The 110,215-nt window shown below is 70.7% G+C and carries 104 protein-coding genes and 4 pseudogenes; 59 read left to right on the forward strand and 49 right to left on the reverse strand.

Features of this window, described 5'->3' with window-relative positions; all coding sequences use genetic code 11:
* A partial coding sequence (locus ABT186_RS12260; RefSeq protein WP_502973190.1) for a COG1470 family protein occupies positions 1–2,222 on the reverse strand: 2,222 nt, incomplete at its 3' end.
* 237 nt (positions 2,223–2,459) lie between these two features.
* Between ABT186_RS12260 and ABT186_RS12265 the strand changes: the two genes are divergently transcribed.
* Positions 2,460–2,822 (forward strand): endo-1,4-beta-xylanase, encoded by a 363-nt coding sequence (locus tag ABT186_RS12265; RefSeq protein WP_351221379.1) that lies wholly within the window; start codon positions 2,460–2,462, stop codon positions 2,820–2,822.
* On the opposite strand, the gene ABT186_RS12270 is transcribed toward ABT186_RS12265, so the two are convergent.
* Positions 2,806–3,783 carry an AraC-like ligand-binding domain-containing protein gene (locus ABT186_RS12270; protein ID WP_351221380.1) on the reverse strand — a complete coding sequence of 326 codons (978 nt, stop codon included), beginning with the start codon at positions 3,781–3,783 and terminating at the stop codon, positions 2,806–2,808. The genes ABT186_RS12265 and ABT186_RS12270 overlap by 17 nt on opposite strands.
* A gap of 617 nt (positions 3,784–4,400) precedes the next feature.
* On the opposite strand from ABT186_RS12270, the gene ABT186_RS12275 reads away from it, so the two are divergent.
* Positions 4,401–5,060 (forward strand): hypothetical protein, encoded by a 660-nt coding sequence (locus tag ABT186_RS12275; protein WP_351924878.1) that lies wholly within the window; start codon positions 4,401–4,403, stop codon positions 5,058–5,060.
* A 224-nt stretch (positions 5,061–5,284) separates the two neighbouring features.
* Here the strand turns inward: ABT186_RS12275 and ABT186_RS12280 are convergent, their stop codons facing one another.
* Positions 5,285–6,214, reverse strand: coding sequence for a LysR family transcriptional regulator (locus ABT186_RS12280; RefSeq protein WP_351924880.1), 930 nt, complete (start codon positions 6,212–6,214; stop codon positions 5,285–5,287).
* Between the two features lie 410 nt (positions 6,215–6,624).
* Between ABT186_RS12280 and ABT186_RS12285 the strand changes: the two genes are divergently transcribed.
* Positions 6,625–7,368 (forward strand): phosphotransferase, encoded by a 744-nt coding sequence (locus ABT186_RS12285; RefSeq protein WP_351924882.1) that lies wholly within the window; start codon positions 6,625–6,627, stop codon positions 7,366–7,368.
* A 46-nt stretch (positions 7,369–7,414) separates the two neighbouring features.
* Here ABT186_RS12285 and ABT186_RS12290 read toward each other — a convergent pair whose 3' ends face one another.
* Complete coding sequence (locus tag ABT186_RS12290; RefSeq protein WP_351924884.1) at positions 7,415–8,704, reverse strand: YhgE/Pip domain-containing protein; 1,290 nt, start codon at positions 8,702–8,704, stop codon at positions 7,415–7,417.
* Between the two features lie 258 nt (positions 8,705–8,962).
* On the opposite strand from ABT186_RS12290, the gene ABT186_RS12295 reads away from it, so the two are divergent.
* A complete protein-coding gene (locus ABT186_RS12295; protein ID WP_351924886.1) occupies positions 8,963–9,598 on the forward strand; it encodes a TetR/AcrR family transcriptional regulator in 636 nt (211 codons plus the stop codon).
* Entirely contained in the window at positions 9,591–10,391 is an 801-nt protein-coding gene (locus ABT186_RS12300) for an alpha/beta fold hydrolase (protein ID WP_351924888.1), read from the forward strand. Before ABT186_RS12295 ends, ABT186_RS12300 begins: the two co-directional genes overlap by 8 nt.
* A gap of 52 nt (positions 10,392–10,443) precedes the next feature.
* On the opposite strand, the gene ABT186_RS12305 is transcribed toward ABT186_RS12300, so the two are convergent.
* Positions 10,444–11,211 (reverse strand): isocitrate lyase/PEP mutase family protein, encoded by a 768-nt coding sequence (locus ABT186_RS12305; protein ID WP_351221389.1) that lies wholly within the window; start codon positions 11,209–11,211, stop codon positions 10,444–10,446.
* On the reverse strand, positions 11,208–11,666 hold the full coding sequence (locus ABT186_RS12310; protein ID WP_351924890.1) for a hypothetical protein: 459 nt from the start codon (positions 11,664–11,666) through the stop codon (positions 11,208–11,210). Before ABT186_RS12310 ends, ABT186_RS12305 begins: the two co-directional genes overlap by 4 nt.
* 258 nt (positions 11,667–11,924) lie before the next feature.
* Here ABT186_RS12310 and ABT186_RS12315 point away from each other — a divergent pair, with 258 nt between their 5' ends.
* Positions 11,925–13,151: a hypothetical protein gene (locus ABT186_RS12315; RefSeq protein WP_351924892.1), complete on the forward strand. Its 1,227-nt coding sequence runs from the start codon at positions 11,925–11,927 to the stop codon at positions 13,149–13,151.
* A gap of 115 nt (positions 13,152–13,266) precedes the next feature.
* On the opposite strand, the gene ABT186_RS12320 is transcribed toward ABT186_RS12315, so the two are convergent.
* A complete protein-coding gene (locus tag ABT186_RS12320; protein WP_351221392.1) occupies positions 13,267–14,304 on the reverse strand; it encodes a rhamnogalacturonan acetylesterase in 1,038 nt (345 codons plus the stop codon).
* Positions 14,305–14,497: 193 nt separating this feature from the next.
* Here ABT186_RS12320 and ABT186_RS12325 point away from each other — a divergent pair, with 193 nt between their 5' ends.
* The gene (locus tag ABT186_RS12325; protein WP_351924894.1) at positions 14,498–16,189 is read left to right on the forward strand and encodes a rhamnogalacturonan lyase B N-terminal domain-containing protein; all 1,692 of its coding nucleotides are present in this window, start codon (positions 14,498–14,500) and stop codon (positions 16,187–16,189) included.
* 12 nt (positions 16,190–16,201) lie between these two features.
* Here ABT186_RS12325 and ABT186_RS12330 read toward each other — a convergent pair.
* Together ABT186_RS12330 and ABT186_RS12335 are read right to left on the reverse strand one after the other, a co-directional pair.
* Positions 16,202–16,344: pseudogene (locus ABT186_RS12330) on the reverse strand (RICIN domain-containing protein); the annotation flags it as partial.
* 96 nt (positions 16,345–16,440) lie between these two features.
* Positions 16,441–17,523 carry a glycoside hydrolase family 43 protein gene (locus tag ABT186_RS12335; protein ID WP_351924896.1) on the reverse strand — a complete coding sequence of 361 codons (1,083 nt, stop codon included), beginning with the start codon at positions 17,521–17,523 and terminating at the stop codon, positions 16,441–16,443.
* Positions 17,524–17,739: 216 nt separating this feature from the next.
* Here ABT186_RS12335 and ABT186_RS12340 point away from each other — a divergent pair, with 216 nt between their 5' ends.
* Positions 17,740–19,845, forward strand: coding sequence for an autotransporter (locus ABT186_RS12340; RefSeq protein WP_351924898.1), 2,106 nt, complete (start codon positions 17,740–17,742; stop codon positions 19,843–19,845).
* Positions 19,846–19,957: 112 nt separating this feature from the next.
* Here ABT186_RS12340 and ABT186_RS12345 read toward each other — a convergent pair whose 3' ends face one another.
* Positions 19,958–21,334, reverse strand: coding sequence for an amino acid permease (locus tag ABT186_RS12345; protein ID WP_351924900.1), 1,377 nt, complete (start codon positions 21,332–21,334; stop codon positions 19,958–19,960).
* 199 nt (positions 21,335–21,533) lie between these two features.
* Between ABT186_RS12345 and mmuM the strand changes: the two genes are divergently transcribed.
* The 6 genes from mmuM to ABT186_RS12375 all read left to right on the forward strand — a co-directional run bounded on the left by mmuM (position 21,534) and on the right by ABT186_RS12375 (position 25,749).
* Positions 21,534–22,463 (forward strand): homocysteine S-methyltransferase, encoded by a 930-nt coding sequence (mmuM, locus tag ABT186_RS12350; protein WP_351924902.1) that lies wholly within the window; start codon positions 21,534–21,536, stop codon positions 22,461–22,463.
* Positions 22,464–22,606: 143 nt separating this feature from the next.
* A complete protein-coding gene (locus ABT186_RS12355; protein WP_351924904.1) occupies positions 22,607–23,212 on the forward strand; it encodes a hypothetical protein in 606 nt (201 codons plus the stop codon).
* Between the two features lie 618 nt (positions 23,213–23,830).
* Positions 23,831–24,217, forward strand: a complete 387-nt coding sequence (locus tag ABT186_RS12360; protein ID WP_351221399.1) for a GntR family transcriptional regulator — start codon at positions 23,831–23,833, stop codon at positions 24,215–24,217.
* Between the two features lie 17 nt (positions 24,218–24,234).
* Positions 24,235–24,618 (forward strand): ATP-binding cassette domain-containing protein, encoded by a 384-nt coding sequence (locus tag ABT186_RS12365; RefSeq protein ID WP_351221400.1) that lies wholly within the window; start codon positions 24,235–24,237, stop codon positions 24,616–24,618.
* Positions 24,569–25,138, forward strand: a complete 570-nt coding sequence (locus ABT186_RS12370) for an AAA family ATPase (protein WP_351924906.1) — start codon at positions 24,569–24,571, stop codon at positions 25,136–25,138. The genes ABT186_RS12365 and ABT186_RS12370 overlap by 50 nt, the downstream gene beginning before the upstream one ends.
* Complete coding sequence (locus tag ABT186_RS12375) at positions 25,135–25,749, forward strand: ABC-2 transporter permease (protein WP_351221402.1); 615 nt, start codon at positions 25,135–25,137, stop codon at positions 25,747–25,749. Before ABT186_RS12370 ends, ABT186_RS12375 begins: the two co-directional genes overlap by 4 nt.
* A gap of 44 nt (positions 25,750–25,793) precedes the next feature.
* Here ABT186_RS12375 and ABT186_RS12380 read toward each other — a convergent pair whose 3' ends face one another.
* The 3 genes from ABT186_RS12380 to ABT186_RS12390 form a co-directional block, all read right to left on the reverse strand.
* Positions 25,794–26,207 carry a Tn3 family transposase gene (locus ABT186_RS12380; RefSeq protein ID WP_351221403.1) on the reverse strand — a complete coding sequence of 138 codons (414 nt, stop codon included), beginning with the start codon at positions 26,205–26,207 and terminating at the stop codon, positions 25,794–25,796.
* A gap of 248 nt (positions 26,208–26,455) precedes the next feature.
* A complete protein-coding gene (locus tag ABT186_RS12385; protein WP_351221469.1) occupies positions 26,456–26,683 on the reverse strand; it encodes a hypothetical protein in 228 nt (75 codons plus the stop codon).
* A gap of 389 nt (positions 26,684–27,072) precedes the next feature.
* A complete protein-coding gene (locus ABT186_RS12390) occupies positions 27,073–28,656 on the reverse strand; it encodes a carboxylesterase/lipase family protein (protein WP_351924969.1) in 1,584 nt (527 codons plus the stop codon).
* Positions 28,657–29,063: 407 nt separating this feature from the next.
* Between ABT186_RS12390 and ABT186_RS12395 the strand changes: the two genes are divergently transcribed.
* A complete protein-coding gene (locus ABT186_RS12395) occupies positions 29,064–30,107 on the forward strand; it encodes a LacI family DNA-binding transcriptional regulator (RefSeq protein WP_351924908.1) in 1,044 nt (347 codons plus the stop codon).
* 100 nt (positions 30,108–30,207) lie between these two features.
* Here the strand turns inward: ABT186_RS12395 and ABT186_RS12400 are convergent, their stop codons facing one another.
* Positions 30,208–31,137, reverse strand: a complete 930-nt coding sequence (locus tag ABT186_RS12400; protein WP_351924910.1) for a YncE family protein — start codon at positions 31,135–31,137, stop codon at positions 30,208–30,210.
* A gap of 390 nt (positions 31,138–31,527) precedes the next feature.
* Here ABT186_RS12400 and ABT186_RS12405 point away from each other — a divergent pair, with 390 nt between their 5' ends.
* From ABT186_RS12405 to ABT186_RS12415, 3 genes and pseudogenes are all read left to right on the forward strand, one after another.
* Positions 31,528–31,989, forward strand: a complete 462-nt coding sequence (locus ABT186_RS12405) for a Tn3 family transposase (RefSeq protein ID WP_351221406.1) — start codon at positions 31,528–31,530, stop codon at positions 31,987–31,989.
* Between the two features lie 347 nt (positions 31,990–32,336).
* Positions 32,337–33,233, forward strand: coding sequence for an alpha/beta fold hydrolase (locus ABT186_RS12410; RefSeq protein WP_351924912.1), 897 nt, complete (start codon positions 32,337–32,339; stop codon positions 33,231–33,233).
* 154 nt (positions 33,234–33,387) lie between these two features.
* Positions 33,388–33,576 (forward strand): annotated as a pseudogene (locus ABT186_RS12415) (esterase); the annotation flags it as partial.
* Positions 33,577–33,802: 226 nt separating this feature from the next.
* On the opposite strand, the gene ABT186_RS12420 reads toward ABT186_RS12415, so the two are convergent.
* Positions 33,803–34,396: a TetR/AcrR family transcriptional regulator gene (locus tag ABT186_RS12420; protein WP_351924914.1), complete on the reverse strand. Its 594-nt coding sequence runs from the start codon at positions 34,394–34,396 to the stop codon at positions 33,803–33,805.
* Positions 34,397–34,501: 105 nt separating this feature from the next.
* Here ABT186_RS12420 and ABT186_RS12425 point away from each other — a divergent pair, with 105 nt between their 5' ends.
* The 3 genes from ABT186_RS12425 to ABT186_RS12435 all read left to right on the forward strand — a co-directional run bounded on the left by ABT186_RS12425 (position 34,502) and on the right by ABT186_RS12435 (position 37,747).
* On the forward strand, positions 34,502–35,314 hold the full coding sequence (locus tag ABT186_RS12425) for an alpha/beta hydrolase (protein ID WP_351924916.1): 813 nt from the start codon (positions 34,502–34,504) through the stop codon (positions 35,312–35,314).
* 80 nt (positions 35,315–35,394) lie between these two features.
* On the forward strand, positions 35,395–35,844 hold the full coding sequence (locus ABT186_RS12430) for an ATP-binding protein (protein WP_351221410.1): 450 nt from the start codon (positions 35,395–35,397) through the stop codon (positions 35,842–35,844).
* 172 nt (positions 35,845–36,016) lie between these two features.
* On the forward strand, positions 36,017–37,747 hold the full coding sequence (locus tag ABT186_RS12435) for an immunity 49 family protein (protein ID WP_351924917.1): 1,731 nt from the start codon (positions 36,017–36,019) through the stop codon (positions 37,745–37,747).
* Here ABT186_RS12435 and ABT186_RS12440 read toward each other — a convergent pair.
* Positions 37,689–38,159 carry an ATP-binding protein gene (locus ABT186_RS12440; RefSeq protein ID WP_351924919.1) on the reverse strand — a complete coding sequence of 157 codons (471 nt, stop codon included), beginning with the start codon at positions 38,157–38,159 and terminating at the stop codon, positions 37,689–37,691. The two genes, ABT186_RS12435 and ABT186_RS12440, sit on opposite strands and share 59 nt — an antisense overlap.
* Positions 38,160–38,271: 112 nt before the next feature.
* Between ABT186_RS12440 and ABT186_RS12445 the strand changes: the two genes are divergently transcribed.
* The 4 genes from ABT186_RS12445 to ABT186_RS12460 all read left to right on the forward strand — a co-directional run bounded on the left by ABT186_RS12445 (position 38,272) and on the right by ABT186_RS12460 (position 40,813).
* Positions 38,272–39,096 carry a helix-turn-helix domain-containing protein gene (locus tag ABT186_RS12445; protein ID WP_351924971.1) on the forward strand — a complete coding sequence of 275 codons (825 nt, stop codon included), beginning with the start codon at positions 38,272–38,274 and terminating at the stop codon, positions 39,094–39,096.
* Positions 39,093–39,284 carry a DUF397 domain-containing protein gene (locus tag ABT186_RS12450; protein ID WP_351221413.1) on the forward strand — a complete coding sequence of 64 codons (192 nt, stop codon included), beginning with the start codon at positions 39,093–39,095 and terminating at the stop codon, positions 39,282–39,284. Before ABT186_RS12445 ends, ABT186_RS12450 begins: the two co-directional genes overlap by 4 nt.
* 46 nt (positions 39,285–39,330) lie before the next feature.
* The gene (locus tag ABT186_RS12455) at positions 39,331–40,350 is read left to right on the forward strand and encodes a DUF5954 family protein (protein ID WP_351924921.1); all 1,020 of its coding nucleotides are present in this window, start codon (positions 39,331–39,333) and stop codon (positions 40,348–40,350) included.
* 61 nt (positions 40,351–40,411) lie between these two features.
* Positions 40,412–40,813, forward strand: a complete 402-nt coding sequence (locus tag ABT186_RS12460; protein WP_351924923.1) for a VOC family protein — start codon at positions 40,412–40,414, stop codon at positions 40,811–40,813.
* Here ABT186_RS12460 and ABT186_RS12465 read toward each other — a convergent pair.
* Both ABT186_RS12465 and ABT186_RS12470 read right to left on the reverse strand, forming a co-directional pair.
* On the reverse strand, positions 40,796–41,512 hold the full coding sequence (locus ABT186_RS12465) for a helix-turn-helix domain-containing protein (RefSeq protein ID WP_351924925.1): 717 nt from the start codon (positions 41,510–41,512) through the stop codon (positions 40,796–40,798). The genes ABT186_RS12460 and ABT186_RS12465 overlap by 18 nt on opposite strands.
* Positions 41,513–41,883: 371 nt before the next feature.
* Complete coding sequence (locus ABT186_RS12470; RefSeq protein ID WP_351221417.1) at positions 41,884–43,053, reverse strand: YihY/virulence factor BrkB family protein; 1,170 nt, start codon at positions 43,051–43,053, stop codon at positions 41,884–41,886.
* A gap of 122 nt (positions 43,054–43,175) precedes the next feature.
* Here ABT186_RS12470 and ABT186_RS12475 point away from each other — a divergent pair, with 122 nt between their 5' ends.
* The 16 genes from ABT186_RS12475 (at position 43,176) to ABT186_RS12550 (ending at position 58,382) form a co-directional block, all read left to right on the forward strand.
* Positions 43,176–44,810, forward strand: coding sequence for an acyl-CoA dehydrogenase family protein (locus tag ABT186_RS12475; protein WP_351221418.1), 1,635 nt, complete (start codon positions 43,176–43,178; stop codon positions 44,808–44,810).
* Between the two features lie 347 nt (positions 44,811–45,157).
* Positions 45,158–46,510 (forward strand): GAF domain-containing protein, encoded by a 1,353-nt coding sequence (locus ABT186_RS12480; RefSeq protein ID WP_351924927.1) that lies wholly within the window; start codon positions 45,158–45,160, stop codon positions 46,508–46,510.
* A 149-nt stretch (positions 46,511–46,659) separates the two neighbouring features.
* Positions 46,660–48,045 carry a hypothetical protein gene (locus tag ABT186_RS12485; protein WP_351221420.1) on the forward strand — a complete coding sequence of 462 codons (1,386 nt, stop codon included), beginning with the start codon at positions 46,660–46,662 and terminating at the stop codon, positions 48,043–48,045.
* A 92-nt stretch (positions 48,046–48,137) separates the two neighbouring features.
* Positions 48,138–48,710 carry a GNAT family N-acetyltransferase gene (locus ABT186_RS12490; RefSeq protein ID WP_351221421.1) on the forward strand — a complete coding sequence of 191 codons (573 nt, stop codon included), beginning with the start codon at positions 48,138–48,140 and terminating at the stop codon, positions 48,708–48,710.
* A 127-nt stretch (positions 48,711–48,837) separates the two neighbouring features.
* Complete coding sequence (locus ABT186_RS12495; RefSeq protein WP_309486338.1) at positions 48,838–48,921, forward strand: putative leader peptide; 84 nt, start codon at positions 48,838–48,840, stop codon at positions 48,919–48,921.
* Between the two features lie 170 nt (positions 48,922–49,091).
* Positions 49,092–50,783 carry a nitrite/sulfite reductase gene (locus tag ABT186_RS12500; RefSeq protein WP_351221422.1) on the forward strand — a complete coding sequence of 564 codons (1,692 nt, stop codon included), beginning with the start codon at positions 49,092–49,094 and terminating at the stop codon, positions 50,781–50,783.
* Positions 50,780–50,959 carry a hypothetical protein gene (locus tag ABT186_RS12505; protein ID WP_351221423.1) on the forward strand — a complete coding sequence of 60 codons (180 nt, stop codon included), beginning with the start codon at positions 50,780–50,782 and terminating at the stop codon, positions 50,957–50,959. The genes ABT186_RS12500 and ABT186_RS12505 overlap by 4 nt, the downstream gene beginning before the upstream one ends.
* Entirely contained in the window at positions 50,956–51,666 is a 711-nt protein-coding gene (locus ABT186_RS12510; RefSeq protein ID WP_351221424.1) for a phosphoadenylyl-sulfate reductase, read from the forward strand. Before ABT186_RS12505 ends, ABT186_RS12510 begins: the two co-directional genes overlap by 4 nt.
* Before the next feature lie 2 nt (positions 51,667–51,668).
* Complete coding sequence (gene cysC / locus ABT186_RS12515; protein ID WP_351221425.1) at positions 51,669–52,229, forward strand: adenylyl-sulfate kinase; 561 nt, start codon at positions 51,669–51,671, stop codon at positions 52,227–52,229.
* Positions 52,226–53,170, forward strand: a complete 945-nt coding sequence (cysD, locus tag ABT186_RS12520) for a sulfate adenylyltransferase subunit CysD (RefSeq protein ID WP_351221426.1) — start codon at positions 52,226–52,228, stop codon at positions 53,168–53,170. Before cysC ends, cysD begins: the two co-directional genes overlap by 4 nt.
* 2 nt (positions 53,171–53,172) lie before the next feature.
* A complete protein-coding gene (locus ABT186_RS12525; protein WP_351221427.1) occupies positions 53,173–54,501 on the forward strand; it encodes a sulfate adenylyltransferase subunit 1 in 1,329 nt (442 codons plus the stop codon).
* Between the two features lie 2 nt (positions 54,502–54,503).
* Positions 54,504–54,635 carry a hypothetical protein gene (locus tag ABT186_RS12530; protein ID WP_351221428.1) on the forward strand — a complete coding sequence of 44 codons (132 nt, stop codon included), beginning with the start codon at positions 54,504–54,506 and terminating at the stop codon, positions 54,633–54,635.
* Positions 54,636–54,745: 110 nt separating this feature from the next.
* Positions 54,746–55,894 (forward strand): aliphatic sulfonate ABC transporter substrate-binding protein, encoded by a 1,149-nt coding sequence (locus ABT186_RS12535; protein ID WP_502973191.1) that lies wholly within the window; start codon positions 54,746–54,748, stop codon positions 55,892–55,894.
* Positions 55,895–55,930: 36 nt separating this feature from the next.
* A complete protein-coding gene (locus tag ABT186_RS12540; RefSeq protein WP_351924929.1) occupies positions 55,931–56,716 on the forward strand; it encodes an ABC transporter ATP-binding protein in 786 nt (261 codons plus the stop codon).
* Positions 56,703–57,614: an ABC transporter permease gene (locus ABT186_RS12545; protein ID WP_351221430.1), complete on the forward strand. Its 912-nt coding sequence runs from the start codon at positions 56,703–56,705 to the stop codon at positions 57,612–57,614. The genes ABT186_RS12540 and ABT186_RS12545 overlap by 14 nt, the downstream gene beginning before the upstream one ends.
* A gap of 6 nt (positions 57,615–57,620) precedes the next feature.
* Positions 57,621–58,382 carry a sirohydrochlorin chelatase gene (locus tag ABT186_RS12550; RefSeq protein ID WP_351221431.1) on the forward strand — a complete coding sequence of 254 codons (762 nt, stop codon included), beginning with the start codon at positions 57,621–57,623 and terminating at the stop codon, positions 58,380–58,382.
* Positions 58,383–58,393: 11 nt separating this feature from the next.
* Here ABT186_RS12550 and ABT186_RS12555 read toward each other — a convergent pair whose 3' ends face one another.
* From ABT186_RS12555 to ABT186_RS12565, 3 genes are all read right to left on the reverse strand, one after another.
* Complete coding sequence (locus tag ABT186_RS12555; RefSeq protein ID WP_351924931.1) at positions 58,394–59,011, reverse strand: mycothiol-dependent nitroreductase Rv2466c family protein; 618 nt, start codon at positions 59,009–59,011, stop codon at positions 58,394–58,396.
* A 55-nt stretch (positions 59,012–59,066) separates the two neighbouring features.
* Entirely contained in the window at positions 59,067–59,669 is a 603-nt protein-coding gene (locus tag ABT186_RS12560) for a TIGR03086 family metal-binding protein (protein WP_351221433.1), read from the reverse strand.
* A 74-nt stretch (positions 59,670–59,743) separates the two neighbouring features.
* On the reverse strand, positions 59,744–60,802 hold the full coding sequence (locus tag ABT186_RS12565; protein WP_351221434.1) for a ketopantoate reductase family protein: 1,059 nt from the start codon (positions 60,800–60,802) through the stop codon (positions 59,744–59,746).
* A 110-nt stretch (positions 60,803–60,912) separates the two neighbouring features.
* On the opposite strand from ABT186_RS12565, the gene ABT186_RS12570 reads away from it, so the two are divergent.
* Positions 60,913–61,764, forward strand: a complete 852-nt coding sequence (locus ABT186_RS12570; protein ID WP_351924933.1) for a transglutaminase family protein — start codon at positions 60,913–60,915, stop codon at positions 61,762–61,764.
* Here the strand turns inward: ABT186_RS12570 and ABT186_RS12575 are convergent.
* Positions 61,745–62,119 carry a nuclear transport factor 2 family protein gene (locus tag ABT186_RS12575; RefSeq protein ID WP_351221436.1) on the reverse strand — a complete coding sequence of 125 codons (375 nt, stop codon included), beginning with the start codon at positions 62,117–62,119 and terminating at the stop codon, positions 61,745–61,747. The two genes, ABT186_RS12570 and ABT186_RS12575, sit on opposite strands and share 20 nt — an antisense overlap.
* On the reverse strand, positions 62,112–62,660 hold the full coding sequence (locus tag ABT186_RS12580) for a DUF1697 domain-containing protein (RefSeq protein ID WP_351924935.1): 549 nt from the start codon (positions 62,658–62,660) through the stop codon (positions 62,112–62,114). The genes ABT186_RS12575 and ABT186_RS12580 overlap by 8 nt, the downstream gene beginning before the upstream one ends.
* Before the next feature lie 279 nt (positions 62,661–62,939).
* Between ABT186_RS12580 and ABT186_RS12585 the strand changes: the two genes are divergently transcribed.
* Positions 62,940–65,207, forward strand: coding sequence for an MMPL family transporter (locus ABT186_RS12585; protein WP_351924937.1), 2,268 nt, complete (start codon positions 62,940–62,942; stop codon positions 65,205–65,207).
* 192 nt (positions 65,208–65,399) lie between these two features.
* Positions 65,400–66,263, forward strand: coding sequence for a phosphotransferase enzyme family protein (locus ABT186_RS12590; protein ID WP_351924939.1), 864 nt, complete (start codon positions 65,400–65,402; stop codon positions 66,261–66,263).
* Between the two features lie 13 nt (positions 66,264–66,276).
* On the opposite strand, the gene ABT186_RS12595 is transcribed toward ABT186_RS12590, so the two are convergent.
* The 4 genes from ABT186_RS12595 to ABT186_RS12610 all read right to left on the reverse strand — a co-directional run bounded on the left by ABT186_RS12595 (position 66,277) and on the right by ABT186_RS12610 (position 70,682).
* Positions 66,277–66,999 (reverse strand): 3'-5' exonuclease, encoded by a 723-nt coding sequence (locus tag ABT186_RS12595; protein WP_351221440.1) that lies wholly within the window; start codon positions 66,997–66,999, stop codon positions 66,277–66,279.
* Between the two features lie 100 nt (positions 67,000–67,099).
* On the reverse strand, positions 67,100–68,338 hold the full coding sequence (locus ABT186_RS12600; protein ID WP_351221441.1) for a DUF5919 domain-containing protein: 1,239 nt from the start codon (positions 68,336–68,338) through the stop codon (positions 67,100–67,102).
* Between the two features lie 114 nt (positions 68,339–68,452).
* Positions 68,453–69,769 (reverse strand): copper amine oxidase, encoded by a 1,317-nt coding sequence (locus ABT186_RS12605; protein ID WP_351924941.1) that lies wholly within the window; start codon positions 69,767–69,769, stop codon positions 68,453–68,455.
* Positions 69,770–69,875: 106 nt separating this feature from the next.
* Positions 69,876–70,682 carry a Tat pathway signal sequence domain protein gene (locus ABT186_RS12610; RefSeq protein ID WP_351221443.1) on the reverse strand — a complete coding sequence of 269 codons (807 nt, stop codon included), beginning with the start codon at positions 70,680–70,682 and terminating at the stop codon, positions 69,876–69,878.
* Positions 70,683–70,887: 205 nt separating this feature from the next.
* On the opposite strand from ABT186_RS12610, the gene glgX reads away from it, so the two are divergent.
* The gene (gene glgX / locus ABT186_RS12615; protein WP_351221444.1) at positions 70,888–72,999 is read left to right on the forward strand and encodes a glycogen debranching protein GlgX; all 2,112 of its coding nucleotides are present in this window, start codon (positions 70,888–70,890) and stop codon (positions 72,997–72,999) included.
* Between the two features lie 104 nt (positions 73,000–73,103).
* On the forward strand, positions 73,104–75,455 hold the full coding sequence (treY, locus tag ABT186_RS12620) for a malto-oligosyltrehalose synthase (protein WP_351924943.1): 2,352 nt from the start codon (positions 73,104–73,106) through the stop codon (positions 75,453–75,455).
* Positions 75,456–75,463: 8 nt separating this feature from the next.
* Here treY and ABT186_RS12625 read toward each other — a convergent pair.
* Together ABT186_RS12625 and ABT186_RS47945 are read right to left on the reverse strand one after the other, a co-directional pair.
* Positions 75,464–75,717: pseudogene (locus ABT186_RS12625) on the reverse strand (LysR family transcriptional regulator); the annotation flags it as partial.
* A gap of 71 nt (positions 75,718–75,788) precedes the next feature.
* Positions 75,789–76,022: a hypothetical protein gene (locus ABT186_RS47945; RefSeq protein ID WP_502973192.1), complete on the reverse strand. Its 234-nt coding sequence runs from the start codon at positions 76,020–76,022 to the stop codon at positions 75,789–75,791.
* A gap of 113 nt (positions 76,023–76,135) precedes the next feature.
* On the opposite strand from ABT186_RS47945, the gene ABT186_RS12635 reads away from it, so the two are divergent.
* Positions 76,136–76,300 (forward strand): hypothetical protein, encoded by a 165-nt coding sequence (locus ABT186_RS12635; protein WP_351221470.1) that lies wholly within the window; start codon positions 76,136–76,138, stop codon positions 76,298–76,300.
* Positions 76,301–76,402: 102 nt separating this feature from the next.
* Here the strand turns inward: ABT186_RS12635 and ABT186_RS12640 are convergent, their stop codons facing one another.
* The 3 genes from ABT186_RS12640 to ABT186_RS12650 form a co-directional block, all read right to left on the reverse strand.
* On the reverse strand, positions 76,403–76,846 hold the full coding sequence (locus ABT186_RS12640; RefSeq protein ID WP_351221446.1) for an SSI family serine proteinase inhibitor: 444 nt from the start codon (positions 76,844–76,846) through the stop codon (positions 76,403–76,405).
* Positions 76,843–78,168 (reverse strand): M14 family zinc carboxypeptidase, encoded by a 1,326-nt coding sequence (locus tag ABT186_RS12645; RefSeq protein WP_351221447.1) that lies wholly within the window; start codon positions 78,166–78,168, stop codon positions 76,843–76,845. The genes ABT186_RS12640 and ABT186_RS12645 overlap by 4 nt, the downstream gene beginning before the upstream one ends.
* Positions 78,169–78,436: 268 nt before the next feature.
* Complete coding sequence (locus tag ABT186_RS12650) at positions 78,437–78,988, reverse strand: FHA domain-containing protein (RefSeq protein ID WP_351221448.1); 552 nt, start codon at positions 78,986–78,988, stop codon at positions 78,437–78,439.
* Positions 78,989–79,159: 171 nt separating this feature from the next.
* Here ABT186_RS12650 and treZ point away from each other — a divergent pair, with 171 nt between their 5' ends.
* The gene (gene treZ / locus ABT186_RS12655; RefSeq protein WP_351924945.1) at positions 79,160–80,905 is read left to right on the forward strand and encodes a malto-oligosyltrehalose trehalohydrolase; all 1,746 of its coding nucleotides are present in this window, start codon (positions 79,160–79,162) and stop codon (positions 80,903–80,905) included.
* A gap of 6 nt (positions 80,906–80,911) precedes the next feature.
* On the opposite strand, the gene ABT186_RS12660 is transcribed toward treZ, so the two are convergent.
* From ABT186_RS12660 to ABT186_RS12670, 3 genes are all read right to left on the reverse strand, one after another.
* On the reverse strand, positions 80,912–81,835 hold the full coding sequence (locus tag ABT186_RS12660; protein WP_351221450.1) for an aminoglycoside phosphotransferase family protein: 924 nt from the start codon (positions 81,833–81,835) through the stop codon (positions 80,912–80,914).
* Between the two features lie 133 nt (positions 81,836–81,968).
* Positions 81,969–83,111, reverse strand: a complete 1,143-nt coding sequence (locus ABT186_RS12665) for a M24 family metallopeptidase (RefSeq protein WP_351924947.1) — start codon at positions 83,109–83,111, stop codon at positions 81,969–81,971.
* Between the two features lie 467 nt (positions 83,112–83,578).
* Entirely contained in the window at positions 83,579–84,445 is an 867-nt protein-coding gene (locus ABT186_RS12670) for a LysR family transcriptional regulator (protein ID WP_351221452.1), read from the reverse strand.
* Between the two features lie 95 nt (positions 84,446–84,540).
* Between ABT186_RS12670 and ABT186_RS12675 the strand changes: the two genes are divergently transcribed.
* Entirely contained in the window at positions 84,541–85,272 is a 732-nt protein-coding gene (locus ABT186_RS12675) for a CTP synthase C-terminal region-related (seleno)protein (RefSeq protein WP_351221453.1), read from the forward strand.
* A gap of 73 nt (positions 85,273–85,345) precedes the next feature.
* Here the strand turns inward: ABT186_RS12675 and cyc2 are convergent, their stop codons facing one another.
* The 6 genes from cyc2 to ABT186_RS12705 form a co-directional block, all read right to left on the reverse strand.
* Positions 85,346–87,514 carry a germacradienol/geosmin synthase Cyc2 gene (gene cyc2, locus ABT186_RS12680; RefSeq protein ID WP_351221454.1) on the reverse strand — a complete coding sequence of 723 codons (2,169 nt, stop codon included), beginning with the start codon at positions 87,512–87,514 and terminating at the stop codon, positions 85,346–85,348.
* Positions 87,515–87,604: 90 nt separating this feature from the next.
* Positions 87,605–88,438, reverse strand: a complete 834-nt coding sequence (locus ABT186_RS12685) for an ABC transporter ATP-binding protein (protein ID WP_351924949.1) — start codon at positions 88,436–88,438, stop codon at positions 87,605–87,607.
* Between the two features lie 10 nt (positions 88,439–88,448).
* Positions 88,449–90,071 carry a benzoylformate decarboxylase gene (mdlC, locus tag ABT186_RS12690; RefSeq protein ID WP_351924951.1) on the reverse strand — a complete coding sequence of 541 codons (1,623 nt, stop codon included), beginning with the start codon at positions 90,069–90,071 and terminating at the stop codon, positions 88,449–88,451.
* Positions 90,068–90,931, reverse strand: coding sequence for an ABC transporter permease (locus ABT186_RS12695; protein ID WP_351924953.1), 864 nt, complete (start codon positions 90,929–90,931; stop codon positions 90,068–90,070). Before ABT186_RS12695 ends, mdlC begins: the two co-directional genes overlap by 4 nt.
* Complete coding sequence (locus tag ABT186_RS12700; protein WP_351924955.1) at positions 90,928–91,716, reverse strand: ABC transporter permease; 789 nt, start codon at positions 91,714–91,716, stop codon at positions 90,928–90,930. Before ABT186_RS12700 ends, ABT186_RS12695 begins: the two co-directional genes overlap by 4 nt.
* A gap of 13 nt (positions 91,717–91,729) precedes the next feature.
* Positions 91,730–92,701 (reverse strand): ABC transporter substrate-binding protein, encoded by a 972-nt coding sequence (locus ABT186_RS12705; protein ID WP_351221459.1) that lies wholly within the window; start codon positions 92,699–92,701, stop codon positions 91,730–91,732.
* 141 nt (positions 92,702–92,842) lie between these two features.
* Here ABT186_RS12705 and ABT186_RS12710 point away from each other — a divergent pair, with 141 nt between their 5' ends.
* Positions 92,843–93,673, forward strand: a complete 831-nt coding sequence (locus ABT186_RS12710; RefSeq protein ID WP_351221460.1) for an alpha/beta fold hydrolase — start codon at positions 92,843–92,845, stop codon at positions 93,671–93,673.
* A complete protein-coding gene (locus tag ABT186_RS12715) occupies positions 93,670–94,935 on the forward strand; it encodes a cytochrome P450 (RefSeq protein WP_351924957.1) in 1,266 nt (421 codons plus the stop codon). Before ABT186_RS12710 ends, ABT186_RS12715 begins: the two co-directional genes overlap by 4 nt.
* Before the next feature lie 31 nt (positions 94,936–94,966).
* Here ABT186_RS12715 and ABT186_RS12720 read toward each other — a convergent pair whose 3' ends face one another.
* Genes ABT186_RS12720 through ABT186_RS12730 form a run of 3 tightly spaced genes read right to left on the reverse strand, consistent with a single transcriptional unit; the run spans position 94,967 to position 98,502 of the window.
* The gene (locus tag ABT186_RS12720; protein WP_351924959.1) at positions 94,967–96,115 is read right to left on the reverse strand and encodes a damage-control phosphatase ARMT1 family protein; all 1,149 of its coding nucleotides are present in this window, start codon (positions 96,113–96,115) and stop codon (positions 94,967–94,969) included.
* A complete protein-coding gene (locus ABT186_RS12725; protein WP_351221463.1) occupies positions 96,108–96,683 on the reverse strand; it encodes a hypothetical protein in 576 nt (191 codons plus the stop codon). The genes ABT186_RS12720 and ABT186_RS12725 overlap by 8 nt, the downstream gene beginning before the upstream one ends.
* A 4-nt stretch (positions 96,684–96,687) precedes the next feature.
* Complete coding sequence (locus ABT186_RS12730) at positions 96,688–98,502, reverse strand: S8 family peptidase (RefSeq protein ID WP_351924975.1); 1,815 nt, start codon at positions 98,500–98,502, stop codon at positions 96,688–96,690.
* Between the two features lie 452 nt (positions 98,503–98,954).
* Between ABT186_RS12730 and ABT186_RS12735 the strand changes: the two genes are divergently transcribed.
* Positions 98,955–99,845 carry a lytic polysaccharide monooxygenase auxiliary activity family 9 protein gene (locus ABT186_RS12735; protein ID WP_351924961.1) on the forward strand — a complete coding sequence of 297 codons (891 nt, stop codon included), beginning with the start codon at positions 98,955–98,957 and terminating at the stop codon, positions 99,843–99,845.
* Positions 99,846–99,896: 51 nt separating this feature from the next.
* Here the strand turns inward: ABT186_RS12735 and ABT186_RS12740 are convergent, their stop codons facing one another.
* Positions 99,897–100,562 carry a Tat pathway signal sequence domain protein gene (locus ABT186_RS12740; RefSeq protein WP_351223763.1) on the reverse strand — a complete coding sequence of 222 codons (666 nt, stop codon included), beginning with the start codon at positions 100,560–100,562 and terminating at the stop codon, positions 99,897–99,899.
* A gap of 628 nt (positions 100,563–101,190) precedes the next feature.
* On the opposite strand from ABT186_RS12740, the gene ABT186_RS12745 reads away from it, so the two are divergent.
* Positions 101,191–101,868, forward strand: a complete 678-nt coding sequence (locus tag ABT186_RS12745) for a DUF6230 family protein (RefSeq protein ID WP_351223761.1) — start codon at positions 101,191–101,193, stop codon at positions 101,866–101,868.
* Positions 101,868–102,287 (forward strand): DUF6114 domain-containing protein, encoded by a 420-nt coding sequence (locus ABT186_RS12750; RefSeq protein WP_351223759.1) that lies wholly within the window; start codon positions 101,868–101,870, stop codon positions 102,285–102,287. The genes ABT186_RS12745 and ABT186_RS12750 overlap by 1 nt, the downstream gene beginning before the upstream one ends.
* 146 nt (positions 102,288–102,433) lie before the next feature.
* Here the strand turns inward: ABT186_RS12750 and ABT186_RS12755 are convergent, their stop codons facing one another.
* The 3 genes from ABT186_RS12755 to ABT186_RS12765 form a co-directional block, all read right to left on the reverse strand.
* Positions 102,434–103,234, reverse strand: a complete 801-nt coding sequence (locus tag ABT186_RS12755; RefSeq protein ID WP_351223757.1) for a VOC family protein — start codon at positions 103,232–103,234, stop codon at positions 102,434–102,436.
* A gap of 160 nt (positions 103,235–103,394) precedes the next feature.
* Positions 103,395–103,898 carry a hypothetical protein gene (locus ABT186_RS12760; protein ID WP_351924963.1) on the reverse strand — a complete coding sequence of 168 codons (504 nt, stop codon included), beginning with the start codon at positions 103,896–103,898 and terminating at the stop codon, positions 103,395–103,397.
* A complete protein-coding gene (locus ABT186_RS12765; protein WP_351223753.1) occupies positions 103,876–104,424 on the reverse strand; it encodes an ATP-binding protein in 549 nt (182 codons plus the stop codon). The genes ABT186_RS12760 and ABT186_RS12765 overlap by 23 nt, the downstream gene beginning before the upstream one ends.
* Positions 104,425–104,726: 302 nt before the next feature.
* Between ABT186_RS12765 and ABT186_RS12770 the strand changes: the two genes are divergently transcribed.
* From ABT186_RS12770 to ABT186_RS12790, 5 genes are all read left to right on the forward strand, one after another.
* A complete protein-coding gene (locus ABT186_RS12770) occupies positions 104,727–105,602 on the forward strand; it encodes a Sco1979 family transcriptional regulator (protein WP_351924965.1) in 876 nt (291 codons plus the stop codon).
* A gap of 26 nt (positions 105,603–105,628) precedes the next feature.
* Positions 105,629–105,841 (forward strand): DUF397 domain-containing protein, encoded by a 213-nt coding sequence (locus ABT186_RS12775; protein ID WP_351223749.1) that lies wholly within the window; start codon positions 105,629–105,631, stop codon positions 105,839–105,841.
* A gap of 110 nt (positions 105,842–105,951) precedes the next feature.
* Positions 105,952–106,767: an SAM-dependent methyltransferase gene (locus ABT186_RS12780; protein ID WP_351223747.1), complete on the forward strand. Its 816-nt coding sequence runs from the start codon at positions 105,952–105,954 to the stop codon at positions 106,765–106,767.
* Positions 106,768–106,831: 64 nt separating this feature from the next.
* The gene (locus tag ABT186_RS12785; RefSeq protein ID WP_351223745.1) at positions 106,832–108,064 is read left to right on the forward strand and encodes an ATP-binding protein; all 1,233 of its coding nucleotides are present in this window, start codon (positions 106,832–106,834) and stop codon (positions 108,062–108,064) included.
* Positions 108,061–109,188, forward strand: a complete 1,128-nt coding sequence (locus ABT186_RS12790) for a tetratricopeptide repeat protein (RefSeq protein WP_351924967.1) — start codon at positions 108,061–108,063, stop codon at positions 109,186–109,188. Before ABT186_RS12785 ends, ABT186_RS12790 begins: the two co-directional genes overlap by 4 nt.
* Positions 109,189–109,303: 115 nt before the next feature.
* On the opposite strand, the pseudogene ABT186_RS12795 reads toward ABT186_RS12790, so the two are convergent.
* A pseudogene (locus ABT186_RS12795) lies at positions 109,304–110,140 on the reverse strand (aromatic amino acid lyase); the annotation flags it as partial.
* Positions 110,141–110,215 lie beyond the last annotated feature (75 nt).

The raw sequence follows: 110,215 nt of genomic DNA on the forward strand, positions 1-110,215 counted from the left end.
CTCGTGCCCGTCCCTGTCACCGTGATCGTGTAGATACCGGACGGTGTACTCGCCGACGTGGACACCGTCATCGCCGACGACGAACCCGCAGTCACCGTACTCGGATTGAAACTCGCCGTCGCACCGGCAGGCAGACCCGAAGCCGACAAAGCCACCTGCTGCGCACTACCCGACGTCACCGCCGTCGACACCGTACTGTTCGCCGAATCCCCCGCCGTCACCGTCGCCGACGTCGGATTCAACGACAACGAGAAATCCGACGGCGCATTGACGGTCAGCGTGAAGGTGGCGGAATGCGTGGCACTCGTGCCCGTCCCCGTCACCGTGATCGTGTAGATACCAGGCGGCGTACTCGCCGACGTCGACACCGTCATCGCCGACGACGAACCCGCAGTCACCGAACTCGGATTGAAACTCGCCGTCGCACCGGCAGGCAGACCAGAAGCCGACAAAGCCACCTGCTGCGCACCACCCGACGTCACCGCCGTCGACACCGTACTGTTCGCCGAATCCCCCGCCGTCACCGTTGCCGACGACGGATTCAACGACAACGAGAAGTCGGAGGGCTGGACGCAGTTGGGCAGGACGAAAGAGGCGAGCCGGGTATGCCAGTTTCCGGCACCGTTGGTCGGCTGGTACTGGTTCGTGTACCACAGGGTGCAGTCGTCCGTCGGGTCGACGGCCATGGAGGTGTAGTCGCCCCAGCGCTCGGAAACGGTCTGGGAGCCCCCGCCGGTGATCACGGTGGTCTCGCCCAGCGGCAGGGTCCCCGGGGTGTCTGTGGCAAGGCGACCGGTGAATTGGATCGCCGGGTTGGTGGAGGCCGACGACTGTGAGTATCCGAGCGCGATGTTGCCGACCTTGTCCTCGGCGATGGAGCCCATCCACCGGAACGTACTGTCGGGGGCGTAGGTCCCCTGCTGGAAGACGGTCGGGTTGCCGCCCGGCAGCCGGAACTCGTACCAGCGCACGCCCACCGATGTGCCGGCCTCGACCGCGTGGTTGACCACGAGGGACTCGTAGCTGCCGAAGTTGCGGTACGCGAGCCGGTACATCATGCGGTCCGAGAGGGAATCCAGCAGCTGGGAGGTGCCGCCCTGCGGGATGCAGTGCAGCGTGATATCCGAGGCGCAGGCGACGGTGTAGGGATCCACGGTCAGCGCGGTCGGGCCGGTGAACGTGGACAGGCCCGGGTTGGTGAAGTCGACGTGGAACTTCCAGTAGGCCAGTGTGGTGTTGGTCTGGCCCAGCGCCACCAGGAGGTTCGGCTCACCCGAGGGCGGCGGAGTGGGGCCGTCCAGGTCGGAGGCCAGCAGCCCGCCGTAGGAGGAGGAGGTGTCGAAGCACTGCTGGGTGGCGAGCCCGCCGGACAGCATCTGCGCCCGGTCCAGGGCGCACACCTTGGCGCCCAGGAAGGCGGTCTTGTCCGGGTTGAACATGTTGTAGGTGACGTAATAGGCGTCGGGCCAGACCGCGAGCTTCGGATAGTCGTTGAAGTCCGCGTACTGGAAGGAATACCGGTAGTAGGTACCGGTCGCATCGTCGGTCGTGGAGACGGCGACGCACTCGTAGAACGGTCCGACGTTCGAAAAGGCGTTGGCGAGCTGGGTGATGATCCAGCGGTTGGCCAGGGTGTCCCAGCGGACGGTGGCATCCCCGTCGTCGGTCGTCTCGCAGGGGCCGCCGAAGCCTTGCCACACCGTATTGGTGCTCGTCGGGGGGATGATGGTGCTGCCGGTCTTGGAGTACACCGCGAAGTTGAGATTCGCGGTCTCCACGATCTGCGTGCTTCCGACCGCGGCGTTCGGGTCCGGCGGGACCAACGGCGAAGGGTTGTTGTTCCCCGCGATGCCGTCGAACTGGGTGAGGACGGGAACAGCCGCGGCGCGGGCCGGGCGGCCGCGCTGCACGACCGTGTCCTTCACCCCTGAGGCCGTCGGATGGGGAATCCGCCTGAGGGGGACCGCGCCGTGCTCGGCCGGCACCGGCCCGGGGTGCAGGCTACCCAGGGGCGGCGAGGTGTCGTGGTTGGTCGCGGGACCATTGTCGTCCGTGGGCAGCGCGACGGCGGCCCCGGCATGAGGTGGTCCCGCGGGCGCTGATTGCGCCGCCGGAGCGCCGGCCAGAACGGTGGCGAACAGCGCGGCGGCCAGCAGCGAGGGGAGTCGGCCGAATCTTCGCAAGGTGCTCCTTAACAGGTGATCGAGCCACCCACGCACCACTCCCCGATGACAGCACTGGCTGACGGGCCGGCAGGTCCTTCATCGCGGGGGAGGAACGAGAGCGCCCACCGGTCGGACGCCGTCAGTTATCCCATAAGGTCCGCTTTGTCCGTTCGACCCGTGGCGGTAGGTCACCTCAACGGCATAACGCATGACGCCCAATGCCCCTGTACGCCAGGGTGCTGAACGTATGAATCACCCGGTCGGTCGTCCCCCACAGGGCGGCGACCTTTTCCGTTGAACGGCATCGGGTTCCAGTCCCACTTCGTGGTGGGCCAGGTGCCGTCCACCATGAAGGCCAACCTCAAGCGCTTCTCCGACCTGGGCCTTGAGGTCTCCGTCACCGAGCTGGACGTCCGCATCCCGCTGCCCGCCTCCTCCGCCGAACTGGCCCAGCAATCGACCGATTACAAGACCGCGAGCGAGAACTGCCTCGGCGTGCCGCGCTGCGCCGGCATCACCGTGTGGGGCATCACCGACAAGTACTCCTGGGTACCGGGCACGTTCAGCGGATACGGCGCCGCTCTCCCGTACGACGAGAAGTACGCGCCGAAGCCCGCCTATACGAGCCTGTCCAACGGGCTCAACCCGAAGGCGTAGGACCGTCGTCCCGTCCCGGTCCCTCTCCCTGTCCCCGCCCGCGCCGCAGGTCGCGTGCCGTCAGTCCGTACTGCGCCTTGAGGGCGCGCGCGAGGTGACGGGGGTCGTGGATCCCCCAGCGCGCGGCCACCGCGGCGGTCGTACGGCCGTCGTGGGCCGGGTCGAGCAGGTCACGGCGGATGCGTTCGAGGCGCCGGCGGCGCAGCCAGGCAGCGAAGGGCTCACCGTCGCGCTGGAACAGGCGGTGCAGCTGGCGGGCCGAGATGCCGTGCGCCGCCGCGACCGACTCCACGCACAAGGAGGGGTCGGCGATGTTCGCCAGCGCGTAGACGCGGATACGGTCGGCCAGTTCGCTGGCCGTGTCCATGCGGGCGGGCGCGCGCTCCGTGAACGCCGCGAGCAGCAGCGACACCAGCGCATCTCCCACGTGCGCCTGGGCCGGCCCGGTGAGCTCGTCGAGGTGGCGCCCCAGACCCAGAAGGAACGCGGCGAGCACGGCCGGCGCCCCGGTGTCGCCCGGCAGCCGTCGCGCCGCCTGCCGGGCCACGGTGTCGGCGTGACGGCCCAGTTCGGTACGGGGTATGCCGACGGCCATGACGTCACAGCCGTCGGCGACGGCGAGCCGGTACGGGCGGGTCATGTCGAAGACCACGAAGTCGCCGCGGTACGCCCCGGACTGGAGCCCGCCCTGGTCCACCGCGGCGGGCAGCGGCGTCCGGTGCAGTGTCAGCTTCAGCAGCTCGGGATCGGTGGACGTGATGGCCTTCGCCGTCCGCGCCACCTCGTGCCCGCCGCCGCGGACCCGCGCCACGGCCGCCCGGCCCACCAGCGCGGCGTCGATGTCGGCGCGGAAGGAGTCCTCGGCCGCGGCGGTCACGGCGAGCGGCGCGAGGATCGAGGAGGCCGCGGTCTGTAACTCCCCTGCGGTCGCGTGATGTAGGTGTAACGCACCGCCGTCCATGGCACCACCCCCGACGCCCACAACCTCCCCTGCTGGACGTGCGCGCCGGTTGCCGGGTTCCGTGGCGCGAAGTGGAGACACCACGGACACGAACCGGAGACACGGCCGCCCGCCACTCTTCTACTGTGGAGCAAGGGGAGCGATGTCGGCTGGAACCTTCACAACAGTTCCAGCCGACTGCCCGCCGTGCTCCACAACTCTCACGTCGGCCCGTACGACGTCTTCAGCAGGCTCCGGCCGGGGGCGGCGAGCTCCACGATCCGGGATTCCGGGATGGAACAGGGCCGGAACCCGCGCGTGGGGCAGGTTGTTGTGGGGCTCCGTGCGCGAGTTCCGCGGGGCAGCGACCCCGCTCAGTCGATGATCGCGTGTGCGAAGGCCACCGAGGCTCCGAATGCGGTGCTTCCCGCAAGCACAGACGCTGCCAGGGAATCGCCAGACAGGTATGTGAGGGTTCCAACGCCCACTGCGGCCATGATCCCGATGAGGAAGACGACCGCCGCGCGGAGCCGTGCGTTCGGGGCGGGCTGCGGTGATGCAACCGGCTCCGGCCGCCCCGCAGCACAGCCACGTCCCAGGGCCCATAATGTCGGGGACTTCAGATCACGGAGGACTTGATGAGCGTCATGGACGCCTACCTCGGCGCCGCGGGACAGGCAGTAGCACTCTTGGATACTCCGGAAGTTGCCACGGCGTGGGAGCAGCCCAGCGCGCTGGCCGAGATGACGGTCGGCGGCCTGGCCGGCCACCTCGCCCATCAGATCTTGAGCGTCAGCTCCGCCCTGCAGGTCTGTGCCAACTCCGCCCTGCAGGAGTCCCCGCCCCAAGAGGCGCCGATCCCCCTGCTGGAACATTACGCCCGAGCTGCCTGGATCGATGCACCACTCGACGGGGAGGTCAACGCCGGCATTCGGGCGAAGAGCGAGGGCATCGCGTCCCAGGGGGCGTCATGGTTGGCAGGACTTACCCGCACCGCGCTCGCTGAGCAGCGGACCAAACTTGCGGAATGCTCGGGCGACCAGGCTGTGTTCATGCCGCAGACGGGGTGGGCATTGTGTCTCGACGACTTTCTGGTCACCCGGATGTTGGAGCTCGCCGTGCACATGGACGATCTCGCCGTCAGCGTGGGACTGGCCGTCCAAGAACTCCCGGAGGCCGCCTTCGACCCGGTACTCGTGCTGTTGGCCCGGCTCGCTGCCCGACGGCACGGCCACACCGCGTTGCTGAGAGCGTTGACCCGAGTGGAGCGAGCGCCCGCGGCGATCAACGCGATCTGACTCGTCGCAGGTGGTCAGCCTCAGCACACAACGCTGATCACTTCGTGGTTCGGAGGAGCCTGCATCCGCTGTTCTGTTCTCCAAGTCAATACTGGGTCGTGGAACGCGCGTTCGCCCATCTGCACTGGTTCCGCCGGCTGCGGAACCGCTGGGAGATCCGCGACGACACGAAGCCTTCCTCACCCTCGGATGCGTACTCCTCTGCCGGCGGCGGCTCGTCTCCGTCAGCGGTCCTTGGCCGTGGTGGACGGGGCCAAGGCGGACGCGTCACCGGATGCCATCTGTGCGGCCAGTGACGTGAAGGCGCGGATCTTGACGTTCTCGGTGTCCGTGCGCCAGACAAGGGCGCCATTGGCCGGAGGCAGTCCGCTGAGCGGCAGGTGTACGACGCCGGGGTGCCGGTACGCGTGGAACAGTCCCGCATGGGTCGTCCACACCGTCTCGCCGGTGGCGACCCGGTGGAGCGCCTCCTGGTAGGTCCGCCCTCCCGCCCCGCGGCGCAAGGGCCTGCCGAGCGGGGTGAACGGCGGACAGAAGCCGTGCCGGAGGGCCTCCGGCAGTTCGGTGGGGCCGTCGAGCAGGGCCCAGTCCGCCAGGTCCTCGATGTCGACCGATTCCCGCTCCACCAGCGGATGGTCCAGGCTGACGGCCAGCACTCGGTCGTGGGACACCACTACGGTCCCCACCTTCAGATCCGGCTCGTCGATGGGCAGCACCGTGAGCAGGACGTCTATCTCGCCGGTTCGCAGCGGCCCGTACGGGTCGGGCCAGGGCACCTCGGACACCGTGACGTCGCAGGCCGGGTGTCTACGGCCGAAGTCGACGACCATGTCGGTCAGCGGCGGGCCGTTGAGGCAGCCGAGGAAGCCGACGCGCAGGGTACCGACCATGCCCTGTGCGATGGCGCACGCCTCGTCGTAGCTCTTCCTGAGGCCTGCGTACGCGACGCCGAAGGTGCGCCGGGTGTGCTCGCCCAGCGGGGTCAGCGCGACCCGGCGGCTGTTGCGGGTGAACAGGGGTGCGCCGATGCGTCGTTCCAGTGACCGGATCAGCTGACTGACGCGGGACTGGGACAGTCTCATGCGTTCCGCGGTGCGTCCGAAGTGCAGCTCCTCCGACAGCGCCAGGAAGGTTTCGATCTCCGTCAGGTCCACTCCCGTGCTCCCCGCATCGATGAGCCTGGCTCATGGATTGTGCACCACATCGGCCTTGATCGACCAACGCCCGCCTGCGATCGTCTGGTTGGCGGCCGGCCGGCTCGTCGGCAATTCGGGGGAGTCGACAGGTCGGTCGGTGCCGTACGAGGCACAGAGGGACACCCCTGGTCACGCGTCCGGGCGGGGCAACAGCACCGCCGAGGCCACCTCGCCGTACAAGGCCATGACGTCGGCCACGAAACGCAGGCGATCGACACCGAGCCAGGCTCGCCGAAGCCGGCTGCCATCGTGCCGATCGTCTCTTGATGGTCCCTGCTCCCGAGGTCCATTGCCCATGCTCGGCCAGGAGGGCGCGGCCCGAGAAAAAACAACTCGCTTGCGACGTGGTGCAAGCGGAGCATGATCCCATGCCTTACTCCGGACCGCCGCGCTCCACCGTGCAGGTACCCGCACCGATCACGATCTTGGCCCAGGAGCGCCCCCTACTACCCGTATGGCAGAACGAATTGGGTGGCCTCACCTTCCAGATCGGCGACGGCGAGGAGCGGTCCTTCGCCAAGTGGGCTCCGGCAGGTTCCGGGTTGGACCTGGCGGCCGAGGCGGAGCGCCTGCGCTGGGCGGGGAGCTTCACCTCCGTGCCTCGCGTCCGGGACTACGGCGAGCGCGAGGACGGAGCCTGGCTTGTCACCGAGGGGCTGTCGGGCGAGAGCGCGGTCAGCCCTCGGTGGACGGCTGACCCGGCCACGGCCGTCCGTGCCCTGGGCACCGGGCTGCGGGCCCTGCACGAACGGCTCCCCGTGGCCGCCTGCCCCTACAGCTGGTCCGTCGGCCACCGCCTGGAACGTGCCCGTCTTGCGGGCATGGAGGCTCCGGAGGATCTGCCCGATCCCCCGCCGATCGACCATCTCGTCGTCTGCCACGGCGACTCGTGCGCGCCCAACACCCTGCTGCACGAAGACGGCTCCTGGTCGGGTCATGTCGACATGGGTGCCCTCGGCGTCGCCGACCGTTGGGCGGACCTGGCCGTTGCCACCTGGAGCACGGAGTGGAATTACGGTCCGGGTTGGGAGGACGCCCTCCTCGACGCCTACGGAATCAGCCCCGACCCGATGCGGACCGACTTCTACCGACGTCTTTGGGGCGCGACTTGAGCGTTGAGGCTTCCCTGCGTCTCGGGTGCTCGGGTCTCCCGGTGCGTCACGCCGTACTCGGCTGCGGCGTAAGGCGTTTGAGCCCTTTGCGGTCGTAGTACCGCGTCATCGCGAAGCCGAAGAGCAGGGCGAGGGCGGCACCGACCGCGATCATGGTCCAGGCGCGGGTGAGGCCGGCGTCGGCGCGGGCGTCGAAGTAGAGGATCGCACGGACTCCGTCGCTGAGCTGGCGCATGGGCTCGAAGTGCGAGAGGAAGCGGTAGAAGCCCGGGACCGCCTGGAGTGGCACAGTGGCGCCGGAGGACGGCAGGCCCAGAACGATGAACACGAACATGGATACGAGCTGCCCGATCCCGCCGAACGCCGCGTTGATGGCCTGGACGCCGAGGCCGACCGCGAGCGCGGCGCAGTACGAGTAGATCCACAGCAGCGGCAGGTGCGAGGCGTCCATGCCGAGGATCGCGACCGTGGCCAGCATGACCAGGGACGTGGTGAGGACCGTGATGCCCACGGTCATCCCCATCTTCAGCAGCAGCGTCTGGGTGCGGTTGATGGGCACGGTGGGGCGGCGGGTGTGCCAGGGGCCGATCTCGTTGTCGGCGTAACCGAGCGCCGTGTCGACGCCGTTGCTGATGATGTTGGCGCCGAGGAACCCGGCCAGCACGAGCAGCAGGGTGTAATAGAACGCGCTCAGGCCCAGTCCGCTGTGGCTGCCGACGGGGTGGCCGACCTGGGTGGTGACGGCGATCGGGTCGGCGAGCAGCAGCTTGGTCGTGGAATTGGCGGTGGTGGCGGCCGCGGTCAGCTGTTGGCCGATGGTGCGGGAGACCCGCTGTGCGGTCCGGGTGGTGATCTGGCTCGCCAGGGACGAAGCGAGGCTGCCCGCGGCCGGGTTGGTGAGCACGGTGAGCGTCGGGCGGGTGGTGGCGCCGGCGGTGGTGAGCGCGCCGACGGACGTGGTGAAGTCGGCGGGGACGACCAGGGCGCCGTAGACCTTCCCGGAGGCGAGTTGGTCCCTGGCCTCGGTGAGGGTGAGGCGTCGCCAGCTGACCTGACTGCCGGTCGTGCCGCTGCCGGTGACGCTCGCGGCGATCTGGGTACCCAGGTTCTGCTGCTGTCCGGGCAGCGGCTTGCCCTGGTCCCCGTTGACGATCGCGATGGGCAGGTGGCGCAGATGGGTCTTCGGGCTGACGATGCCGCCCATGTAGAGCAGGGAGAGCAGGAGGGCGAGCAGTCCGCTCAGGACGGTGGGCACCAGCCACAGCTTGGGGCGGCGCAACAGCCCTGAGGCGCGCGCCTGCGGGTCGGCTCGGTCGGGGGAACTCGTGTCGGCCATGGCACTCAAAATCCTCCCGGCGCGGCACGCACGCAACCTGGCACGGCACGCACGCCCCCTGGCACAGCACGCGCACAACCCGGCGCAGCACGCACGTACCCCGACTTCGCCCCGTCCCGTCCCACACCGTTCGTCGAGCACGGCCACGGCGGCCGGTGTGCCGTCGCCGCATCACGGACGCAGGGCTAGGAATATTAGGTTTGCACCTAGGCATCCTAGGTTTACGCTGGCCACCGATCTTCGAAGGACGCACCTCCCTTGGCCCGTGCCGGACTCACTGCCGCCCGACTCGTCGAGGCCGCCGCCGGCCTCGCGGACCAGACCGGATTCGAGAACCTCACCCTCTCCGCCCTGGCGCGGCACTTCGGGGTGAAGGACGCAAGTCTGTACTCGCATGTCAAGAGCCTCCAGGACCTGCGGACCCGCCTCGCACTGATGGCGGGCGAGGAGATGATCGACCGCATCGCCGCGGCGGTCGCCGGACGCGCCGGCAAGGACGCGCTGGCCGCCTTCGCGGGCGCGTACCGGGAGTACGCACACCGGCACCCGGGGCGGTACGCGGCCACGCAGATCCGCATCGACCAGTCCCTCATCGCCGGCTCCCCCACCTTGCGCCGCACCGCCGAGATCACCTACGGCATGCTGCGCGCCTACGGCCTGGAGGAACCCGACCTCACCGACGCCGTCCGCCTGCTCCGAAGCACCTTCCACGGCTACTGCGCCCTCGAAGCCACCGGCGGCTTCGGCGCGCCCCGGGAGGTGCAGGCGTCCTGGGACAAGGCCATCGACGCCCTGCATGTGGCACTGCGTCACTGGCCCCGCGAGGAGAACAGCGAGAGGAACAGCGAGAGGAACAACGAGACGAACAGCGAGGAGAAGAAGGACGATGACTGACCTCCACTACGACGTATGCGGAAGCGGTCCGGTGCTGCTGATCATCCCCGGTGGCGCCGGGCACCCGATGGGGCTCGACGGGTTGACCGAGCGCCTCGCCGACCGCTTCACCGTCGTCACCTACGACCCCCTCGGCCTCGCCCACGGACGGCTCGGCCTGCCCGTCGAGGAGCAGCGCGTGGAGGCATGGAGCGAGGGAGCCCGACGTGTGCTCGACGAGGTGCTCCCGGACGGCGAGTCCGCATACGTCTTCGGATCCAGCTCGGCCGGGATCGCCGCGCTCGACCTGCTCGCCCGCCATCCGGAGCGGCTGCGGCACGTGGTCGCGCACGAACCGCCCGTCGTGGAGGTGCTTCCGGACGCCGCCCGGCAGCGGGCGATGTTCGTGGAGGTGTACGACGCCTATCGCACGGCAGGAATGCAGGCGGCCGGGGCCCGGATGGCCGCAGGACTGGAGGGAAGGTCCCCGAAGACCCCCGTCGAGGGCCAACCGCCCGCTCCCGGCGAGGAGTTGACGAGCCCCATGGGCGTCTTCCTCGCCCGCGTTATGCGCTCGTTCACCGCGTACGTGCCGGACCTGACCGCCCTGAGGTCATCTCCTCTCACCCTCGCCGCCGGCCGCGACTCCCGGGGCCAACTCCTCCACCGCACGGCCGCCTTGATGGCCGAACTGACCGGCGGCGGGTTCGTCGAGTTCCCCGGCGGGCACATCGGAGCCGTGCAGCATCCGGAGGAGTTCGCGACGCGGCTGTTGGAGACCCTGCTGCGGACTCCCGGCCGTACGGCGCGCTGACCCGTCACCGCACGGACCGGGCGCACCAACAGGGCCTGGACGTTGACGCTCTCTACGAGCGGCTCCTCCCGCCGCTCAGGGCCTGTACGTCGTCGTACGTCGGCGCCCGGCCCGACGGGCAGCGGCCGGAACGAATGGCCGTGGCCGCTTCCAGAGCGGCACCCAAGGCCTGCCGGTAGAGGAGGGAACCGAGGCTGACGCGGCGGACGCCGAGGCCGGCCAGATGGTCGAGGGGCGGTCCGGTGGGCGAGTAGAGGATGTTGAGCGGGACGTCCAGGCGCCGTACGAGGTCCGCGATGCGCACCGGATCGGTGAGACCGGGCACGAACACCCCGTCAGCGCCCGCCCGTTGGTAGGCGTAGAGGCGGCGGAGGGTGTCCGCGGGGTCCCCGTCGCCGAGCCAGTGCGTGTCGGTGCGGGCGTTCACGAAGAGGTCCGGCACGGCGGACTTGACGGCGGCGATCTTCGCGCAGTGCAGCTCGACCGGGCCGAGCCCGTCCTCCAGGTTCACGCCGACGGCTCCGGCGCCGCGCAACTCACCGGCCAGTTCCGCCACTTGTCCGGGGTCGTCGCTGAAACCGCCCTCGGCGTCGACGGAGAGGAAGAAGGGTTCGGTGCCCAGGCGACGGGTGAGGCACAGGGTCGCGTCCCTGGTCGCCGCGGCCCCGTCAGGCAGTCCTGCGACAGCGGCGACGCCGAGGCTCGTGGTGCCGATCGCCGCGAATCCCTCGGCGGCCAGGGCGGCCGCGGAGGCGTGGTCCCAGGCGTTGGGCAGCAGCAGGGGCTCGTCGGCGTGGTGCAGATCCGTGAATGCCGTCATGAGAGGTCGCCCACGGCGTCGGCGTAGTACACGGATCCCCTGAGGTGCAGAGCCAGTTCACGGAAGCTCCAGCCTTCGCCGGGCGAGCGGGCGAGCTGCTCGTCGGTGAGGGTGCCCAGGCGGTTCGACCAGATCCGTGCGAGCCGGGTGAGCCGGCTGCGGGCCTCGTCGAGGTCCTCCTGGGTGAAGCGCGCGAGGTCGGCCTCGGTCGTGATGGCGGACGCGTGCCAGTGGTCGGGCTGCGGCTGCTCCCCGGCCAGCCGGGCCTCCAGTTCCGCAAGGTGGTCTATGAGGTGATCGGCGACCCGGCGAATCGCCTTGTGCGGGGTGTACACGCGGTCGTCGACGTGGCGGGGTTTCCCGTCCCAGGCGGTCCAGGTGGCCGCGAGCGCGAGGACGTGGTCGACCATGGCGGTGACGGCTTCGGCGGGCTTCTCCGGTACGGAATCGGTCATGCCCGAAACGTAAGGGCCCGTCGTTTCGGTGCCCGCCGAAGTGTGATCCGCGTCTCCTCGCGGCAACCTCCTACGGACCGGGGGCGACGTCCGGGCATGACAACCGCACGACGCACCCCGACGCCCCACCGCCGCCGTCACCTCGCCCGCAAGCCCGTCGTCGGCGGCCTCGCGGCGCTCGGTGTACTGGCCGGAGCCTGGTAAGCGACGGCCATCGCGACCCCGGCCCCCGCCGCCCTCACCGTCACCAGCACAACGGTGAACCTGTCGGCCAAGTTCCCCTATATCTCCGCCGGTTACAACAACACCCGCGAGTGGACGCGGACGGCGACGGCGGTGGCGCCGAACGGGACGCTGCGGGTGGCGTGGCCCGCGGCGGACGGCATCCATGTCACCCCGCTCACCTCCGCCGGCCGGCGGTCGGGCGCCGACACGGTCGTCAAGGGCGCCAAGGAGGTCGGCGGACTGGTCGCGCACAACGACGGTTTCGCGCTGCTCACCCGCGTCCCCGACACGAACAAGTGGAAGGAGACCGCGGCCGCGCTGATCCGCTTCAAGAACGGCAAGCAGGCCTTCCGTACGAAGCTCACGGGCACGGCCTCGCACGACACTGCGCCCCTCCTCGACGGTCAGCTCACCTGGAACGGCACGAAGTACGGCGCGTACTTCGTCGTGCACGGCGCGGGCGGCTTCGCGGACGGTCACTACGGCGACAAGCTCACTTACGTCGGCGCGGGTGGCGGCAAGCTCAACGGGGGCTGGAGCTGGGGCTGCAGTCACAACGAGGGCATAGCCCTGCATGCGGAGACCACCGGTGCCTTCACCTCGCTCTGTTTCGACGACTGGCGTTCGGGCCTGTTCGTCTCGACGGGGATCGGGGCGCCCGACGACGCCCCGGTCGTACAGCGTGAGCAGTGCTGGGCCGGGTACTGCGGCGGCACGTTCCCGGGGCGCACCGGTGACCTGGTGAAGTCACCGACCGGCCGCTACGCCACCGCCTTCGCCTCCCGTGGTGCCGCCTCCGCCAGGAAGAACCCGGCCGATGCCAGCGGCCGGGGCTGGACGGTGACTCCGAGGACGAGCACGCACCAGGTGGCGGTCGCGTTCCTGAAGAACCGCAACACCCCTGCGGGCAAGCCGGTCTACCTGACCGGCGCGAAGGGCACGGCGAACGTCAACGTCCATGACGCGCCGTACGGCAAGGACCGGCTCCTCGTGTCCTGGGAGTCCCTGAACAACGCCAAGTGCGCGAACGGGACCCGCGCGGGCACGTTCACCGGTACCCATCTGCGGCTGATCGACTGGACCGGCAGGTTCCAGAGCGCGGACAAGGTCGTCCAGGCCCGGATCACCGGTGACATCGCCGTGCTCAAGGACGGGACCCTCACATGGGCGCACGCCCCGGTCACCCCCTCGTACACGACGGCCCTCACCGGCTCGTCCCCGACCGCGACAACGCTGAGGATCGCCCGTCTCACCCCGTGAGGCCCCGGTCGTGAACGGACAGGCCTGGGGCGCCCCGGTTCCGGTCGGGACGCCCCAGGGGCTTGTGAGCGGGGCCGCACGCCTGACACGCTCGCCCCGCCGGGGGATCTCACGGCTAACGTGAAAGACCCTCCGGTATCAGATCTTGCGCCACCAACGCGTCGCGCACCAGACCCGCGTACACCGTCGCTCCGTGGACGGACGTGTGCGTGTTGTCCCGCTTCTCGTTGTAGAGGTAAATCGACTTGGAGCCCTCGACGCCCAGCGACTCAATGAGCGCCTTGGTCTTGGCCGTCAGATCGACCAGCGGGACGTGCTCGGTGGCGGCCTCCGAGCGGATGACCGCCGGGAGGTCCACGCCGAGACCGTTCACCAGCAACGCGGTGTTGTTGTTGAGCGTACCGTCCGCATTGAACCAGCGACGGACGATCGGTGTCACAAGCACCGGTTCGCCGCCCTTCTCCCGGACACCCGCGACCAGGGTCTCCAGGTTTGTCCGGTACGTCGCCTCGTCGGTCTGCTTGTCGTTGTGGGCGAGCTGGACGAGGACCAGGTCGTGCGGGCGGATCAGCGGCTGAACGGTCGCCCACAGCAGGGGGTTGGCCAGATAGGTGACCGTACTCTCCCCGGAATCGGCGTAGTTGGCGACGGCGAGGCCCCGGCGGAGGTACTGCGGAAGCTGCTGGCCCCAGCCGGAGTACGGATCGCCGGGCTGGTCGCAGACCGTCGAGTCTCCGATCAGGATGATCTGGCGGGGGTGCCGGGCCGGGGTCACCCGGATGTCCGCGAGGGCCGGCGCCGAGCCGCCGATGGCAAGGTCCAGGCCCGGGGTGCCGTCGGGGCCGGTCGGTTCGCCCTCGGGGGTGCGGACGTTGACCGTGAAGCTGCGGCGGACGCGTTGCCCCGCGTCCACGGCCGTCTCCGGGAGCAGGGAGCGACGGGTCTCGCCGGTGATGGCGGTGCTGGACGCATCCGTGCCGCCGAGTTCCACACTCACGTCGTAGTCGCCCGGCGGGACATCGAAGTGGCAGGCGTTCGCCGTGCAGTTCGCCCGGCCGAGGCCGTGCGCGCGGTCGTGCGCCTGGGCCGGTACGGCCTGGAGCGCACAGGCGGCGGTGAGCGCGGCCACCAACGCGAGGGTGAAACGTCTCATTGCAGCTCCTCCAGAGAACGACGAGACCCTGGAGGCTGGACCGTACCCCCATCGACAAGCGCTTTCTAGAGGAAGGCGAGTTTTCATAGGATAGCCAACTTCCTTGCCGTGAAAGCCCTTTCGCGAAATCGATTCAACTGTCACCCTGCGAGACACCCGCACCGCACCTGCACCTCCCGAAGGAGGCACCCCCATGTCCGGAACCGACCCCAGACCGGTCCGTCGCCGCGCCTTCGTACTGGGCACCGCGGCCGCCGCGGCCGCCGCGGGCTCCGCGGCCCTCGCCGGACCGCTCGCGCAGGCCGTAGCCGCGGCGAGCTTCGGCTATTCCGACGACGGCTCGAACTACGTCATCGACACCGGCGCGAACCTGGTCTTCAAGGTCAGCAAGACGAACGGCGACCTGACCTCGCTGGTCTACCGCGGCACCGAGTACCAGGGCTACGACGGCAAGAACTCGCACATCGAGTCCGGGCTCGGCACCTCCACCGTGACCATCAAGCAGTCCGGTTCGACGATCCTCGTCTCGGTCGCATACGGCACGCTCCGGCACTACTACGCGGCCCGCAGCGGAGAGAACAACGTCTACCTGTGGACGAACAAGGCCGATTCGTCGGTCACCGCGACCCGTTACATCGTCCGCCTGAAGAAGAGCCTGTTCCCCAACTCCGACCCCGACTCCTGGGATTCGACCACGGACTCGGTCATCGAGGCGGCCGACGTCTTCAGGAAGCCGGACGGCACCACCCGCGCCAAGCACTACTCCAGACTGCGCGTGATCGACTACAACTACGTGGGCTACAGCACCGGTTCCGTCGGTCTGTACGTCGTCCGCTCCAACCACGAGAAGGCCTCCGGCGGCCCCTTCTACCGCTCGCTCCTGCGCCACCACAACGAGGGCGGCGCCGGTCTCTACGAGATCCTGTACTACGGCGAGAACCAGACCGAGCCCGAGCGCTACGGCCTCCAGGGACCGTACGTCATCGCGTTCACGGACGGCGGCGCGCCCTCGTCGTCACTGTTCCACGACAACCTCACCACCTCCTGGGCGGACTCGCTCGGCATCTCCGGGTACGTCACCGCGGGCGGCCGGGGCCGGGTCGCGGGCGTCGGTATCAACGGGCGGGACACGTCGTACGCGTACACGGTCGGGCTCGCCAACTCGGCTGCACAGTACTGGGGTTCGGCGCGGTCCTCCGACGGCTACTTCTCGATGACGGGGGTGCTGCCGGGCACATACACGCTGACCGTCCACAAGGGCGAACTCGGCGTCTGCACAAGTTCGGTGACGGTCTCGGCGGGCGCCACGACCACCCTCAACACGATCACCGTCCCGTCCTCCAACGACCCCTCCAACGCGAGCGCGATCTGGCGGATCGGGAACTGGGACGGCACACCGAGCGGCTTCAAGAACGCGGACCTGATGACCTACGCGCACCCCTCCGACACCCGGGCCGCGTCCTGGACCGGCAATGTGGTGATCGGCAGCGGCAGCGAGACCTCGTCCTTCCCGGCGTACCTCTGGAAGGACGTCAACAGTGGCCTGCTGGTGTACTTCAGACTGACCGCCGCGCAGGCCGCCGCCGCGCACACCCTGCGGATCGGCGTGACGACGGCGTACGCGAACGGCCGGCCGCAGATCACCGTCAACGACACCTGGACGTCGTCGATCCCCTCACCGCCCACCCAGCCGAGTACACGGTCCCTGACCGTGGGCTCGTACCGGGGCAACAACTACACGTTCAGCTACAGCATTCCGGCCAGTGCCTGGCTCACGGACACCAGTCAGTACAACGTGCTGAAGATCAACGTGGTGAGCGGCTCGGGGACGACGGCCTATCTCAGCGCGGGAACGTCGATCGACGCGATCGACCTGCTGACCTGACCTTCCTCAAGATCACGTCCCGCCCGTCCACTGCTGGTCGGTGCCTCCGTTGCAGGTGTACGTGATGACGCGGCGGAGTGGGCAGTGGACGCGCCGGACACATCCAGGCACTCGCCGCTCGCGCGGGACTTGATGTTCGCATGGGAGCCCGATGTGATGGTCCGGGCCGTGGCCTGGCGGGACCAGCCATGGCGAGGGCGCCGTCCAAGGCCAGGCAGAGGGCGAGGACTATCGCGTAGGCACGTCTCCTGTCACGCGCCCGGCTTCGCGGTGTCGGCGACCGGGATGCCGAAGTCCGGGGTGCCGTCCGCCTTCCAGCCGAGCTTCTGGACACGGGTGTGACGGTTGGGATCGTTCAGGGGGTCGCCGGTGATCTCCTTGTACTGGCGGGCGTGGTAGACGAGGACATCGGTGTGGCCGTCCTCGGCGACGGTGAAGCAGTTGTGGCCCGGACCGTACTGCTTGGTGGTGTCGTTGCTGGTGAAGACGGGCCTCGGGGACTTCGACCAGCTCGCGGGGTCCATGAGGTCGCTGTCCGCGTCGGCGGTCAGCAGGCCGATGCAGTAGTGCCAGTCGGTTGCGCTCGCCGAGTAGGTCAGGAAGAGGCGGCCGTTGCGCTGGAGGACGTACGGACCCTCGTTGACCTTGTGGCCGATGCACTCCCAGTCGTACTCGGGTGTGGACAGTCGTATTTGAGGTCCTGTCAGAGTCCAGGGGTTCGCCATCTCCGAGAGCCAGACGGCGGTGTTGTTGTCCATGCCGGGCTCGTGCTGGGCCCAGGCCAGATAGCGAGTGCCACGGTGGGTGAAGGTGGTGGCGTCCAGGGAGAAGGTCTCCCAGGCCGTCTTGATCTGTCCCTTCTCGACCCATGTGCCCTTGAACGGGTTGGGGTGGGAGTTCTCCAGGACCCAGATGCGGATCTTCCACACGTCCTCGGTGGGCGCGGAGGCGAAGTAGATGTACCACTTGCCGCCGATGCGGTGGAGCTCGGGCGCCCAGATGTGCGCGCCCATGTCACCGGTCGGGTGCGCCCGCCAGATGACCGACTCGGTGGCCGTCGCAAGGCCGTTGAGGGTGCGGGATCGGCGCAGGATGATCCGGTCGTACTCCGGGACGGTGGCCGTGAAGTAGTAGAAGCCGTCGGTGTGGCGGTGGATGTGCGGATCGGCGCGCTGCGGGACGAGCGGGTTCACGTAGGGGACCGCCTTGGGGGTGGAGCTGGGCACCGCCGCCTCGGCCACGCCGGGAACCGCGGCGAGTGCGCCCGCGGCCAGGGCGCCCTTCAACATCAGTCTGCGGCTGGGGACTTCGGGCAGGTCGTCGTCGCTGCTCATGCGGACTGCCTCTCCGGGTGGGGGAACGGGGATGGGATGCGTTCGAAATGTCGTACTGCATCTGTCATTCCGAACGCCGAAAAGGTAAGGGTGCGGTACAGGGAGGTCAACGGGTCGGGAGCGACAAGATGGAAACCGCTTGCCGATAAGGCTCGGGGGAGGACGAAATCCATCCGTTTTCTGTTATCCGCCGCCCCCTCCGCCCGTCCCCATCATGTGCGCACCCATACCCACAGGACAGCAGCGGTCGCCGGAGCCCTGGCGGCGGTCGCCCTCACGCTCACCACTCCCCCTGCGTCCGCAGCCGGAGTCCGGGACGTCTCCGCGGACGTGCTCGCGAACCGGGATGTGACGCTCACCGGTGACACGGTGGTGACCGTGCCGGACGGAACGACCACCTACGGAGGCGTGTTCCGCGGCGAGGGCACGCTCACCGTGCGCGGCAGCGGGACGCTGATCCTCACGAAGGACAGCGACTTCACCCTGCCCGCGGCCCGGCAGGGGCAACGTGTGACCACCGAGGGCGGCAACCACCCGTACACGACCGTGGCCAACCCCGACCCGCCCGCGATCACGGTCGAGCAGAGCGCGACCCTGCAATACGGCACCGGCGGCGGTACGGGCCTGATCGGCCGCTTCCCGTACAGCACGCCCGGCTATCAGCTCAACCAGCTCAACATCCGCGTCGACGGCACGCTCCGCCTGTCCCTGACCCGCACCTTCAACCTCGGCACGATCAGCGGGACGGGCCTGGTCACCCAGCCCCGCGGCATGTGGGGCACGTTCGACCTGGCCGGAACGAACCCGTTCTCCGGGGTCATCGACAACGGCACGGGCACGGCGGCCGGGCGCCCCGAGTACCCGCTCGCGCTGCCGAACGCCCGCGCGATCCTCAACCAGGGCTCCTGGATCATCGACACCCCGCTCAACCAGACGATCACTCTGCGGCAGGACTTCTACCAGCGGGAGTACGGCAGCGACGTCAACGTCCACTCCCGGCCCGGCAGCAGGGTCGTGCTCACCGGCCAGTACAGCTACAGCGACCGCGGCGGCGACACGAACCCCTCGCTCAGCGACCCCTGGCTCAACTGGCGCTCCATTCCTCACCAGTTGAACAAGCGGGGCACCAACATCGAGGGCGCGAACGTGCAGTGGGGCGACGGGACCACACACCGGATCTTCATGCCGGGCACCAAGGACACCGTCTACATCAACCTCCACGAGGCGAGCGGCCGGCGGTCCCTCCTCACCTTCGACTACAACGGCCCGGTGACGCTGGGCGCCCCCATCGGCGGCGGCAGGTATCACGACACGCTGGCCGCGCCCGGTGCCGGGGACGTCGTCATCGCCGGGACCCCCGGGAACGATGTCACGTTCGCGGCCCAGCAGTACTACGACGGGTCGACCACCGTCGAGAGGGGGGCGGTACTGCGGCTGGGGTCGGGGAAGCCGGGCGGGGACGGGTCGCTCATGACCGGGACCGAGCAGCGGCGGATCACCGACGACGGCACGCTCGTCGTGCGCAACACCTCGACCCCGGTGTCGCTGTCCACCATCGGCGGGAGCGGGTCGTTCGTGCAGTCGGGTGCCGCCACGACCACGCTGACCGGGGACGCGGTCACGTACACGGGAACCACGACCGTCACCACGGGCACCCTGGCGCTGCGCGGTGGAGCAACCCTCGTACACAGCAAGGCGATCCGGCTCACGGCGGCGGGGGCCCGCCTCGACGCCGGGACCGCGGGCCTGCGGGTGGCGACCGCCCTCACCGGCCGGGGAACGGTGCGGGGCTCGGTGACCAACGAGGGTGTGGTCGCGGGCGGGCTGACGGTGACCGGCGACTACACACAGAGCGCCAAGGGCCAACTCGTGCTCCATGACGGCCCGTTGAAGGCGGCGGGCCGGGTTCTGCTGGCCGGGGCGCTCGATCTGTCCGACGCCGGGTCGCGGCCCGCCCACGAGATCACCGTCCTCGACCACGGGGGACGCGCGAGGATCGAGGGCACCTTCGAGGGGCTGCCCGAGGGCGCGAGGGTGAAGCTCGCCGACACCACGTACCGGATCAGCTATCGGGGAGGCGACGGCAACGACGTCGTCCTGACCGCGGTCGGCGCAAGCCCGTCCGCGAGGGTGCGCAGCGCCTCTCCGTCCGGCGCGGCGGACGGCCCGCGGACCGCGAACGCGGCGGCCGGCGGCCTGTTCTCGTGGTGGCCGGGGTACGCGCTGGGTGTGGCGATGGTCGCCGGGCTGATGGTTCCGGCGATCCTGCGCGAGCGCAGCCGCGAGTCACGGCGGAGCGGACGGCACGCGTCCCGGGACTGACCACGTGCTCGGCGTGCGGCCCGCACGAACCTGCCCGGCCGGCCGCGGTGCCGAAGATCTCGCGCACCGCGGCATCCCCGTCCGGGACAGCGAGTTCAGCCATACGCCAAGGCTAGGGGGTGACCTCCGCCGTTTCCCGCCGTCCGCGCAGCCACACGTACACCGGGATGCCCGCGAAGAGGAACAGCACACCCTGGTAGACGGCCGCATAACCGGCGCCCGCGATCAGCCAGAAGGAGAAGGCGAAGGAGAGCGCCGCAACGATCAGGTCGCGCACCAGACCGGCCGGACGGACCCGCTCCCGGGTGCCCTGCGCCAGCCAGTACAGCTGTGCCGCCGCCGACAGCAGATACGGGACGCAGCCGGTGAACGTGGTGATCAGGACGAGGACGCGGAAGGTGGTGTCGGGGCCCGCCGTGTAGTTCAGGGCGATCAGCAGCGTGCCGAGGACGGCGCAGGCCCAGACGCCGAAGCCGGGCACCCCGCCCTTGCCGACGCGGGCGAACGGTGCCGGGAAGAGTCCGTCGCGGGCGGCGGCGTACGGCATCTGCGCGGCCAGCAGGATCCAGCCGTTGAGGCAGCCGGTGATCGAGGCGACGGCGACCAGCGCGATGGCGGTGCCGCCCCAGTGGCCGCCGGTGATCGCGTTCACGGCGTCGGCGAACGGCGCACCGGACTTGGTGAGCTTGTCGTGCGGGACCAGGCCGAAGACGGCGACCGTGCCGAGGAGGTAGACGAGGGCGGAGCCGAGGGTGCCGAGGACACTGGCGCGGCCCACCGTGCGCTCGGGGTCGCGGACCTCGCCCGCGCTCATCGCGGCGGACTCGACACCGAGGAAGCTGTAGAGGAGGAGCGCTGCGGAGGCGGCGACCGCGCCGGTCACGCTCTGGCCGGAGGCGTTGAACGGACCGAAGTTGTCCGTGTCCATGAAGAACAGCCCCACGGTGGCCACCACGAGGAGCGGGACGAACTTCAGGACCGTGGAGACCACTTGCACCGCGCCGACCCAACGGGTTCCCGCGAAGTTCGCGACGGCCGGCAGCCAGAGCGCGGCCAGGGCCACGACCGCTTCGAGGACGTGGTTGCCGTGCAGGGGTATCAGCACGTCGACGTAGCCGACGACCGCGACGGCGAGCGCGGCGATGCTGACCCAGCACATCGTCCAGTACGACCAGGCCGACAGGAAGCCCGCGAACTCGCCGAAGGCGTCGCGCGGGTAGACGTACAGGCCTCCGGTGACCGGACTGCGCCGGGCGAGCCTGCCGAAGAGGAGGGCGAGCAGCACCGCGGCCACCGACAGCACGACGAAGGCGAGGAGGCTGACCGTGCCGTACGGGGCGACGGTGGCGGGCAGGGCGAAGATGCCGCCGCCGATGATGTTGCCCATGACCAGGGCGGTGGCGGCGGCGAGGCCGAAGGTGCGGCGGCGGCCGGGCACGGCCGTGTCCGGCTCCGGCTCGGTGGCCTCGGTGGTGCTGGTGGCAGTCATGACGATTCCGGGTTCGGGGGACGCGCCGTGCGGCGGCGTACAGGGGTGCGGGGAGGGGGATCGGATCCTAACCCGGCATTCCACATGCTGGGCGATCTGTTCATGTACTGGACACAAATGCCTCTCACCTGCCCTCGGGTACGTGCCCACGTACTGGACGCCCAGCGGCATTCGCCCGCCCTTCGACTAACGTCATGACATGACCAGCAACACCACTCCCTCCCTCGCCGAGGCCCTCGCCGCCGGAACCCTCGTTCTGGACGGCGGCATGTCGAACCAGCTCGAGTCGGCCGGTCACGACCTGAGCGACGAGCTGTGGTCGGCACGGCTGCTCGCGGAGCGGCCGGAGGCGATCACCGAGGCGCACCTCGCGTACTTCGAGGCGGGCGCGGACGTGGCGATCACGTCCAGCTACCAGGCGACGTTCGAGGGCTTCGCCAAGCGTGGCATGGATCACGAGGAGGCGGCCCGGCTCCTGACCCTGAGTGTCGAACTGGCCCGCGGGGCGGCAGCGCAGGCGCACGCCAAGGGCGTCACACGGCCGCTGTGGGTGGCGGCGTCCGTCGGCCCGTACGGGGCGATGCTCGCGGACGGCTCCGAGTACCGGGGCCGCTACGGCCTGACGGTCGCCGAGCTGGAGGCCTTCCACCGCCCGCGCCTGGAGGTGCTGGCCGCGGCGGGCCCGGACGTACTGGCTCTCGAAACGGTCCCGGATACGGACGAGGCCACGGCCCTGCTGCGGGCGGTACGCGGACTGGGCGTCCCCGCCTGGCTGTCGTACACCGTCTCCGGCGACCGTACGCGGGCCGGACAGCCGCTGGAGGAGGCGTTCGCCCTGGCCGCCGACGCGGACGAGGTGATCGCGGTGGGCGTCAACTGCTGTGCGCCCGAGGACGTGCACGCAGCGGTCGAGACGTCCGCGCGCGTCACCGGCAAGCCGGTGGTGGTCTACCCGAACAGCGGCGAGACCTGGGACGCGGAAGCCCGCTCCTGGGACGGCCGCTCCACGTTCACCGCGGCCCAGGTCACGGGCTGGCGTGAGGCCGGGGCGCGGTTGATCGGAGGGTGCTGCCGGGTGGGGCCGGAGGCGATCGCCTCGATCGCGGGGACACTGGGGGCGGGCGCGTAATTCCCGCCTTGTGCCTGGGTGTTGGCGGCGATGGCCGCGCAGTTGCCGCAGGCATCGCGGCAACGGGCCCAAGGAGCGTCCGCCATACGGCACGGAACCCCGGGCGGTGTGTGTTCCTCTCACCCTGCAAAAGGGGGACACACATGAAGATCATGACTCGGTACGCACCTGTTGCCGCGGCACTTGTCTGCTGCTGTCTACCGCTGGCCGCCTGCGGTACGAAACACGCAGGGGTGCAAGCCGCCGCCACACCTGGACCCGGAACGTCCGCAACGGACGAGACGAGCGACGACCAACAGGTCCCGGACACCACCTCCGACGACCAACAGGAGAACCTCCCGGACACCACCTCCGACGACCAACAGGAGAACCTCCCGGACACCACCTCCGACGACCAGCTGGACCCCGGCCCTCCCATGGGCGACACCACGGACGACGACGGGGGCGTACCGACGGCCGGTCCGCACCGCTGGTTCCCGATGCTCCGCGAGTTCCGCGCGTACCTCACGACGAACGCCCCGAAAGCGGATGCCGCCATTGCCACCCACGTGACGAGTGCCTACCTCCGCACGCTCGCGGACAGCGCGCGCAGCATGGCCGTGGTCCGGGTCGACTACGGGGTGGGGGAACAGGAGGATGCGGACCGCACCGCCAAAGTGTTCGCCCGCTGGCGGCATTCCGTCTACGGCGATCACGGCCACGTGGATGTCCTCGGCCCGGCGAAGACCAACGCCGAACAGGACTGGTAGCGATGTGGGATGTTCTGGTGACCGCCCTCTTGGTCAGTGTCCCGCGAGAGGCTGGGCGATCGTGGGGCCGCCGCGATGGGGCTCTGCGACGTGGCGCGCGGGCGGCTGGGGCAGCGATGCGACGCAGGTATGCGAACAGGCACTGACCAGGAGCGGCAGCACGTCGGTGGCGACACGCAAGGAGATCCAGACCTGGTGCAGTTCGGACAAGGCGGGTGGGCAGCCGCAACAGGCGGAGAAGGCGGGCGCACGTCGAGCGTCGGCGTTCCGGCCGGAGCCTTGCGGTCGGTGAGGAACAGTGGGCCGCGGAGGCGCCGGGCAATGAGTCGGGCCGGCAGCTGAGCGGTGCCGGACTGGGCAGTAAATGCGTTCACCTCGCCCTGGCGACCGGAATGGTCCACCGCAGGTCGCGATGATCACGGCAGAGGGTCCGTCGCAGTAAATCCGGCATTTACTGCGGCAGTCATCCGGGAGTGTGGACATCGCGGATCGCAGTGGCGACGGCCGCCGGCGACCTGCCGGAGGTGGGAGGGAGCTATGCAAAGCAGGGCCTGGCGTCACTACCGTTCCGACTGTATATAGTGTGCATGTACAGTCTGGGAGGAGCGGAGGGCCGTCGTGCGGGTGGTGTTGTCCAACAGCAGCGGTGTACCGCTCTATCGGCAGATCAAAGAGCAGATCGGCGCGGCCATCCTGTCGGGGGACCTCGCCGAGGGCAGCGCCCTGCCCTCCGTCCGGGCTCTCGCTCGCGATCTGCGGATCAGCATCATCACCACCAACCGTGCCTACACCGAGCTGGCCGCCGAGGGGTTCATCGCCACGGTCCCCGGCAAGGGTGCCTACGTCCTGCCGCTGGACTCGGCGCTCGTGCGCGAGCAGTTGCTGCGGCAGGTGGAGGAAGGCCTGCAAACCGCCCTGGACGCCGCCCGGCGGGCCGGCCTCGGCCGCGAAGAACTCATCCAGATCCTGGACGGGCTCATGCAGGTCGAGCACGAGCACACGTGAGATCAGGAGGACCGTCAGTGCACAGTGATCTCGCCTTCGCCCTGCGGGGCGTGGGCTGCGCGGTGGGAGGCGGCTTCGCGTTACGCGATGTGAGCTTCGAGCTGCCGACCGGCTACGTCATGGGCCTCATCGGCGCGAACGGTGCAGGCAAGACGACGACGATTCGCTGCCTGCTGGGCATGCGCGGGTTCGAGACAGGTGAGATCGAGCTGCTCGGCCACCGGGTACCCGGCCCGGTCGCGCTGCGCCAGGACGTCGGGGTGGTGCTCGACCACACTTATCTCGTGGGCGATTGGCGGCTGGCCGAGGTCGAACGGACGCTGCGTCCCTTCGTACGACCGTTGGGACGGCGTGCGTTACCGGCAGTTGCTCGCGGAGTTCGGCCTGGATCTGCGGGCTAAGGTCAAGGACCTGTCCCGCGGCATGGCGATGAAACTCATGATCGCCGTGGCGCTGTCGCACCAGGCGCGGTTGCTCGTCTTCGACGAGCCGACCAGTGGCCTGGATCCGGTCGCCCGGGACGAGCTTGTCGGCATCATCGGGGACTTCCTGCTCGACGAGGGGCACAGTGTCCTGTTCTCCACGCACATCACCTCCGATCTGGACCGCATCGGTGACTACCTGACTCTCATTCATGGCGGTCGCGTCGTCCGGACCGGCCCCAAGGACGAGATCCTGGAGGCCTACCGGGTAGTGCGGGGCGGCCCGGAGGACCTGAACGGCCTCGTCGGCGTCGAGCTGATCGGCGTCAGACGGACGTCGACCGGGGCGGAAGCTCTCATCCGCACCGAGGAAGCCGACCTTCTCGGCGAGGACGTCCTCGTCGAGGCGCCCACCCTGGAGGAGATCGCCATCCACATCGGATCGCGGCCGATGAAGCCCGCAGCAACGCGGAACGGCCGGCGCGGGGCGATCGCATGAACGCCGTCGCCCGTATGGCCGTGCTGCACCTGCGTACCGTTGCGCCGTACCGGACCCAGGGCCTGCTGGTGTTCGGCCTGATGGTCCTGGTACTCGCCCGCAATCCTGATCATGTTGTACCGGCGCTCGCGGTACTGCTCGCCCCGTTGATCGCCGTGCACCCGTTCGTGGTCGCCGACAAGGCGGGCCTGGAGACGCTGTACGCCGTCTTGCCCCTACCTCGCCGCACGGTGCTGCTCGGACACTACGCTTGGGCGCTGGCAAGCTTTGTCGCCACCGTCACCGCAGGTACAGCGCTGGCCGTTCTCCTCGCGCGGGCCGAGGGCGCACAGTTCGGCGGTCGCACCCTGGTGACGATGCTGACGCTGGCCTGGGCGCTGTTCGCCGTCAACATCGCGGTCCAGTTCCCGCTGCTGATCCGGTTCGGGTACGCCCGCATCAGCGTCCTGGGCACCACCATGCCACTGGCACTGGTCATGCTGGCCGTCTACCGGCTGCACCTGACCATCGCGTCGATCCAGGCCTGGCTGCCGCTTGTCTGGATGGCCGGCGCAGCCGCCATAGTGACCTCCGCAGTCCTGGCGGCGCATACGCCAGGGCCGCGTACATAGCCGGACCGCGCGTACGGTGGCGGAGATAGCGGGTCCTTCGGCATTCAGGCGGCCCGGCCGAGGCTGGTGGTAGTCAGGTCCTGCTCGCGCAGCGGGGTGAAGTCGACGTCGAGCTTGGGGTCGTACGCCTCCGGCTCGATGCCGAGCTCGTGCGTGCTGTACTCGCCGAACCGCTTGATGTGATCGGTCAGGTACGGGGAGACCTGGGCCAGGTCCTCGGGGTCGATCTCCCATCCCTCCGCCACCAGGTCACTGACCTGCGGAAACTCCGCTACTAATTCAGTCAACAGGTCGTTCGTGAGCAGGGCGTTGAATTTCATCGCCTTCTCCTGCTCGATCGGGGCGTTGTCCGCGATGACGTCGCGGTTGCCGAAGCCGATCCACACGGGACTCGCGGCGCGCGGACCCAGGCGCCACCCGGTCTCACAGGGACGCGCGCAACTGATCGGCCAGGTCATGCATTATCGTCGGCGCGCCGCAGCCGCCGCCTCCTGATGCATCGTCACGAATCATCGTGATCGCGGCGGCTGTCCCCATCCCAGCACCCGGCACCGCCCCAACACCACCACGACGATCCCGACTTACGGCTGCCGTGTCGGTGGTGTCGTTGGGGGCGGTTCCCCCAGCGGTGAGTGGTCGTTGCTTGGCGGATCACGCTGCGGATCGTGACGGTGGTGTCGTCGCTGACCCGCTTGCCCGGTGCGTGTCACTTCGCAATGAGGCCCGTCGCGGCGGCGATCCGGCCCAGGGTCTTCAGCAGGGCCGCCGCCTCGGCGGGGCTGATCGCGGTCAGCAGTGTCTTGAGCTGATCGGCGGAGCAGGCGAACCGGATGCCCTTCATCCGCCCGTCCACGGTCCAGATCGACACGGTGCGCGCGTCGTACTGCCAAGGACGGTCACGGGTCGCATCCACCCAGCCCCCACCAGATGTCATGGGGAGGGTGCGGGTTCGTGAACGGCCGAGCTTGTGCACTCGGTCACCGCACGCGCGACCGACACTTCCTCAGCGATCACCAGTCCCGGTGACCCGTGGGATGGTTGTTCGCATTCCCCGGCTCCGCCGGGCGGCCGTACGGGCGCTCCGCGCCCGTGGGAGAGCGGATGCGACGGGGAGGCCATTCCTCCCCGGCGTGAACGCCGGGGCATCCTCGCCAGAACCAGGTGAACCAGGTCACTGACGCAACGTCATCACACCGAAGCCCCGCCCATCCACACGGGCAACACAGACGGACCGTGGCACCGAGGCAAGGAACTGCGCAGGCGGAACTTCGAGATCACCGAACCGTTTACATCAGTGCTCAGGGATGACGACTTGACGCCTGGTCACCCCAAGGGGTCCTCGTCCCGCCGCCGCACACCCCCGGCCCGCCGCAGCCTCCGCACGGCCGACAACGGCACCGCACCCCGCAGCAGCGACTCGTTCCCGGTGCCGAATGCCGGTGCGGTGGGCGGCACGGGTGGACTTGACACCGCCTCCCACAGCGCCATCTCCGTGTCGCGGGGCCCGTGTACGACCGGGTTGCCCTCGCCGTCGAAGACGCGCATCGGGTGCGTGGCATCCCATGCGGACCACCCCGGATCCCCGTGCACCGCGAAGCGCACCCACGCCCCGTGCATCTCGTCGGCGAGTTCGCGGGGCGCGCCGGGGCCGGCCAGTTTCGCCGCTTCCGGCACCTCCGCGCTGTCGAAGACGAAGCCCAGCTCCAGTGCGTGACAGGATCCGAGGCCGGGGAGGTTCGAGCGCCAGGCGAACTCGTAGACGTACGTGGGCGCGTGGCCCATGCGGGCGTCGGCCAGGCGGTGCAGCGGGTACCGCAGCAGGTAGTCCGTGACCATCTGGCCCACCAGGTCGGAGGCGGGCACCCCGGGGTGCGCGATGCGGTAGCCGAGTGGCACCTCGGGGCCGCAGTGACAGCGGGCCATCGCGCCGGCCAGTGCCACCGCGCCCAGCCTGTCGATGCGCTCGATCAGTCCGGTCGGCACGAGCCAGAGGCGATGCTCCTCGCCGGTCCAGCCCATCAGCAGGGGTACGTTCCCGGCGGCACCGTCGAGCAGAGCCTCCAGCGGGTCGCGGGGCACCAGATCCCCGTCGACGACGATCCCGAAGGCGGGTCCGCCGAGGATCGGGCTGGCCCGGCGGCCCACTTCCGCCTGGGTCTCGGACAGCAGCGTGCGGTCCACCTCGGCGAACGCGGCTGCCGTCGCCGGCACCTTCAGCCGGGTGGCCATGCGCCGCACCAGGCGCCGTACCTTGTCCCGGTCCGTCGACTCCGGCGGCCCGCTCTGCAGCACCGCCCGGCGGAACAGGCCCTGGGCACGCGGAGCGGCGAGCAGTGCTCCGATGCTGATCGCGCCCGCGGACTCACCGAACACGGTCACCCGGTCGGGGTCGCCGCCGAACTCCGTGATCGACTCGTGCACCCACTCCAGCGCCGCCAGCTGGTCGCGCAGCCCGGGGTTGGGCGGGGCGTCCGGAAAGAGGCCGTAACCCTCCACGCCCAGGCGGTAGTTGAAGGAGACGAGGACCACTCCGTCGCGGGCGAAGGAGCTGCCGTCGTAGACGGGCACGGAGGAGGAGCCGCGTGTCAGGGCGCCGCCGTGGATCCACACCATCACCGGGAGCCGGGCGCCGGGGCCGGGCTCCGGCGTCCACACGTTGAGATTGAGGCAGTCGTCCCCGTCGACCACCGGGTCGGACAGATAGCGGGCGAAGGCCTCCGAGTACGGCGGTTTGGGCGGCGTCGGCCCGAACTCGCCCGCGTCCCGCACCCCGTCCCAGGGCTCGGGCGGGACGGGCGGACGGAAGCGATGCGGGCCGAAGGGCGGGGCGGCGAAGGGGATGCCGCGGAAGACGGCGACCCCTTTCTCGTACCGGCCGCGCACGGCTCCGTAAGGGGTGCGGACCACGGGGTCCGATGGGTTCACCGGGTTCGGCGGGTTCACCGGGTTCACCGGGTTCGCTGGGTTCGGCGGGTTCGCCGGGTTCGGCGGGTTCGCCGGGTTCGGCGGGTTCGCAGGGTTCGCCGGGTTCTTGGCCACCTCGTCCGTACGGTCCATACGGTCCATCCGGCCCTCTCCTCACCGCTGGGGACTGCCCGCCTCCCCGCATCACATCACTACCCGGGCCCGTGACCCGGTCCTACAGGGCGGGTGGGCCGCGTGTCCCGCCGCACGGTCCACCGAGGCGCAACCGCCGATTCCTCCGTCTTCCACGTCAACTCGCCCCGGCCTTAATGTAGAAAGCGCTTGCCACGGGTCAGACGCCCGTTCGAAGACGTTCGAGGCCCTCGGGACGGGGCCGGAGAGGTGGGCCCATGGTGCATACCACAGGCACGGCCGGACCGACCCTCGCGGTCGTCGCGCGCGAGGCCGGCGTCTCCGTGCCGACGGCGTCGAAGGTGGTCAACGGCCGCGAGGACGTGGCGCCCGAGACCCGACGCCGGGTCACCGAGGCCCTCGACCGCCTCGGTTACGTCAGAAGACCCCGCTTCGAGGCGAACAAGCCGCCCGCCCTCATCGACCTGGTCGTGCACTCGCTGGAGAGCTCCTGGTCGGGCGCGATCCTGCACGGCGTGGAGGAGGCCGCGCACGACGCGGGCCTGGAGGTGGTGGTCTCGGCGGGCCTGACCCGCACCCGCGCCGGCCACCCGGAGCGAGGCTGGCTCGACAAGCTGTCCACGCGCGGCTCGGCGGGCGTCCTGTTCAACCTCGCCGAACTGACCCCGTCCCAGTACGCATGGCTCGACCAGCACCGCATCCCCTACGTCCTCATCGACCCGGTCCTGGAGCCGCCGCCGGGCGTGGTGTCGGTGGGCGCGGCCAACTGGCAGGGCGGGGTCGCCGCCACCGAACACCTACTGACACTTGGCCACGAGCGCATCGCGGTCATCGGCGGCCACCGACGCAAGCTGTGCAGCAGCGCACGGCTCGCCGGATACCGCTCGGCGCTGTCGGCCGCCGGGATCCGCCACCGTCCCGAATACGTACGCCACGGCAACTTCGACGAGACCACCGCGCACCGGCGCATGCTGCAACTGCTCGACCTGCCCGATCCGCCGACCGCCGTCTTCGTCTGCTCGGACCGGATGGCACTGGGGGCGTGCGCGGCCCTGGCGGAGCGCGGGCTACGGGTGCCGGACGATGTGAGCGTCGTGGGGTTCGACGACCTGCCGGAGGCACGCTGGGCGACGCCGCCGCTGACGACCGTGCGGCAGCCGCTGTCGGAGATGGCGGCGACGGCATTGCGGCTGCTCGTCCGCATGATGGCGGGCGCACGGCCGGAGGGCACCCGCACCGAGCTGTCGACGCGCCTGGTCGAGCGAGCGAGCACGGCACCGCCGCGACGGCCCGTGCGGTGAGCTGCGTCGCGGTCACCGCCGGAGCACCCCTTCTCAGCGAGGCGGACGGCCCCCGAAGTCGGCAGGACAGGGCATGCGGAAGCTGCCGGGCTGCCGGTGGTTACTTGCCTCCCGGTGTCCGGGCCAGGACACCGGCGCCGTTGATGCTGTTCATCGGATACGTCGGCTTGATCACCGAGTAGGCCCGATAGTTGGGCTTGTCGGTGAAGGACGCGCTCATCGGTGTGGAGTATTCGTCGAACCGGGTGAGGGGGCCGATTCCGGCGATCAGCTCGATGGTCCGGACCATCGAGGCGGTGCTGTAGAAGGTCGAGTCGACCTTTCCGGTCTGGGTGTACGGGCTGATCGCCAGGGCGAGCGTCCGGTGGGCATCGACGTGGTCAGGCCCGTTCTGGGCTTCGTCCTCGGTGACGAGGATGACCGTGTCCCTGAGATCCACCTCACTGACACTGTCGGCGTCGCCATTCGCGACATACAGCCTGCGGCCATCCGGGGAGAGCACTGACTTGTTCGGATGCAGGCCTACCTTGATCTGCCCCCTCACCCGGGGCGCGGAGCCTGCCACGTCAACGACGTCGACGGTGTTGGCACCCTGGTTCGACACATAGGCAGTGCGCCCGTCCTTGCTGAGCGTCACCCACACCGGCCGATGACCTGCGGTAACGGTCTGCACCGGCCCGCCGACGGTGTCGGTGACCGTTACGGCGTCCCCCAGCTGATCGGCGATGACCAGCTTCTTCCTGTCCGGAGTGTCAGCCAGGCCGGCTGGGAAAAGCGTGACGGCCTTGCCGTCCGCGGTCTTGGTGGGCAGCTTGATGGGACCGCGTTCGGTGAGCCGGCCGTTCGCTAACGACAGCACTCGGATCTTGGAGTTCGCCGCGGCACTGGCGTAAGCGGTCCTGCCGTCCGGGCTCCACGCCAGGCCCATGTACAGCGACTCCGGCGACGGATACGGCAGTGTCTGGACAACCTTGTCCGTCCGGGTGTCGACCAGCTGCAGGCTCTGAACGCCCTCACCGTCGTTGGTCACCAGCAGATAGCGGCCGTCGGGGTGAAGAACTGCGTTCAGCAGGGGTTCCCGAGCCGGGTCTGGTCACCCATTGGTGTGACCCGGTGTCCAACGGGTGTGACCGCAGTGCCGTCTTTCCTGGGACCGGCGATCTTGTAGGCGAGCACGGAGGACGCGAGCTGCTGCTTTGCCGCGGCCGAGGAACCGTCACCTCCGGCAGCTGCGGCGCCGGCCGGGGCCCTGGGCGCCCCAGCAGTGGCGACAGTGGCCAGAGCTGCACCGCCGATAGCGAGTGTACGGAATTTCGGCCTGGCCATCGTCTTCTCACCTTGTCTGCAATGCGGTTGGGCGTGGGCAAGGGATTGAGAGAATTGTTCTGACTCAACGGCTGCCGCCGCACAGGGCGTTCAGGTGAATCGGCGAAATATTCAGAAAATAACCCGAACAGATGCCATGGATTGCCATCTGCTGCGCTACCTCTCGGACGCGCCGTTTCGCTCCCGGGTGACTGCGGCGACCAACGAGGCGGAGGCGCTCAACGGCTTCTGCGACTGGGTCCGCTTCGGCCAGCGCGGCATGGTGGCCGCGAACGATCCCGACGAGCAGGAGAAGGACGTGAAGTTCACCTCCCTGCCGGCCAACCTGGTCATCTTCCACAACACCCTCGACATCGCCGACGTCGTCCGTCGGCTGCAGGCCGAGGGCTGGGTCATCGGCCCTCTCGACCTGGCCCGGATCTCCCCGTACCTGACCGAGCACATCAACCGGTTCGGCCAGTACTCCACCCACGAACTCGCCATCACCCCCGACACCTACGACGCCCACCTGGACGTCGACTTCACCGTTCTGGGCGACGAGCCTCATGCCGCCTGAGTTTCCTCCAGCCGGCCTTCCCTACGCAGGCGGGGAAGAGGGAGGACGTGGACGAATGGCCCGTCCGCCTCCGCGTGTGAGCCACGGCACGAAACTCTTGGTTGTCCGGGGCACCGATCTGGCTAATATAGGAGACAGAACGTTCTGTCTCGTAGAGATCGGACGTCGGCCGCACCGGGACACCGCCGTCCTCGTACGAAATACCGGTTCGCCGCCGGGCTGGACGGACCACGCGCCGCGTCTGACGGCGTCGACCGGGCCCCGCCACGCCTGACGGTGCCGTTCCGCGCCCTGTTCCTCACCGACGGCAAGCCTCGTCCGCCCGCCACCTTGTAGGGAGAAAACCGATGTTCAAGCACCGCAGCACCCAGCGCCGCCGCGTCAGCCTCGCCGTCGCCGGAGCGGCGGGCGTCGCCCTCGCCGCCGGTGTCGCCGTGAGCGCCTCCGCCACCTCCGCCGGTGTCGCCGTGAGCGCCGCGGCTGCTCACAGCGACCAGGCCCGGACCGTCAAGCCGACCATCGTGCTGGTACACGGCGCCTGGTCCGACTCGTCCAGCTGGAGCGGCGTCGTCAAGCGCCTCCAGGCAGCCGGATACCAGGTCGATGCCCCGGCCAACCCCCTGCGCAGCCTCAAGAGCGACTCCGCCTACCTGGCCGACTACCTCAAGACGATCCGGGGGCCCATCATCCTGGTCGGCCACTCCTACGGCGGGGAAGTCATCACCAACGCCGCCACCGGCAACCCCAACGTCAAGGCGCTCGTCTACATCGCCGCCCTCACCCCCGCCCAGGGCGAGAGCGCCGCGACCATCAGCGCCGAGTTCCCCGGCAGCCACCTCAGCGACAACCCGAAGGCACCCATCCCCACCGCGCTGAACGCCGTCCCATTCGCGCAGGGCATCGGCAGCACCGGCATCGACCTGTACCTCAAGGCCGACAAGTACCGCGACGTGTTCCTCAGCGGCCGGTTCAACAACGCCACCGCCGCACAGCTCGCGGCCACCCAGCGCCCCCTCACCGCCCAGGCCCTCGTCGAGCCCTCCGGCACCCCGGCCTGGAAGACCATCCCGTCCTGGTACCTCGTCGCGAGCGACGACCGCACCATCCCCCCGGCCGCCGAGAAGTTCATGGCCAGACGCGCCCACGCCCACACCGTCGAGGTCAACGCCCCGCACGCCGTCGCGCTGACCAACCCGGGCGCCGTGACGAGCCTCATCGAAAAGGCCGCCGCCGCCCGGGGCTGACCGGCCACCGTCGGCCTCCGCCTCGCCCGAACGGGCGGGGGCCGACAATTCCGGCGCCGAGAACCGCGCCGCTTCAGGCATCCCTGACAACCACCGCCCTGCGGAGTCCATCAAGCGGCCCTCACTCCCAGCACCCAGACCCGAGGAGATCGTCTTGACCGATTCCACCGCTCCCCGTCCCGTCCTCGAACCCGCCGCGCAGTCCTTCACCGAGGCCACCACGAACCCGCCCTACCTCTTCGACCTCGACCCGGCCGAGGGCCGCAAGGCCGTCGACGAGGTGCAGTCCGGCGACATCGCCAAGCCCGCCGTCGACGAGGAATGGCTCACCGTCCCGGGCGGCCTCCGCGACATCTCCGCCGCCGGCGCCGCCATCAACCAGGCCATCGACGTCCTGCGCACGGCCCTGCACACCGCCTGACGACTCAGATGCGCCCGCAGCCCCGCCGATTGCGCCGTTCCGGCCATTCGATCCCGGGCGCCCGGCGGAGCCCGCCTACAGCCGATTACACAGCTCGGTTTCCGGCACGCCCGGATGTCCACCGACCTGGGAAGTCGGGCAGCGAATTTCAGTGGTGAGCGGACGCTGGTTCACCCAGGACGGCGTGGGCGCCACGAGCCAGGGCGTCGGAGGCGGCCGGACCGTCGAGGTAGCCGCCGACCATGGCACCGTCGCGCAGCAGGACCAGCATGGCAGCGACGGCGGGCGGGTCGGGATGTCCGCAGGCCGCTGCCAAGGAGGTGAGGGCGTCGCGGAACCAGGACCGGTGCTCGTCGATGGCCTGGCGGACGGGGTGCTGCGGGTCGGGGTATTCCGCGGCGGCGTTGATGAACGGGCAGCCCCGGAAGCCGGCGCCGCAGGTCTCGTCGGCGATCCCGGCGACCAGCAGGTCGAGTGCCTGCTCAGGAGAGGCGACCTCGGCGGTGCCGGCGGCGAACTGGGCGCGGATGGCGGCATCGCGGCCGCGCAGGTAGGCCACGACCAGGTCGTCCTTGCTGGGGAAATGGCGGTAGAACGTCGCCTTGGTCACTGCACCCTCGGCGATCAGCCGGTCCACCCCCACGGCCTGGATCCCCTCGGCGTAGAAGAGGTGCGACGCCGTCTCCAGCAGCCGCTCACGCGGCTGCGACCTCGGGGCGGCACGGTCGGTCACGGCATCCATACCCCCAGAGTAACAGACAGGTCTGTCTTGACAGAGGTTCGCGCACATGCTCTGCTTACAGAAAGACAGAACAGTCTGTCTCCTGCTCTCCAAGGAGTGGTGAAGATGTCCGCGAAGTCCATCGTCCTGATCCACGGCCTGTGGCTCAGCCCCCACAGCTGGCAGCCCTGGATCGACCGCTACAGCGCCCAGGGTCACACCGTCCACGCCCCCGCCTGGCCCGGCATCTCCGAGCTGCACGAGCCGCTCGACCATGACCGGGCTCCCGCCGGCCTGGGCGTGCGAGAGATCGCCGACCACTACGAACGCTTCCTGCGCACCCTCGACGAGCCGCCCGTCATCATCGGCCACTCCTTCGGCGGCCTGGTCACCCAGATCCTCCTCGACCGCGGCCTCGGCGCCGCCGGTGTCGCCCTCCACCCCGCACAGGCCAAGGGCGTCCTTCGCTTGCCGCTGTCCACCCTGCTCGCCACCCGGCCGGTCCTCGGCAACCCCGCCAACCTCCGCCGCACCGTCAAGCTGACCGACAGCCAGTTCCACTACGTCTTCGCCAACACGGTCACCAAGGAGCAGGCCGCCACCGAACGCGCCCGCTGGTCCGTGCCGGGCGTGGGCCGCCCCGTGTTCCAGGCCGGCTTCGCCAACTTCACCCCCGTCGGCCGCGCCGCCACCGCGATCCGGTTCGACAACTCCGACCGTGCACCGCTGCTGCTGGTGGGCGGCACGGCCGACCACATCGTGCCGACCGCGGTCGTCCGCGAGACCCACCGCCGCTACCGCCGCTCCAAGGCGCTCACCGAGTACCGGGAGTACTCGGGCCGCGACCATGGCACGGGACTGCACGAGGGCTGGGAGTCCGTCGCGGACGACGTCCTCGACTGGGCCCTGCAGGTGCAACGACCCGCCCACACCTACTGATACTGAACCGCGAGCTTCCGGTGCTTACCGCAACCCCGCAGTCTCGTGGTGGCCGGATCACACGGGCCACGGAGCCTGCGATGCCCGCCTCCGCCGTCGACCGCCGCCCCCATCACCAGAAGGACCTCACGAGGTCCATGTGCCAACCGATCGCGGGCACTGTGGTCTCCTGCCAGTGGACGGCGGCGACGGATCAACCGACCGTCCACATCCGCCACCCCGTCGCCGAGGCCCTGCACGCGCTCGGCTTCGCCCAGGACGGCATCGATGACGTCGTTCTGGCCGCCTCCGAGCTCGCGGCCAACGCCACCGAACACGCGGAAGGCCCCTACTGCCTTCTGCTCCACCACGCTGAGCCCACCTACCTCCTGGAGTGCTACGACCACGGCAGCACGCTCCCGCCCGTCGGCCTCCCTCCGGCGCCGCGGATTGACGACTCGCTCCTCAGCGAACTGGACCCCGACGCGGTGCTGATGCAGCTGGGCGAGCAGCGAGCGAGCACGGCACCGCCGCGACGGCCCGTGCGGTGAGCTGCGTCGCGGTCACCGCCGGAGCACCACGCGCAGGCCGCCGCGTGGACCCCGGCGAACCCGCCGCCCGCCTCGATGTACGCGATGAGCCATATCGACTTCCGGCCGACTCGTCAGATCTATGAGTACACCTCGGAGTACGTTGTCACACGCACCTCTTAGAGTCGCAGGGATGAAACGAGACGACGCCCCTGACAGCACGAACGCCCCCGACCACGACCTGCCGATGCTCACTGCCGCGCAGGCCGCACATCTGCGGGCACTCGCCGCCCTCTACTCCGAGGACGGCCACCACCACCCCCTGCACAATCTTGCGCACAAGTGCCGCCAGGCGCCTCAGGCTCAATGGCCCGACCTGGTCGCCGCACACTTCGCCGCCCTACGGCAGGCAAGCCGGGGCGGCGAGAGCGCCGAGGAACTGCTGCGAGGTGCACATGCCCGGCTGCTGCCCGTCGAGTCACTCACCCCGGACGCCGTCGGCAGCCTGCGCTATGCGCGCGTGGTGGCCGACGGGCTCGTCTTCGCCTACGCCCTGGACGGGCCCACCAGCGTGCGGATCCTCACCGACGAGGACGTGGAGCGCGCCGGACTTGAGGCCCTGGGACAGGCGGGGCGGGCGAACCTGATGCGGGTACCCGTCGAGCACGCGGAAGTGCCCATCGATGGAGGGGTGAGGCTGCACTCCCTTTACGGTGACTCCCCGTTCGTCGCCAGCCAGGCGCTGTTCCTGTCGCAGGCCGTCCATCAGGTCACCGGCCAGTCGCTCCCGGACGCCGGTGCCCTCGTCGCGGTCCCCAGTCGGCACAATCTCGTGTACCACCCGATCGCCGACGGTTCCGTGGTCGATGCGGTCAACTGCCTTGCCGCGTACGCGCTGGGTGCTTACGAGGACGGGCCGGGTGCGCTGTCCCCACGGGTGTACTGGTGGTACCGCGGCGGCCTGACGTCGCTCACGGTCATCGACGACGACACCCGAGCCTTCTCGATACAGCCGCCGCCCCGGCTCCTCGGCCTGATGAAGGGTCTGGTCCGTCTCGATGGTGCCGGTCGCCTGGCCACCCGCGCCGCGGCCGATGGTCCTGGCGTCGCCGAACACACCAACGCCACAGCCGAGTCGACAGCCGGCCTCGCTCAGGACCCGGCGGGACTGGGTAGCGCGTTCGCCTCCGCCCTCGCGCTCGCCCACACCCGCTGCGCCGCCGATCCTGAGGTTTCGCACATCGACACGTGGGACGCGTGGGCCACCGCCGTTCAACTGGGCTCCGCGCTGTTCACCGGGTCGCAGCCCCAGGAGTGCCACCTGGGCGAGGACCTTGCTGTGCAACTGCCTGCCATGCCCGCCGAACCGCCTGCGGATGCCCGTGCCTGGCTCGACGCCCTCTACCTCGCGATCGTGTGTCGCCAGATGGACCGGATCAGCCGGCTGTGCGAGGTGCCACCGACCAGGCTGCGAGAGGACGACTCCGTCGACGAGTACGTCCTGCACTGGATCGACACCCTGCAGACCTATTTCTCTCCCGACCGCTCCTCCATGGACGGCGTCGTGGAGACGCTGGTTGCCACCATGCAGACGTCCGGGCCCGACGGCGTGACCCACGCGCCGCTGGACTTCGTGAACCGCATCGACTACCAGCCGGTCGCCCTCTTCCACCGCCTCATCGCACGCGACCACGACGCCTTCGCCAAGGCGCTTGCCGAGGCCCTCTCGGACCACGGCGGTTACTGGGGCGAGTCGGCGGCGCCACGCGCCCAGGTGGCACTCGGACCGCTCGCGATGGCGAGCCTTGCCTACGACTACGGGTTCCCGATCGACCCGAAGCAGCGGTATCTGCCCACGTATCTGCTCAACCGCGAACGGATCGAGGAAATCCCTCACGCAGGCTCCCCCAGCAGCGGTCCTTGAACTCGCACCACACGACCTTCCCCGGATCCCGCTCCCCCGCCCCCCACTTGTCCGCAAGCTCCGACACCAGCAGCAGCCCGCGCCCGCCCTCATCGGGCTCGGGCGCCTCCGCCTGCGGCGGGGCCGGTACGCCGTCCCCGCTGTCGTGGACCTCGACACGCACCCCACCGTCGTACGGCAGCGGCAGCGGCAGCGGCAGCAGCCGCAGCAGGAAGCCGCGGCCGGGCGGTACGCCGTGCACAAGGGCGTTGGCTGCGAGTTCGCTGACGCACAGCACGATGTCGTACGACCGTTCGCGCACACCCCAGTCGAGGAGCGCCTCGTACGCGAAGGCGCGGGCGGCGGGGACGGACTGGCGTTCGCGCCGGTAGAAGCGTTCGCGCGGGGACGGGTGGGGGATTTCCGTGTTCACGTGGCAAGAGTCACACTCCGTGGCCATGATGAAACAGCGCGTGCAGTCGTACAGGTTGTTTGTACGGGTGCGCGACGGTGAACGTACGTACGCGGGTGGGGAGTTGGACCGCATGGGCACGACTCGACGGTCACGGAGGAACGCCTCGGCGATGAAGATGGTGGGCGCGCTGCTCGCCCTCTTCCGCGAGTCCGCCGGATATACGCAGAAGTCATTGGGCGAACGGTTCGTCGTCGGCGAGCAGCAGATCGCCTCCATCGAGCAGGGTAGACGGCCGCTGAAGCCGGATCTCGCCGAGCAGCTCGATGAACTCCTCGGTACGAAGGGGGCGTTGTCGACTGCGTTGAGCAGGATGCCAGAGGTGGATCTTGTTCCATTGTGGGCGGAGGAGTACCTGGACTGCGAGCGAGAGGCGATCGTGATCTCGTCATACGAGAACCAGGTGTTGCCCGGCTTGCTCCAGACGGACACGTACGCGCGAGCGGTCTTCCGCAGCCGCATCCCTGTGCTGGACGAGGACGAGATCGAACAGCATGTGGCGGCACGCGTCGAGCGGCAAGCGATCTTTCACCGGAAAGAGCCGCCGCTCGCGTGCTTCGTGATCTGGGAGGCGGTGCTACGGGACCGCCTCGGCGGGGACAAGGTCTCTGTCGAGCAGCTGCGGCACCTGCGCAAGTACTCCGAACTCCCGGGCCTCACCTTGCAGGTCCTGCCACTGGGACGTACCGCTCACGCAGCTCTCGACGGCCCGTTTGTCCTTCTGGAGACTCCCGAACATCAGCGGCTCGCCTATACGGAAACCCAACGCGGCAGCCAACTGATCGCAAATCCCGACGAGGTGGCGATCCTCACGCAGAGGTGTGCGATGCTGCGGTCACAGGCCCTCAACCCCGAAGACACGAGGGACCTACTGGACCGTCTGCTAGGAGAGCAATGAGCAGCACCGCCCTTCGGTGGTTCAAATCGAGCTACAGCGGCAGCGACGGCGGCAACTGCATCGAAATAGCCGTCCAGCCCACCGCCATCCACATCCGTGACTCGAAATCCCCCACCACCGCCCACCTCACCGTCACCCCCTCCACCTGGGCCGCCTTCCTGAAGCTCGCCAACAACAGCGGTTGTTGAACCGGATTCGCCCCCACACCCACCGCACGCCCGCAACAATGCGTGCATGGATGACGACTGGCAGCAACAGCTCGACGAGATCCGTGAGGAGTTCATCCGCCGGAACGATCCCGCCGCCTGGGTGAAGGAGGCCGACGCAGCGGACGCCTCCCTGCGGTATCCCAACCTCTCGGTGCGCGGGCCGGTCTTCGGGGTCGCCGTACAGGACCCGGCGGTGGGGCCCGAGTGGCGGCTGCTGAAGTCGGTGACGGACGGTATGCCGCAGATGGCCCGGGACGGGCTGAACTCGCATCTGTTCTTCACCGCGAAGGACGGCACCGACGACCGGGGCATGCGGCGCGAACTGCTGGCCGCCGTGGCCACGCTTGAGCGGGAGCCGGTGAACGAGGTGGAGGTGTGCGGGGTGCGCTACCGGGTCGTGCGCGGGGACGAGTTCACGCGCAGCGACGACGACGGCTGCCTGGAACCGCCCCGGCCCACCGACCCGGAGCCGCTGGAACGGTCGTGGGACCGGCAGGCACGTGACACGCAGTCCAGGGACATCGGCTTCGGGCTCGATCCGGACCACTCGGACGGCCCGATGGAGGGCGCGCTGAAACTGGCGCTTCGGGACTTCGCGTACACCGGCGACCGCTATCCCGCCGACATGCGCGCGGACTCGGAACGCGCGGTGGCCACCCACCCGGAGATCGTGCTGCTGCCCGTCGGCTTCTCCGTGGCCGAGCGCGACGAACACGGCTGGCGCCCGCGGACCGTCCTCGCCGCCACCCCGCACGACGCCCGGCGCACGCTCTACAACGGACTGGACGAGATCTGGGCCCTCCTCTACCAGTACGACGACGACAAGAAGGCCCGCTATGCGAAGGCGGCCCAGGAGTACCGGGCGCTCGACCGCGCCGACGAGTTCCGCGTCGACGACCGTCTGCTTCGGATCTGCCGCGTGGAACGCCTGCTCCGCATGGGTCCCGACGGCCCGGAGCCCCCGCGTCCTTCGGACATCGACGAGTACGGCCCCATGAAGCTTCACCCGACGATGGACGAGGACGGCAACCTCACCTACGACTGAGCGAGCGCAGGTGTCCGATTCCTTCAAGACCGGCGCCCACGGCGCTGCCTACCGTGGCCGCATGACTCCACGATTCGATGCCATCGGGCTGGTCGTCTCCGACATGGCGGCCGCCGTCACGTTCTACCGCCGGCTCGGGTTCGCCTTCGGCGAGGGGGCAGAGGTGCTGCCGCACGCGGAGGCGGAGCTGCCCGGCGGGCTGCGGCTGCTCCTCGACACCGAGGAGACCGTCCGCTCCTTCTACCCCGGCTGGCAGCCGCCCGCTGGTAACAACCGGGCCGCGTTGGCCCTGCGGTGCGCGTCGCCCGCCGAGGTGGACGCCTTCTACGAGGACCTGGTGGGCGCCGGGTACCACGGTGAACTGAAGCCGTGGGACGCTTTCTGGGGGCAACGGTACGCCGTCGTGCACGACCCGGACGGCAACGGCGTCGATCTGTTCGCCGACCTATCCACGGGCCAGTAGATCGCCCAGCGGCATGCCCGCCAACTCCCGTACATCCCGCGCGAGATGGGCCTGGTCGGCGAATCCGGTACGGGCCGCCGTCTCCGCGAAGGGCACCCCCGACCGCGCCAGCGCGAGCGCCCGCTGCAGCCGCAGCACACGGGCCAGGGTCTTCGGGCCGTAGCCGAACGCGGCGAGCGAGCGACGGTGCAACTGACGTGCGCCCAGGCCAAGTTCATCGGCGGTGGCGGCGACGGAGCGGCCCGCGTCGAGCGCCGCGACCAGTGCACGGAGCAGGGGGCCGGGGTCGGCCGTGCGCCCGGCCCTGTCCAGCGCGATCTCCTCGAGGGCGGTCGAAGGATCGGCGGCGGCGTCCACGCGCCCGGTCAGCCGGCGCACCTCCGCGGCGGGCCACAGGTCGGCCAGCGCGACGCGTCGGTCCCGGAGTTCGTGTGCCGGGATGCCGAGGTAGGTGGGTGCGGTACCGGGGTAGAAACGGACTCCTGCCCAGCGCGTTGGCGGGCCGCCGGGGTGGTACGCGCGCGTGTCCGGACCGGCGACCAGCAGCCTGCCCTCGGTCCACAGCAGGTCCATGCAGCCGTCGGGCAGGACCGGCCGCCCGGTGGCAGCGGACGGCGTGTTGGTCCACACGACCGCACCCGAGAGCCGGGACGCCCGCTCCGCGTACCCGGGGACCGCGAGGGCTCCGTCAACAGCCACATGGCCAGGCTACGTCGCCCGAACACCGATCAGACCAGCCGCCCCACCGAAGTCCGCGCCGAGCGCGCTTCGCCTCCTTTTCGGTTGCCTTCTGTTCGGCGCGTCGTTTCCGCTCCGCCTCTCGGGCCGCCGCTTCCACCCGCTTCTCCTCAACGCTGTCGTACAGAACCTCGGCGACTGAGAAGCGACAGCCGTAGCCGCGCCCAGAACCCTTGTTGACCGGCAGGAAACCCTCGCGCCCGGTACAGCCGGGTGCTCACCGATTCATCGGATGCCGGGCCGAGCAGGAGCGGGCGCGCGCTTCCAGGCGGGCCAGTGCCTCCTCACGCGTGCCGGTGAAGAGCGGGAGTGTGGACGGCGTGACCGCCCTCCTACTCCTGCGGGCCCTCCCCCTCGTGCGGTTGATGATGCGCGTTGTGCGGCTGGTGGTGCGCGCTGCGCGCATGCGTCCGCAGGCGTGACGTCACGTCCTCCGGGGGCAGGAAGCGGGACCAGCGCTCCGGGAACTCGGACGGCATGTCCGGGTCGTCGGGGTCGGCCGCGCGGGCAGCGGCGGCGCGGGCCACGTACTCCGCGGCCTGCTCCTCGCGCAGCCGTTCGTTCGCCTCGCGGGCCGCCGCCGTCGCCGCGGCCGGCCACACCCGGTCGATCGCCGCGTTGACGGCTGCGCCCACCAGGACCGCGAAGGCGGACACGCCGATCCACAGCAGCACGGCCACGGGCGCGGCCAGTGAACCGTAGATCGTGGGGCCCTCGATCGTGTGGGTCAGGTAGATGCGCAGCAGGAAGCTGCCGAGCACCCACATCGCCAGGGCCACCAGGGCGCCGGGCACGTCCTCCACCCAGGGCGACCGCACCGGCACTGACACGTGGTACAGGGTCGTCAGGAACACGATCGACAGAACGATGACCACGGGCCAGTAGAGGACCTGCACGACCGTCGTCGACCAGGGCACGATGTTCACCACCGCGTCCGGGCCCGCCACCATCAGCGGCAGCGCGACCGACCCGATCAGCAGCGCCACGATGAAGAGGACGAACGCGAGCAGCCGCGTCCTGACGATGCCCCGGGTGCCGTCGAGCCCGTACATCACCGTGATCGTGTCGATGAAGACGTTCACCGCTCGCGAGCCCGACCACAGGGCGAACAGGAAGCCGATGGAGATGACGTCGGGCCGGCCGCCCTTCATCACGTCGTGCAGGATCGGCTGCGCGATCTCCGAGACGCCCCGGTCGGACAGGACCGTACGGGACGCCTCCAGGATGTTGGTCTCCAGGCTCGCGATGGTGTCGGCACCGGTCCAGGCGTCGACGTAGCCCAGCAGCCCGATGAGGCTGAGCAGAAGCGGCGGCACGGACAGCAGGGTGAAGAACGCCGCCTCGGCCGCGAGCCCCAGGATCCGGTACTCCATGCACGAATTGACCGTGTCCTTCAGCAACAGCCAGGCGGTCCTGCGCTTGGACACGTTCCGGTAGAGGGCACGCGCACGATGGAGCCGACCGGACGGCCGCTCGGGGGTTTCACTTGCTGCTGACTGCACGCCTTAACCGTATCCGCCGCCCGGGCCTGCGCTCATCCCCTGGTCGGGCGGGCCCCGACCGTGTGACGCGCACCTGCGCGATACGGGTGCCCCGGGGGTGTACTGAGGAGTAGGTTCACCCTATGGCAGCCAGCACGCACAAAGTGACCAATCAGGCTCCGCCGCTGGTCGCATATGACGTTTTTCGCGCGGACCGGGCTCTCAGCGAAGCCGTGGAGCGGCATCTGGACCCCGCGCTCCTCGACGAGGCCCGCGACGAACTGTCGGCGCTCGGGCGCAGCGCCGGCTCCGCCCAGGTCCAGGAGTGGGGGGTCCAGGCGAACGAGTATCCACCGAAGCTGCGGACCCACGACCGTTACGGCAACCGCATCGACGAGGTCGAGTTCCATCCCGCCTGGCACCGGCTGCTCGGCAAGGGTGTCGGCGCGGGGATGACCGCGGCCTGGGCCCGCCCGGGGGGTCACCTGCGGCGCGCGGCCGCGTTCGTGATCTGGACGCAGGTCGAGGCGGGCCACGGCTGTCCGCTGTCGATGACCCATGCGGCGGTGCCCGCCCTGCGCACGGACCGCGAGCTCGCGGCCGAGTGGGAGCCACGGCTGACCTCCACGGTCTACGACCGGGATCTGCGCCCCGCCGCCGAGAAGGCCGGCGTCATCTTCGGTATGGGCATGACCGAGAAGCAGGGCGGCAGCGACGTACGCGCCAACACGACCACGGCCCGGCCGCTGGCCGAGGACGGGACGTACGAACTGACCGGCCACAAGTGGTTCTGCTCGGCGCCCATGTCGGACGGGTTCCTGGTGCTGGCGCAGGCGCCGGGCGGGCTCACCTGTTTCCTCGTCCCACGCGTGCTGGGGGACGGCACGCGGAACGTATTCATGATCCAGCGACTCAAGGACAAACTGGGCAACCGGTCCAACGCCTCCAGCGAGGTCGAGTTCGACGGCACCTGGGCGCGCCGCGTCGGTGAGGAGGGGCGCGGGGTGCGCACCATCATCGAGATGGTCGCGGCCACCCGGCTCGACTGTGTCCTCGGCTCGGCGTCCCTGATGCGGCAGGCGGTGGCGCAGGCCATCCACCACTGCACCTACCGGGAGGCGTTCGGCGGCAGGCTCGTCGACAAGCCGCTGATGCGCAACGTGCTGGCCGATCTGGCGCTGGAGTCGGAGGCGGCGACGGCGCTGGGGATGCGGCTCGCGGCGGCGTACGACGACGGGAGCGAGCAGGAGCGGGCGTTCCTGCGGCTCGCGGTGCCGGCCGCCAAGTACTGGGTGACCAAGCGCTGCACCCCGGTCGTGGCGGAGGCCCTGGAATGCCTGGGCGGCAATGGCTACGTCGAGGAGTCCGGCATGCCCCGGCTGCTGCGCGAGTCGCCGCTGAACTCCATCTGGGAGGGCGCGGGCAACGTCCAGGCGCTGGATGTGCTGCGCGCGCTCCAGCGCGAACCGCAGGCCCTCAACGCCTACCTCCAGGAAGTCGGCCGGGCGCGCGGCGCGGACCACCGTCTGGACGGCGCGATCAAGAACCTGCTCACCGAACTCGCCGACCTGGAGGGCATCGAGGCACGGGCGCGTCGCGTGGTGGAACGGATCGCATTGGTGCTCCAGGGGGCGCTGCTCGTCCAGTACGCGCCTCCTGAGGTCGCCGACGCCTTCTGTGCCTCCCGCCTGGGCGGCGACTGGGGCACGGCCTTCGGCACCCTGCCGCACAGCCTGGATCTGGCCACGATGGTGGAACGGGCGCGGCCGGTCGCCTGACGCCGTCCCGCCGTACGACATCACGGGCACCCCGGGGCCCGTACGCCAACTGCGCCCCGCAGGACACACGTCGCGGGGGTGGTGCTGCGCCGACACGGCACCACCCCCGCGCTCTCCTGGCCCCGGTCAAGGAGCAGGCACGCCGCCGCAGCGGCATTGCACAATTTTCAATCACCGCGGAGCCCTTCGCCAGGGTTGCAGGGGGTTGCAACTTGCTGCTCACTGTTGCCGGAGTGCATCCCTCCGTCACCGGTAGACGGCAGTATGAGAACCACCGTCAACATGGGCCCGGCCGCTCCTGGCCGGAAACAGCTGACGGAACGGATGGGTTTCTCCGGGAGGTTCCAGTGGCGCACTCGGCGAAGAATGTCGCGCGGCCCGCCACCCTGGACGCCGCGCAGGCGGCGCGCGTACTCAGCGAGGTGCGCAGCGCCACGCTCGCAGGACAGCGCGCCCCGGTCGCGCCGCGCCCGGTGATCGAGGCGTCCTGGGAGCGCATGCTGCGCAGCGGCGTCGATCCCGACCACGACTTCCGGGCCGACCTGCTCGGCCGCGACGAGATCGAGCGGCGCCGCCGCGACACCCCGCTGAGGCATGTACTGCCGGTGCTGCGCGAGGGTCTGCTGTCGGTCGCGGACGTCGCACAGCACATCATGGTCGTCGCGGACGCGGACGGGCGGGTGCTGTGGCGCGAGGGCTGCTCGTCGGTGCTGCGCAAGGCGGACGGGCTGGGCTTCGAACTCGGCGCGGACTGGGGCGAGGCGGTGGTCGGCACGAACGGCATCGGCACCCCGGCGGTGACCCGGCGCCCCGTGCAGGTGTTCGCGTCCGAGCACTTCGTACGCTCCCATGCGTCGTGGACATGCACGGGCGCCCCGGTCACGGACCCGCGCGACGGCCGGCTGATCGGTGTCGTGGACGTGAGCGGTCCGCTGGAGACGATGCATCCGGCGACGCTCGCATGGGTGGAGGCGGTGGCCAAGCTCGCCGAGGCGCGGCTGCGGGAGGTGCATCTGACCTCGCTGGAGCGGCTGCGCGCGGTGGCGGCCCCGCTGCTCGCCAAGCTCGGCGGCCGGGCGCTGGCGGTGGACAAGGACGGCTGGACGGCGGCGGTGACCGGGATGCCGTACGTCGACCGCGTTGCCCTGCCCGCGTCACCGTCGCCGGGGCGCCGCCTGCTGCCCGCGCTGGGACCCTGCGCTCTGGAGCCGTTGCCGGGCGGCTGGCTGATCCGTACCGTGGACGCCCCCGCGCCGAGCCACCTGACGCGGATCGCCCTGGACGTGGCGCACCCCCGGCGCTGGTCGGTGACGGTGTCGGGCGACACGGGCTCCTGGACCCATGAACTCAGCCCCCGGCACGCCGAGTTGCTCTATCTGCTGGCCGTCCACCGCGCGGGCCGCACGGCCTCGGCCCTGGCCGCCGACATGTTCGGCGACCGGGCCCGCACGGTCACGGTCCGTGCGGAGATGTCCCGCGTACGACGGTACCTCGGGGCGTTTCTGGAACACCGGCCGTATCGTTTCTGCGAGTCAGCGGAGGTGGAGGTGCTGCTGCCGGCCGACCCACGGGACCTGCTGCCGCACTCGCTGGCACCGGGGGTGGTGCGGGTGAGGGGAGCGTCCGTGACGGGCCGCTTCCGCCAACGGACCTCGGAGCAGGTCGACGGCTTCCAGGTTGTCCCCCGCCCCGAGGCATAGCCCCAGACGTGGGGATAACCCTCCATTTCCCGGGTCTTCGGCCGGTCCCGCTTGCGTCTGCCGTAGCATCCCTCTCACAGGCCACCCCACCCGCTTCTCACGTCAATGTCCGGACCACGAGGAGCAGTTGGCCTACGCCGGGAGGTTGTATGAAGCACCGTGGCAGACACCGCCGCAGGCGCCGGGGTCGTGCGCTGCGGGCCACGCTGGCCGGGACCGCGCTGGCGCTCACAGCCGCCGCCACGCTGATCAGCACCTCGCAGGCCGCCGGCGGGGACAACCCCGGGGGTCTGACCCGCGTCACCTCCGCGGCCGAGACCGCGAAGTTCCGCCTCCACGAGGACCTCACCGACCGCCGCACCCTCGACACGCTCAGCCGTTCGATGGGCGGCAACGTCGGCGTCCACCGCGTCCTCGCCTCCGTCGACCACAACATGCGCGACCGGTCCGCGTGCGACGCCGCCGAGACGGCCGCGCTGCCCGTGAAGCCGGCGGCCACGCGCGCGTACTGCTGGGACCACGGCGACGCGACGACCACACAATGGCTGCCCAGAACCGTCACCACCTCCGGGGACGCCGACGACGACGGCCGCTGGGGCCCGGACCGCGTCATCCTGTCCGGCTGGACGCACGACGACCGCCGCTCCGGCGACCCGGCCGCCGACCGGGGCCTCGCCCGGATCGCCTTCATCGATGCGAACGACCCGGACCGCCTCTCCTACCGCTGGGTCCTGCTGGTCGCCCCGAGTGCCGACGGCAAGGACTTCACCGCCGTCCACACCCGGATGTCCGGCATGGTCTGGTACCAGGACAAGCTGTTCGTGACCGCCCGCGACTCACTGCTCGTCTTCGACCTGCACCGCATCCTCGAGGCGAACGTCGACAGCGGGGCCATCGGCCGGGTGAAGGGCGGATTCGCCGCGCACGGCTACCAGTACGTGCTGCCGACGGTCGGCAGCTACCGTCTGACCGGGGGCCCCTGTTCGGCAGCCGACGACCGCAGGGCCCCCTGTTTCTCCGCCCTTTCGCTCGACCGCACCTCGGCCCCGGACAGCCTGGTCGCCGGCGAGTCGTTCCGCCCCGGGGACACGGACCGGCCGGCCCGCGTATGGCGCTACCCGTTCAGTACCGCGGCCGGCCACAGTGGCCTGCTCGCCACGGACGCGCGCGGCGACGTCCGTGCGACCGAGGCGTATGTGACGCAGGCGGCCGCGGTGCAGGGCGTGCTCTCGTACCGGCACAGCGGTGCGGCGCGGCCCGACTGGTACGTCGACCGGGCGCCCGTCGTCGGCGGCCGGCACGGCACGCTCTGGCGGCAGAACATCTCCGGAGCGAAGACGACCACGTGCTCGGCCGACGAGACCCACGCGTGCTGGGGCCGGCACACCGCGTCCCTGTCCTACTGGCCGGAGACGGGCGAGCTGTGGACGCTCACGGAGGGCGCGACGAGCGGCGACGACCAGGAGTACGGGACGGCCGGGGGGCGGGTGGTGTACGCGGTGCCGTTGGACTCCGTGGACGGCGCCCTCGGGTAGCGGGCCGGAGTCTCGCACAAGCCCGTGCCTTCCGGTGGTCGTGCCGCGGAACCCTTTTGTCGTACCGCGCGACCCCATGATTCCCTGACCGCATGAGCACCCTCACCGTGACCACGTGGTCCCTGGAACAGACGTCCCCGACCGACCTGCGGCCCGCGACGGCCCCCGAGGGCGATGTGCGCGTCGTCCGCGCGGAGGTGCCGTCGCCGGAGTTCAGCCGCTTCCTGTACGCGTCGGTCGGCGGGGACATCCAGTGGACCGACCGGCTCGGCTGGACGTACACGCGGTGGACGCAGTACCTGAACCGTCCGGGCGTGGAGACCTGGGTCGCCTACGACCGGGGCACGCCGGCCGGGTACGTGGAGCTGGACCCGGTGGACGAGGGGGTCGTGGAGATCGCCTACTTCGGGCTCATACCCGCCTTCCGCGGGCGGCGGATCGGCGGACACCTGTTGTCGTACGGCACCGCCCGCGCCTGGGACCTCGCGGAGCGCTGGCCGGGGCTTGCCCCGACGAAGCGGGTGTGGCTGCATACATGCAGCAAGGACGGCGAGCACGCCATGGCCAACTATCAGCGCCGCGGCTTCCAGCTGTTCGACACCAAGGTCGAGGAGGAGCCGGTGGCCGCCGCTCCGGGCCCGTGGCCTGGAGCGCAGGCTGTGTGACCTGCGCGAACGCGCAGGCCTCCGGGCCATGTGACCGACGACACCCTTGTTCCGCATTTCGAGACAAGGGTGTCCGAATTATGGACGAAGCTGGACTGTGTCCAGATCGCCATGACACGCTTCCGTCATGTCTGGAACTGGAATCGCCTTGGTGAGTCGACGGCACGTCGACCTCGGCCGTATGTCCAGCGCCATCTGTCCGGCGAGCTGAGAGCCCCAGCCAGCACCGGTTTTCCCCTCATTCCGTCATTGCGCAAACGACGCGCACCTCCAGTCGTGTGCCCGCATGCGCAGGTGAGAGCCCGCCACCCGACCACCACCCCTCATCGACGGCGCTGCGCGCCGACCCCACCCGTCGCTGTCACGAAGGACGTACCCACCATGGCCGCCACCCCGCAGAATCCCGCCGCGTCCCGCCGCAAGGTGAGCCGTCACCGCGGCGAGGGTCAGTGGGCCGTGGGTCACTTCACCCCGCTCAACGGCAACGAACAGTTCAAGAAGGACGACGACGGTCTCAATGTGCGGACACGCATTGAGACGATCTACTCCAAGCGGGGCTTCGACTCCATCGACCCCAACGATCTGCGCGGCCGGATGCGCTGGTGGGGCCTTTACACCCAGCGCAAGCCCGGGATCGACGGCGGCAAGACCGCGATCCTGGAGCCGGAGGAGCTGGACGACAAGTACTTCATGCTGCGCGTCCGCATCGACGGCGGCCGGCTCAGCACCGCGCAGCTGCGGGTCATCGGTGAGATCTCGCAGGAGTTCGCGCGCGGCACCGCGGACATCACCGACCGGCAGAACGTGCAGTACCACTGGATCCGGATCGAGGACGTGCCCGAGATCTGGAACCGGCTGGAGGCCGTCGGTCTGTCCACCACCGAGGCCTGCGGTGACACGCCCCGCGTGATCCTCGGCTCGCCCGTCGCCGGAATCGCCGAGGACGAGATCATCGACGGCACCCCGGCGATCGAGGAGATCCACCGCCGGATCATCGGCAACAAGGCCTTCTCCAACCTGCCCCGCAAGTTCAAGTCCGCGATCTCCGGCTCGCCGCTGCTGGACGTGGCGCACGAGATCAACGACATCGCCTTCGTCGGCGTCAACCACCCGGAGCACGGGCCCGGCTTCGACCTCTGGGTCGGCGGCGGCCTGTCCACCAACCCGAAGATCGGCGTGCGCCTCGGCGCCTGGGTCCCGCTCGACGAGGTGCCGGAGGTCTACGAGGGTGTCATCTCCATCTTCCGCGACTACGGCTACCGGCGGCTGCGCACCCGCGCCCGGCTGAAGTTCCTCGTCGCCGACTGGGGCGCGGAGAAGTTCCGTCAGGTACTGGAGGACGAGTACCTGAAGCGCAAGCTCGTCGACGGACCTGCGCCCGCTCAGCCCGTGGAGCGCTGGCGTGACCACGTCGGCGTGCACCGTCAGAAGGACGGCCGTTTCTACGTCGGTTTCGCTCCTCGCGTCGGCCGCGTCGACGGCGCCACGCTGACGAAGATCGCGGAGCTCGCGGAGGCGCACGGCTCGGGCCGGGTCCGTACGACCGTCGAGCAGAAGATGATCGTGCTGGATGTGGAGGAGTCGCAGGTCGACTCGCTCGTCGAGGGCCTGGAGGCGCTGGACCTCACCGTCAAGCCCTCCCCCTTCCGGCGCGGCACCATGGCCTGCACGGGCATCGAGTACTGCAAGCTCGCCATCGTCGAGACGAAGGCCCGCGGTTCCTCGCTGATCGACGAACTGGAGCGCCGCATCCCGGACTTCGACGAGCCGATCACGATCAACATCAACGGCTGCCCGAACGCCTGCGCCCGTATTCAGGTCGCGGACATCGGTCTCAAGGGCCAGCTGGTCCTCGACGACAAGGGTGAGCAGGTGGAGGGCTACCAGGTGCACCTGGGCGGCGCGCTCGGCCTGGAGGCCGGGTTCGGCCGGAAGGTCCGCGGCCTGAAGGTCACCTCGGAGGAGCTGCCGGACTACGTCGAGCGGGTCCTCAAGCGGTTCCAGGCGGAGCGCGAGGACGGCGAGCGGTTCGCGACCTGGGCGGCCCGGGCTTCTGAGGAGGCCTTGTCATGAGCGAGCGTGCGGCCCCGTTCTACTGCCCCTACTGCGGAGACGAGGACCTGCGTCCGAGCGAGCAGGGCCACGGTGCGTGGGAATGCGGAGCGTGCAATCGAGCCTTCCAGCTGAAGTTCCTGGGCCTCCTGGCCCGGGGCCTGCAGCGAACAGACAGCGGAGGGGACGGGATATGACGACCACTCAGGAAGAACGCACCACCGAGGATCTCAAGGCGCTGGCCGAGCAGGCGGGCCGTGATCTGGAGGACGCCTCCGCGCTGGAGATCCTCCAGTGGGCGGCCGACACGTTCGGCAAGCGCTTCTGCGTGACCTCCTCCATGGAGGACGCGGTGGTCGCCCACCTCGCCTCCCGGGCGATGCCCGGCGTCGACGTCGTGTTCCTCGACACCGGCTACCACTTCCCCGAGACCATCGGCACCCGCGACGCGGTCGAGGCCGTGATGGACGTCAACGTCATCACGCTCACCCCGCGGCAGACGGTGGCCGAGCAGGACGCCGAGTACGGCCCCAAGCTGCACGACCGCGACCCCGACCTGTGCTGCAAGCTGCGCAAGGTGCAGCCCCTGGAGGAGGGCCTGCGGGGCTACGAGGCCTGGGCGACCGGGCTGCGTCGCGACGAGTCCCCCACCCGGGCGAACACCCCGGTAGTCGCCTGGGACGAGAAGCGGCAGAAGGTCAAGATATCCCCGATCGCCCGCTGGACCCAGGACGACGTGGACGCCTACGTCGCCGAACACGGCGTCCTGACGAACCCGCTGCTGATGGACGGCTACGCGTCCATCGGCTGTGCCCCCTGCACCCGCCGCGTCCTGGCGGGCGAGGACGCACGCGCCGGCCGCTGGGCGGGCCGGGGCAAGACCGAGTGCGGGCTGCACGGCTGACCATGACGCAGATTCAGGAGACACACGTGACGACCGGAGCCACCGTCTGGCTCACGGGTCTGCCGAGCGCCGGCAAGACCACCATCGCGAACGAGCTGGCCGGACGGCTGCGCGAGGAGGGCCACCGCGTCGAGGTGCTCGACGGCGACGAGATCCGCGAGTTCATCTCGGCGGGCCTCGGCTTCACCCGTGCGGACCGGCACACCAACGTGCAGCGCATCGGCTTCCTCGCCGACCTGCTCGCCCGCAACGGCGTCAAGGCGCTCGTCCCGGTGATCGCGCCCTACGCGGACAGCCGCGAGTCCGTGCGCAAGCGCCACCAGGAGAGCGGTGCGCCGTACATCGAGGTGCATGTGGCGACCCCGGTCGAGGTGTGCTCCGTACGCGATGTGAAGGGTCTGTACGCCAAGCAGGCCGCGGGCGAGCTGACGGGCCTGACGGGCGTGGACGACCCCTACGAGGAGCCCGAGTCGCCCGATCTGCGGATCGAGTCCCAGAACCAGACCGTGCAGGAGTCGGCGGCGGCGGTGTACGCGCTGCTCAGCGAGAGGGGACTGGCATGACGACCGTCGCCACGGTCAAGGGGGGCGATGAGGGTACGGCCAACCCGTACTCCCTGAGCCACCTGGACGCGCTGGAGTCCGAGGCGGTGCACATCTTCCGCGAGGTGGCGGGCGAGTTCGAACGGCCGGTGATCCTCTTCTCCGGCGGCAAGGACTCCATCGTCATGCTGCACCTGGCGCTGAAGGCGTTCGCCCCCGCGGCGGTCCCCTTCTCCCTGCTGCATGTGGACACCGGGCACAACTTCCCCGAGGTACTGGAGTACCGCGACCGCACGGTCGCGAAGCACAACCTGCGCCTGCACGTGGCCTCGGTCCAGGACTACATCGACCGCGGGGTCCTCAAGGAGCGCGCCGACGGCACCCGCAACCCCCTGCAGACCCTCCCGCTGACCGAGAAGATCCAGTCCGAGAAGTTCGACGCGGTCTTCGGCGGCGGACGCCGCGACGAGGAGAAGGCCCGCGCCAAGGAGCGGGTGTTCAGCCTCCGGGACGAGTTCTCCCAGTGGGACCCGCGCCGCCAGCGCCCCGAACTGTGGCAGCTGTACAACGGCCGCCACGCGCCCGGTGAGCACGTCCGCGTCTTCCCGCTGTCCAACTGGACCGAGCTGGACATCTGGCAGTACATCGCCCGCGAGGGCATCGAGCTGCCGGAGATCTACTTCGCGCACGAGCGCGAGGTCTTCCGGCGCAACGGCATGTGGCTGACCGGCGGCGAGTGGGGCGGCGCCAAGGACGGGGAGACCGTCGAGAAGCGGCTCGTCCGTTACCGGACCGTCGGTGACATGTCCTGCACCGGCGCCGTCGACTCCGCCGCGGTGACCCTGGAGCAGGTCATCGCCGAGATCGCCGCCTCCCGGCTGACCGAGCGCGGCGCCACCCGCGCCGACGACAAGCTCTCCGAGGCCGCCATGGAGGACCGCAAGCGCGAGGGGTACTTCTAAGCATGACCACCAGCACCGAACTCTCCGCCACCACCCTCCTGCGGTTCGCGACCGCCGGTTCGGTCGACGACGGCAAGTCCACGCTCGTCGGGCGCCTGCTCCACGACTCCAAGTCGGTCCTCGCCGACCAGCTGGAGGCCGTCGAGCACGCCTCCCGCAGCCGAGGCCAGGACGCCCCGGACCTGGCGCTGCTCACCGACGGACTGCGCGCCGAGCGCGAGCAGGGCATCACGATCGACGTGGCGTACCGTTACTTCGCCACGGCCCGGCGCCGGTTCATCCTCGCCGACACGCCCGGCCATGTGCAGTACACCCGCAACATGGTGACGGGTGCCTCGACGGCCGAGCTGACGGTCATCCTGGTCGACGCCCGCAACGGCGTCGTCGAGCAGACCCGCCGCCACGCCGCGATCGCCGCCCTGCTGCGCGTCCCGCACGTGGTCCTCGCCGTCAACAAGATGGACCTGGTCGACTACCAGGAGTCCGTCTTCGCGGCGATCGCCCAGGAGTTCACGGCGTACGCGATCGAGCTGGGCATCCCCGAGGTCACCGCGATCCCGATCTCGGCGCTGGCCGGTGACAACGTCGTGGAGCCGTCCTCGAACATGGACTGGTACGGCGGTCCGACGGTCCTGGAGCACCTGGAGACCGTCCCGGTCAGCCACGACCTGGCGCACTGCCACGCGCGGCTGCCCGTGCAGTACGTGATCCGTCCGCAGACCGCCGAGCACCCGGACTACCGGGGGTACGCGGGCCAGATCGCGGCCGGCACCTTCCGCGTCGGCGACAACGTCACGGTCCTGCCGTCCGGTCGTACGACCAAGGTCTCCGGGATCGACGTGCTGGGCAAGCCGGTCGACGCGGCCTGGACCCCGCAGTCGGTGACCCTCCTGCTGGAGGACGACATCGACATCTCGCGCGGCGACCTGATCGTGCCGAGCAAGGACGCGCCTGCCACCACGCAGGACATCGAGGCGACGGTCTGCCATGTCGCCGACCAGTCGCTGACGGTCGGTCACCGGGTGCTGCTCAAGCACGGCACCCGGACGGTCAAGGCGATCGTCAAGGACATCCCGTCCCGTCTCACGCTCGACGACCTGTCCCTGCACCCGCATCCGGGACAGCTCGTCGCCAACGACATCGGCCGCGTCAAGATCCGCACCGCGGAGCCGCTGCCGGTGGACTCGTACGCGGACTCCCGCCGCACGGGCTCGTTCATCCTGATCGACCCGGCCGACGGCACCACCCTCACCGCGGGCATGGTCGGCGAGTCGTTCGCCGCGCCCGAGCCGGTGAAGGACGAGGCCGACGACGACGGCTGGGACTTCTGATCATGACCGTCACCTACTTCTACTCGATGTTCGCCAAGGAGGGCGGCCGCGTCGGCTGGGGGTACCCCCGGACGAAGTCTGGGGGAGGTGCCCTCGGCAGCGGGCAGGGCGGGGTCGCGCGATGTGCGCCATGACGTACGCGCACTGCCCGCGCGCCCTGCCGGCCAGACGACGAAGACCTGCCGACCTCCCGGCCACGACCTGAAAGACCGTGACCGCCGGGCCAACGAGAGGAACACCTCCCGTGCCTGCCAACCTCCCCCTTTCTCGGCTTCGCTCGAACGGGGGCACCCCCATTCCCCTCCTCCGCCGCGGAATAGCCGTGGTCGCCGCTCTTCCCCTCCTCACGCTCGCCGCCTGCGGCTACGGGTCCCAGGCCAAGGACGACACGTCCAACCAGAAGATCGCCGCCGGAGCCAAGAAGATCGACGGCCTGGACTCCGTGAAGATCGGCTACTTCGGCAACCTCACCCACGCGACCGCGCTCGTCGGCGTCCAGAAGGGCTTCTTCCAGAAGTCGCTCGGCGCCACGCAGGCCAAGTACCAGGTCTTCAACGCCGGCCCCTCCGAGATCGAGGCCCTCAACTCCGGCTCCATCGACATCGGCTGGATCGGCCCCTCCCCGTCGATCAACGGCTACACCAAGTCCGAGGGCAAGAGCCTGCGGATCATCGGCGGTTCGGCGTCCGGCGGTGTCAAGCTCGTGGTCAACCCCAAGAAGATCACGTCCCTGAAGGACGTCAAGGGCAAGAAGATCGCCACGCCTCAGCTGGGCAACACGCAGGACGTGGCGTTCCTCAACTGGATCGCGGACCAGGGCTGGAAGGTCGACGCGGAGAGCGGCAAGGGTGATGTGTCCGTGGTGCGCACGGACAACAAGGTCACGCCCGACGCCTTCAAGTCCGGTTCCGTCGACGGCGCCTGGGTGCCGGAGCCGACCGCGTCGAAGCTGGTCGCCGAGGGCGGCAAGGTGCTGCTGGACGAGGCCTCGCTGTGGCCCGACAAGAAGTTCGTGATCACGAACATCATCGTGTCCCAGAAGTTCCTCAAGGAGCATCCGGCGGCCGTCGAGGCCGTGCTGAAGGCCTCCGTCGAGACCAACAAGTGGATCAACGCCAGCCCGGACGAGGCGAAGGCCGCGGCGAACAAGCAGCTGGAGGCGGACTCGGGCAAGGCCCTGCCGACCGCCGTTCTGGACCCGGCGTGGAAGTCCATCCAGTTCACCGATGACCCGCTGGCCTCGACCCTGAACACCGAGGCTCAGCACGCGGTCAAGGCGGGTCTGCTGAAGAACCCGAAGCTGGACGGCATCTACGACCTCACCCTGCTGAACAAGGTCCTCAAGGCCGAGGGCGAGAGCACGGTCGACGACGCCGGTCTCGGCGTCAAGTAAGCCCGGATCCCGTTGAGTTCCCAGGAGGTGACGACCATGGCAACCACACTCGCCAAGGCCGCCGACGCCGAGTCGGTGGATCATGCCGCCCGCATCGAGCACGTCTCGAAGTCCTTCGCCGGGCCGGCCGGGCAGCAGCTCGTCCTCGACGACATCACGCTGGATGTCGCACCGGGCGAGTTCGTCACCCTCCTGGGGGCCTCGGGCTGCGGCAAGTCGACGCTGCTGAACCTGGTGGCGGGGCTCGACAAGCCCTCCGCCGGCAGCATCACGACCAACGGGCGTCCGGCCCTGATGTTCCAGGAGCACGCCCTGTTCCCGTGGCTGACCGCGGGCAAGAACATCGAACTCGCCCTGAAGCTCAGGGGGGTTCCGAAGAGCGAGCGGCGCGGCAGGGCCGAGGAGCTCCTCGAACTCGTACGCCTCAAGGGCTCGTACGGGAAGCGGGTGCACGAGCTGTCCGGCGGTATGCGCCAGCGTGTCGCCATGGCACGGGCTCTGGCGCAGGACAGCCAGCTCCTGCTGATGGACGAGCCGTTCGCGGCACTCGACGCGATCACCCGCGACGTGCTGCACGACGAGCTGACCCGTATCTGGGCGGAGACGGGGCTGTCCGTCCTGTTCGTCACGCACAACGTGCGCGAGGCGGTGCGCCTCGCGCAGCGCGTCGTACTGCTCTCCTCCCGTCCGGGCCGGGTGGCGCGCGAGTGGACGGTGGACATTCCGCAGCCGCGCCGCATCGAGGACGCCCCCGTGGCCGAACTGTCCCTCGAGATCACCGATGTACTGCGTGGGGAGATCCGCCGTCATGGCCAGCACTGATACGACCGACTCGACGGCGGGCGCCTCCGTCAAGGACAGCACCGGGCTGGGCGGCCTGGAGGCGGGACTCGACGCGCTGGAGACCTCGGCGGCGGGCCGTACGCCGTTCCGGCACACCTTCGTCAACAAGATCCTGCCGCCGATCATCGCGATCGCGGTCGTCCTGGTGATCTGGCAGGCGCTGATCTCCTTCAAGGTCGTCGACGACCCGACCAAACTGCCCTCACCCGCCGATGTGGGGCGCGAGTTCAAGGATGCCTGGCTGCAGGGCACGCTGCTCGGCTACATCTGGACGAGCGTCTCGCGCGGTCTGCTGGGCTTCCTGTTCGCGCTGGCGATCGGCACCCCGCTGGGCCTGCTGGTGGCGCGTGTGAAGTTCGTGCGCGCGGCGATAGGCCCGATCCTGTCCGGGCTCCAGTCGCTCCCGTCGGTGGCGTGGGTGCCGCCCGCGGTGATCTGGCTGGGCCTGAACAACTCGATGATGTACGCGGTGATCCTGCTCGGCGCCGTGCCGTCCATCGCCAACGGTCTGGTCTCCGGCATCGACCAAGTGCCGCCGCTGTTCCTGCGGGCGGGCCGCACGATGGGCGCGACGGGCCTGAAGGGCACCTGGCACGTCGTCATGCCGGCCGCGCTCCCGGGCTACCTGGCGGGTCTGAAGCAGGGCTGGGCGTTCTCCTGGCGCTCGCTGATGGCCGCGGAGATCATCGCCTCCTCGCCCGACCTGGGCCTGGGCCTGGGCGCGTTGCTGGAGAACGGCCGCAACGCCAGCTCCATGTCCATGGTGTTCGAGGCCGTCATCATGATCCTTTTCGTGGGTATCGCCATCGACCTGCTGATCTTCAGCCCGCTGGAGCGGTGGGTGCTGCGCAGCCGCGGCCTCCTGGTCAGGAACTGAAGTCCCATGCAGCAGAAGCCGGTCCGTCCCGTCCTCGTGGTCATCGCCCACGGCAGCCGCGACCCGCGGCATGCCGCGACCGTCCACGCCCTCGTGGGGCGGATACGGTCGCTGCGGCCCGGGCTGCGTGTGGAGACCGGCTTCCTGGACTTCAACGTCCCGTCCGTGCACGGGGTGCTGGAGTCCCTGGCGGCGGAGGGAGTCCTTGACGTGGTGGCCCTCCCCCTCCTCCTGACCCGGGCGTTCCATGCGAAGGCGGACATCCCGGCGGTTCTACGGGACGCGCCGCCGCAGCTGCGCATCCGGCAGGCGGACGTACTGGGCCCCTCGCCGCTGCTGCTGCGGGCCCTGGAACGGCGGCTGTACGAGGCGGGGCTGGCCCCCGCCGACAAGTCCTCGACCGGGGTCGTGCTGGCCTCGGCGGGGTCCACGGACCCGGAGGCGATCGCAGTGATCGCTGATATCGCGCGGGAGTGGCGGGGCAGAGGTTGGTGCGCCGTGCGGCCTGCGTTCGCCTCCGCTGCGTTTCCCGCGGGGTTCTCGCGCACCGAGGACGCGGTGCGCGAACTACGGGCGCTGGGCTGCGCCCGGGTGGCCGTGGCGCCGTACGTCCTGGCCCCCGGCTTCCTGCCGGACCGCATCGCGCGGGGCGCCGCCGGGGCGGACGTGCTGGCGGATGTGCTCGGCCCCGCTGCGGAGGTGGCACGGGTGGTGCTGGAGCGGTACGACGAGGCACGACTGCCGGCCCTGGCGGCGCTCGGGGCCTGACGCGTGGTTGCTCAGTCGAAGCGAAGCGCCCCGGTCCGGGTCCGCTTGAGCTCGAAGAAGTCGGGGTGCGTGGCCAGCAGCCGGAAGCTGTCGAAGAGTTCGGCGGCCTCGGCGCCGCGCGGGACGGCCCGCAGTACCGGCCCGAACCACACCGTTCCATCGACATGGATGGTGGGCGTGCCGACATAGCCGCCCGAGTCGGGCTCGGCCCCGGCCTCATGACTGCGGCGTACGGCCTTGTCGTACGCGGGATCGTGCGCGGCGGCGGCGAGTTCGGCCGGGAGGCCGGCCTCGGCGAGCGATTCGGCGACCACGGCGTCGAAGTCCTCCGCCTTGCGCTCATGGATCCGGGTGCCGAAGGCGGTGTACAGATCGCGCAGCACCTTCTCGCCGTGCCGCTCGGCGGCGGCCACGGCGACGCGCACCGGACCGATCGACTTGTCGACCAGCTCCCGGTACCAGTCCGGGAGTTCGTTTCCGATGTTGTGCAGATAGAGGCTCATCGCATGGAAGCGGAGGTCGAGCGGGCGTTCGCGCTCGACCTCCAGCAGCCAGCGGGAGGTGATCCAGGCGAAGGGGCAGGCGGGGTCGAAGTAGAAGTCGACACGGGTCGGCGAGGTGTTCGGCATACCGGCCACGCTAGTCCCGGAGTGGTCCAGGGTCTGGATCCAATGGATGACTCTCTCAGTGGTCCACTTTGTCTGTGGCGGTCTGCCGCGGGTCCCGTCCGCCGGCCGCCAGCGCCCGCTCGAAGACCGGCGCGTCATCGGGTACGGCGACCGGGTCGGCGAAGCCGTCGTACTGGCGGTAGAGATCGGCGTGGGTCTCGACGACGTCCAGGACGAGCCGGGCGGCGCCCTCCGAGACGCGGTACTCCTGGCCGGTGGCCGTGGCCACGTCCCAGCCGTGGACCGCCATCTCCTTGATGATCATCGAGGCGATCTCGACGGCGGGCATCTTCGCCATGCCGAGGTCGACCTCGCCCTCCCACACCGCGGGATCCGCCCAGGCCGCCACGGCCCGGTCCAGCTGGGCGGCGTACGCCTCCGCCCAGTCCGGGTCGGCGGTGAAGTCGCGCGCGACCAGTTCCTCGGGCAGCTGCTTGCGCAGGGCCCGGTGCTCCAGGCCGTGCGAGGTGTAGAGGACCCAGTGATTGACCAGCGCACGGACGTCCCATTCTGGACAGTGCGTGGGCAGGGTGAGCTGTGCCGCCGTGACGCCACGCGCCACGCGCGCCGCCTCGGCGGCACATTCGGTCATGTACGGGTGCAGGTCGTCGTTCGTCATGCCCCTCACGCTAGGGACGGCCCGTTCCGGGCTCTTGAACAAACGCGACAACCCGCAGGGGGCCGGCCGCGGACTCAGGCGTCGCCGACCGCCACGACCGGCGAGTCCACCGCGACCGCCGAGTCCACCGCGACCGCCTCGTCCGCCAGCCGTTCCAGCTCCGCCACCGGCAGGGAGCCGGCCGCCCGTCGCTCCCGGGCGAACGTGTTGGCCAGCCGCTGCAGCAGTTCGTTCAGCGGGGTCGGTACGCCCTGCAGCCGGCCCAGGAGGACGATCTCGCCGTTGAGGTAGTCCGCCTCGATCGTGCCGGTGCCCCGGTTCAGGGACTGCCAGGAGGAGCCGCCGCCGCGCTCGACCCCGTCGAGGGGCTCCAGGCGGATCTTGTCGCCGCGGGTCTCCTTCTGCTCCTCCGCGCTTGCGTACGGGATCCCGGCGGCCCGGAGCACCGACTCGCCCTCGGCGCGCACCCGTTCGTACAGCCTGCGCGCCCCCTCGTCGGAGATCGGCCCGCTCACCGCCTCGACGGCGTTGGCGAGGTTGCCCAGCAGCTTGGCGTACTGCCACCGCGCCACGTCCGGCACGACCGGCGCCTCGAACCGCGCCTTCTCCAGGTCGGCGGCGATCCGGTGGGCGGTCTCGTCGGTGCCGTGCGGGTAACGGCCGATGTGCAGCATGCCGGTGAGCGGGGAGCCCGCCGCGGAGACGACGCCCGGCTCGACGAAGGTGGACGGCAGCCAGACGCAGACGCCGTACACACGGCGGAAGCGTCGCAGGGCGATCCGCGGGCTCTCGACGCCGTTCTGTGCGCAGACGACGGGCAGCCGTTCGGCGGCGGTTCCGCCGCCCGCCACGGGTGCGGCGCCCCAGGCGTCCAGCGCGGCCTCGCCGTCCTGTGTCTTGACCGCCAGTACGAGCACGTCGTCCGTACGCAACTCGCCCAGTGCTTGAGGCCCATCGACGACCGGCAGCCGGTGGGTGTGCCGGCCGTCCGGGGCGTGGAAGCGCAGTCCGCCCTCGCGCAGCGCGGCGTAGTGCGCGCCCCGCGCGACCAGGACGACCTCATGTTCAGCCCCGGCCAGCCGCGCGCCTATCGCTCCGCCGACCGCTCCTGCTCCGATGATGATGTAGCGCATGGGGACGAGCCTCGCACAGACGCGTGTAAGCGCCATCGAACGGGGCCGGATTCCTCGACGGCCGACCAGGGGTTGACCTTGCCCCAGGGGAAGAGCAGAGCGTCCGGGGCATGGACTCCTGCCTGGCACAGACCCCGTACAGCGATCCCGGCGGCCTGGACACCGGCGGCCTGCCCCGCGATCCGGATGAACTCGCCCGTATGGTCCGGGATCTGATCATCCATCGGGGCGAGGGCGAGCGCTTCGGCTACGCCATCCCCGAGCAACGGCTCCACGACGACGCGGAGTCACGGTATGTGACGGAGATCCTTCGGATCCTGCGTGAGCGCGGGGACACGCCGCTCACCGAACGCCGGGCGCCCGAGGAGCGGTTCGTGGGCACATGCCGGGACTTCGCGCTGCTGCACTGTTCGCTGCTACGGGCGACGGGAACCCCCGCACGGATCCGCTGCGGCTTTGCCACCTACTTCCTCGACGGCTGGTACGACGACCACTGGGTCACCGAATACCAGCTCACGGACGGGAGTTGGCGGCTGGCCGACCCCCAGGTCCACCACGAGTACGACATGCCGTTCGACCCCATGGACGTGCCGCGCGACCGGTTCCTGGTGGCGGGGGACGCCTGGCGGGCCTGCCGCGAGGGGCGGGCCGACCCGCAGACGTTCGGCGTGACGGGACTCGACCGGGTGAAGGGCCTGTGGTTCGTACGCGTCGACGTCCTGCACGACCTGGCCGCGTTCCACGGCGTCGAAGTGCTCCCCTGGGACGGCTGGGGCCCCGAGATCCTCGACGACGATCGGCTCACCGAGGAGGATCTCGCGCTGACCGACGCGGTCGCCGCGGCCGTCGACGAGGACGAACTGCGGCGGCTGTACGCCGACCCCCGTCTGACCGTCCCGGACGAGATCACCTCGTACACCACCTACAACGGCGTCCGGAAGGTCACTCTGCGTCGGGGCTGAACGGCGTTCCCTGGTGGAAGTACAGCAGCCAGCCGTCGTCGGTCCGCCGCCACAGTGAACTGCGGTGCGCCCGGCGGCCGTTGTTCTCCGTGTCGAAGGTGAGGTGGACGAGGTCGGGGGCCAGCCGGACGCCCGCCATCCGGGAGGCGACGATGGGCTGCTCTCCCGGATCGGTCGCCGACGCCAGCGCGTCCATGATCGAGGCGCGGTCCCACCGTCGCCCGGAGGCGCCGAACTCACGGAAGTCGGGGTGCAGCAGCGCCCCGGCCAGCTCGGGCGAGCGGCGGATCTCCGGGTCCAGCAGCCGAAGTTCGCCGTCGATCGCGGCCTGGACGGCGGATTCGTACTCAGGCACCGGTCATTTCCTCCATCTTGACGACCGTGTTCCAGTTGCGGGAGGTGGCAATGATCCCCTTCAGCAGCCGGGGCTTCGACAGGTGTTCGGCCAGCTTGGACCGGCCGAGCCCTTCGGGGGCGTAGAGGTAGAGCGCGCGGTCGCCCAGCCGGAACTCCTCCGGCAGGTACACGGCCGGGTCGACCTCTGCGAACCGTTCGGCGTCCACCGGCTTCGAGAAGTACGTGACGTGCAGCTGCTTGGCCTCCAGCTCGTCTGCCGGGAACGGACAGGCCTCGCGTACGGCCTTGAGATACGCATGGTCGCGTACGACCACGTCGACGCGGAAGCCGAAGTGCTTCTCGATCGCCTCGGCCAGTTCCGCCGCCAGGGACTCCTCGTCGCCGTGGTCGGCCGTGAAGACCGCGTTGCCGCTCTGCAGATAGGTGGCCACACCGGTGTGGCCGAGCCCGGTCATGAGCGAGCGCAGCTGCGCCATCGGCACCTTCTTGCTGCCACCCACGTTGATCCCGCGCAACAGCGCCGCGTACCTCGTCGTCATCCGCACACCTTAGAGCGGCCGTCCCGCCCCGCGGGCGGGCAGGACGGCCACGGGTAGGTGACGGCTTTCGCCGTCCCTGATCAGGGCCCCTGACAACCCCGGATAGGTGTAAGGGGCCACGGTCCTCCCAGATGGTGAGGCGAAGGGGTCCGAGGGGATGAGCCGGGTCGTTCAGGTTTCACCGGCAGGCACGACGAGTCGTTCTTATATCGCCCCTACCTTCGAAGCGAACGGTGGCGGCAGGGGGCCGTCACCCGCACACGAGGGGGCAAGCCCGTCATGGGGAACGGAGAACAGCGGGTGCGGGGCATCGCCGCCCGGGCCGGCGGCTGGAGCGCCCGGCACCGATGGGCTGCCGTCGGTATCTGGGTGCTGTTCGTGGTCCTGGCGATGGCCGTCGGCTCGGCGGCCGGCCGCGTCGACGTCAAGGACAGCGACCAGCTCAAGGGCGAGACGCACACCGCCGCCAAGATCATCGAGGACGCAGGGATCAAGGAGCCGGCCGGCGAGACCGTCCTGATCCAGGCGAAGGACGGCCGGACCCCGGCCACTGACCCGCAGTTCCGTGCCGCCGTCACCGCGGTCGTGCAGGCCGTGAACGGCACCGGCCGGGTGGCGGACGTGACGTCCCCGTACGACACCAAGACCATCTCCAAGGACGGCCACAGCGCCCTCGTGCAGTTCGACATGCGCGGCGACGCGGACACCGCGGGCGACCGCGTCGAGCCGGTCCTGAAGGCCGTCGCCTCGGTGCAGAAGGAGCACCCGCAGCTGCGGATCGAGGAGATCGGCACCGCCAGCATGCGGAAGACGTTCTCCGACGCGTTCGGCACCGACTTCAAGCAGGCCGAGTACTCCGCGGTGCCGGTGGCGCTCGGCATCCTGCTGATCGCGTTCGGCGCGCTGGTCGCGGCGCTGCTTCCGGTTGCGCTCGCGATCACCGCGATCATGGCGACGATGGGTCTGATGGGCATCGTCAGCCATCTGCAGCCGATGAACGACACCGCCAACTCCGTGATGCTGCTGGTGGGTCTGGCCGTCGGTGTCGACTACTGCCTGTTCTACCTGCGGCGCGAGCGCGAGGAGCGCGCGGCCGGCCGGGACGCGGACACCGCGCTGCGCATCGCCGCCGCGACCAGCGGCCGTGCCGTCATCGTCTCCGGCGTCACCGTGTGCGTCGCGATGGCGGGCATGCTCTTCACCGGGCTCGCCACCTTCGAGGCGATGGGTCTGGCCTCGCTGATGGTCGTGGCGGTCGCCATGGTCGGCTCGGTGACCGTGCTGCCCGCGCTGCTGTCGCTGCTGGGCAAGCGGGTCGAGAAGGGGCGCATCCCCTTCCTGCACCCGGACAAGCGGCGCAACCGGAACGGCCGGTCCGGCGAGGAGGGCAGCCGTCTGTGGAGTGCCGTGCTCAAGGTCGTCCTCGCCAAGCCCGCCGTCTCCCTGGTGGTCGCGGCCGGTGCCCTGCTGGCGATCGCGGCCCCCGCGCTCGGCATGAAGACCCAGAACCTCACCCTGGACCAGGAGTTCGGCGACAAACTCCCCATCGTGGCCACCTACAACCGCGTCAACGACGCCTTCCCCGGCGGTTCCGAGCCGGCCGAGGTCGTCGTCAAGGCGAAGGACATCAACGCCCCCGATGTGAAGGCCGCCCTCGCCGCGTTCCGGACCGAGGCGATCAGTTCGGGCGCCTCACGCGGCCCGGTCGACATCAAGCTGCACGACGCGCAGAACGTGGCCCTGATCTCCGTACCGCTCGTCGGCGGCTCCGACCAGGACAAGGCGGGCAAGAGCCTGGAGCTGCTGCGTGACAAGGTACGGCCGGACACGCTCGGCAAGGTCGAGGGCCTTGAGGCGCCGATCACCGGACAGGTCGCCGGCTCGCACGACTTCAACGACCAGCTCGTCGGGTCGGTCGTCCCGGTCTTCGCGTTCGTCGTGGTCTTCGCCTTCCTGCTGATGCTCCTGTCGTTCCGCTCGCTGACGGTCGCGATCACCTCGATCGCGCTGAACCTGCTGTCGGTCGGTGCGGCGTACGGCATCCTGGTCGCCGTCTTCCAGCACGGCTGGGGCGCGTCGCTGGTGGGCGCACAGGGCGTGGGCGCCATCATCACCTGGCTGCCGCTGTTCCTCTTCGTCATCCTGTTCGGCCTCTCGATGGACTACCACGTGTTCGTGGTCTCCCGGATCCGTGAGGCACGTATGCGGGGCCGTACGACGAAGGACGCGATCACGCACGGTGTGGTGACCACGGCGGGGGTCGTCACCAGTGCCGCGGTCATCATGGTCGCCGTCTTCGCGATCTTCGGCACGCTGTCCATGCAGTCCATGAAGCAGATGGGCGTGGGCCTGGCCGCCGCGGTCCTCATCGACGCGACCGTCATCCGGGGCGTCCTGCTCCCGGCGGTGATGGCCCTGCTCGGCGAGCGCAACTGGTACCTGCCGAAGTGGCTCCACCGGCTGCCCGACCTCACGCACGACGAGTCGGCCCCGGCGGACCTGCCGCCGCAGCCGCCCGCGGTCGAGGGCGAGAGGGTCGGGGTCTGATCTTCTGCCGGTGAGGGCGTACGTGGCCGGGGTGGGCGCACCCCGGCCACCTTGCCGTGTCACGGCCGCGGGGCTCTCCGCTGTTGTCGCCCCCGGTGACCCGCCCTTCGCCGGTGCACCGCGCAGGCTCCGACCTGTGCCGGTGCGACACTGAGCGACGGATGGCAGGCGTCGAGGACTCGGAGGCGGACGATGGACGAGGCAAGGGCGCGCGAGGTACTGGCCGCGGCCGGCGTGGTGGCCGGCCCGGCAGGGGACGCGCGGCTCCTCGCCCTGGGCGAGAACGCGGTGTTCGCCGCCGGTGACCTGGTGGTCAAGGTGGGCCGCGACGCCGAACTCCTCGACCGTGCACGGCGGGAGCTGGACATCGCCGTTTGGCTCGCCGAGGCGGGCGTCCCCGCGGTGCGGGCCGCGGATCCCAAAGCGCTGCTGGTGGAAGGCCACCCGGTGACGGTGTGGCACCGGCTGCCCGATCCCGTACGGCCCGCCGAACCCCGGGATCTGGCCGGACTCCTGCGGATCGTGCACGCACTCCCCTCCCCCTCCTTCGATCTGCCGCCCCGCGAACTGCTGGGCGGTGTGGAGCGCTGGCTGCGGCTCGCGGGCGACGCGATCGACCCGGCGGACGCGGCGTATCTGCGGGAGCGCCGGGACGGGTTCGCCGCCGCGGCGGCCGCGCTGACCCCGCATCTGCCGCCGGGCCCGATCCACGGCGACGCGCTGACCCGCAATGTGCACATCGGCCCGGACGGCCCCGTCCTGGTCGACCTGGAGACCTTCTCCGCCGACCTGCGCGAGCACGACCTGGTGGTCATGGCCCTCTTCCGCGACCGTTACGGGCTCCCGGCCGAGGCGTACGACTCCTTCACCCGGACGTACGGCTGGGACGTGCGCGAGTGGGAGGGCTGTTCCGTGCTCCGCGGCGCGCGGGAGACCGCCGGCTGCGCCTGGGTCGCCCAGCACGCGCCGAGCAACCCCAAGGCGCTCGCCGAGTTCGAGCGACGGGTGGCGTCCCTGCGGGACGGGGACGAGACGGTCCGCTGGTACTCCTTCTGAGCCGGGCCCCCTGTCAGACCGTCTGGTTCGCCGCTTCCCGCAGCGGCCACGTGCCGTCCACCACCGCTTCCGCATCGCCCTTGCGACGCAGGAACTCCTGGAAGTCCGCCGCCCAGGCCGCGTACCACTCGATCTGGCGGCGGTGCAGCTCGGCCGGGCCGAGGGCCGCGATCTTCGGGTAGCGGCCCGCTATCGCGGCGGCCAGCCGGGCGGCGGCCAGGGCGTCCGCGCCGGCGTTGTGCGCGGAGTCCAGCTCGATCCCGTACTCCGCGCAGACCGCTTCGAGATTGCGCTTGCCGCGGCGGTAGCGGTCGGCCCAGCGGTCGATCGTGTACGGGTCGATCACCGGAGCCGGGTCGAGCCCGTCGAGGCGCTCACGCAGCGACGGCAGTCCGTGCCGGCGCAGCTCCGCCGAGAGCAGGGTCAGGTCGAAGCCCGCGTTGTACGCCACCACCGGCACGCCCGTGCGCCAGTACCCGACGAGGGTCCGGGCGATGGCGTCCGCGACCTGGTCCGGCGGGCTGCCCTCCGCGGCCGCACGCTCGTTCGTGATCCCGTGCACGGCCACCGCGTCCGCCGGGATCTCCACTCCCGGGTCCGCCAGCCAGTCGCGACGGCCGAGCGGCTCCCCGCTCTTGACCTCGATCACCGCCCCCGTGACGATACGCGCCTCATACGGATCCGTCCCGGTCGTCTCCAGGTCGAATCCGATCAGCAGCTCTCGGTGCCAGGCCATGGCGGCCCCCCTTCTCGGTGGTGCTTTCCCCCAGTGGTCCCCACCTTCGCATGCGCCACTGACAATCCGAGGACCGAGTTCCGCTTACCCTGGGGACAGTTCAGGACACCGGCCGCGAATCCGCCCAAGCCAACTCGAACTCCTCGCGGTAGGTCGGGAAGAGCCCACCCTCGTCCACTTCGTTCGACCTGACGACCTTGCTGCCGTTGCGCAGCACGAGCACCGGCGCCTCCAGGCCCCGGGTGCGCCGCAGATAGGACTGCACGACCGCGATGCCGTCGGTGCCGTCCCCGTCGACGAGGTACGCAGTGAAGCGGGGCGTCTCGTCGAAGACCTGGATCTCGAAGGCCCCCGGGTCGCGCAGCCTCGAGCGCACCCGGCGCATGTGCAGGATGTTCATCTCGACGGCGCGGCTCAGCTCGCCCTTCCTGATGCCGAGTTCCCGCTCGCGCCGCTTGACCGCGCTGGAGGCCGGGTTGAGGAACAACAGGCGCATCCGGCAGCCCGACTCGGCCAGCCGCACCAGGCGACGCCCGGAGAAGTTCTGCACGAGCAGGTTGAGACCGATGCCGATGGCGTCGAGACGGCGGGCGCCTCCGAAGATGTCCTCGGCGGGGAACTGCCGCAGCAGCCGTACCCGGTCCGGATGGACGGCGACCACGTCCGCGTACCGGTCGCCCACGAGGTCCTCGACCGCGTCGACGGGCAGCCGGCGCGCCGAGGGCACGTCACTGCCCGCGCCGAGGATCTCCAGGAGCCGGGCCGAGGCGCGCTCGGCCTGGGCGAGGACGGCCTCCGACAGGGCCCGGTTGCGGGAGACCACGTTCCGGGTGACTTCCAGCTCGTCCAGGGCGAGTTCGACGTCGCGCCGCTCGTCGACGTACGGCTCGAAGCACGGCCAGTGCTGCACCATCAGCTCGCGCAGCTGCGGCAGCGTCAGGAAGCTCAGCACGTTGTCGTCGGCGGGGTCGAGCAAGTACCCCTTGCGGCGGCTGACTTCGCGTACGGCGACCGCGCGCTGCACCCACTCCTGCCCGGCCGGCCCCGCCGCGGCGACCACCCAGTCGTCGCCGTGGACGGGTTCGTAGATGGGACGGAGAACAGCGGCCACGACCGCGCGCAGCCGCTGTTCGACCAGGTTCAGCCAGATGTAGGCCCGCCCCGCCCGCTGGGCGCGCGTACGCACCTCGTGCCAGGCATCGGCGTTCCAGTCGAGTTCCGGTCCAATGGATCCCATTTCCATCGGCCGTGCCAGGGACACCGCCCCGGGCGGGACATCCGCGGAGTTCCCCTCGTGACCCTCGTCACCAGGGGGAAGCTCCAGCCCTCCCGAGCCCACCCGCGCACCGCCTTCCGCTCCCCCGAGCCTCCCCAGGGGCCAGGCCCCAGCCAACGATCAAGGAAGGGTACTCCGGGAGCGCCGCACGATGCAGCCGGATGGACAGGGTATATCTCAACTACCGTTTCGCACTTGCCCGTTCTGGTTCGCGAGTGCGGGCGGAGTGAGCGGATTCATAGCGGTTACGTCGCGCGGAGCGATCGAGAAGCCCTGCCAGTGGACCGGCATGGGCTGCTGGTCCTCGTCACGCGCTATGTGGTGGAACCCGACATTCACCCACACCACGGGGTGAGTGAGCGTCTGTCCGTTGACCCACGTGTCGACGGAATTACCTGCTCCGGTACCGCAGTTGCCCAGGTTGTCGCTGGCGAACTGTTCGCACCTGTTGTACTCGGTGAAGTAGACGTCGTGCTTGGTGAAGCTGCGGCCGAGGTACTTGGTGGTCGCACCCGGGACGATCTCGTACGACCGCGCGTGGCCGTCCTTGTTCTTGCCGGTGTCGCTGACGACCCGCCACCAGCGCATGTTCTGGGCGTCGCCCGCCAGTTCCTTGGTGATCCTGGTGCGCGTGGTCTTGTTGGTGGGGGCCTCGGCGCCGCGGGCGGGCGGGCTGACCACGGAGTCGTACTGCTCGACCTGGTTCTTGGACGAGCCGTCGAGGCCGAAGTCGAGCCGCCAGAAGACGTTGTGGCTGTGGCTGGTGGCGTACGACCTGGCGCCCCTGCCGATCGGCCAGCCACGGCCGTCGCCCGCGTCGTAGTCGAACGGCGAGAGGCTGCCGGTCGCGCCGACGTTCATGTTGATCGTGCCGTCGTCCTGGAAACGCCACTCGGAGATGTACTCGTACCAGCCGACCTTGTTGACGGTGTAGATCAACAGGTCCTTGCCCTGGGCCTGGTAGACCTTGTTGCCCGTGTCGCTCTGCATGCGGTAGGCGTGGCCGCGTGAACGGGTCGTCGTACACAGGCCGTTGACGTTCGGATGACTCGGGTCCGTCGCGCCTGGCACCTTGACCGTCTTGATGGTGCCGCCGGGGCACTCGCCGGGTGCCATGTTCATCAGGCCCTGCGCGTAACCGGCGCCCGTCAGGTCGCTGTACTCGACCGAGCCGTCGTCGTAGGGGACGTCGATCTGAGCCAGCCGCGCGCTGTTGAGGACCTTGATCGGGCGGCTCTCACCCGGGGGCTGGTACGAGACGTGCTCCAGGACGAGCCCGGCGTTGTTGTCGTAGCGCCAGCACATCCGCCACGTGGTGCCGGTGGAGAGCTTCTGCTCGATCCGGTACGCCGCACTGCAGTCGGCGGCCGGCGCGGGGGCGGCCTTCTGCTGGGCGACGGCCGGGGCGGCCGCCGTGCCGCCGACGGCGAGCCCGGCCGCGACGAGGCCGGTCAGAAGCCGCCTGCGGGCACGGCTGTTTCTGTTCACGCGCATGACGAAGAGACTCCTCTTGCACAGAGCGAAGGGTGGGAGGTGAGGAAGGTGACGCACCGTGCCCGCGACCGGGGGAAACGTTCCCTCGGAGGCGTGGGCGCGTGGCTCAGCCGAGCTTGCCGACCTTGCGGGCGCTCAGGTCGATCACGAAGGAACGGCTGTCGATCCACGATCCGTTCGGGATCTTCGGGAAGAGCCGCACACAGCGGTGCTCGCCGCACTTGTCGAGGAGGGCGGGCTGGGCACCCGGGGTCGCCCGGTAGACGATGCCGGTGAGCATCAGCTGGCCGGGCGAGGTGAGGTCCTTGCCGGTGGCGTCCTTGTAGTCGGCCTTCAGGCCCGCGCCGAGCGGGTCCGTGATCAGCAGCCTGGCCGCCTCGGTGTTCTCGTCCTGGGTCAGCGGCGGCTGCACGCCGTGCTGGGTGCCGGTTTCCTCGACCTTCCCGGTGTCGAGGTTGACGGTCTTGGTGAGGAGCGTGTCGTCCTTGTAGTCGTAGAACGTCACATCGGCGCGTCGGGGCGCCTTCGGATCGTCCAGGTGGTCCGGATCCGGCTCCGCGAGGTCGACAGCGAGCCGCTGCGGACCCTTCCTGCCCTCGACGTTCTCGCCGGCGGCGAACTGCTGCCGGCTGAGCGCGATGCTCTCGACGCGCTTGATCTCGTCGTCGGTCAGCGGGTCGCTGCCCGTGCCCTTGTCGCCCTCGGCCGGGGCCTGCTCGACGACGCCGGGCCGCACCGCCCCCTGGCCCTGCTCGGCGGCCTGCTGGGCCGAGAGCCCGCCGCCCTTGCCACCGGATTCCTCGGCCGAAACCGAGCCCGGAAGCGTGATCCCGACCATCACGGCGGTCCCCGTCACCGCGATGGCCGCACCCGCCACCACCTTGCCCAGATGGCGGCGCACTGTCTTGCGCACATTTCCCCCTACTCCCCCTGTTTCCCGGGAGTGGCTCGAGCCCCACTGGTTCGGCATACCGCGCACGCACGGGTCAGGTCGCGTGCCGCGTCTGCGCTGGTCGGCCCGTAAGAGGGATGTAAGTCATAGGAGGTTCCATCACTTTCGGGGAGACTCGGCCCCAAGGCGCCCCCCGGGGGCCAGGACAACTGGGAGAGTCGTGTCCATGCAGGTCTGGCCTGGAGAGGCGTATCCGCTCGGCGCCACGTACGACGGCGCCGGGACCAATTTCGCGGTCTTTTCGGAGGCCGCCGACCGGATCGAGCTGTGTCTGCTGCACGACGACGGCTCCGAGACCGCGGTGGAGCTGCGGGAGACCGATGCGTTCGTACGGCATGCGTATCTGCCGGGGGTGATGCCGGGGCAGCGGTACGGATTCCGTGTGCACGGCCCGTACGCGCCCGGGCGCGGGCAGCGCTGCAACTCGGCGAAGCTGCTGCTCGACCCCTACGCGCGCGCCGTCAGCGGCTCGGTGAAATGGGGCGAGGAGGTGTACGGCTACCCCTTCGGGTCCCCGGACAAGCGCAACGACCTGGACTCGGCGCCGCACACCATGACGTCCGTGGTGATCAACCCGTACTTCGACTGGGGCGACGACCGCAGGCCGCGTACCGAGTACCACCGGACGGTGATCTACGAGGCCCATGTCAAGGGCCTGACGATGCGCCATCCGGCGCTGCCCGACGAGTTGCGGGGCACCTATGCGGCGCTCGCCCACCCGGCGATCATCGAGCACCTGGCCGAGCTCGGTGTCACGGCGCTGGAGCTGATGCCCGTACACCAGTTCGTCCACGACCACCGTCTGGTGGACATGGGCCTGAGCAACTACTGGGGCTACAACACGATCGGATTCTTCGCCCCGCACAACGCGTACGCCTCCTGGGGCGACCGCGGCCAGCAGGTCCTGGAGTTCAAATCCGCCGTACGGGCGCTGCACGAGGCGGGCATCGAGGTCATCCTGGACGTGGTCTACAACCACACCGCCGAGGGCAACCATCTGGGCCCCACGCTCTCCTTCAGGGGCCTCGACAACGCCTCGTACTACCGGCTGGCGGACGACCCGCGGTACTACACGGACACCACGGGGACCGGAAACTCCCTGCTCATGCGCTCCCCGCACGTCCTGCAGCTGATCATGGACTCGCTGCGCTACTGGGTCACCGAGATGCACGTGGACGGCTTCCGCTTCGATCTGGCGGCGACGCTGGCGCGGCAGTTCCACGAGGTGGACCGGCTGTCGTCGTTCTTCGACCTGGTCCAGCAGGACCCGGTGGTCTCCCAGGTGAAGCTGATCGCCGAGCCGTGGGACGTGGGCGAGGGCGGCTACCAGGTGGGCAACTTCCCGCCGCTGTGGACCGAGTGGAACGGCAAGTACCGCGACACCGTACGGGACCTGTGGCGCGGCGAGCCGCGCACGCTCGCGGAGTTCGCCTCCCGGCTGACCGGCTCCTCGGACCTCTACCAGGACGACGGCCGCCGCCCGCTCGCCTCCATCAACTTCGTGACCTGCCACGACGGCTTCACCCTGCACGACCTCGTCTCGTACAACGCCAAGCACAACGAGGCCAACGGCGAGGACAACCGTGACGGGGAGAGCCACAACCGGTCCTGGAACTGCGGCGTCGAGGGCGAGACCGACGACCCGGCGGTGCTGGAGCTTCGGGCACGGCAGATGCGGAACTTCATCGCCACGCTGATGCTCTCCCAGGGCGTGCCGATGCTCAGCCACGGCGACGAGTTCGCGCGCACCCAGCAGGGCAACAACAACGGGTACTGCCAGGACAGCGAGCTGTCCTGGGTCCAGTGGCCCGAGGAGGACGGCAGCGATCTGCTGGACTTCACGCGGGCGATGGTGTGGCTGCGCCGTGACCACCCGGTCTTCCGTCGCCGCCGCTTCTTCCACGGGCGCCCGGTGCAGGGCACGCACGACGAGCTCTCCGACATCGCGTGGTTCACTCCTCAGGGCGAGGAGATGACCCAGCGGGACTGGACCTCGGCGCAGGCGAGCGCGCTGACGGTGTTCCTCAACGGCAACGCGATCTCCGAGCCCGGTCCGCGCGGGGAGCGGATCGGCGACGACTCGTTCCTGCTGATGTTCAACGCCTCGCCGAAGCCACTGGAGTTCGTGGTGCCGGTCAACCACGGGCGCCAGTGGCAGGTGGTCGTCGACACGGCCCTGGCGGAGGGGGTGACGCCGGGCACCGGTGCGAAGGTCGAGGCGGGGGGCCGGCTGACGCTGGTGGACCGCAGTCTGACGGTGCTGCAGCGGCCGGCGTAGACGGGGCGGGACGGCACGCGCGCGTGGCGGACGTTCGGGGAGTGGTGGACGCGCGACGGCCTGCCTGTGACACGAAAGACGGCGGGGCGGGTAGGTAGGTTCCCATGACACCTGAGCGTCCCGTCCCCGCGGTGCCCACGGCCACGTACCGGCTGCAGCTTCAGCCGGAGTTCCCGTTCGCCGCGGCGGAGGCCGCCGTGCCGTACCTGGCCGGGCTCGGCGTCTCGCACCTGCATCTCTCGCCCGTCCTGGAGGCCGTCCCGGGCTCGACGCACGGCTACGACGTCGTCGACCACGCGCGCGTGCGGGACGAACTGGGCGGCGAGGCGGGGCTGCGTTCCCTGGCGCGCACCGCGCGGGAGCACGGTCTCGGTCTGGTGGTGGACATCGTGCCCAACCACATGGCCGCCTCCCCGCGCCACAACCGCGCCCTGTGGGAGGTGCTGCGCGAGGGCCCCGAGGCGCCGTACGCGCGCTGGTTCGACCTCGACTGGGACGCGCAGGGCGGGCAGCTGCTGCTGCCGGTGCTGGGCCGCCGGCTCGGCGAGGAGATCGGGCAGCTGAAGGCCGACGGGGACGTGCTGCGCTACCACGACCATGTGTTCCCGCTGCGCGAAGGCACCGAGGGGCTGCCGCTGCCGCAGCTGCTCGACGCCCAGTGGTACCGCCCGGTGTGGTGGCGGCTGGCCCGTACCGAGCTGAACTACCGGCGGTTCTTCAGCATCTCCGAGCTCATCGGGGTGCGCGTGGAGGACCCGGAGGTCTTCACGGCGACGCACGCCACGCTCCTGCGGCTGCTCGACGAGGGCGTGGTCGACGGCCTGCGCGTCGACCACCCGGACGGCCTGGCCGACCCGGACGCCTATCTGCGCCGTCTGCACGAGGCCACCGCGGGCCGCTGGACGGTCGTGGAGAAGATCCTCGCGGCCGACGAACAGCTGCCCGCGGTCTGGCCGGTCGCGGGCACCACCGGATACGACGCGCTGCGGCACGTGGACGGGCTCTTCACGGACCCCGCGGGCGCCGGGGAGCTGCTCGGCCACTACCGGCGGTTCACGGCGCCGCAGGACGACCGCGGCGGCCACTGGGCCTCCACCGTGCGGGGCGCCGCGTACGAGGTGGTCACGCACGAGCTGGCCACCGAGGTGGACCGCCTCACGCGTGTGGCGAGCCGCCTGTGTGCCGAGTCCCCGGACCCGGCCCTGCGCGACCACGCCCCCTGGGCGCTGCGCACCGCGCTTCGGGAGCTCCTCGTCCGTCTGGACGTGTACCGGCCGTATGCCTCCGGGGACGCCGCCGCGACGGTCACCGAGGAGGCAGCCGCCGAGGCCCGGGCCGCCTTCACGGTACCGGAGGAGGCGCACGCGGTGACCGTCGTACGGGACCTGGTGCTGGGGCGGGCCGGGGGCGGGCCCGCCCATTCCGAGTTCCGGGCCCGGTTCGCGCAGACCGCGTCGGCGCTGCGGGCCAAGTCCGTGGAGGACACGGCGTTCTACCGGTACGTGCCGCTGTTGTCGGCGAACGAGGTCGGCAGCGATCCCGGGAACCCGGCCGTCTCTCCGGAGGACTTCCATGCCTACTGCGCGCGTGTGCAGCGCGACTGGCCCGCCACCGGCACCGTGCTGTCGACGCACGACACGAAGCGCAGTGCGGACGTACGGGCGGCCGTCTCGGTGCTCACACAGTGCCCGGAGCGCTGGGCCGGCGTGCTGGCCGAGGTGACCGGCGCGGGCGGCGGCGTACCCGACCCGCAACTGGTGTGGGCGGCCTGGCAGACCTTCTTCGGGCTGGGACGGGCGGAGGAGGAGCGCCTCCAGGGGGCGTTGCTCAAGCACGTCCGGGAGGCGGGACTGCACACCGCGTGGACCGAACAGGACCCCGCCTACGAGGACGCGGTGGCGAAGTACGTCGCGGGCGGGCCGTGCGGGGCGCCGGGGCGGCTTGTGAGCGGCTTCCGGGACGCCTTGGCGCCCCACATCCGGGCGAACGTCCTGGGAGCGGCTCTGGTCCATCTGGCGATGCCGGGCGTGCCGGACGTCTACCAGGGGACCGAGGGCGAGTACCGGGCACTGGTCGACCCGGACAACCGGCGGCCGTTCGCGCCGCAGGAGGCGTCCTCGGAGAAGGCGGACCTCACCAGGGCCGCGCTGGGGCTGCGCCGGCGTCGCCCGGAGGTCTTCGGCGAAGCGGCGACGTACGCACCGCTGACGGCCGAGGGCCCGGCCGCCGCGCACTGTGTGGCCTTCGTGCGCTCCGGGGAGGTGCTGGCCGCGGTCACCAGGCTGTCGCTGCGGCTGGCGGAGGAGGGCGGCTGGCGCGACACGTCCCTCACGCTGCCGCCGGGCCGGTGGGCCGATGTGCTCGCCCCTGAGCGGGAGTTCGAGGGGCACACGCGCGTGGAGGACCTTTTCGCAGGGCTGCCGGTGGCATTGCTGGAGCGGGTCGGCGGGCGGTGACCCAGGGCTCACCCGGCGGCGCAGGTGCCGGCCGGGGATACGGCCGGTGTCGTCAGCCCTCCATAGCGGCGCAGGAGTTCCACGAACACCTCGGCGGCGCCTGTCGGCGGCACGCGTGAGAAGACCGTCGGGGGGCGCCTCCAGGGCGGGTCGACGGACAGCACGATGCAGTCCTCGCCGCGCCACGCAGGACGTGCGAGGGCGCGGTGGTCACGCCGACGCCTGCCGCCGCCGTGCGCACGGCCGTCGAGGTGTGCTCGGTCACCTTCTCGGCCGTGACCGGCCGAGCTTGTTCGCGCGGTCGTTCACACTTCGTCGCGCTCCCGACTGCCCCTACGACGCGGTGTCGAACACCCACGCCGAGCGTGCGCGGTCGCGCACGTTGACCCCGGCAACGACGTCGGCCGGGCGTGGGGGCACCTCCCGCTCGAGCGAAGCCGAGAGTGGGGGAGAGCCCACACCGACGACAGCGGAAAGATCCCGGTCGAGCCGGTTGGCCCGCTCGGTGTGGCCGCAGCGCGGGCAGCGCTGCGAGGTATGGGCCGCATCCACCTCAGGGAAGGGCACCCCGGCCCTGCGGGCCTTGTAGGCGAGGTGCTGTCCGAGCTGGTGGAACGGCCAGGCAGAGAGCGTGCCGCGCTGGTCGCCGCGTAGCCGTACCCGCTCACGGATCCCGCCGAGTGCCTCGACGGCGATACCACGACCGGTGCTCCCCCAAGCTGATCGTCGGCTGGGACGCTCAGCCCTCCGACGCTGCCCGGCACGTCCACGCGCACCCCACGCTCTCGGAGGCGGTCGGCGAGGCGTTCCTGACGCTCGCGGGGCGCGGACTGCACCAGCAGTGAGGGTCCCGGCGACCGCACCGGGACCCGCTGCCCGTACCCCTGCGCTTCTTCCTGCCACGCGCGCGTGAGGCGTGATCCGCACTCACGCGCGCGTGGCGCGGCTCAGTGCCGCAGACCCGGCAGCCGCCGGCCCTTCGCCTTCTCCGACAGGGCGAACACCGACCCGGTCTTCGCCGCCAGGTCGCAGGTGTTGGCGAAGGTGTGGCTGTACTCGACCCGACGGCCGTTCCACAGGCCGCGCGCGGACACGGTCACGGGGGCGTACAGCATCGAGCAGTACATGTGCTGGGGCGGGATACGGCGGATGTCTCCCCTGGCCGCGGTCAGTTCCGCGCACGCGCGGGCGGCCTGTGCGTGTCCCAGGGGCGGGTTGCACATCAGGAGCGTGCCGTGGACGTCCATGGAGCGGGAGTCGCCCTTGGTGACGGTCAGGTAGAGCCAGTTGCCGGTGGAGACCGGCCGGGGCGCGGCCTGGGCCGAGCCTGCGGTGAGCAAGGCGGCCGCGGCCAGCAGTGCGCCGCGGAGAGCCAGGTTGATCTTCGTCATTCCGTATGCATCGGCACGGCGGCCCCCGAACCCCAGCCCGACTCACCCGAATGGGAGCCCACGGGCGCATACTGCCCGGCGAGTTCGAAGGCGGCGAGCACCACGCGCGCCTGGTATTCGGCCTGGCGTGCGACCGGTATCCAGCGGGCCCCGTAGCCGTCGCGGTAGTCGGCGCACCACGCGTCGATGAGCCCGTCGAGCTGCGGCAGCACTCCGGCCGCCTCGCGCCCGGCGGCACCGGCGAGCTGGTGCAGCAGCCCGGCGGTGCGCAGCGCGACCCGGCGGGCCGAGATGCCGAGGGCGGTCAGCCGGGCGGAGTCGAGCGGTGGCAGCGGCCGGCCCCCCGTGTCGTACGTGTCTGGGTCCCATGAGTCGGCGAGGCCGGGGCCGACCAGTAAATAGTCGTCGATCGGGGCGAGCAGCCGGGCGGCGTCCGGCACGGCGGCCAGGTACGGGCGGATGCGGGCAAGGAGACTCTCCAGAAGCCCCGTGTCGCGTCTCAGCGTCCGGCTCACGGTCCGGAGCACGGCGTCGGCGTCGGCGTGCGGGGAGCCGTCCTCGACGGCCGCCACGCCCCACATGGGCGCCTCCACGACCGCCGTGACGGTGCCGTAGCGGTGCGGATGGAACCAGGTCGACTCGACCGCGGCCTCGGTGATGGCCGCGACGAGGTCGCCGCGGCGGGGCGGCGGGATGCGGTAGACGGCGGGCCCGAGGTTCGGCCAGTAGAGGGTGTCGTAGGGGCCGAGTTCGCGCGGGATGCCGAGCCGGGCCGCCGTCTGGGCCAGCCGCTGGGCGATTCCGGGCAGGTCGCGGGTGAGCTCGACGAAGCCGCCGCCGACGTCGACGCCGTGCAGGGAGCACTGGAAGAAGGGCCGCAGCTCGTCCTGGAGGTCGAGCAGTGTGCGGGTCTCGGGCAGGGCGGCACGTGCGGCCCCGTCGGGCAGCCACTCGGGCTGCTCGAGGAAACCCGGGCGGAAGAAGTGCCGGAAGTACTGACCGAGGGTGTACGGGCCCGACAGCCAGCCCTCGTTGCGGCGTGCACCGTCGGGGTCGAGGCACAGGAGCAGGTTCCAGGTGGCGTCGGCCCGCTCGCCGAGCCGGGGGTCGGCCAGTGCCCGCTCGGCCAGGCGCAGGACGGTGGCGCCGCCGACCGGCTCGTTGGCGTGGGGTCCGGCGACCACCAGGGCCTGGCGGCTGCCGTGTCCGACGGAGAGCAGCCACAGGGGCGTGCCGCCCCGGGACATGCCCACGCGGCGCAGCCGGGCGTCGCGGGGACGGCGGGCGACGAGCGCGGCCGCACGGGCACCCAGCTCGTCCACGGTCGGGTAGCGGAGGAGTGGCGGCAGGGCACACCTCCACTATGTGGTGCCGTCGGTTCACCTGGTGTGCATGGTGTACGCACAGTCAGTCACGGCTCGGAGGTTACGTCAACACTGCGGGAGGCACGGGAGGTTGGCCGAGGAGCGGCACGGGCCTGCGGCGGTGGACCGCGCTCCCGCGCGGCACGCCGTACGCCCGGCGATCGCTCCGGTGCGACACCGGGAAGGCGTTTGAAAGGGTGTCGGGTCGAGTTGCGAGTGCGTCCGGCTACTCCGCCGCCAGCCGGAACATCATCGTCCCGAAGCCCACAAGGTCGCCGTCCCGGACGACCGCGGCGCCGATCACACGACGGCCGTTGACGGTCGTGCCGTTGGTCGAGCCGAGGTCGCGCAGCACCCACAGACCGCCCTGGTGCTGCAGTTCGGCGTGCACGCGGGAGACCGTCTCGTGACTGAGCCTGAGGCCGCTCGCGGGGTCACGGCCGATCCGCAGCGGACAGGGATTGCCCGGGTGCGGCAGCAGCAGCTTGGGCAGTCGCTCGGCCTGCCAGGCCCGGCGCAGCCGCACGGTGAACCCGGAGAGCGCCTCGACGGACCCGAACACAATCCGCGACCAACGCTTCTCGGTGGGCAGATCGGCGGTGAGCGCGGCCAGTTCGTGCGGCTGCCGGGCGACCAGCGCCAGCTCCATGCGCCGCATGAACGTGTCGTGCGACAGGCGTCCCAGAGCGACGCCGTCGCGGAGCACCTTCAGCGCCCTGTCGCGTTCGGCGTCCGAGAGCCGCGCGGGGTACGTGTGGAACTCGAAGGACGACGTCACGGAGGTGATTGTCGGTCAGTCCGGCCGGAGTGTCCAGAAAACGCAAAAACGACCGCAGCCGCCGTCCGGGGCGTTCCGTGTGTCAAAAGGGTGGATTCGACGGTGAATTGATCTCGTTTGGCGCACCATGGACGCGCTACATCACGATGAGCAGACGAGGGGGAACCGTCCGTGCAGTTCGAGGTGTGGGCACCGCAGGCCACCCGGGTGACGCTCCACTGCGACGGCGCCACGCGCGCGTTGGCGCGCGACACGGAGCGCGCGGGGTGGTGGACCGGCGACGCGGAGGCCGGTGACGGCTCGCGGTACGGGTTCGCCGTGGACGAAGGTCCCGTACGGCCCGATCCGCGCTCGCGCCGTCAGCCGGACGGTCCGGACGGGCTGAGCGCGGTGGTGGACCAAGGGCGGTTCGCGTGGCGTACCGCGTGGACGGGACGCGGGCTGCCGGGCGCGGTGCTGTACGAGCTGCATGTGGGGACGTACACCCGTGAGGGCACGCTGGACGCGGCCGCGCAGCGGCTCGGGCATCTGGTGGAACTGGGCGTCACACATGTGCAGTTGATGCCTCTGTGCCCGTTCCCGGGGCGGCACGGCTGGGGGTACGAGGGCGTCGCCCTGTGGGCGGTGCACGAGCCGTACGGCGGGCCCGAGGCGCTGAAACGCTTCGTCGACCGGGCGCACGAACTGGGCCTCGGAGTCGTACTGGACGTGGTCCACAACCACCTCGGCCCCTCGGGCAACCACCTGCCCGCGTTCGGCCCGTATTTCACGGAGACCCATCACACGCCCTGGGGCGCCGCCGTGAACCTGGACGCGCCGGGCTCGGACGAGGTGCGCGCGTATCTGACCGGCAGCGCGCTGGCCTGGCTGCGCGACTACCGGCTCGACGGGCTGCGCCTGGACGCGGTGCACGCGCTGCGCGACACGCGCGCGGTCCACTTCCTGGAGGAGCTGTCGTCGGCGGTGGACGCGCTGGCCGCCGAGGTGGGCAGGCCCCTCTTCCTGATCGCCGAGTCGGATCTCGGCGACCCCCGGGTCATCACCCCGCGCGAGGAGCACGGGCTCGGGGTGCACGCCCAGTGGAACGACGACTTCCACCATGCGCTGCACACCGCGCTGTCCGGCGAATCGCAGGGCTATTACGAGGACTTCGCCCGCGCCCCCTTCGCGGCCCTGGCCAAGACGCTGACGGGCGGCTTCTTCCACGACGGCACCTACTCGACGTTCCGGGGCCGCCGGCACGGCCGCCCGCTGGACCGAACGCGCGTCTCCGCGCACCGTCTGCTCGGCTACGCCCAGACCCACGACCAGGTCGGCAACCGCGCCCAGGGGGACCGGCTTTCGGCATCCCTCTCCCCGGGACTGCTGGCGTGCGGGGCGACGCTGGTGCTCACGGCGGCGTTCACGCCGATGCTCTTCATGGGTGAGGAGTGGGGTGCGACGACGCCCTGGCAGTTCTTCACCGACCACACCGATCCCCAACTCGCCGAGGCCGTACGGCGGGGCAGGCGCCGGGAGTTCGCCGCGCACGGCTGGGCGGAGGAGGACGTGCCCGACCCCCAGGACCCGGCGACCAGGGAACGCTCCTGCCTCGACTGGTCCGAACCGGACAGAGAGCCCCACGCGCGCGTACTGGCCTGGTACCGCGAGCTGATCGCGCTGCGCGGCGCCCAGCCCGACCTCTCGGACCCCGACCTCGGGGACGTGAAGGTCGCCTACGACGAGGACGCCCGCTGGCTCGCCTTCCGCCGCGGGGACGTACGGGTCGCGGTGAACATCGCCAAGGAGCCGGCCCACATTCCCCTCGGCGTCGGGCACGCGCGCGTACTGGCCGCCTGGGAACCCGTGCAGCCGCCGGACGAGGACGGGGTGCTGCATCTGCCGGGCGAGTCGTGCGTGGTGCTGACGCAGGAATGAGAGGCGCTACGGCAGCTCGTCGTCCGGCAGTTCCATGACCCGTTCCAGCAGGATCGGCTCCCAGGCACGCCGCAGCCGGGCGCGCAGGACGGGCAGCGGGGTCTTGTCGCGGCCCGCCCGCCCTTCGGCGAGGTGGAGGAGCGTGTCGCAGCGGGCGAGCCACAGGCCGCGCAGGCAGGGGCGGGCGCCATAGCCGGCCAGGGTGGCGGCGCGTACCGCGGCGGGGGCACCGACGGCGACAGCGAGTGAGGCGATGTCCTCGGCCGGGTCGCCGACGACCGCGTCGGTCCAGCCGAGGACGCCGCGCACCCGACCGTCACCGCTCACCACGAGGTGCTCGGCCCTGAGGTTGTGGTGCACCAGGACGGCGGCGCCGGGCTGTACGGCGAGCTGACGGGCGGCGGGCGCGGCGAGCTGGGCGAGCCGCGCGGGGTCGAACTCGTCGTCCTCGGCGAGGCGGCCGGCGGCGTTGGCGGCGGCCGTCCGTGCCGTCTCCAGGGAGCGCGGCGGGACGCGCGGGACGCCGAGCGTCTCGGCCTGGCGCACGGGAACCTCGCGCAGCCCCGTGAGCAGTGCCGCGAGGTCCGCCTCGCCGACCGCCGAGACATCCGGTTCCTCGGCGGTGGCGCCGGGCAGCCGGGTGTCGAGGGTGTAGGTGAGGCCGGCGGCCCACTCGCCGTGCGCCACGCTCGTGGGGACCGCGATCCCCACGTGCCGCCGTACCAGGTCGCGCAGCCGCAGTTCGCGGCGCTGGCGCGCGGAGGCGTCGCGGCCGAGCGCCAGCCGCAGCACATGGCGGGTACCGACCCACCAGGTGGAGCTCTCCCCGCCCTCGGCGACGGGCGTCAAGGCCGGTCCGTCGCCTTCGTGGAGCAGGGAACGGACCAGTCGGCGTACGGTCTCCGCCGTCGGTGTCGGTGCCTGGGTCATGATCGCGCCGTTGTCGTCTCGGGGGCGTGCTGGGGGCGTGCTGGGGACTCCTGGATGCGGGTCGGCCGACCGCCGTCGCTGCCGCTGCCGCTGCCTCGCGGTCACCTCGCTGCCGCGGTCGGCCACTGCCCTCTCAGTCGACTATCGCCATCTCTCGGGGTGTGTCGTTCAGACGGCGTCCGCCGTCCTCGGTCACCGTCACGATGTCCTCGATACGGACACCGAAGCGGCCGGGCAGGTAGATCCCCGGCTCGACGGAGAAACACATGCCGGGGACGAGGGGCTGTTCCTCGCCCTCGATCATGTACGGCGGCTCGTGCGTGGTGACGCCGATGCCGTGCCCTGTGCGGTGGATGAAGTACTCGCCGTACCCGGCGTCGGCGATGACCGCGCGGGCCGCCCGGTCCACGTCCTGGCAGGCCGCACCGGGCCCGACCGCGCGGAAGCCCGCCTCCTGGGCCGCGCGCACCAGGTCGTGCACCGTACGCTCCTCGTCGGTCGGTTCGCCGACGTGGACGGTGCGCGAGGTGTCGGAGCCGTAGCCGTGCTTGAGGCCTCCGAAGTCGAGGACGACCATGTCGCCGCGCTCGATGACGCGGTCACCCGCCTCGTGGTGCGGGTTGGCGCCGTTGGGGCCCGAGGCGACGATGGTGAAGTCGACCTGGGTGTGGCCGAACTGCCGCAGCAGATCGGCGAGATCCGCGGCGACCTCCCGCTCCCGGCGTCCGGCGAAGGGAACCTTGCGGATCTCCTCGTACGTGGCGTCCGCGGCCGCACCCGCCGCGGCCAGCCGGTCGAGTTCGGCGGCGTCCTTGACGGCCCGAAGCATCGGCAGGGCGCGGGTGAGGGCGACGTGGTCGGTGTCCGGGAGCCGTTCGCGCAGGCCGAGCAGGTGCAGTGCCCAGGCGTTGTCGCTGATGCCGTACCGGCCGCCGGTCCCCAGCAGGGAGGCGGCCGCGTCGTAGGGGTCCTTGCCGTCGGTCCAGTCGCGCAGCGTCAACGCCGGCCCGCCGGCCGCCTGAGCCGCGTCGGGCGCCTCCAGGGTGGGCACGACGAGGACGGGGTCGTGTCCGGCCCGCAGCACCAGCAGGGTGAGGCGTTCGGTCTCCACCGGCCGGTACCCCGTCAGCCACACCAGGTCGGGTCCCGGCGCGATCAGGAGTCCTGCCAGCCCGGCCGCGGCGGCGGCTTCCGCGGCGCGCCGCATCCGGGCCGCGTAGTCCTCGGCGGTGAAGGGCGCGGGACCGCCGTCGGGCGGCGCGGGTGTACCGGTCATCCATACCTCCGCGGGTCCGGAGTCTCCCCAGGGTCTACGGGCAGCATCCTGCCCTTCCGCAGGGACGGACGCGAGCCCATTGCGACCATGGCCTCCGGCGGATCCTACGGGGCGCGGGCACCGGCTTTCCCGATGTGCGCGCGAGGCGAACGACGGGCACGAGCCGTCCGGAGGACTCTGATGACACACCGGCGATCGGCGGTCGCCGACGGCCCGCCGGGCGGCCCGGTCCCGGGCTGTGGACGCCGACTACGAGCCCGACCACGAGCGCATCCCCGGACGGGGCGTCGACGGTCTCGCCACCGAGCGACCCTGCACGGAAGCGGGGCCGTAACCACGCCCGGATGAGGTTCATGACCGGCGGGCGGCGACCGGGGGATCGCCTCCCGGTCGCTCGGGTGGAGTTCTCCCCCGTGCGTCGGCGCCCACGTTCCACGAACGAGTGAGACCGGCCGGCGGGAACCGGGTCACACGCGCCCGAGCAGCCGGTCCGCCAGCGTCGCCGCCGCTCCCCGCAGGGCTCCGCCGTGCACCAGCTCCGTGCGGTGGACCAGGCGCGGTGCCGTGAGCGGGACGGCGACCGTGCCCGGTACACCGGTGGCCGCCGAGCGGGGCAGCAGGGTCAGTCCATGGCCGGCGGCCGCCAGCACGGTGAGGGTGCGCAGATCGGTGCCCTCGTACCGCAGGGCCGGGCGGAAGCCCGTGCCGCCGGTCGCGGTCCGGAGCCGCTCCAGGGGCAGGCCCGCGTCCGGGGCGTCCAGCCAGCGGGCGTCGGCCAGGTCGCCGAGCCGCAGACCGGCGCGCCCGGCGAGCGGATGGGTCCGCGGCAGCAGGACGCACAGGGGCTCCTCCCCCGTGCCCTCGGTCGTCAGCGGCGCCACATCGGGGATCGGCAGGGGATCGCTGGGCGCGGCCGGACCGTCGACGAGGCCCAGGTCCGCGGTGCCCGTGGCCACCGCGGCGGGGATCGCGTCCCGCGCGAGCACCCGCAGCGTGACGCCCGCGGCCGGCAGTGCGGCCAGGACGTGCGCTGCGAGCGCGGTCGGCGTCGCGGCGAGCGTCACGCCGAGCGCGGGCGCGGCCGCCATCCGGGCGACGTCGGCCCGGGCCGCCTCCAGACGCAGCAGCAGCGGTCCGGCGTGTTCGAGGAGCCGTTCGCCCGCCGCGGTGGGGGTCACCGGGCGCCGGGTCAGCAGCGGCGCGCCGAGGCCCTGTTCGAGCGCGGCGATGTGCTGCGACACCGCGGACTGGGTGTAGCCGAGCTCGCGCGCTGCCTCCGAGAAGGAGCCGAGCCGGGCCACGGTGACGTACGTACGCAGGAGGTGCGGGTCCATGCCGTCCAGCATCCCGCATGACATCAGCGTTGCTTATCGAGAGTGCAGTAATCATCGTTGGACGTGAACCTGGCCGCGCGCCCAGCATGGTGGGCATGACAGTCGATGCCGCGCCCACCGCCCGTCTCGCCCTCGTCGGCGACCGCTCCCCCAACGTCGTCTCGCACACCCGTATCCCCCTCATGCTGGAGGCGCTCGCCGAGCGCGACCGGATGGTCCTCGACGCCTACTGGATCCCCTCCGAGGAGGCCGGGAACGAGGGCGCGGTACGCGGCTTCGACGCGGTGTGGGTGGTGCCGGGCAGCCCCTACCGCAGCGAGGCGGGCGTGCTCGCCGCGATCCGCACCGCGCGCGAGGAGGGCATTCCGTTCCTCGGCACGTGCGGCGGGTTCCAGCACGCGTTGCTCGAGTACGCCCGCACCGTCTGCGGTCTGACCCGGGTCGCGCACGCCGAGAACGACCCCGACGCGGACGACCTGCTCATCGAACCGCTCGCCTGCTCCCTGGTGGGCCACGAGGCGGCCGTCCGGATCGAACCGGGCTCACTGGCCCAGTCGGTGACCGGCGCCGAGCGGAGCGTCGAACGGTACTTCTGCTCGTACGGGCCCTCCCGGCACCTCGACACCCTGCGCGCGCACGGTCTGCGCTTCAGCGGCCACGACGAGGACGGGCACGTACGGATCGCGGAACTGCCGGGCCACCCCTTCTTCCTTGCCACTCTCTTCCAGCCGGAACTCGCGGGCGACGGCTCGCGCCCGCACCCGATCGTGCGGGCGCTGGCGCGGGCCGCGGTGGAGCACGCCACCGGGCGGGAGCGCGTGGCCTGATCCGGCCCGGCGACAGGACGCCGGAACTGGCGCGGCACCAGCCCCGGCGCGTTCGTCGTCGAGGAATGTGCGGTCAGCCTGCCACCGGTTCCGCCCGCCAGGTGACGGACGGCGCCAGGTCCGGTACGAAGCCATGGGCGCGCCGGGCCAGGTACTCGGCCTTGTAACGGTCGACGTTCCGATGCCAGTTCAGGATTCCGGACATATAGCTCTGCAGGTCCACGACATAGCTGTCCATGACCGCGCGCGCCTCCTGGGAGAGCTCGAAGTCGTCGTACAGGACCGGCAGTTCGTGGGCGGCCACGTGCTGGAACTGCTGCATGCGCTGGGTCATCAGGTCGTGGACGATGCGCAGGGCCGTCGGGTAGTCGCAGCCGAAGAAGTGCTGCACGACGAGGAGGGCGTTGTGGATCTCGCCCTCGTACTGGATCTCCTTCTGGTACGAGAAGACGTCGTTGATCAGCATTGCGTAGTCGACGGCCGCGTTCTCCAGGGCACGGACCGTGCCGCTGCGGTAGACCTCCGGCGGGACCTCGGGGCCGTGGCCCATGCGGCACAGGTTCTTGGTGAGGTCGGCGCCGAAGGTGGCGCGGCGCATCTCCAGGTAGTCGACGGGGTCGGGGATGCGGTGCTGGAACTGGTTGGACAGCTCCCACAGCCAGCTCTCGGTCATCGCGTCCACGGCGGCGCGCAGCGTGCACCGTTGCTCCGGGCTCATCTCCGCCGTGGTGCGTGTCCACAGGTCGATCAGACCGCGTTCCATGCCGTTGACGGGGACGGGGAACTCCCTGCCGTCGACCGGCATGCACGACGACAGCCGTTCGGTGCACAGCTTGGCGGCCGCCAGATCCCGGCGGTGGCCGAAGACGAGCGGGTAGTAGTCGTCGCCGTACGTGCCCCACGCGAGCCACTGGGCGCTGAGGTCCAGTGCCTCGGGTGTCGCGTCCGGGTCGAGGCCCGCCGAGCAGAGCGGGAGGTCGTAGGCCGCCAGCTTGTCCTCGTCCCAGACACCCTCCTGGAGCATGCCCATCTGGTGCATCCAGGGGGTGAGACGGCGGCGGGCGTCGTCCAGGTGAGGGCTGATCTCCACCTCGTAGGGCATGTGGAAGTCGGGGAGCAGGGAGGGTCCCACCTGTTGGTAGGGGACGTGGGTGTACGCGCGCAGCCGCGCGGCCCCGGCGTCGGCGAGCAGTCCGCGCACATCGGCGACGGAGGTGCCGAGGCCGCAGAGGCCGAGGGGCCGCTTCGAGCGGGCCCCCTTGTTCATGTAGCGGCTGGACCTCATGTGCCATTCGTGGCCGCCGGACTGCCAGTCCTGCAGTCCCTTCGCGTACGCCGCGACCGCCACGATCTGGTCCGGGGTGAGGCCCTTGTCCAGGGCCAGCGCGGGCACTTCGGTGAGCGCGGTGTGCTCGAACTGGTGCAGCCGTGAGGTGAGGATGTCGTTGACGGTGTCCGCGGCCTCCTGGGTGCCGCAGCCGAAGAAGGTCTCCAGGACGAGGATGCCGTTGCTGAGTTCACCCTCCTCCTCGACCTCGCGCTGGTAGGAGAAGAGGTCGTTGCGCAGATGGACGGCGTCGGAGAACGTCTCCATGAGCACACGCAGCGGCCGTGACGTGGCCACACTGGCGGGCACTTCGGCGGTCGCGAACTCGACGAGCCCCGCGGACCAGGGGGCGCCGCCCACCTTGCGGCGCATCTCGATGTACTCGACGGGGTTGGCGATCCGCCCCTCGTTGATGTTGGACAGCTCCCACAGCGACTCGTTGAGCAGATGCTCGGTGGCGACCGAGAACCGCCGCCGCCAGTCCAGGGACATGGCGGGCACCGTGCGCGCCCACAGGTCGGCGAGTCCGGCCTCGACGGGGTTCTGCGGCTCGGGTACGGGGGTCGCGAGGTCCAGCGGCATGAACAACGGCAGCCGGTCCAGGTAGGCCTTGCCGCCCGCACGGTCCTGGGTGCGCTTGAAGGTCTCCAGGAAGTGGTCGTCGAAGAAGAACACCCACACGTACCAGTCGGTGATGAGGGAGAGGGCCGGGCCGTCGCAGTCGGGGTGCGTGCAGGCGCACAACAGGCCGTAGTCGTGCGCGTCGAGGTCGGACTGTTCCCAGATGCCGGAGCCCTCCAGCATGCCCATGGTGCGTGCCCATTCCACGGAGTGGGCGCGCGCCTCGTCGACATGCGGGTTCAGCCGTGCGGGATACGGCATGTAGAAGTGGGGGAGTTCGAACGGCTGCGTCATGGCCGGGCCCTACCCGTGGCCCCGGGACGGCATCCGCCGGGCCGGACATGATCACACCATTGCGTGAAATCAGGGCATGGAGCGGACGGTTCAGCCTCCGCTGCCTGCTCCCCGCTCCGCCTCGTTGTCTTCTCCCCGCTCCGCCCCGCTGCCTCCTCCCCGCACGGCCCTGTTGCCTCCTCCCCGTACCGCCCTCCCGACTTCCGCCCTCAGCGCGACGAACTCCGGCAGCCCCCGTGTGGTGATCTGGTCGCGTACGGCGGGGAGCCGGACCGGCAGGTCCAGGACGACATGGGAGGCCGGTCCCGGGGACAGTGCCACCACACGGTCGCCCAGGTACACGCTCTCGTCGATGTCGTGCGTGACCAGCACGATCGTCGTGCCGTCCGTGCGGTGGACCTCCAGGAGCAGGTCCTCCAGGTCCTCGCGGGTCTGTGCGTCGAGGGAGCCGAACGGTTCGTCCATCAGCAGGAGGGCGGGGCGGCACACCAACGCGCGGGCAATGGCGACCCGTTGCTGCATCCCGCCGGAGAGCTGCCAGGGATGGCGGCGGGCCGCGTCGAGAAGGCCGACCCGCTCCAGGATGCGGTCGGCCTCCGCACGCCGCTCGGCCCGCCGAAGGCCCCGGCGGCGCAGCGGCAGCGCCACGTTCTCCCGCACCGTGAGCCAGGGGAAGAGCGAGCGGCCGTAGTCCTGGAAGACGACCGCGAGCCGGTCCGGCACGCCGGTGACCGGAGTGCCGTCGAGGGTGATCTTTCCGTCGTACCCCGGCAGCAGTCCCGCGATGGTGCGCAGCAGCGTGGACTTTCCGCAGCCGGACGGGCCCACGACGCACAGGAGCAGGCCGTCGGGGACGGTGAGGCCGATGTCGCGCAGAACGACGTGGTCGCCGTAACGCTGTCCCACCGCGTCGAGTTCGAGCATGGCGGTCCGCTCACCCGGCCCAGGGGATGCCGGCGTCGTGGGCTGAGTACAGCGTGCCCTCCGCTCCGGTCACCCGGACGTGCAGCAGGTACGGGCCCTCGTCGTCGCCCGCCGCGAGCGCCCGGTCCAGGGCCGGCGCGAGGGCCGCCGGATCGTCGACGTACGCGGACGGGCAGCCGAACGACGCGGCGAGCGCGGCGAAGTCGATGCCCTCGATGTCGGTCCCCGGGACAGGCGCGATGCCGATGCGGCGGCCGAGCGCGCGGACGGCGCCGTAACCTCCGTTGTCGATGAGCACGTACGTCACCGGCGCACGGTGCCGCGCCGCGGTCCACAGGGCCTGCACGGAGTAGAGCGCCGAGCCGTCACCGACCACGCACACCACCCTGCGCCGGTCGGCGAGCGCCCGCCCCACCGCGAGCGGCAGACCCCAGCCGAGCGCGCCGCTGCCGGTGGTGAGGAACCCGCCGTCGAGGTCGATACGCATGCGCGCGTGGAGCGTGTCCCGGTGGCTGGGGGCCTCCTCGACGAGCACGCGGTCGCCCGGCAGCCGCTCCTGGAGAAGGTCGAAGAACAGTTCCGGGGTCAGTGCGCCGGGGTCGGCGGGTGGGCGTCCGGGGCGGGGAGGGGGCGGCTTGCGCCCCGACTCCCGTACGAGCCGGGCCAGTTCCGTCAGCGCCGGCCTGAGCGTCGTCACGATGCTCGTGCCGGTGGGCAGCCAGGCCGCCTGCGCGGGGTCGCAGTCCAGGTGGAAGAGCTCCGTGCCGGTGTGCAGGGGCGGGCCCTGCGTGTGCACGTGGTACGTGAACAGCGGTGCGCCCAGGGCCACGACCACGTCGTACGCCTCCAGACGCGCGGCCAGCTGGTCGGCGACCGGTGGCAGGAAACCCTGGAAGAGGGGGTGCGACTCGGGGAAGCCGGAGCGGCCGGAGAGCGGGCTGATCCACACGGCGGCCCCGAGGCGCTCGGCGAGGGCGCGCGCCTCGTCGAGGGCGTGTTCGTCGTCGACGCCGGGGCCGACGACCAGGGCGGGGCGCTCGCAGGCATCCAGGCGCCCGGCGAGCGCGCGGAGCGCCTGCGGGTCACCGGTGTACGCGCTGTGCACGGCGCGCGGTGCCACCGGGTGCGCCGGTTGGTCCCAGTCGTCCTCCGGGACGGAGACGAACACGGGCCCGCGCGGCGGGGCCATCGCGATCCGGTGTGCCTCGGCCAGCACGGCGGGTACGTCGGCCGCACGCTCCGGCTGACGGCTGAACTTCACGTACGGACGCGGGAACCGGTCCGGTTCGTCCGCCCCGAGGAAGGGGCGCAGCTGGAGGAGGGCACGAGACTGCTGCCCGGCCAGCACGACCAGCGGGACCCGGTCGCGGTAGGCGTTGAAGACGGCGCCCAGGGCGTGGCCGACTCCGCCCGCCGAGTGCAGACTGACGAGGGCTGCGCGGCGGGTTCCTATGGCATGTCCTGCGGCCATGGCGACGGCAATGGACTCCTGTAGTCCCAACACATACGAAAAGTCATCGGGCCAGTCGCGGAACATACGCAGCTCTGTTGAGCCCGGGTTGCCGAAGACCGTGGTCATACCGGTGTCCCGGCAGAGCTCCAGAACGCATTCCAGGACCGTTGGTTCCCTCACGCGGTGTCTCCCCTTCCCCGTCCGACCAGCCGCTTCTCGACCATCAGCAGACCGCTGTTGAGCAGGTGTCCGAGCGCACCGAGCAGGACCAGCGCCGCCCACACGGTCAGCAGGTCGGAGCGCGACTGGGCGTCGGTGAGCGTGAAACCGATGCCGTTCGCGGTGCCCGGAAGCAGTTCCGAGAACACCATCAGGATGAGCGAGAGCGAGAGGCTCAGGCGCAGCCCGGCGAAGATGCGCGGCAGCGCGGAGGGCAGGAACAGCAGCCGGAGGCGCTCGGCCGCGGTCAGCCGCAGTACGGCGGCGACCTCGATGCGCAGCGGATCGGTGGCCCGCGCCCCCTCCGCCGTGTTGATCAGCACCGGCCAGACGGCGCTGAAGACGATGGACGCCAGCTGCATCGGCGTACCGAAGGCGAAGACGACCACGAAGACGGGGACGAGCGCGGGGGGCGGCACGACGCGCGCGAACTGCAGCACCGGGTTGCACAGTGCGTACGCCCGGCGTGAGCGCCCCAGCAGCACGCCGAGCGCGATGCCGGCGACGGCCGCTATCAGGAACCCGGCGGCCATCCGGCCCAGGCTGGGCAGGATGGTGGCCCGGGCCTCCGCGGTCAGGAAGGCGTGCCGTACGGGTCCCGAGAACCACAGGTCGTACGCGTGACGCGCGATGCGGCCGGGCGGAGGGAAGTAGACGCTGCCGCGCGCGTGGGCGGCGAACTGCCAGACCCCGACGGCGACCACGAGCACGGTCCAGCGCAGGAGGGCCCCGCGGAGCGCGACAACGAGTGACGTCGCGGAACGCCCGGGCTCCGCGCGCACACCGGCCGCGCGCGTCGCCCCCGCCAAGCCCTGCCTCACGCAGGCACCCCCCGCCGTCCCGGCGTCCACGGGAACAACCGCCGCTCCGCCCATTCCAGCGCCCCGTTGATCACCAGCCCGAGAGTTCCGGCCCACACGACCCCGGCCAGCACGTCCCGCGTGCCGTCCGTCGCCGACTCCGCCTGGGCGATGAAGATGCCGAGCCCCTCACCGAAGCCGGACAGGATCTCCGTGGCGACCGCGAGGATGAGGGCGACGGCCGCCGAGATGCGGACGCCTGCCGCGATGAAGGGTGCGGTGGCGGGGAGTTCCACACGGAGCAGCACGGACAGACGGCCGAAGCCGAACGCGCGCAGCGTGTCCTTGGCGAGCGGGTCGGTCTCGCCGATTCCGTACACCGTGTTGAACAGGACGGGCCAGACGGAGGCGTACGTGATCAGCGCGACCTCCGTCCGGGTGCCTGAGCCGAGCAGCAGCGAGACGAGCGGGATCAGCGCCACGGACGGCAACGGCCGCAGGAACTCCACGACGGCCCGTACGGCGGCGTCGACCACCGGCACGCTGCCGAGCAGGAGACCCGCCGGGATCGCGAGCGCGCAGGCAAGCCCCAGTCCGAGCGCCCAGGCCCGCAGGGTGGCCTCGACGCCGTTCAGGAAGGGGTGGTCGCCCGCGAGTTCGACGGCCCGCGCGACCACATGGGACGCCGGTGGCAGATAGCTGCTGCGCACGATCCCGGCCCGGCTCACGGCTTCGCACGCACCGAAGGCGAGCAGCGCACCGAGGACACCGAGCCCGAAATCCCGCCGTCGCCTCACCCGGTCCACCCGGCCTCGTCCCTCACTTCACCACCAGCGCCCCGGGGTCGATGTCCTTCGTCAACAGGCCCTGTTCCCGCATCAGTCGGATGACCCGTCGCAGTTGCCCCGCGTCGGTCGTCGCCGGATAGGCCGGCAGATGGATCGACACGGCCTGGTCCGCGGTCACCTTGGTGTACGTGGGAAGCAGCTTGCGTACGGCGTCCGGGGACCGTGTCGCGATCACCGCGGCAGCGGCGACGGCACGCTGGAAGGCGGCCGCCGCCTTTGGGTTCCCGGCGGCGAACCGGCGCGTGGTGACGTACCCGCTGAGGGGGAGGGACTGCACCGGCGAGGACGCGCCGTCCAGGAGCACCCGTGCGCCGAGGTCCCTCTGCAGGGCGCTGTCGAACGGCTCGACCACGTGGACGGCGTCCACCTCTCCCTTCTCCAGGGCTGGTCCCATCTGCGGAAAGAGGATCTGCCGGTACACCGGCCGTCCGGCTCCCCGCGCGTCGAGGATCGTGTCCAGTGTGAGCGACTGGATGTTGTTGAGGATCTGGACGGCGACCTTCCTGCCCTTCAGGTCGGAGACGCTCTTGATCGCCGAATCCTTGGGCACCAGCACATCCATCATGTGCGGCGCGGCCCGGGCGCCCTCGGCGAGGATGCGCAGATCCAGCGTTCCCTTGTCATAGGCCTGCAGAAACGTCACATAGTTCGCGCTCGCGATGACGTCGACCTGGCCCTTGTTGAGCGCCGGCAGTGCCTGGATGCTCTGCTGGACCGGCTGGATGCGCACATCCAGCCCTTCCTTGCGGAACAGTCCTCGGTCCTGCGCCAGGTAGAGCGCCGCATCATCGGTGAGGGGAAGGGCCGCCACGGTGATCCGCTGCCGGCCGCCCTTGGAGGAGGCGGAGTTCCCGTCGCCGCCGCAGGCCGTGACGGTCAGGGTCAGGACGGCCAGGGCCGCCGCCAGTTTTCGCGTTCCGGATCGCAATCGACGTAACGCCATGCGCCCATGACTAGCAAGGAATTGGCATGATCACCACATATTGGCGCGTCAACCACTCGATCCTTGGAAAAACACGCAACGCAACCAGAGTGCTCCGCACGCCCCCTTGCCGCCCCGACTCCCCCCGGCCACGGTGGTCGCATGACCTCCTTCGTGCTGCCTCATGAAGTGCACGGCGACGGCGCCCACAAGGTGTTCGCGGTGCACGGCTGGTTCGCCGACCGCACCGCGTACGCGGCGGTGATGCCGGATCTCGACCGCGGTGACTTCACCTATGCACTGGTGGATCTGCGCGGATACGGGGCGGCGAAGGACGCGGCCGGTGCGTTCGGCACCGCCGAGGCCGCCGCCGACCTCGCCGAACTCGCCGACCGGCTGGGCTGGGAGCGGTTCTCGGTGATCGGGCACTCGATGGGCGGCACGGTCGCCCAGCGGCTGCTGGCACTCGCTCCGGAGCGTCTGCGCCGGATCGTCGGGGTCTCTCCGGTGCCGGCCTGCGGGCTGCGGCTGCCGGCCGAGCAGTGGGAACTGTTCGCGGACGCCGCGCACAAGCCGGAGAACCGCCGTGCCATCATCGACGTCACCACCGGCGGCCGGCGCCCGGCCGCCTGGCTGGACCGGATGGTCGCGCGTTCGCTGGCACACAGCGACGCGAAGGCGTTCCGGGGATGGCTGGACTCGTGGGCCGGGGAGGACTTCCACACCGAGGTCACGGGGTCGACGGTGCCCGCACTGGCCGTTGCGGGCGCGCTCGATCCCGCCCTCACGGCCGGGCTGCTGCGCGAGACCTGGCTGCGCTGGTATCCGCACGGCTCGCTCCTCGAACTGCCCACGGCCGGCCACTATGCGATGGACGAGGCGCCGCTCGACCTGATCCGCGCGGTGGAGGACTTCCTGCGCGCGGACGACGAGGACGCGATGGCGACACCGGCCGCCGGGGAGCCGGACGGCACGGAGGGCGGCGGAGCATGAGTGTCCGTGAGACCGCGCCGCCCGTCCCCGACGTCTTCGACCCCCGCCGTTACGCCGACGGGGTCCCCCATGCCGCGTACCGCACCCTGCGCGATCACCACCCGGTCGCCCGCCAGGAGGAACCGGAGGTGCTCGGGTGGCCCGCCGGGCCCGGATTCTGGGCGGTGACCCGGCACGCGGACGTCGTGCGCGTGCTCAAGGACTCGGCGACGTACTCCTCGCACCTCGGCGCCACCCAGATCCGCGACCCCGATCCGGACGACCTGCCGTTCATCCGGCGCATGATGCTCAATCAGGATCCGCCGTCCCATGGCCGGCTGCGGCGGCTGGTCAGCCGTGCGTTCACCCCGGGCCGCATCGACCGCTTCGCGGCCGTCGCACGCGAACGCGCCCGTTCCCTGTTCGCCGCCGCCCTGGACCGGGCGCGCTCGGGCGACGGCACCTGCGACATCGTCGCCACCGTCACCGACGACTACGCCGTTCTCAACCTCGCCGACCTGCTGGGCGTGCCCGCGTCCGACCGGGACCTGCTGCTGCACTGGACGCGGCGCGTGATCGGCTACCAGGACCCGGACGAGGCGGGCGAGCCCCTGCTGGACGCCGAGGGCCGGCCCGTCGATCCGCGTTCCCCGGCCGCCCTGCGGGACATGTTCGGGTACGCGCAGCAACTGGCCGCGTACAAACGGGACCACCCCGCGGACGACATCATGACCACGCTCGCCACCGACCCCGAACTCACCGGTCCCGAACTGGAGATGTTCTTCTTCCTGCTGACGATCGCGGGCAACGACACGGTACGCGGCGCGGCACCGGGCGGTCTTCTGGCGCTGGCCGAGCACCCGGCGGCCTACGACGAGCTGCGGGCCGGGCGCCACCACCTCCCGCTCGCCGTCGAGGAGTTGCTGCGCTGGCACCCGCCCGTGCTCAGCTTCCGGCGGACCGCCGTCCGCGACACCGAGCTGGCCGGGCAAGCCATCCGCGCGGGCGACAAGGTGGTCGTCTTCCACGCCTCCGCCAACCGGGACGAGCGCGTCTTCGCCGCACCGGACCGGCTCGACCTGTCCCGGACGCCGAACCCGCACGTCTCCTTCGGGGACGGCCCGCACGTCTGCCTCGGCGCGCACTTCGCCCGGCTGCAGCTGCGCGTGCTCTACGAGGAGGCGCTCGTGTCCCTGCCCGCGCCGCGCCTCGCCGCGCCGCCCGGACGGCTCGTGTCCAACTTCATCAATGGCATCAAGTCACTTCGCTTGTACCTGACTTGATAAGGCGTCATGTGTACTGACCAGACGGGCCTCACGGCTTGACCTGGATCAGCGCGTGCGTGCCGCTCGTCCGCCAGTGCTGTTCCTCGGCGGCGACCAGGGCCGCCTCGGTGGCCGGGTCCAGGCCGACGATCACATCGGACTTGAGGGTGCGCAGCGCCGCGACCGGGCCGGGGAACCAGTCCGTGGTGTCCGCGAACGACGTCGTGGGCGGGTGAAGCCGGTCGCCCACCAGACGGCGGTAGTTGAGGTCGCCCTTGAAGATCGTCAGGTCCGCCGCTGCGAACTGTGTGCGCAGGTCGTCCGGCATGTCCGCGTACGGCAGTGGCGCACAGGAGAAGGGGTGCGCCCGGACCTCGAGCCGACCGTCGGACATCGCCGACCACAGGCGCTCCCCGGCGTCGGCCGCGGTGCCCTTCGCACCGGTCAGCCGGCGTACCGCGTCCACGACGTCGGCCGTCGTGGCGTCCGAGATGTAGTAGGGGTACGCCTTCACATGCAGCAGGGCCCGGCGGGCCCGCCCGTGGCGGAGCAGATGATCGAGGAGGAGCAGGTCCGGGATCAGTTCGCGGCCCGCGTTGTCGGCGACCAGGCAGACGGTGTCGACGGGCAGCAGCGACCAGAGCACTTCGCTGTCGTCCGCGACGAGTTGGGAGACGGCGGTCGTGGCGCCGGGTGCGGAGAGCCGGAAGCCGAGGTCCGCGCGGTTGCCCCAGAGCGAACCGTGGAGCAGCGCCCGCGCCTCCTTTTCGGCCGGCTGCCCGGTGAGCCGGTCGAGCGCCGCCAGTTCCTCGTCCGTCTCCGGGGAGTCGAGTTCGGCCAGCTTGAAGGGCCTGAACGGGTCGATGCCCTGCCAGGCGCCGGGGCCGAAGAAGCCGACCGCTTGGAGGAGGTGGCGGTAGAAGTAGCTCTCCGACCAGAGGAAGGGGACCTCGAACCAGGACCGGCCGAGGTACTCCCGGGCGCCCCACGCCACCCACTGCTCGTCGTCCTCGGTGCCGAGCGGTTCGATGACGCCCTCGGTGGCGCTGGTCAGCAGGGCGTCGAGCGCACGCCGCTGCTCGGGGCCGTACGGGAAGGCGTCCCGCACCGTGCGGATGAGCGCGGGATGGCGGGCGGCGAGCACGCCGTGCGCGAAGGAGTCCGGCTCGTCGGCGAGGATCACGGGCGCGTCAGGCATGGTCTTGGGCTCCTCCAGGTCCGGTCAGGATCCCGGGAGGCACCTCCACGTCCTTGAACGGCTCCTCGAGCTGCTTCCCGTAGCCGGCCTCGGTCCACATGAACTTCTTGAACTGCTCCGGCGTCAGCAGACCCTGCCACGGAGTGCCGCCGGGGCAGAACACCGACGCGCATCCGGGGCAGTAGTACGCCGATCGCCACAGCACCTCGGCGCCCGGCTCGCCCGCCGCCACGATGGCCCGCTCACGGCCCTCGCCGCGGACCACGACGATCGTGCCGACGAACAGCAGCACGGCCAGCAGCGAGCCGCCGATCGTGTAGAGGGGCTTGTCGTTGTCGATGCCGCCGTAGGCGAGGGCGACGCCGATGCCGACCATCAGCATGCCCTCCAGGAAGTGCAGGCCCGTGTCGAACCGAGACGGCGCGTCCGGGGACCGCGCCAGCCGGTCGGCCAGTCCGTCGCGCATGGCCCCGTGGTCGGCGCAGATCTCCGGGACCGTCCGTGCCCCGGCCGAGCCGCAACCCGGACATATCACTTCAACTGCCTCTGGGGCGCTCTCGGTTGCCATGAGCCTACGCTAACGGCCGGCCGGGGTCCGCTCTCATCGGCCGGCCGCTTCGCGTGCGGGGTGACCCTCGCAGGGGTGGGGTGCCGGCGGGCTGGAAGGTGAGCTTCCAGCTGTTGAGGGTGCCGGTGTCCTGCGCGGCAACGTCCTGGACACGCAGCTTCCAGGTGCCGTTCGCGGCCTCGCTCGACGCATCGACCGTGTAGGTGGTCCTGACGTCGGCCGCGGAGTCCGAGCCGCTGGAGGACTTCAGGCGGTACGTCGAACCGTCCGGGGCGACCAGGTCGATCACCAGGTCACCGCGGTAGGTGTGGGTGATGTCGACGGCGACCTTCAGGGTCGAGGGCGCGTTCCCGCTGATCCCGCTGACGGCGATCGGGGACTCGATGGCCGCGCCCGCGTCCGGGACGGAGACGGAGGAGGTGCTGGTGAAGGTGGTGCCCCCCGTGGAACCGCCGGAGCCGCTCACCGCCTGCACCGTCCTGGCCGCGTCCGCGAGCCCCGCACCGCAGCCGCCCGAGCACGTGCCGGGAATCGCACGGGCGTTGGCCTTGATCGCCGACTCGATCTGCGCCGGAGTGAGCGACGGGTTCGCCGACTTCACCAGCGCGGCCAGACCGGCGATGTGCGGGGTGGCCATGCTGGTGCCCTGGTAGTAGGCGTATGACTCCGAGGACGGGGCCTTGGTGCCGGAGTTCAGCGTGGAGAGGATGCCGTTCGCGGTCCCGGTGCTGGTCTGGCCGCCGGGCGCCGCGATGTCCACGACCGAGCCGTAGTTGGAGTACGAGGCCCGCGAGCCGGAGCGGTTGGTGGCCGCCACCGTGATGACGTTGTTGCAGCTCGCCGGGGAGTGGTTGGCGGCGTTGTCGTTGTCGTTGCCCGCGGCCACGACGACCGTCGTCCCCCGGCCGACGGCGGCGTTGATCGCGCTCTGCGTCGCCGAGGTGCAGGTGCCCGAACCGCCGAGGCTCATGTTGATGACCTCGGCGACGTTGGTGTTGGCGGGGACGCCGGCGACCGAGCCGCCGGACGCCCAGGTGATGGCGTCGATGATGTCGGAGTCGTAGCCGCCGCACTTGCCCAGGACGCGCAGCGGGGAGATCTTCGCGCCGTACGCGATGCCCGCGATGCCCTTGCCGTTGCCCGTGACGGCGGCGATGGTGCCCGCGACGTGCGTGCCGTGCCAGGAGGAGCCGCTCGCCGGGGATCCGGTGCCGCACTCCCCCGCGGCGGTCCAGTCGCCGGGGTCGGCGGGGTTGCCGTCGCGTCCGTCGCCGTCGTTGGAGACCGCGGTGTCGGAGATGAAGTCGTAGCCGCCGACGATGTTCGCGGCGAGGTCGGAGTGGGCGACGTAGCCGGTGTCGATGACGGCCACCGTGACGCCGCTGCCCGTCGAGGTCGGCCAGGCACCCGGCACGTTCATACCGGCCGTGGACTCGTACAGGTCCCACTGCTTGCCGTACTCGGTGTCGTTCGGGTCCGCCTGGGGCTTGTTGAGGCGGTCCGGCACGGCGTATGCGACCTGCGGGTCGGCCTTGTACTCGGCGATGACGTCGGCGACCGCGGCCTTGCTGAGCCTGTCGCCGAGGTCGACCAGGGCGGCGCCGGTGCCGAGGCGGCGCTGGAAGCCGAGGTCCTCGCCGGTCTCCCTGCCCTTCGCTGCGGCATCAGCGGAGGCGGCCTTGTTGGAGGTCGCCTCCGTGGCTCCCGGCTTGTAGCCGACGATGAGGCGCTCGGCCGGGGCGGCGGTCGCCTCGGCGGCGAGCCGGACGGTGTCGGTGACGGTGCCGGTGGGCGTCTGAGCGGCGGCCGAGGTGGTCATTCCGGCCAGCAGCGCGGTGGCGGCCGCGGCGACGGATATCGAAGTCCACCGGTCGGCGCATCTGAGGGGGGTACGCAAAGGGCTTGCCTTTCCTCGCCTGCTCCGGCGGGCAGCTCGGAGCAGCGGTCGGGAGCGCTTCGTCGTCGAAGCGGCAGGGGTGGGGGTGGTGCGGGAAGGGCACAACGGCCGGCCATGCGCGAGCCACCCGTTCCAGGGGTTACCTGTGGGTCGGCTGTGCTCGAACGATAGGCAAAGGGCGAGTAATGCGGATACAGGGGAAACCCTCGATCCGACCGAGAACCAACCCTCGACACAGGCTGGTTGACGTCTCCGTTCGTCTTCGCGAGAGGGCGGAATGTCCGACGCGGAGGTCGTGTGTCTGAACACGCGCCGCCGTTTCCCCGTACTCCTCGACACGCGCCCGCCCACCCGATGTGCCCTGGAGACACCGGATGACCGCACACCGCACCGTCGCCGTGGCCGCCGCCGCCATGGCGGCCACGCTGCTGCCGGCGACCCCGGCGCTCGCCCACGGCGCCCCCACGGATCCGGTCAGCCGGGTCGTCGCCTGCTCGCCCGAGGGCGGCGCCGACGCGCGGACCGCGGCGTGCCGTGCGGCGATCGCGGCGAACGGCGCGCCGTTCACGGCCTGGGACAACCTGCGGGTCGCCGACGTGAACGGCAGGGACCGGCAGCTGATCCCCGACGGGCGGCTGTGCAGCGGAGGGCTGCCCGCCTACAAGGGCCTCGATCTGGCGCGCTCCGACTGGCCGTCGACACGGCTGACGCCCGGCGCGTCGCTGACGATGGCGTACAGCTCGACGATCCCTCACACGGGCAAGTTCAAGCTGTACCTGACGAAACAGGGGTACGACCCCACGAAGCCACTGACCTGGTCCGACCTCCCGACGAAGCCGTTCGCCCAGGTCACGGACCCGCCGCTGACGAAGGGCGCGTACCGGATCGGCGCGAAGCTCCCGGCGGACCGGTCGGGGCACCACATCCTGTACACGATCTGGCAGAACACGAGCACCACGGACACGTACTACTCGTGCTCGGACGTGGTGTTCACGGCATCCGGCACGTCCGGCGCCTCGGGCACGGCCAAGGGCAAGAGCTCGTCGAGCAGCACACCCACACCCTCGCCGTCACCGAGCGAGCCGACGGCGAGTGCCTCTCCGTCACCGAGCGACCCGGCGACCAGCGTGCCCGGCACCCCGGCGGCGGCCACCGCGCCTGGCTCCGGCAGCGGACCGTCGATGCCGCTGCTGGCGGGCGGCGCCGCGGCGGTCGTGGTGCTCGCCGGGGGCGCCGCCCTGACACTGCGCCGTCGGCGCGGATGACAACGGCCGCTCCCGGCTCCGCCGGACCGGGAGCGGCCGTCGATCGGGGCGTCAGTTGACGTAGACCGCCGGGCTGCCCGACTGGCCGGTGTCGCTGACCGGGGCGTACTTCGCCGTGAAGTAGCCGTTGCTGAAGCACAGGGACGAGCCGGACGACTTGGTGAACTGCTGGTTGGTGAAGGCGATGCTGTTGTCGGTGTTGCTCGCCGTGCCGGTCAGGCTCGGGGCCTGGTAGACGCAGGTGATCGAGCCGAGCAGGGTGCGCAGCTTGACCGTGGTCTGGATGGTGGAGCCGGCGGCCGGGGTGACGGTGACCGTGCCGTCGGAGGCGACCGTGGTGGTGTAGGGCAGGTGGTCGACGGTGATGCTGCTGACGCCCAGGACGCCGATGACGTTGCTGGTGCAGCTGCTGCTGTCGAAGGTGTGGCCGGTCAGCGACTCGGTGGCGGTGCCGCCCGCGGCCGGGTTGTCGGTGACGGTCGCGGTGAACGTGGACGTGCCGCAGGAGACGCCGCTCGTGCCGGTGGCGCTGGAGTAGAGCGTGGCCGCCGTGCCACTGGCGAGCGACGCGTTGAGGACGTCGCCGACGGCGACGGCGGTGCCGCCCGCGCTGCCGGTGGTGAGCACCGCGCCGTCCGCGGACGCGGGGGAGGCCGCGGCCACGGCGAGGGCCGCGGCGGCGCCGGCGACGGCGAGCAGGGATCGGGTCGTACGCATGGGGGTGCCTCTTCTCCGAAGTGGGGCTGTGCGAGTGGTGAGTGCCGCTGCCGGCCCGTGACGCCTTCTCCGTACGTGACGGGACGGCAGCGACAGCCGGGCCACCGGGACGGTCCGCGGACAGGGGTGAAGCCGACCGTGCCGGTGCCGCGGAGGGGTACTGGATCGCGGCTGAATGTGAAGAATCCGTGCAGGCACCGCGCGTGCAGAGGTGTCACGAATGCCCCAGGAGGACGGGGCCGGGAGAGTGACGTGCGCCGTGCGACGGATCCGGCGCCACGGATCCGTGGGAAAACAGTGGATGTTGTAGACCTGATAAACCATCAACGTCAAGACGGGTCAACCAAGTTGAGGGTGCGAGTCGCCGCGGTGCAGGTGGGCCGGGGGTTTCACTGCGGGGCGCCGGCGACCCCCGGACACAGGCATCACACAATCAACACGCTTTTGCCACAACTCTCTTGACCCTCGAGTGTAACCACCGGTAACTTCCTCGCCGGTAACTGCCGCGCCACGAGCAAGCCCTTGCATACGCCGGGAGGTGTGAGGAGGCGTGCGCGGCAGCCGCTGTCCGCGCCAGGACAACGTGCCAGCGAAGCCCTACTTGCATTGACTATGCCCAGGAGCAGACATGGCCTCGTCCTCGGACGCCACGGCGTCCCCCGGTTCCACCCCTGAGCCCCCGGAAAGCGGTTCCGCCGCCGACGGATCGCCCGAAAGACGCGGGCGGGTCCGCCTGCGCCGCGCCGCAGTGATGGCGGTGCCTGCCACCGCGATCGCCGCGGGTCTCGGGATCATGACCGCCCAGGGAGCGCTGGGTGTGCAGTTCGCCATCTCCGGTATGCCGTTCACGGTCACCGCCACGGACCTCAACGGCACCGGCTTCGAGCAGTTCGGTAACCTCGACAACATGGCCGACGGCAGCCCGAACGCCGGCGACACCGGCGGTCAGGCGCTGGTCGTCACCTCCGCGATCAAGAACGCCACGCTCACCGACCTGTGCCAGAGCGTCGACCTCGGTGGCACGAACCTGCTGATCAAGGCGGGCTGGGGCAAGGACAAGGTGATCGCGGCCGATCTGACCACCGACTCGACCGCACTGTCCGGCGACGCCGACTTCAACAAGATCGAGATCGGCAACGACGCGAGCACGCTGAACAAGGCCGGGGTGCAGGGCAACAAGGGCGTCTTCAGCCAGCAGGCCGACACCGTCCACATCGCCAAACTGCGGCAGACCAACTACGCCACCACGGCAGGCGTGTTCAAGCTGCCCGGGCTCAAGCTCAGCTTCAGCGACACGGGCTGCTGATGGCGAGCGGGTGGAGGGCCGACTTCCGGCGGTGGCGCGCGGACCGGCCCTTCTGGGGCGGACTGCTGCTGACGCTGGGCGGGGCGGAGATCCTCCTGACGGAGAAGGCGTCGCTGAAGGTGGTCATGCACATCGGCATGCAGGGCCTGGCGGGGTATCTGCTGCCGACGGTGATGCTGCTCTGCGGTCTGCTGATCCTCTTCAACCCGACCCAGCGCCTTTTCTACTCGATCATCGGCGTCCTGGTCTCGCTGGGCACCTGGCTCACGTCCAACCTGGGCGGCTTCATGATCGGCCTGCTGCTGGGTGTGACGGGCAGCTGTCTGGCCTTCGGCTGGCTGCCGGACCAGGAGCCCCGCCAGGGCGCCCGGCGCCGCCGTCGTACGCACTCCCCCACCATCGACTCGGCCACGTCCTGACCCCTCGGCGAGTGGGTTCTGTCGCCCCGCCCCCACACCACAACGGGGCTTCCACCGCATCCCGCTCGCCGAGGCCGTACGACCGCCACGCCCGCGGCGCCGGGCCGGCGGTCCGGCTTTCCCGTCGGGCGCCGCCGCCAGGCGGCTCAGTGCTCCCGCTCGGCGGTCACGGTGAAGCGTGCGCCGTCCGGGTCGGCCAGGATCGCCTCCTCGTCGCCCTTTTCCCACTGCAGGACGTCCCCGCCGTGGTCGCGGGCGATCCGGACACAGGCATCGACGTCGGCGACCGCGAAGTGGATCTGCCAGTGCGGGCGGATCGTGGGGTCGGGTGCCGCCTCCACGGCGCCCGAGTGGATCCGCGCCACCACCGCCCCGCCACTGCGCAGCACGACCTCGTCGCCGTCGTAGTGCACCTCGCAGCAACCGGTGCTCTCGGAGGCCCAGCCGAGGACCTCCCCGTAGAAGATGGCGGCGTCGAAGGCGTTGCGCGTGTGCAGCCGGATGAAGATGGGGGCGGCCTCGCGCCACTCCTCCCAGCCCGTCACGAGCCGGCCCTCCCAGATGCCGAAAACGGCTCCGTCACGGTCGGCGAGCAGGGCGGCACGCCCGGGCGGGAAGGCGATCGGCCCCACGGCCGTCGTCCCGCCGCGCTCACGGGAGCGGGCCGCGGCCTCGTCGGCGCTGGAGACCGCGAAGTACGGCGTCCACGCGACGGCCATCTGCCACATCGAGGCCACGGCGGCTATCCCTGCGACGGGCACCCCGTCCGCCAGCGCCACCCGGAACCGGTCGCCCAGGCTGTTCGGCCGCCATTTCCAGCCGAACACAGCCCCGTAGAACGCCTCGGCGGCCTCGACGTCGCGCGTGGTCAGACTGACCCAGCACGGTGCGCCGAACACCGGCTGACTGGAGACTCCCCCCTCGCTGCGTGTCTCGTTCTTGACCATGACCACACCGCCCGGTTCCGAGGAGGAGGCGCCGGCACCTCCCCCGTCGTTCGCTCAGAGCACCCGGGTACCCCGATCGCACCCCTGCAAGGATGCGCCACCGTGCGCCCGGCGTCATCCGGAGACGGACCGGGCGGGGCGCCCGAGGCCCGGAACCGCCTCAGGCGCCGACGCCCAGCGACCAGCGCGGGGTGCTCCCGGCAAGACAGCAGGCGAGGAAGTACAGTGGGATGGGGGGCGTGTACGGAGAGTCACCGTCCGGACGGTGGATCAGCAGGGGAGGTCCGGGGCGGGGTCCGCTCCAGGAGGGGTCGAAGCCCGCGTCGGTCGCCGGGCCCCCGTAGGCGCCCACGTATGCGCCGACCGCGTAGCTCGTCGACGTCGGCCAGGTGACACCTATGTCGGAGCCCGACGGGACGATCCACCACCAGCGCAGGTCGTCGGCGAAGACGCAGCCGACCCGGGGCAGACAGTTCATGATCCGTTCGCCGTGTTCCCTGGGGGTGCCCACGGCGTCGTATCCGAGGGCGGCGGTCAGTTCCTCCGGGAGGGCCAGACGGCCGGGGCGTGCGGGCAGGAGACCCGTGGACGGGAGCGACGGGAGCGACGGGAGCGACGAGTACGAGGGGAGCGGCAGCGGGTCAGAGGCGTGCAGTCGTTCCATGGGGTGGCGGTCCTTCGGCCGGGTGGGGGGCGGGCCTGAGGTGCGGGACGGGTGGCGGGCCGGTCGCGGCCGCTTCGCCGGGCTCCGGTACGAGTTCGGCCCAGACGACGCGCCCCGGCCCGTGCGGGGCGTCGCGCACGCCCCAGTCGCTGCTCAGCACCCCGACGAGCACGAGCCCCCGGCCACCCGAGTCGTCCGGGCAGGCCTGTCGCGGCACAGGCAGGGTCTCGGCTCGGTTCTCGTCCTCGACCTCGATGTGCAGCCGCAGGCCGTCGGTGCGCACGCGGCAGACGATCCGTTCGCTGGCGGCGTGCATGACCGCGTTGGTGACGAGTTCGGAGGTCACCAGAACGGCGTTCTCGGTCGTCTCCCCACCGGTGTCCCAACGGCGCAGCAGTCCGCGGACGGTGCTGCGCGCCACGCTCACCGCCGCGGGGACGGCCGGGAGTTCGAAGACATCGGATCTATGCGGTGTGGCACCCCCGGGCAGGCGGCCCAGGGATTGGGGGAGAGAGGGCGGAGCCATCGCCGTTCGCCTTTCGTCTGCCTGGGCACCCTGGCCGGTACCCACCGTCGGACGCCACGGCGAGCGCTCCGTACGCCTCGCGCCGCATGCACCGATTTCCAGCCCCGTCTCCCCCAACTGGGCTGCTCAGCACCTTCGTTCACTGACTTCCGACGGTATGAACACTGTGGCACCTGGCAACAACGCCTCGCAACCAGCAAGTTGAAAATTGCAATTCGCCGGGTGCATGCTGCTCCCGTCGTCGGATGATCGTGACAGACTGCGACCGTGCATCCCGTGCATCCTGTGCGAGGGGGGTAGGCGTGACCGCGGAAACCGACTGGGGCGGTGCCCCTACCGTCCTGCGTATGATCCTCGGCCGCCAGCTGGAGGAACTGCGGACGCGGGCCGGGCTCACATACGAGCAGGCCGCCGAGGCGATCGGCGTCAGCCACTCCACGATCCGCCGTATGGAGGCCGCCAAGGTGGCTCGGCTGCGGCTCACGGACGCCGAGAAGCTTCTGCAGACGTACGGCGTCACGGACCAGCAGGAGATCGACACCTTCCTGAAGTCGGTCCGCGAGGCCAACAAGCGCGGCTGGTGGCACACCTACCGCGATGTGCTGCCGGACTGGTTCGCCGCCTATCTGAGCCTGGAGCAGGCCGCGCTGCAGATCCGCGCGTACGAGGCCGAGTTCGTGCCCGGTCTGCTGCAGACGGAGGCCTACGCGCGCGCCCTGCTGAGCGCCGGCAATCCGCACGCTCCGGCCGAGGCGACCGAGCGACGGGTGGCGCTGCGCATGCGGCGGCAGGAGCTGCTGTCGCGGCCCTCGCCGCCGCGCGTGTGGATCGTGATGGACGAGACGGCGCTGCGCTGGCCCGTCGGCGGCCCCGAGGTGATGCGTGCCCAGATCGACCATCTGATCGCGATGAACGCGCTCCCCCATGTCACCCTGCAGATCATGCCGTTCAGCAACGGCCCGCACCCGGCCATGCGCGCCGGTGCGTTCCATCTCTTCCGGTTCAGGGCACCCGAGTTGCCGGACATCGTGTACCTGAGCGGCCTCGTGGGCGCCGTCTACCTCGACAAGGCGGACGACGTCGTGGTCTACCGCGAGGCCCTGGACCGGTTGGGGGCGCAGTCCGCGCCCGCACGGAAGACCGAGGCCGTCCTCGGTGCGATACGCAAGGAGTTGTGACAGTGCACCACCCCATACGTAGTTGCATGCCGTCCCACACCCTCGGCAGCCGCGGCTGGTCCAAGCCCTGGAGCGACGACGCGGGCGGCGCCTGCGTGGAGGCGAAGAAGCTGGCCGACGGCAGTGTGGCGCTGCGGCAGTCCACGGACCCCGAGGGCCCGGCGCTGGTCCTCACTCCGAAGGAGCTGGCGGGATTCCTGGCGAGTGTGAAGGCGGGCGAGGCCGACTTCCTCCTGTGACGCGCTGCTTTCTATCCATGCGATTCCCCTGTGCTTTCCCCATTGACCGCTCGTTTCCCTTAGCCCACTGACCCACCCCACCCAACGAGACCTGTGAACAGGAGGCGGCGTTGCCCGACAACGGATGGCCGGCCGACCGCATCGACACCGAGAGCGCGCACTCCGCGCGCATTTACGACTACATCCTCGGCGGAAAGGACTACTACCCCGCCGACAAGGAGGCGGGCGACGCCATGGCCCGGGAGTGGCCCGCGCTCCCCATCCATATGCGCGCCAACCGCGACTGGATGAACCGGGCGGTGCGCTGGCTGGCCGAGAAGGCGGGGATACGCCAGTTCCTGGACATCGGCACCGGCATCCCCACCTCCCCCAACCTCCACGAGATCGCCCAGTCCGTCGCTCCCGAGTCCCGGGTCGTGTACGTCGACAACGACCCGATCGTGCTCACGCTCTCCCAGGGCCTGCTGGCCAGCACGCCCGAGGGGAAGACGTCGTACATCGAGGCCGACTTCCGGGACCCGGAGGCCATCCTGGGCGCCCCCGAATTTCTGGAGACCCTCGATCTCGACCAGCCGGTCGCTCTCACCGTCATCGCGATCGTCCACTTCATCCTGGACGAGGACGACGCGGTCGGCATCGTGCGCCGTCTGCTCGAACCGCTGCCGTCCGGAAGCTATCTGGCGATGACCATCGGTACGGCCGAGTTCGCGCCGGAGGAGGTGGGGCGCGTCGCCCGCGAGTACGCGGCGCGCAAGATGCCGATGCGGCTGCGGACGATCGATGAGGCCCACGAGTTCTTCGAGGGCCTGGAGATGGTGGAGCCCGGCGTGGTCCAGGTGCACAAGTGGCACCCGGACGGCACCGGGGAGCAGGGCATCCGGGACGAGGACATCGCGATGTACGGCGCGGTGGCCCGGAAGGCCTGAGCCTCGCACCGCAGTTGAGGGGGAGGCCGAAGGCCGCGCTCACCGCTTCCGTAGGGTGGACGCCATGCCGGACGACTCCCCCTTGATCCATAGCCTGCGCGCGGCGGTCGCGGCGGCGCCCGCCGATGTTCCGCTGCGACTGCACCTGGCGGAACTCCTCCTGAACGAAGGGCAGCACGAGGCGGCCGTCGCCGAGGTCGCCGTCGCCCTTCAGCACGCGCCCGGTGACGCCAAGGCGCGGGACCTCATGACCCGCGCCATGGGCGTGCCGCAGCAGCCCGCGCCGGACCCCGCGGGCGGGGGCGGCTTCGACTGGCGGGCCGCCGAGGAGCAGGTCGGCGACGTCGTACCGCCGCGGTTCGTGGAAGCCCCCCTCGCGGCGGACGGAGAGGGCGACCCGGGTGAGGCCTCCGCGTGGGACGTGGACGCGCCCGGCACCGTCCGCCTGGCCGACGTCGGCGGTATGCAGGAGGTCAAGGACCGCCTGGAGGCGGCCTTCCTCGCGCCCATGCGCAACCCCGAACTGCGCAGGCTGTACGGCAAGAGCCTGCGCGGCGGCCTTCTGCTCTACGGGCCGCCCGGCTGCGGCAAGACGTTCATCGCGCGGGCCGTCGCCGGTGAACTCGGCGCGAGTTTCCTGTCCGTGTCGGTCAACGACATCCTCGACATGTGGATCGGCAACTCCGAGCGCAATATGCACCAGGTCTTCGAGACCGCGCGCCGGAAGGCGCCGTGCGTGGTCTTCCTCGACGAGCTCGACGCACTCGGTGCCAAGCGCAGCCGGACCGCGAACAGCGGTATGCGCAACACGGTCAACCAGTTGCTCACCGAGCTGGACGGCATCGACTCCGCTGCCAACGAGGGCGTGTTCGTGCTGGCCGCGACCAACGTCCCCTGGGACGTGGATCTCGCCCTGCGCCGTCCGGGCCGCCTCGACCGCACACTGCTGGTCCTGCCGCCCGACGCCCCGGCCCGCGAGGCGATCATCCGCTACCACCTGCGGGACCGTCCGATCGAGAACGTCGATCCGGTCCGGCTCGCCAAGGCGACCGACGGGCTGTCCGGGGCCGATCTCGCCCATGTGTGCGAGGCCGCGGCCGAGCGTGCCCTGCTCGACTCGGCGCGCACGGGCACGGTTCGTATGATCGGCATGAAGGACCTGCTGGCCGCGGCACAGGAGGTGGTTCCGTCCAGCGAACCGTGGTTCGCCGCCGCCCGGAACGTGGCGATGTTCGCCAACGAGGGCGGGATGTACGACGACCTGGTGGCGTATCTGAAGAAGAAGAGGAAGCTGTGACCACCGCGCACCCGGCTCTGGCGCGGGCCGACGGGCTCATCGAACTCCAGCGGTACGACGAGGCCGCGGCGCTGCTGGGGCGACGGGTCGCCGAGGATCCCGGTGATCTGCGCGCCTGGGTGAAGCTCGCCCGCTGTCTGCTCGCGGACCAGCAGCCGCAGAAGGCGCTCGAAGCGAGCTCCGAGGCGCTCAAGCTGGACCCGCACGACGTGGACGCGCTCATCATGCACGCGGACGCCCTGCGGAGGGCGAGCGGCCGCTTCGAGGAGGCCGAGGCCGCGCTGCGCGAGGTGGTGCGCCTCGCACCCGAGTACTGGTACGGGTATGCGAAGCTCGCCGACCTGGTGTTCCGCAGCCGCATGGTCCGCTACGCCCAGGCGCACGGAAAGAACCGGATCGAGACCCACGAGGTGGACCGCGAGTCCAGGGAGGCGGCCGAGCTGGCCATGGAGGCGCTGCGGCTCGGCCCCGAAGAGGTCTACGCCCATGAGGTCGCACAGTTCATCGCCTCCCTGGCGGGCAACGGGACCGTCGCCGCACAGCTGGACGAGGCCATTCTCCGGCTCGATCCCCAGCACGCGGAGGCCCTGGCCCGCCGGACCGACAAGGCCGCGAAGGCGGCCGGTGTCAGGGCGACCGAGGCAGCCACGCTGTACGCGGACGCGCTGGCGGCAGCCCCGCAGTCCTCCCATTCGGGGTGGATGCGGAGCGGCCTCGACAGCGCCACCTACCGCCTGCTGCGCGGCACCCGCTGGCTCGCCCTGCTCTGTCTGGCCCTCGCCGGCACCGGCGTCGGTCTGTTCGCCGACGGCAAGGCGCCGCGGGAGCTGCCGTTGCCCCTGGGCCAGCGGCTGTGGGACCTCGTGCCCATGACGGCGATCTGGGTCGTGGGCGCGCTGCTGCGCTACCGCCGACTGCGCGCGGGCGTCCGGGTCAACATCCGTCCGGTGATCCGCCGCCGCAGGTGGGCTCGTGTGGTCCTGGCCCAGGCGGCCTGGACGATGCTCTGCGCGCTGCTGATCACCCAGGTGCCGTGGACGGAGCGGACGATACCGCAAGTGCTGTTCTGGGCGGGCCTGTTGCCCACGCTGGCGACCATCTGGTTCGACCGGAACAAGAACTGAGCCGTCCACTGCCGTCGGGAAGCGCGGCGACGGGACGCCGGGCGGGGTGCCGTACGACCACGCAGGCCGGATGCCCAAGGCCCACTCGGCCGACGCAAAGGCGGAGCAACCGTCGTCACACCTCGGCGAGCGCAGGCAGCAGCTCGGCCGCCGCCGTCACGTCACCGGTCAGCGGGCGGTCCTCGGTACCCGGCGGAAGGGCGGCCGCGGCCACCGTGAACGCCGGGACGGCGGGCGGGGTGGGGTGCAGTCGCAAGGCGCGTACGGCCACGACCAGTTCGCAGGCCAGGACCGTGCGGTAGGCGTCCGTGGCGCGAAGGGTCTGGCGGGCGGCCTGGGAGGCGAAGCTGGCGGCCTCCTCCAGGCCCTGTGAGAGGACCGCGTGCCCGGCCGACGCGGGTGCCGCGCAGGTACGCAGCTCGGCGAGCGCGGAGCCCGCGGTGTACTCCAGGATCATCGTGCCCGAGCTGCTCGCGGGCCCCGAAGTGAGGTACGCGGGCAGCCCGGTGAGGTCCGGCCGGCCGAGCGCTGCCAGCCGTGCGGCGGACAGCTGAGCGGTCCCCAGGAGGGCCAGACACAGCCCGTCCAGGGCCAGCGCGAGCGGCGCGGCGAAGAAGCCACCGTGGTGGTGGGCCGTGCCGTCCTCGCCGATCAGCGGGTTCTCCGAGGGGCAGTTGACCTCCGCCTCGACGATCCGCCGCAGTGCCTCGGCGGCCTCCAGGGCGGGCCCGTGCACCTGGGGGAAAGCCCGGAAGCCGTACGGGTCCTGGATCCGCCCCTGCGACGGTTCCGGCCGGTCGGGGGCGCCGAGCAGCCGTCGTACCTCCGCGGCGGCGCGGGCCGGGCCCGGGTAGGGGCGTACGGCGTGCACCGGGGCCGCGTACGCCTCCAGGGAGCCGGACACGGCGGCCAGCGACAGGGCCGCCACCGCATGCGTGGCGTGCAGCAGCACAGTTCATCGTTCTTTGGTTGTGAACGATGGAAGCCGCCGTTTTCTTTCGGCGCGATACAAGCTACGCAATTCGAC

This window comes from Streptomyces sp. NPDC001634 (assembly GCF_040298185.1).
Classification (GTDB): domain Bacteria; phylum Actinomycetota; class Actinomycetes; order Streptomycetales; family Streptomycetaceae; genus Streptomyces.

Excerpts from the sequence above, each read along its gene's own strand:
- ABT186_RS12270 (WP_351221380.1), bottom strand. The coding sequence starts at position 3,783 with ATGGACGGCGGTGCGTTACACCTACATCACGCGACCGCAGGGGAGTTA.
- ABT186_RS12275 (WP_351924878.1), top strand. The coding sequence starts at position 4,401 with ATGAGCGTCATGGACGCCTACCTCGGCGCCGCGGGACAGGCAGTAGCA.
- ABT186_RS12285 (WP_351924882.1), top strand. The coding sequence starts at position 6,625 with ATGCCTTACTCCGGACCGCCGCGCTCCACCGTGCAGGTACCCGCACCG.
- ABT186_RS12290 (WP_351924884.1), bottom strand. The coding sequence starts at position 8,704 with ATGGCCGACACGAGTTCCCCCGACCGAGCCGACCCGCAGGCGCGCGCC.
- ABT186_RS12300 (WP_351924888.1), top strand. The coding sequence starts at position 9,591 with ATGACTGACCTCCACTACGACGTATGCGGAAGCGGTCCGGTGCTGCTG.
- ABT186_RS12305 (WP_351221389.1), bottom strand. The coding sequence starts at position 11,211 with ATGACGGCATTCACGGATCTGCACCACGCCGACGAGCCCCTGCTGCTG.
- ABT186_RS12310 (WP_351924890.1), bottom strand. The coding sequence starts at position 11,666 with ATGACCGATTCCGTACCGGAGAAGCCCGCCGAAGCCGTCACCGCCATG.
- ABT186_RS12320 (WP_351221392.1), bottom strand. The coding sequence starts at position 14,304 with ATGAGACGTTTCACCCTCGCGTTGGTGGCCGCGCTCACCGCCGCCTGT.
- ABT186_RS12325 (WP_351924894.1), top strand. The coding sequence starts at position 14,498 with ATGTCCGGAACCGACCCCAGACCGGTCCGTCGCCGCGCCTTCGTACTG.
- ABT186_RS12335 (WP_351924896.1), bottom strand. The coding sequence starts at position 17,523 with ATGAGCAGCGACGACGACCTGCCCGAAGTCCCCAGCCGCAGACTGATG.
- ABT186_RS12345 (WP_351924900.1), bottom strand. The coding sequence starts at position 21,334 with ATGACTGCCACCAGCACCACCGAGGCCACCGAGCCGGAGCCGGACACG.
- mmuM (WP_351924902.1), top strand. The coding sequence starts at position 21,534 with ATGACCAGCAACACCACTCCCTCCCTCGCCGAGGCCCTCGCCGCCGGA.
- ABT186_RS12355 (WP_351924904.1), top strand. The coding sequence starts at position 22,607 with ATGAAGATCATGACTCGGTACGCACCTGTTGCCGCGGCACTTGTCTGC.
- ABT186_RS12375 (WP_351221402.1), top strand. The coding sequence starts at position 25,135 with ATGAACGCCGTCGCCCGTATGGCCGTGCTGCACCTGCGTACCGTTGCG.
- ABT186_RS12380 (WP_351221403.1), bottom strand. The coding sequence starts at position 26,207 with ATGACCTGGCCGATCAGTTGCGCGCGTCCCTGTGAGACCGGGTGGCGC.
- ABT186_RS12385 (WP_351221469.1), bottom strand. The coding sequence starts at position 26,683 with ATGACATCTGGTGGGGGCTGGGTGGATGCGACCCGTGACCGTCCTTGG.
- ABT186_RS12395 (WP_351924908.1), top strand. The coding sequence starts at position 29,064 with ATGGTGCATACCACAGGCACGGCCGGACCGACCCTCGCGGTCGTCGCG.
- ABT186_RS12410 (WP_351924912.1), top strand. The coding sequence starts at position 32,337 with ATGTTCAAGCACCGCAGCACCCAGCGCCGCCGCGTCAGCCTCGCCGTC.
- ABT186_RS12420 (WP_351924914.1), bottom strand. The coding sequence starts at position 34,396 with ATGGATGCCGTGACCGACCGTGCCGCCCCGAGGTCGCAGCCGCGTGAG.
- ABT186_RS12425 (WP_351924916.1), top strand. The coding sequence starts at position 34,502 with ATGTCCGCGAAGTCCATCGTCCTGATCCACGGCCTGTGGCTCAGCCCC.
- ABT186_RS12430 (WP_351221410.1), top strand. The coding sequence starts at position 35,395 with ATGCCCGCCTCCGCCGTCGACCGCCGCCCCCATCACCAGAAGGACCTC.
- ABT186_RS12435 (WP_351924917.1), top strand. The coding sequence starts at position 36,017 with ATGAAACGAGACGACGCCCCTGACAGCACGAACGCCCCCGACCACGAC.
- ABT186_RS12445 (WP_351924971.1), top strand. The coding sequence starts at position 38,272 with ATGGGCACGACTCGACGGTCACGGAGGAACGCCTCGGCGATGAAGATG.
- ABT186_RS12450 (WP_351221413.1), top strand. The coding sequence starts at position 39,093 with ATGAGCAGCACCGCCCTTCGGTGGTTCAAATCGAGCTACAGCGGCAGC.
- ABT186_RS12455 (WP_351924921.1), top strand. The coding sequence starts at position 39,331 with ATGGATGACGACTGGCAGCAACAGCTCGACGAGATCCGTGAGGAGTTC.
- ABT186_RS12460 (WP_351924923.1), top strand. The coding sequence starts at position 40,412 with ATGACTCCACGATTCGATGCCATCGGGCTGGTCGTCTCCGACATGGCG.
- ABT186_RS12475 (WP_351221418.1), top strand. The coding sequence starts at position 43,176 with ATGGCAGCCAGCACGCACAAAGTGACCAATCAGGCTCCGCCGCTGGTC.
- ABT186_RS12485 (WP_351221420.1), top strand. The coding sequence starts at position 46,660 with ATGAAGCACCGTGGCAGACACCGCCGCAGGCGCCGGGGTCGTGCGCTG.
- ABT186_RS12490 (WP_351221421.1), top strand. The coding sequence starts at position 48,138 with ATGAGCACCCTCACCGTGACCACGTGGTCCCTGGAACAGACGTCCCCG.
- ABT186_RS12495 (WP_309486338.1), top strand. The coding sequence starts at position 48,838 with ATGTCTGGAACTGGAATCGCCTTGGTGAGTCGACGGCACGTCGACCTC.
- ABT186_RS12500 (WP_351221422.1), top strand. The coding sequence starts at position 49,092 with ATGGCCGCCACCCCGCAGAATCCCGCCGCGTCCCGCCGCAAGGTGAGC.
- ABT186_RS12505 (WP_351221423.1), top strand. The coding sequence starts at position 50,780 with ATGAGCGAGCGTGCGGCCCCGTTCTACTGCCCCTACTGCGGAGACGAG.
- ABT186_RS12510 (WP_351221424.1), top strand. The coding sequence starts at position 50,956 with ATGACGACCACTCAGGAAGAACGCACCACCGAGGATCTCAAGGCGCTG.
- cysC (WP_351221425.1), top strand. The coding sequence starts at position 51,669 with ATGACGCAGATTCAGGAGACACACGTGACGACCGGAGCCACCGTCTGG.
- cysD (WP_351221426.1), top strand. The coding sequence starts at position 52,226 with ATGACGACCGTCGCCACGGTCAAGGGGGGCGATGAGGGTACGGCCAAC.
- ABT186_RS12525 (WP_351221427.1), top strand. The coding sequence starts at position 53,173 with ATGACCACCAGCACCGAACTCTCCGCCACCACCCTCCTGCGGTTCGCG.
- ABT186_RS12530 (WP_351221428.1), top strand. The coding sequence starts at position 54,504 with ATGACCGTCACCTACTTCTACTCGATGTTCGCCAAGGAGGGCGGCCGC.
- ABT186_RS12540 (WP_351924929.1), top strand. The coding sequence starts at position 55,931 with ATGGCAACCACACTCGCCAAGGCCGCCGACGCCGAGTCGGTGGATCAT.
- ABT186_RS12545 (WP_351221430.1), top strand. The coding sequence starts at position 56,703 with ATGGCCAGCACTGATACGACCGACTCGACGGCGGGCGCCTCCGTCAAG.
- ABT186_RS12550 (WP_351221431.1), top strand. The coding sequence starts at position 57,621 with ATGCAGCAGAAGCCGGTCCGTCCCGTCCTCGTGGTCATCGCCCACGGC.
- ABT186_RS12555 (WP_351924931.1), bottom strand. The coding sequence starts at position 59,011 with ATGCCGAACACCTCGCCGACCCGTGTCGACTTCTACTTCGACCCCGCC.
- ABT186_RS12560 (WP_351221433.1), bottom strand. The coding sequence starts at position 59,669 with ATGACGAACGACGACCTGCACCCGTACATGACCGAATGTGCCGCCGAG.
- ABT186_RS12565 (WP_351221434.1), bottom strand. The coding sequence starts at position 60,802 with ATGCGCTACATCATCATCGGAGCAGGAGCGGTCGGCGGAGCGATAGGC.
- ABT186_RS12570 (WP_351924933.1), top strand. The coding sequence starts at position 60,913 with ATGGACTCCTGCCTGGCACAGACCCCGTACAGCGATCCCGGCGGCCTG.
- ABT186_RS12580 (WP_351924935.1), bottom strand. The coding sequence starts at position 62,660 with ATGACGACGAGGTACGCGGCGCTGTTGCGCGGGATCAACGTGGGTGGC.
- ABT186_RS12585 (WP_351924937.1), top strand. The coding sequence starts at position 62,940 with ATGGGGAACGGAGAACAGCGGGTGCGGGGCATCGCCGCCCGGGCCGGC.
- ABT186_RS12590 (WP_351924939.1), top strand. The coding sequence starts at position 65,400 with ATGGACGAGGCAAGGGCGCGCGAGGTACTGGCCGCGGCCGGCGTGGTG.
- ABT186_RS12595 (WP_351221440.1), bottom strand. The coding sequence starts at position 66,999 with ATGGCCTGGCACCGAGAGCTGCTGATCGGATTCGACCTGGAGACGACC.
- ABT186_RS12605 (WP_351924941.1), bottom strand. The coding sequence starts at position 69,769 with ATGCGCGTGAACAGAAACAGCCGTGCCCGCAGGCGGCTTCTGACCGGC.
- glgX (WP_351221444.1), top strand. The coding sequence starts at position 70,888 with ATGCAGGTCTGGCCTGGAGAGGCGTATCCGCTCGGCGCCACGTACGAC.
- treY (WP_351924943.1), top strand. The coding sequence starts at position 73,104 with ATGACACCTGAGCGTCCCGTCCCCGCGGTGCCCACGGCCACGTACCGG.
- ABT186_RS12640 (WP_351221446.1), bottom strand. The coding sequence starts at position 76,846 with ATGACGAAGATCAACCTGGCTCTCCGCGGCGCACTGCTGGCCGCGGCC.
- ABT186_RS12660 (WP_351221450.1), bottom strand. The coding sequence starts at position 81,835 with ATGACCCAGGCACCGACACCGACGGCGGAGACCGTACGCCGACTGGTC.
- ABT186_RS12665 (WP_351924947.1), bottom strand. The coding sequence starts at position 83,111 with ATGACCGGTACACCCGCGCCGCCCGACGGCGGTCCCGCGCCCTTCACC.
- ABT186_RS12670 (WP_351221452.1), bottom strand. The coding sequence starts at position 84,445 with ATGGACCCGCACCTCCTGCGTACGTACGTCACCGTGGCCCGGCTCGGC.
- ABT186_RS12675 (WP_351221453.1), top strand. The coding sequence starts at position 84,541 with ATGACAGTCGATGCCGCGCCCACCGCCCGTCTCGCCCTCGTCGGCGAC.
- cyc2 (WP_351221454.1), bottom strand. The coding sequence starts at position 87,514 with ATGACGCAGCCGTTCGAACTCCCCCACTTCTACATGCCGTATCCCGCA.
- ABT186_RS12685 (WP_351924949.1), bottom strand. The coding sequence starts at position 88,438 with ATGCTCGAACTCGACGCGGTGGGACAGCGTTACGGCGACCACGTCGTT.
- ABT186_RS12705 (WP_351221459.1), bottom strand. The coding sequence starts at position 92,701 with ATGGCGTTACGTCGATTGCGATCCGGAACGCGAAAACTGGCGGCGGCC.
- ABT186_RS12710 (WP_351221460.1), top strand. The coding sequence starts at position 92,843 with ATGACCTCCTTCGTGCTGCCTCATGAAGTGCACGGCGACGGCGCCCAC.
- ABT186_RS12715 (WP_351924957.1), top strand. The coding sequence starts at position 93,670 with ATGAGTGTCCGTGAGACCGCGCCGCCCGTCCCCGACGTCTTCGACCCC.
- ABT186_RS12720 (WP_351924959.1), bottom strand. The coding sequence starts at position 96,115 with ATGCCTGACGCGCCCGTGATCCTCGCCGACGAGCCGGACTCCTTCGCG.
- ABT186_RS12725 (WP_351221463.1), bottom strand. The coding sequence starts at position 96,683 with ATGGCAACCGAGAGCGCCCCAGAGGCAGTTGAAGTGATATGTCCGGGT.
- ABT186_RS12730 (WP_351924975.1), bottom strand. The coding sequence starts at position 98,502 with ATGACCACCTCGGCCGCCGCTCAGACGCCCACCGGCACCGTCACCGAC.
- ABT186_RS12735 (WP_351924961.1), top strand. The coding sequence starts at position 98,955 with ATGACCGCACACCGCACCGTCGCCGTGGCCGCCGCCGCCATGGCGGCC.
- ABT186_RS12740 (WP_351223763.1), bottom strand. The coding sequence starts at position 100,562 with ATGCGTACGACCCGATCCCTGCTCGCCGTCGCCGGCGCCGCCGCGGCC.
- ABT186_RS12745 (WP_351223761.1), top strand. The coding sequence starts at position 101,191 with ATGGCCTCGTCCTCGGACGCCACGGCGTCCCCCGGTTCCACCCCTGAG.
- ABT186_RS12750 (WP_351223759.1), top strand. The coding sequence starts at position 101,868 with ATGGCGAGCGGGTGGAGGGCCGACTTCCGGCGGTGGCGCGCGGACCGG.
- ABT186_RS12755 (WP_351223757.1), bottom strand. The coding sequence starts at position 103,234 with ATGGTCAAGAACGAGACACGCAGCGAGGGGGGAGTCTCCAGTCAGCCG.
- ABT186_RS12760 (WP_351924963.1), bottom strand. The coding sequence starts at position 103,898 with ATGGAACGACTGCACGCCTCTGACCCGCTGCCGCTCCCCTCGTACTCG.
- ABT186_RS12765 (WP_351223753.1), bottom strand. The coding sequence starts at position 104,424 with ATGGCTCCGCCCTCTCTCCCCCAATCCCTGGGCCGCCTGCCCGGGGGT.
- ABT186_RS12775 (WP_351223749.1), top strand. The coding sequence starts at position 105,629 with ATGCCGTCCCACACCCTCGGCAGCCGCGGCTGGTCCAAGCCCTGGAGC.
- ABT186_RS12785 (WP_351223745.1), top strand. The coding sequence starts at position 106,832 with ATGCCGGACGACTCCCCCTTGATCCATAGCCTGCGCGCGGCGGTCGCG.